Here is a 111,686-nt window from a genome sequence, read left to right as displayed (position 1 = left end):
CCGCCAGGCTGGAACAACCGGTGGATGACAACCGGGACCACGTCCTCGGCCCCGCCGATGCTCCCATCACCCTGGTCGAATATGGCAGCTACGCCTGCCCGTACTGCCGCGCCGCCAACGAACGCATCGCGGAAATCCGGCATCAGCTGGGCGACCGGCTGCGCTATGTATTCCGCCACTATCCGTTGCCGGGCAGCGACATCGCGCGCCGCGCGGCGGAGCTGGCCGAGCACGCGCGCGACTCCCGTCAGTTCTGGGACGCCCACGTCACGCTGATGACGCATTCGCGCACGCTGTCCGAGGAAGACCTGTCCCTGGTGGCGAGCGAACTCGGTGTACCGCCCGCCGGCGCGCGGCAGGCGGGCGACGACGATCCGGCCCGCGCCCGGGTCGATGCCGATGTCGCCGGCGCCCGGGCCAGCCGGGTCATGGTCACGCCCACCTTCTTCATCAACGGGCGCCGCTACGACGGCCCCTGGGACGAAAGTTCGTTCACCGACGCCATGCTGCGCACACCGGGCCATCGCCTGCGCAGCGTGGCGCAGGACTTCGCGGGCTGGGCGCCCTCGGCCGGCGTGCTGCTCCTGCTGGCCGCCGCGCTAGCGGTCCTGCTGACGAACTCCGGGCTGGGCGAGGCCTTCGCCGCGCTGTGGGAAACGCCCCTGGCGATCTCGCTGGGGCAGGCCGGCTTCGGCATGTCGCTGCTGCACTGGATCAACGACGGCCTGCTGACGATCTTCTTCCTGGTCGTGGGGCTGGAGATCAAGCGCGAGTTCACCGTGGGCCACCTGGCCAACCTGCGCTCGGCCGCGCTGCCGGTCGCGGCGGCCCTGGGCGGCATGCTCGTGCCCGCGCTGGTCTACAGCCTGGTCGTTCCCGCCGGCCCGTGGTCGCACGGCTGGGGCGTGCCCATGGCCACCGACACCGCCTTCGCCATCGCGCTGATCGCGATGATGGGCAGCCGCGTCCCCACCGCGCTGCGGGTGTTCCTGACCGCCGCGGCCATCGTCGACGACATCGGCTCCATCGTGGTCGTCGCGCTGTTCTATTCCGGCTCGCTGAACCTGGGCTACCTGGCCGCCGCCGCGGCGCTGGTGGGCGTGCTGGCGCTGCTCAACAAGGCACACATCTATCGCGTCGCGCCCTATGCGCTGACCGGCATCCTGCTGTGGGCCTGTGTCCACGCGAGTGGACTGCACGCGACCATGGCCGGCGTGCTGCTGGCGATGTTCATCCCCACGCGGCCGCCTCCCAACCTGCCCACGCTGGTGGCGCAGGCCGACGCCATCCTGACGGCCGAAGCGCGCCGCAGCGGCGAAGTCCTGCGGCAGGGGCCATCGCTGCCCGCGCTGGCGGCGTTCGACGCCATCCACGACCGGCTGGAATCGCCCGCCGACCGGCTGCTGCGCACCACGGGCGCGCGTTCCAGCTACGTCGTGCTGCCGCTGTTCGCGCTGGCCAACGCCGGCGTGGCGCTGGCGCCCGACGTGCTGTCCAGCCACGGCCAGCTGTCGCTGGCCATCATCGCCGGACTGGTCCTGGGCAAGCCGCTGGGGCTGGTTCTGGCTTCGGTCATCGCCGTCCGGCTGGGCATCGCGCGCAAGCCCGCCGACTACTCGTGGCGGCAACTGGTGGGCGCCGGTGCGCTGGCCGGCATAGGCTTCACCATGTCGCTGTTCATTTCCGGCCAGGCCTTCCCGGTGGAAACCGATTTCGCCGCGGCCAAGGTCGCGGTCTTCATCGGCTCCATCCTGTCCTCGCTGATCGGCGTGGCCATACTCTGGGGAGCCCGGCCGCCCGCCGAAGGCTGAGGCCGGCTAGCGCAGCGCGGGCAAGTGCCGCGGCCGCATGTCGGCCGGCGGCGTGTAGCCCTTGCGTACCGTACGCGCCGCGCCCCCCTGCGGATCCGTGCGCAGGATGCCCCGCAGGTCGTTGGCATGGTGCAGCGTTGCCGCCGCCACAGCCTTGCTGTTGAACTCCAGCGCGGCCGGATCCAGGTTCGCCAGGTCGTCGCAGGCGGCGTGGTAGCAGGGATCGAACGTGATGCCGGCCTTGCCGCCCCATAGCGCGACATCCGCCTCGGTCTTGATCTCGTCCACGCCCGAGGAAATGCCGCCCGCGGGAATGCCCAGTTCGATGAACGGGCCGTAGTCCGAACGGCCGTCGAACGGCGTTCCCTTGAACGGCGTGTTCCGGGCGGCGTAGAAACGCTCGAAGGTCTGCTCGATCACCTCGGAGCCGGCCGGCCCCGGCCCCTGGCTGCGGCCATCGGAGTTGTCGCCGTCGTAGATGAAATAACCCGGGTTGGGTGATCCGATCATGTCGAAGTTCAGATACATCGCGATCTTGGCCAGGGCCTCGGGCGCCAGCCCGCCGACGTAGTCGGCCGAGCCCAGCACGCCTTCTTCCTCGGCGCCCCACAGGGCAAAGCGCAGCCTGTACCGCGTCGTCGTGCGCGCCAGTTGCACCGCGGTCTCGAGCACGGCCGCCGATCCGCTGCCATTGTCGTTGATGCCCGGGCCGGCCTGCACCGAATCCAGGTGCCCGCCCACCATGACCACGTGGTTCTCGTCGCCACTGCGGCCCTCGGCGACCAGGTTGAAGGTGGTCGCGGGATCGCGCCGAGTCGAGGCCGCCACCCGCAGCACCAGGCCGGGCGTCGCCGCCAGTTGCCGGCCCAGGGTCTGGGTTGCCTCCAGTACCGGGATATCGACGCCAGCCCGCGGGCTCAACGCGCCATGGACCATGCCTTCCGCGTTGTTGTAGACCACGGCCCCCACGGCACCCGCCTTTTCGGCAAGCCCGATCTTCTGGTCGAAGCTGCAATCCCCGCGTTCGATCAGGGCGATGCTGGCCGGCGGGAATCCGGCGAAGTCGTCGGCGCGGCACCCCCTGCCACCGACGACGCCCACCGCCGCCGAGACATCGCCCGAACCGGAATAGTCCATGACCCGATGCGCGAAATCCACCGCGGCCCCGGGTCCGACCTGGCGCAGCACGCTCGCCCCCAGGTTCTCGTACCTGACGAAGTCGAATGACGAGCGGGTCACGGCATAGCCGGCGTCACGCAGCACGCGCTCCGCGTAGGCGCCCGAGGCCTCGTAGCCCGGCGATCCCGAAGCCCGATGGCCCCCGTTCGCCCTGGCGATGCGGTCGAACTCCCGCAGATGGCTCATGACGCCGTCGAGCGTCATGCACGCCAAGAGTTTGTCTTCGGTGTCGTTGACGCGCCCGGCACAGGCGGTCTCGGGCGCGATGGCCCCGTCGCCGCCGCAGCCGGCAAGCAGCAGCACCGCGGCGGCCAGCGCCGCCAGCCGAGCGACACGCGGTTCGATGAAATACGAAGCCATGGGGCATCCTTGAAAAATCGACGGCGATCGTAACAGAAGGTATCCGAGCGAGATAGCAGACCGGGGCGGGACCGCCCAAGGGCCCGGCTGCAGGCCCAAATTGACGCCACCGGATTTCCTGCCCATACTGCCGCGTCTCCCAGGCCCCCGGGCCTGATCGTCCCGCGACTCGAGCATGCATCGGCCCTTCCTCCGATCCACCAGCCAGGACCGCCATCGCGGCATCGCGATGCTGGTCCTGCTCGCGCTGCTCTGGGGGATGCTGGCGCCGGCCATCGCCAATACGCTGGCCCGGCCCAACGATGCCTGGGTCGAGCTTTGCAGCGTCTACGGTCCGAAACTGATCAAGCTGTCGGACGACGGCTCCCAGCCATCGCAGGACGACTCGGCCACGACGCCTGCCGACTGCCCGTATTGCCGGCTCCATGCCGCCGTCGCACTGCCCTCCCCCCGTGGCGGTCTCGTCCTGGTGGGCCTCGTCGTCTCGGCCGAGGCGCCAGCGCTTCCTCCCGCTCCGCTTCTGGGCACGGCGCCCATCTCGCGCCCGCCGCCCTCCCGCGCCCCGCCTTCCACGTCCGTTTCCTGACCCCGCCCGGCCTGCCCGCGTGGCAGCGCCGCTTCGCCCAGCCGCGCCGCGCGCGCGGCCGACCAGGAGTCGTTCGTGTTCCCCACCGTTTCTCCGATGCGCCGGCGCGCGCATCGCGCCGCGCCGCGCCCATCCCTGTCCGGCCCCCTGTGCGCCGGCCTGCTCGCCACCTGCCAGTCGCTTGTGGCGCCCGCTCATGCCCAGGCCGCCCCTGAACAGGCCCTGCCCGCCATCGAAGTCAGCAGCAGCGCCGACCGGCCCAACGGCAAGCTCAACCTCGACACGCCCGCCGCGGCCGCCAGCAATCTCGGCCTGACCGCCCGCGAGACCCCCGCCTCGGTCACCGTGGTCGATCGCGCCACGATCGATGCGCGGGGCGCGCAGAACACGCAGGAGATCCTGCGCGCCATCCCCGGTGTGACCGCCCACGATGCGCCCGGCAACGTGGGCGTGAGCTATCGCGGCTTCGGCACCGGCTCCATCAGCCAGTTGTTCAACGGCATCAACGTCCAGTACTCGATCGCCGCCCGTCCCGTGGACAGCTGGATCTACGAGCGCGTCGAAGCCATCGGCGGCCCGTCCAGCTTCCTGTTCGGCGCCGGCGCGGTGGGTGGATCGATCAACTATGTGACCAAGCTGGCCCGGCGCGAGGACATCTCGGAAGGCCAGTTGCGGCTGGGCAGCAACGGACTCAAGGAAGCCTCGGTCGGACTGAACCGGCGCATCGCGGGCGAGGCCGGCGGCCCCGGCCACTACCTGCGCCTGGATATCAACCATCGCGACGCCGACAGCTGGGTCGACGGCACCGGCACGCGCGCCACGCAGCTCGCGGCCTCGGTGCTGTCCGACTTCGGCAACGGCTTCACCCACACCCTGGCCTACGAGTACCAGCACGAGCATGTCGACCGCCCCTACTGGGGCACGCCGCTGCTGAACCCGATCGCCGGCACCGCGAGCATCGACGAAGGCACCCGCTTCAAGAACTACAACAGCGCCGACGGCGTGTACATCCAGCGCGTGCAGTGGCTGCGTTCCATCGCCGAGTGGCGGGTCAGCGACAAGCTGCAATGGCGGAACACCTTCTACGTCTACGACGCCCTGCGCGACTACCGCAACGTCGAGAACTATCGCTTCAACGCCGACAACACCCAGGTCATACGGTCGAGCGCGCTGCTGCAACGGCACGACCAGCACCTGGTGGGCAACCGCATCGACGGCATCTACCACGGCGAGATCGCCGGCAGGAAAAGCGACTGGGCCTTCGGCGTCGATGCCAGCGTGAACCGCCAGACCCGCTTTCCGAACAGCCTGTCCAGCACGATCGGCACGGTCAATCCCTACGATTACGGCACCGAGCGCTTCTTCGACATTCCCGGCATGTCGCCGGGTTTCCGGCCCGACCGCGACAACAAGGTACGCACCCTGGCGGTCTATGCAGAGAACCGTACCGCGCTGCGGCCGGACCTGCACCTGGTCACCGCGCTGCGCCACGAGCGCATCCAGCTCGACCTGACCAACCGGCGCGAGATCAATGCCGCCAACCCCGCCGCGTTCCGCCGCGGCTACCACCCGACCACCGGGCGCATCGGCCTGGTCTGGGACGTCACCCAGGATGCCGCGCTTTACGCGCAGTACGCCACCGCCGCGGATCCACCGTCGGGCGTGCTGTCCACCGCCTCGTTCGCGGACGTGCGCAACAACAGCGAACTGACCTCGGGCCGCCAGGCCGAGGTGGGCGGCAAGCTGGATTTCTGGGAAGGCAAGGGAACGGCCACGCTGGCCGCCTATCGCATCTCGCGCCGGAACATCGCCAGCCAGGATCCGAACGACAGCAGCCTGACCGTGCTCGTGGGCGAGCAGTCGTCCCGGGGGCTGGAACTGGCCGTGGGCCTGCAGCCCGACCGGCGCTGGTCCATCCAGGGCAACATCGCGTACGTGGACGCGCGCTACGACGACTACACCCAGGGCGGCGTGTCGCTGGCGGGCAAACGCCCGACCAACACGCCGGCCACGGTCGCCAACCTGTGGGTGTCCTATGCCGTCACGCCCGCGCTGCAGGCCAGCCTAGGACTGCGCCGCGTGGGCCGCGTGTACGCCGACGCGGCCAACACCGTGTCCTGGCCCGCCTACCTGCTGGTGGACCTGGGGGTGAGCTACCGCATCGACCGCCGGACCGCGATCGTGGCGCGCATCCGCAACCTGACCGACAAGGTCTATGCGGCCAACATGACACCGACCATGGCTTACCTGGGCGCACCGCGCACCGCCGACGTCAGCCTGCGGATCGCTTTCTAGGAGACGGCCATGCGTACACGCCTCAAGCGCTGGCTCTATCTGCTGCATCGGTGGCTGGGCATCGTGATGTGCGCGTTCTTCGTGATGTGGTTCGCCTCGGGCGTGGTCATGATGTACGTCGGCTATCCCAAGCTCACCGCGGCCGAGCGCCTGCAACACCTTCCCGCGCTGGACCCGGCGGCGCCTCTGCTCGGGCCCGCGCAGGCGCTGGCGGCGGCCGGCATCGACTCGGCACCGAAAAACCTGCGGCTGTCGGCGGCCAGCGCCGGCCGGCCGGTCTACCTGGCCACGCTGGCGGATGGCTCGCGGGCCGGCGCGCCCGTGGCCATCGACGCCGCGACCGGAACGTTGCTGCGCGCGATCGATACCGAGCATGCCGTGGCCAGCGCGGCCGCCTATGCCGGCGGCGCCGTCCAGGCGCGCTATGCGGGCCTGGTGGACGAGGACGCGCACACGCACTCGCGTGCCCTGGACCCGCACCGGCCGCTGCACCGGGTGCAACTGGACGACGAAGCGGGCACGCTACTGTACGTCTCCAGCCACACCGGCGAAGTGGTGCGCGATGCGACGCGTACCGAGCGTGCCTGGAACTACGGGGGCGCGTGGATCCACTGGCTCTATCCATTCCGCGGCAATTTCTTCGACCGCCACTGGGCCGCCATCGTCGATGGCCTGTCCATCGCCGGCATCGCCGTCGCGCTGACCGGCACCATCGTCGGGCTGCTGCGCTGGCGCTTCGCCCGCCCCTACCGCAGCGGCTCGCGCTCGCCGTACCGGGCCGGCATGATGCGCTGGCATCATCTGGCGGGACTGGCATTCGCGTTGACCACGCTCACCTGGATATTCAGCGGCTTGATGTCCATGAATCCGTGGGGCCTGTTCAGCAGCGGCCGCGGCGGGCCTTCCGTGGCCGCCGTGTACGGCGACACGGACGCGATGCCCGCCGGTGCCGCTCCCGTGCAGGCGCTGCTGGCCGGCGGCAACGTCCGCGAGCTGCGCTGGGTCCATCGCCTGGGGCACGAACTCGTCCTGGCCTACGGCCCGGCCGGCCGCCCCGCGCTGCTCGACGCCCGGACCGCGCAGGCCGTCAACCTGGACCCGGACGAACTGCGCCGCGCGGCGACGGAACTCATGCCCGCTCCCCTAGCCCGCATCCGGGTGCTCGACCGCTACGACCTCCACTACTACGACCGGGCTCCGCACACCATGACGGGCGGCGGCGACAAACCGCTGCCGGTCTGGCGCATCGAGTTCGACGATCCCGCCGCGACCTGGGTGCACCTCGACCCGTACACCGGCTCCATCCTGAACAGCACCGACCGCCCGCGCCGCGCCTCGCGCTGGCTGTTCGCCATGTTGCACAGCTGGGACTGGCTGCCGCTGCTGGAGCGCCGGCCGCTGTGGGACGCGGTCCTGATCCTGTTCAGCCTGGGCGGCATCGCGTTGAGCGCCACCGGCCTCGTCATCGGCTGGCGCCGGCTGCGCCTGTCCGGGCATCGCTTCCGGGCTTGACAAGTTAATGACCGGCGGTCATTATCCGTTAACGAAAACGATTCTCATTAATTGGAAGCCGTCATTCGCTCGTCAACGGATAAGAGGCTCGTCATGCAAGGTCACGATCCAGGCCAGCGGCCGCGCGTGCGCGCGCCGCAGAACCGGCGCGTCGAGCTGCTGGACGCGGCCGAACGCCTCTTCCTGCAAAAAGGCGTGGTCCAGACCAGCGTCGACGACATCACCACCGGCGCCCAGGTCTCCAAGGGTACGTTCTACCTGTATTTTTCCTCTCGGGAAGAACTGCTGGGCGCGCTCAGGGAACGCTTCATCCAGGGCTTCTGCCTGCGCGTGGATACGGCCGTGCGGCGCCGCGCGGCCCCCGGCGAAAAGGGATGGAACGCCCGGCTGCGCGCCTGGTTCTCCGCCATGCTGGATGGACTGCTGGACCAGGTCATGCTGCATGACATGCTGTTCCACGATCCCCATCCGGCCAGCCGCGAACTCATGAAGGACAACCCCATCATCGTCCAGCTGGAAGCCCTGCTGGAAGCCGGTGCCGCGGCCGGAGCCTGGCAAGTGGCCGACAGCCGCGCCATGGCGATCATGATGTTCCACTCCATGCATGGACTGGCCGACGACGCCGTCGCGCGCGGCGCCACCGCGCAGCGCGCGCGCATCGTGCGCCGGCTGACCGATACCTTCGCCGCGGCGCTGCGCTCCTGTTGACATCACGCGTCGCCGCCATGACTCCGATACCCGCCCCCGCCGCGCCGGCCCCGCAAGCCGGCCCGGCCTTCGACTTCCGCCCCCTGCTGGCGGCCTACATGACCTGCACCATGGCGATGATGGGCTTCGTCTCGGTCATCGGCCCCGTCGCACGATTGCTGCATCTGGCGGCATGGCAGGCCGGCGCCGTCATCACCGTGGGCGGCGTGCTGTGGATGCTGCTGGCCCGGACCTGGGGCGCCGCCAGCGACCGGCTGGGCCGGCGGCGCGTGCTGCTTGCGGGCGTGGGCGGCTTCGCCCTGAGCTACTGGGCGATGTGCGCCGTCGCCATCGCCTCGCTTTATTTCTTTCCCGCCGCCGGACTGGTCTTCGCCGGCCTCGTCCTGACCCGGGGCGCGGTGGGCGCGTTCTTCGCCGCGATCCCCTCGGTCAGCCAGGCGCTGGTGGCCGATCACCTGCCCGCCGAACGGCGAGCCGCCGCCATGGCCTCGCTGGGCGCGGCCAATGCCATCGGCCTCGTGCTGGGACCGGCCATCGTCGCGGCGCTCACACCGCTGGGCCTGTCGCTGCCGCTGGCCCTGATCGCGCTGCTGCCGCTGCTCGGCCTGGGCCTGCTGTGGAAAGCGCTGCCCGATTCGCCCCCCGCCCATGGCACCGCCACGACGGCACTGCGCCTGGTCGAACCCAGGCTGCGCCGGCCGATGACGGTGGCCTTCGTCTGCATGTTCTGCGTCTCCATGGCGCAGATCACCGTCGGCTTCTTCGCGATCGACCAACTGGGCCTGGCGCCCGAGGCCGCCGCGCGCACCGCCGGCCTGGCGCTGGCCATGGTGGGCGTGGCGCTCATCGTCGCGCAGCTGGCGGTGCGCCGCCTGGGCTGGAGCACGCAGCGCCTGATCCGCGCCGGCGCGCTGGTCAGCGCGGCGGGCTTCGGCGCCGTGCCGCTGGCCAGCAGCGGGGCCATGCTGGAAGCCGCTTTCTTCGTTGCCGCGGCGGGCATGGGCTGGATGTTTCCCGCATTCGCCGCGATGGCCTCGAACGCCGTGGCGGCGCATGAACAAGGCGCGGCCGCCGGATCGGTGGGCGCCGCGCAAGGACTGGGCATCGTCCTGGGCCCGCTGGCCGGCACCCTGCTGTACGAGGCCAGTCCAGGCGTGCCCTATGCGCTGGCCGCCGTCCTGCTGGTGCTGGTGGCCGCCTGGCCCGCGCACACCGGGGCCTGACGGCCCTGCCGCTCTTCTACAACCCGAACATCAGCGAGCGATGCGCCGCGGCGCCCGCCATCGCGCCATCGCCCACCGCCGCCGCCACCGAGCCGGCGGGCCGGCCCGTATCGCCGCACGCGAACACACCCGGCACGCTGGTGGCCTTGGTCGTATCGGTCTTGATCGTGCTGCCCCACGGGCCCTCTTCCATCACGCAGCCCAGTTGCTCGGCCAATCCCGAGGACCGGACCCGGGCCGCGATGAACAGTCCATCCAGCGCATGGACTTCGCCGTCGCCCATGATCACCGCCACGCCTTCACCGTCCAGCCGCGCCACCCGTCCCCGCACGAGGGCCACGCCGCGCCCGGCCAGCAGCGCGAGCTGCTGGGCATCGGGCTCGAACGCCTCGTTCAGGAACAGCGTCGTCGCTCCCCAGTCAGGCAGCATCATCGCCTGGTGCATGGACATCTCGGACAAGGCCAGCACGCCGATGCGGCCCTGCTGCAACTCGTAGCCATGGCAATACGGACAATGGAACACATGGATGCCCCAGCGCGGCGCAAGTCCCGGCAGGTCCGGCAATTCGTCCTTCACGCCCGTCGCGAGCACGAGGCGCCGCGCCGTGCGCACCTGCGCGCCCACCGACACCGCGAAGCCCTCGCCTGCCTGGGCCACCGCGTCCACGCGAGCATCCAGCCACTCCACTGTCTCGTACCTGAGCAACTGGTCCCGGGCAATGGCGGCGATGTCGGCTCCCGCCTCGCCGTCGCGCGTCAGGAAACCATGGGACAGCGGCGCATACCGGTTGCGGCGCTCGCCGGCATCGATCACGAGCACGCGGCGCCGGGCGCGGGCCAGTTGCATGCCCGCAGAAAGCCCGGCGTAGCTTCCGCCGATGATGATCACGTCGTGGTCCATATCGCTCTCCATGCTCTGTCGAATTCATGTACCTTTAAATGATACATAAAGATTCGCGGCAAGGCCTCGATATCCCTTCGGCGCGCGGGGCCATCCCTACCGGGGCATGTTCAAGACTGCGGGTGGTCCGCCAGGCCCCACGAGGCCGCATGGCAGATCTGGTCGAATTCCCGGGCCAGATCGGCCAATGTCACCGCGCCCAGGCGCCGGACGAGCAAGGCTTGCGCCTCTTCCAGCGCGTCGGCCAGCGCGGCGTTGACCACGCGTTCGACCGCGCAATCGGGATGGGCGTGGTCCGCGCCGATCGCGAAGACCCTGGGCCCGCCCACCGCTCGGTGGATGTCCAGCAGCGTGACGCCGGCCAGGTCGCAATCGAGCCGCCAGCCGCCATGGTGGCCTTTCTCGGACTGCACGTAGCCCGCCTTGCGCAGGCCCGCCATGGTCCGGCGCACCACGGCGGCATTGGTGCCCAGCATCCGGGCGATCTGGGCGGACGTCACGGGCTGGTCGTCCCTGGCCATGTGCAGCAGCACGTGCAGCATCCGGGAAAGGCGGCTATCGGTTCTCACGCGGGGTCTTGTCGGGGGCATGAATGGGATCCACCCGCGACGATAACGCATCTTCGCCGCCGTGCCCGCGCGGCCTACGCCCGCGCTTGCGCCGCGATGCCGTCCAGGTCCGCCATCGCATCGGCGGGCAGCGTCAGCGCGGCCGCCGCCAGGTTCTCCCGCAGATGCTCCGGCGAAGACGTTCCCGGTATCAGCAGCAGGTTGGGCGCGCGCGCCAGCAGCCAGGCCAGCGCGACCTGCATGGGCGTCGCCTCCAGCCGCTGCGCCACGCGGGTCAGGATGCCCGATTGCAGCGGCGAGAAACCGCCCAGCGGGAAGAACGGCACGTAGGCGATGCCCTGGCCGCCCAGTTGATCGATCAGCGCGTCGTCGGCGCGGTGCGCCAGGTTGTAATGGTTCTGCACGCACACGACCGGGGCGATGCGCCGGGCCTGGGCCACCTGCGCGGCCGTGGCGTTGCTCAGGCCCAGGTGGCGGATGAGCCCCTGCCGCTGCAATTGCGCCAGCGCGGTGAACGGCTGCTCGATCGACCCTTCGGACGGCGCGTGCACGTCCCCCATGATGCGCAGGTTGACCACGTCCAGCACGTCCAGGCCCAGATTGCGCAGATTGTCGTGCACGGCCTGCGTGAGCTGTTCGGGGCTTTGCGCCGGATTCCACGAAGCGTCGGGCCCGCGCACGGCGCCGACCTTGGTCACGATGGTCAGGTCCCGGTAGGGATGCAGGGCCTCGCGGATCAACTGGTTGGTGACGTGGGGGCCGTAGAAGTCGCTGGTATCGATATGGTCGACGCCGGCCTCGACCGCGGCGCGCAGCACCGCCAGCGCCCGGGCGCGGTCCCGCGGCGGCCCGAACACCCCCGGTCCCGCCAGTTGCATCGCGCCGTAGCCCATGCGGCGCACGGGTCGGTCCCCCAGGGCAAAACTGCCCGCTGCTTGCAGATCGGTCATGGCATTTCTCCGGAAAGCGTGGATGGATCACACTATAGACACAGCCGCTTCGATCGATAATCTGGTGTAATCAGCACAGGCTGTACGGAATTCCGCACAATGCAAGCACCGCTCCAAGACCTGTTCGCCTTCCTGGCCGTGGTTCGCGCCGGGGGCTTTCGCGAAGGCGCCCGCGCCAGCGGCACCTCGGCCTCGAGCCTGAGCGAAGCGGTGCGGCGGCTGGAGGCTCGGCTGGGTGTCCGGCTGCTCCATCGCACCACCCGCAGCGTGACGCCGACCGAGGCCGGCGCCCGGCTGGTCGAACGGCTGGTCCCCGCGTTGGGCGAAGTGGAAACCGCGCTCGACGTCGTCAACGGGTTCCGCGACCGGCCCGCCGGGACCTTGCGCCTGAACGTTCCGCTCAGCGCGGCGCGGCTGGTGCTTGCCCCCCTCGTCACCCCCTTCCTGCAAGCCTATCCCGACATCAAGCTGGAAATCGTGGTCGAGGACGGCTTCGTCGACTTGCTGGCCGCGGGCTGCGACGCCGGCATCCGCTACGACGAGCGGCTGGAGCAGGACATGATCGCGATTCCCATCGGGCCGCGCTGGCAGCGCTTCGCCACCGCCGCCGCGCCCGCCTACCTGGCGGCGCGCGGCCGGCCCACGCATCCGCGCGACCTGCTCGGCCACGTCTGCCTGCGCGGCCAGTTCTCCAGCGGCGCCATGCCCGCCTGGGAGTACGAACGCAAGGGGGAAGTGCTGCGCGTGGAGCCCGCCGGGCCGCTGCTGGTCAGCCTGGGCAGCGGCGTCGAACTGGCCGTCCAGGCTGCGCGAGACGGCCTGGGCATCATCCACCTGTTCGAGGGCTGGCTGCAGCCCGACCTGGACAGCGGCGCGCTGGAGCCCGTGCTCAAGTCCTGGTGGCGCCCGTTCACCGGCCCCTTCCTTTATTATTCCGGCCGCCGGCACCTGCCGTCGCCCCTGCGGGCCTTCATCGACTTCGTCCGCGCGCACGAAGGCACCGGCAAGCCCTCACGAAAACCCTCCCCACGTTGACGACCATGCCCACCGACGCGCCCCCGGCAAGACACGACGACTCGCGCGACAGCGCCTGGCGGGTATTCCTGGTCTTCCTGCGGCTGGGGCTGAGTTCTTTCGGCGGACCGATCGCGCACCTGGGCTACTTCCGTACCGAATTCGTCGAACGCCGCCGCTGGCTGGACGATCGCAGCTACTCGGATCTCGTGGCCCTGTGCCAGTTCCTGCCCGGGCCGGCCAGCAGCCAGGTCGGCATGGCGGTGGGACTGCGGCGCGCCGGCTGGCCCGGCCTGCTGGCCGCGTGGCTGGGCTTCACCCTGCCCTCGGCCCTGGTCCTGATCCTGTTCGCCTACGGCATGGCCGGCTACCCCGATCTGGCCGCCTCCGGCTGGGTGCACGGCCTGAAAGTCGTGGCCGTGGCGGTGGTCGCGCAGGCAGTCTGGGGCATGGCCCGGTCGCTATGCCCGGACCGGACACGAGCGGGACTGGCCATGCTGGCCGCGCTGGCGACGCTGGCCTTGCCCTCGGCGGCGGGACAGATCGGCGCGATCGTGGCTTGCGGGCTGCTCGGCCGATGGCTGCTGGACCTGCCCGCGCCCACTCCCGCGCATCCGCATTCCTATCCCATCTCCCGCCGCGCCGGTATCGCCGCCCTGGCGCTGTTCGCGCTGCCGCTGGCGGCGCTGCCGGTTTGGGCCGCCGCCAGCGGTTCCTCGCTCGTCGCGTTCTTCGATGGCATCTATCGCGCCGGCGCGCTGGTCTTCGGCGGCGGACACGTGGTGCTGCCGCTCTTGCAAGCCACGGTCGTACCCACGGGCCTGGTCGACAACGCGGATTTCCTGGCGGGCTACGGCGCGGCACAGGCCGTGCCCGGGCCGCTGTTCACCTTCGCCGCCTACCTGGGCGCGGTGTCCCTTGGCCCACTGCACGGCTGGGCCGGCGGCCTGGCCGCGCTGGCCGTGATCTTCCTGCCCGCGCTGCTGGTGCTGGCGGGTGCCTTGCCCTTCTGGGAACCACTGCGCCAGCGCCGCGGCATCCAGACCGCGCTGGCCGGCGTCAACGCCGGCGTGGTAGGCATCCTGCTGTCGGCGCTGTACGACCCGGTATGGACCAGCGCCATCCACGGCCGCGCCGACTTCGCGCTGGCGCTGGCCGCCTTCGGATTGCTGGTCCTGGGCCGCGTGCCGCCCGTCCTGGTGGTGGCGCTGGCGGCGCTGGGAGGCTGGCTGCTGGCGGGTTGAAGGCCGGGGATCAGCTCGCCTCGGCCGGCCCCCCTTCCATGGCCACCCGCACCGGCGGCGCCGCGCCCTGCTTGTCCTGTCCGAAGTAGACCACCATGTGCGGATAGGGCAGCTCGATGCCGGCGGCGTTGAAGTGCTGTTTCACCAGGCGGTTGTAGGCGCGCTGCACCGCCCACTGCATGCCCGGCCGGGTCTTGATCAGGACCCGTATGGTCGCGCCCTTCTCGTTGACCGCGGTGACGCCTGGAATACTGATGTCTTCCAGGATCTCCGGCGCCAGCGCCTCGTCGGTCATCAGTTCCGCGAACGCGTTGCGCATGTGTTGCATGGCATCGTCGATGCTTTCCCGGTGGGCGATCGTGTACTCGCCCAGATGGTAGGAGAAGTCCCGCATGTGGTTGGACACCACGTCCACCGACGAGAACGGCACCAGGTGGTAGCCGCCGTCCAGCGTCCGTATGCCCACCGAGCGGATCGTCATCTTCTCGACCGTACCGAACACCCCGGCTACCTGCACGACGTCGTTCTCGTTCATGCCGTTCTCGAGCTGGATGAAGACGCCGGTGATGATGTCCTGCACCAGCTTCTGCGCGCCGAAGCCCACGGCCAGGCCGACCACGCCGGCGCCCGCGATCAGGGGCGCCACGTCTATGCCTATCTGCGACAGCACCACCATCACCGTCATGGTCACGATCACGATCAGCGCCGCGTTGCGGAACAGCGACAGCAGCGTCTTCTCGCGCGCGGTGGGCATGCGCCCGCCCTCGCGCAGGTTCAGCCGATGCTCGATGATGCTGGCCACCACCGTCCACGCCAGCGCCGCGGCCAGCAGCACGATGGCCACGTTCACCGCCACGCCTATGGCCGCCGCGCCGGCGTCCGAGGCGATCCATCGCGACAGATTGAAGGCGCGCCACGCATCCAGCACCAGCAGCACCACGACGATGCGGACCGCCCATCCCACGAAGCGGATGGTCGCGGGCACATAGGAGTTCAGCCGGTTCTCCAGCATGGGCAGGCGCGCGCGCAGCTCGTCGGACACGCGTACGGGCTTGGCCAGCAGCGCGTTCAGCAGCACGATGGCCAGGCTGCCCACGCCGGTCGCCAGCAGAGTCTGAAGCGTGGCGGCCACCATGAACGGCAGCGCATTGGCCGGATCGATCTGGCTGACCACCAGCAGCACGGTGAAGTACCCGATGCCCAGCCAGTGCCAGACGCGCGCCAGCAGGCGCGGCGACGTGCCCAGGAAGGTCGTCCTGCGCGAACCGCTGTGTTCGAGCTTCTCGCGCACCCGCTGGCGGTTGCGCCAGATCACGCCCACCGCGTACACGTAGACGCCCAGCATGATCACCAGCGCGGCCAGCCGGCCCAGCGCGGGAGACAGCGCCGCCGCCAGCACCGGATCGACCAGCATGGTGCCGTAGCCCGCCGCCATGACCAGCACGATCAGCCAGCGGTTCCAGTAGCGGGCCATCTCGTCCGACATCGGCAGCAGGCGCAGGTGCGGATAGCGCGTCGAGAACACGGTGCGGACCAGGACCTTGGTGATCTCGACCGCCAGGAAGGCCTTCAGGAACACGGCCACCAGCGGATCGACGGCGACGCCGTCCGGACCGCCCCGGACGCCGGCCGCGTACGCCGCCGCGGCGGCCAGCAGCACCACCAGCGCATCGATCACCACCGCGCCGATGATCGCGCCCGCGCGCCGGTACAGGACCGGCATGCCAACGGGCGCATCGGCCCGTGGCGATGCCGTGGCATCCCATCCCAGGCCCGCCACCCAATCGTCGATGCGCCGGTAGATCCACAACGCCACCAGCCGCAGCAGCACGAAGGCGACGATGGCCGTCACGACCGACATGGCCAGCGGCTGCAATGCCCGCGCCTCGTTGCTATCCATGGACGGGCCGTCGCCTTCGGCCATGGCGCGCAGGTCCGCGGCGCCCTGCCCCAGATCAGCAACCAGGCTCGACAGGAAGCGCTGCGTGCCGTCCGCCAGCCGTGCGCGCAGCGTGGGGGACGCGTGAGCCGGCGGCGCATCGGAGGCCTCCGCCCCGGCTTGCTTCGTACCGGTTCCAGGCTCGTGCGCCCGCAACTGGTCGATCAGCGCCTTGCGGCTGTCCGGGTTCTCGAGCAGGTCGGCCAGCGCGGCCGGCGTGGGCGCCGCGGCGGCTTGCGCGGCCATCGCGACGCGGGCCGACGCCAGTGTCGCCAACAGCAGCAGGATCAGGAACGCGAAGTGGGCCAACCAGGGCTTGGACAGCCTGCGGCGACTCAGCGAGACGTCGCGGTGGGATTGCAGGGGAAGTGTGCATGCTGTCGTCGCGAGTCGAACCACTAGGGGGTCTCCTGGATGAAAAGGAAGGTGAAAGGCGGGGCCTGCGCCCGCTCATGACGCCACAGGGTAAAACACACGCGGACCACAGACAAATCGCCGCCCCTACCTCAGCCGCGCGCCTGCACGCAAGCCATCGGCGATGAAGGCGGCCAGCATGCGGGTCTTGGTCTCGACGTCGATAGCGGTGAACGCGCCGTCCGACAACCGGGCGATGCGGTGGTCGAACACGCTCATCACCAGCGCTCCCACCGCGAACATGTAGGCCCAGCACAGGTATTCGTGCGAGGCCTCGGGCAATGCGCGCCGCGTGGCCGCGATGTAGGCCTTGGCGATGGGATCGTAGTAGTGTTCGATGATGCCGCGGGTCTCTTCCTGCGGATCGGAGGCCTCGCGCACGACCAGGCGCGCGTACTCCCGGCCCTCGGGCGTCGCATGGCTGCGGATGATGGGACCGACGAAGGCGGTGGCGATATGCCCCAGCACGTCGGGCGCATCGAAATCGATCCGTTCGAGCTGCCGCAGCCGTTCATCGAACAGGTCGCGCCGGTACTCGAAGATGGCCCGGTACAGCCCCAGCTTGGTTTCGAAGTGATAGACGATCAAGGGCAGGCCGACTTCCGCCGCCTTGGCGATGTCGCGCATCGAGACGCCGTGATAGCCCTCGTCGGCGAACAGCCGCTCCGCCGCCACGATCACCCGTTCACGCCGGGCCAGTTCCGCTCCGGCCGGCTCCTTGCTCCGGGATGCCACGGACTTTCCCATCGTGTTGCCTGCTCCGCCATCAGAAACCGCCTAGCGTAGAGGAAGACCGACTGTACGTACAGTCTGCCGAGCCTGGGTACGGCGGGAAATCCCCTATTCGACAAAAAACTGAACGAACGTACAGTCAATCATACTGATCACCCACTCAAGGCCGCCATGTCTATCCGTTCGTCCGTTCCGCTCGAAGCCAGTCCCTACCCCACCGCCTTCCCCCTCGCCGCGGCCACCGCCCCGCAAGGACTGCCCTATTCCGAGGCGGGCAGCGACACTTACCGGTGCGAGATCATCGGCATCGGCCATTTCCAGAAAGAGGGACTGGTGCGCGAAATCTCCAGCGGCCGCACCTGGCGGCTGAGCGCCGACGAGGGCAAGTACCTGCGCGGCACGGACATGGCGCCCGCGCCGCTGATGCACTGGGGCGCGGGGCTGCATGCCGACGCCGTGTTGCGCATCGCGGCGCGGGCGCGTGAGCACGGCCTGGCGCTGCGCGGCCTGTTCGTGCGGGTGCGCCAGGGGTTCGCATCCAAGGGCTCTTTCGTCAAGGGCGAAGCGGTGGGCCTGGTGTACGGCCTGTCGTGGCAGGTTGATCTGGACGCCGACGCCGACGCCGACGCCGGCACCATCGCCCGCGCCGTGCGAGAGGCCCTGGCGGCTTCCCCCGCCGTCGATGCCATGTTGACCCCGCGCGAAGGCCATTTCGCGCTCTACCTGAACGGCCGGCCCGTCGAGGCGGAAGGCCTGCATCCCAGCGCCAACCGGGAAACCGATCCGCTCGCGGCCCACGCCTCGGCCTTCGTTCCCACGGACGAAGCGGCCCACCCCGACATCCTGGCGCGCCTGCCCGGCACGGGCACCGCGGGCATGGTCCTGCAGAACGACAGCACGGCCTCGGTGGGCTGGCACATGCAGGCCGAAGGCGCACTGGACCTGGCGACCGGCCTCGTCCATTCCACCGTCGGTTTTCCCGAAGCCGGCGCGGCCAGCCGCTGGACCCTGGTCAGCGACGGCAGCGGCCGACTGGCGCCCACCCCGCTCGCCTATTTCTCGGTCGGTACCGCGTTCTGCTATCACACGCAGTTCTGCCGCTACATCGACGTGCGCCGGCTGCCGCTGGCATCCACCACGCTGGTGCAGACCACGCGCTACACGGTCGCGGCCGGCGCCGAGGGCGCGCGGGGCACCGCGTCGGCCTTCGATACCCACGTTTTCCTGAACGGCGACATCGACGAATCGGCCGCGGCTCCGCTGCCGCTGGTTGCCGCCCGCACCTGCTACGCCCACCGCGCGATGGAAACGGCGGTGGAGATGAAGGTGGAGGCCGGGCGCGCGACGGCATGAGCAATCCTCCAGGAGCGAAACGCATTGCATGAGGGGCCCTTACGCGGGCGAATTCCAGCGCAAGGAGCGGAGTGTCGACGGTCGCGCGGCGGACGTAGACTGGACCGATCCTGTCAACCGGACGCACGCGATGCACTCCTTATCCCGCTCTCCGCCCCGCCGCAACTCGCAGGCGCCAGACGCGCCCGGCCTGCCGGCGTACGACTGGCACGGTATCGAGCGGACGCTGGGCGAACAAGGCCATGCGGTTCTGCCCGCGCTACTCGAACCCGCGCAATGTGTCCGGCTTGCCGCGCGCTACCCGCAGGACGCGCTGTACCGCAGCCGCGTCGTGATGAGCCGCCACGGCTTCGGACGCGGCGAATACAAATACTTCGCCTACCCCTTGCCCGCCCCGCTGCACGCGTTGCGGCATGCGCTGTACCCGCGGCTGGCGCCCATCGCCAATAGTTGGAACCGCCTGATGGGCCAAGCCGCCTGCTATCCCGGCGACCTGGATACCTTCCTGGCGTACTGCCACGAGGCCGGCCAGTTGCGTCCGACACCGCTGATCCTGGCGTATGAAGCCGGCGACTACAATTGCCTGCATCAGGATCTCTACGGCGAACGGGTGTTCCCGTTGCAGGTGGCCATCCTGCTGTCCGAACCGGGACGCGATTTCACCGGCGGCGAATTCGTCATGACGGAAACCGCCAATGACGGCCAGCGCGCCGATGTCATCGCGCTGCGCCAGGGCGACGCGGTGGTATTCGCCGTCAACCAGCGCCCGGCGCCGGGCCGGCGCGGCGGCGTACGCAAGGTGGCGATGCGCCACGGCGTCAGCCGCGTCCACAGCGGCAGGCGGTACACCGTGGGCCTGATCTTCCACGACGCGCGCTAGCGCAGGACCATGCAGACATTCGATCTCTTCTCCGACGCCATCTCCGGCCAGCCCGTGCCCATGGGACCGCGCGCCTTCCTGCTGCGCGGCTTCGCGCTGCCCCGCGTGGACGAACTGCTGCCCGCCATCTCCCGCGTCACGGACGCCGCGCCGTTCCGCCACATGGTGACGCCCGGCGGCTTCACCATGTCGGTCGCACTGACGAATTGCGGCACGCTGGGCTGGACCACCGACCGCCACGGCTACCGGTACTCGCGCACCGACCCCGCCACCGGCCTGCCCTGGCCCGCCATGCCGGAGGCTTTCGCCGCGCTGGCGCAAGAGGCGGCCGACGCGGCGGGCTTTCCGCGCTTCCAGCCCGATGCCTGCCTGATCAACCGCTACCTGCCCGGCGCACGGATGTCGCTGCACCAGGACAAGAACGAACGCGACCTCGACGCCCCCATCGTCTCGGTGTCCCTGGGCATGCCGGCGATCTTCCTGTTCGGCGGCCACCAGCGTTCGGACAAGGCGGCGCGGCTCGAACTGCATCACGGCGACATCGCCGTCTGGGGCGGCCCGGACCGCCTGCGCTACCACGGCGTAATGCCGCTGGCCGACGTCCCGCATCCGGTCCTGGGCCGCCAGCGCATCAACTTCACGTTCAGGAACGCGGGATGACACCTCGGATTCGGGCGCAAGAAACGGAGCGCTTGCGCCCGGACTATTCTCTATCCTGATGACATGACCACGTCCCCCGGAACAGCCGCCATGGGTACGCGCCCACCCTCCGACTATGCCACCGACGACGCCCGCTGGCGGGCGGTCCAGGCGCGCGACGCCGATGCCGACGGCCACTTCGTCTATGCCGTGCGCACGACCGGCGTGTATTGCCGCCCCAGCTCGCCCACACGCCTGCCCCGCCGCGCCAACGTCGAATTCTTCGACTCGCCCCGGGACGCCGAGGCGGCCGGCTACCGCGCCAGCCGGCGACAGCAGGACGGACCCGAAGCCGCGCGCGAACGCGCGGCGCTGATCGCCCGTGCCTGCCGCCTGATCGAAAACGCCGAGACGCCGCCCGGCCTCGCGGAACTGGCCGCTTGGGCGGGTATGAGCCCCTTCCACTTCCATCGGGTATTCAAGGCGGAGACCGGCCTGACGCCCAAGGCCTATGCCTCGGCCCGGCGCGCCCGCCGGCTGCGCGAGGAACTGGGCGAAGCCGATGCCTCGGTCACCGATGCCATCTACGAGGCGGGGTTCAACTCCAACAGCCGGTTCTACGAAGCCTCCGACCAGTTGCTGGGCATGCGCGCGCGCGACTACCGCGCGGGCGGCGCCGGCGCGCTCATCCGCTTCGCGGTGGGTCAATGCTCGCTGGGCGCCATCCTGGTCGCGCAAAGCCAACGCGGCATCTGCGCCATCCTGCTGGGCGACGATCCGGACGCGCTGGTGCGCGACCTGCAGGACCGGTTCCCCAAGGCCCGGTTGATCGGCGGCGACGCCGGCTTCGAACGTCTGGTGGCCCAGGTGGTGGGTTTCATCGAGGCGCCCTCCATCGGCCTGAACCTGCCGCTGGACGTGCGCGGCACGGCCTTCCAGGAACGCGTCTGGCAGGCCCTGCGCGAGATCCCGCCGGGCCGGACCGCCAGCTATGCCGAGATCGCGCAGCGCATAGGCGCGCCCCGGGCCGTACGCGCCGTCGCCCAGGCCTGCGGCGCCAACCACATCGCCGTGGCCATCCCCTGCCACCGGGTCATCCGGCGCGACGGCGACCTGTCGGGCTATCGCTGGGGCGTGGAGCGCAAGCGCGTGCTGCTCGGGCGCGAGGCCGGCGGCTCGCGCGACCGCAAATGACGGCCCTAGCGCACCGGCAGGAAGGAAAACAGCATCAGGTTCTGCGCGTAGTTGATGCCCAGCCGGCGCGAATTCTCGCCCAGCAGATTGGCGATCAGGTCCAGGCGCCCGATGATGGCGCCGAACTCCCGTTCGAAACTCAGGTTGGCCTGCGTGTCCGTCCATTCGTTGGCCAGCAGCAGCGGCTCGCCGCGCGCATCGCGCCGGCTGCCCAGCAGCCAGGCCGCGGCCTCGACGTTGCGGGCGGCGTTGTAGACCCGGCCGCCATCCAGCAAGTCGAAGGCATAGAAGCGCGTCTTGCCGTCGTGCGCCGCGACGATGGTGTCGGCCATGCCGTAGATGAAGGCGGCGACCCGATCGCCGGGGTAGGCGGGATCGAGCGCCACGGCCAGGATCTCGACGTCGCGCAGGCCCTGGAGCCCCGCCGGCGGCGTGTGGGCATCGATGGACCGCCTGACCGTCTCGGCGGCGGACTCCATGCTGGGTTTGCCGGACTTGCGCCACTCGCGCGGGTTGCGCTTGTAGAGCTTGGTCATCAGCGACATCAGGCTGGACAGGTTGTCACGCATGGCGATGGTCAGGGTCCGATTGAAATCGGTCTGCATCATCTGGTCCGAGGACATGTCCTCGGTACCCCGCGACTCGTAGCCGGGGCGCGGCAGCGCGGTGTACTGGGCACAGCCGGCCAGCAGGGATAAAGCCACCGCCGCCGCGCCCACTGTCCTGAAGCTGGTCATGCGGGATCCGTTCTTCGCGTTGCCGCGAGAATAACCCAATGCGCGGCGATTGCCGCACCGTTGTGAAACAGGTTTTCACAACAATGGTGAACGGATCTTGCGAGGGCCGGCTAGGTGGTCGCCACGAGCAGTTCCTCGGCATTGGCCGGCGGCCGCAGGCCGTCCGCGCGGCCGGAGAAATACCGCCGGGCCAGCTCGTCGGCCGAGACGTGGCGCGCCTCCTTGAATCCCTGCTCGCGGGCCAGCGCCAGGATCTGCGCCGGCAGGAAGAAGCTCACGAACGGCGTTCCGCTCTCGCGCGCGCCCTTCTCCGCCATCTCCATGCCCGGACGCACTTGCGGATCGGCCATGTCCAGCGGCAGCAGGAACGACATCGCAAACGTCGACCCTGGCGCCAGCGTCGCCATCTGGCGCAGCGTGGCGGCGTTCGCCTCTTTCGTCAGGTACATGCTGACCCCGGTGGACACCACGACCGCCGGCTTGCCGCCATCGAACCCGGCCGCCAGCAAGCGGTCCCACCAGGACTCGCCAGCCTCGAAGTCGACCGGCACGAAGCGCAACCACTCCGGTATCCCCAAGCCCAGTTCGGCCAGCCGCCGCCGTTTCCATTCCTGCGGCCCCGGTCTATCGATTTCGAACATCCGCAACCGCGATGCCACCTCGGGCCGGCGCTGCGCGAAGCTGTCCAGCCCGGCGCCCAGGATCACGTACTGCTCGAGGCCACGGCCGGCCTGATCCACGACCAGGTCCTCGATGAAACGGGCCCGGCCCACGATGGACGCGCGAAACGGCCGGGTGAACCCCTGGTCCATGTCGCCGCGGCGCTGCCAGCCCGGCTCCGGCGCCAGCAGGCGCAGGCCGACTTCATCGTCCAGCACGTGCGGCCGTGCATCGACCTCGACATGCAGCGCGCGCCACAAGGCTACCCGCGCCGCGGTGCTGTCGGGCGCCACATCCTGTTCGTCAGTCACGATCGCCACTCACTTTCCGGCCTGGGCTGGAGCCTGCAAGCGCCAGACGCGACCATCGGGATCGCGCACGGTCATGTCCCGCGTGCCCCAGTGCGTGTCCTCGAACGGCGTGACTACCTCGACGATGGGCTCGGGCTGGAACGCGTCCGCGTCGGGCAGTTTCAGCACGATTTGCGACTCGGGTTTCTCGCTTTCAGGGACCTCGGCGATGAACAGATAAGGACCGTCGCCATTGCGCAGCTGGCCCGAGTTGTGGTCGGTCTCGAACTCCAGCTTGAAGCCCAGGGCCTGGAAGAACCTGGCAGCCTTGCCCCAGTTGTGGGTGGTCAGGAACACGGCTTCGATCCGCTCGGACTTCATGTCACTTCTCCTTTCTGGTAGATCGGCGCCCGGGCCGCTGCGCGTCGAGATAGGCGCGCAGCGCCTCGGCCACCAGGGCCGAGAGCGAGGACTCCGATTCGATGGCGTGATGCTTGACCTGCCGGATCAGGCTGACCGGCAGATAGACGTTGAACTGCTTGACCTCTTCCTCGGCCATGGCGACCCTGTTTGCTAGATTGCTAGCATTCTAGAAACTCCGGTTTGCCTCCGTCAAGTCGAAGCCCAGGCCGAAGCACGTCGGCCCATAACCGGCGCCTTCCCACCCCTTGGCCAGGAAATACAGCGGGAAGAACGCGCCCAGCAGCGGCAGCGCCGACGCCAGGCACAGCAGGGAAGCCAGCGCGTACAGGGCCAGGCCCCGGAACATGCCCGACTTGCCGCCGCGCTCGTCGGCCAGCCGGCCACGGGTGCCGCTGGTGATGCGTTGGTTGACGTAAACGCTTACGGCCGCGCCCGAAGGAACACTGCGAGAGGAATTCTAGAACCCGACGAAACGCACGCGTTTTATTGACTTTAATTCAAATGTATTTGGCTTATACCGCGCTTCATCCGCAAAGGTAAAGGCGGCAAAATGCCAGCCATACCCCCGCTATCCAGGAGACCTTCCATGAGCATTCCTTCCTTCGGCGTCGGCACCTTCCGCCTGACCGGCCAGACCGTCATCGACTCGGTGCGCAACGCCCTGGACCTGGGCTATCGCGCCGTCGACACCGCGCAGATCTACGGCAACGAGGCCGAGGTCGGCCAGGCCATCGCCCAGAGCGGCGTCAAGCGCGCCGACCTTTTCCTGACCACCAAGATCTGGACCGACAGCTACGCCAAGGACAAGCTGGCGCCCAGCCTGCGCGCCAGCCTGGAGAAGCTGCGCACCGACTACGTCGACCTGACCCTGATCCACTGGCCGGCGCCGGGCAACGGCGTCGAGCTGAGCGAGACCATGGCGGCGCTGGCCGAGGCCAAGGCGCAGGGCCTGACCCGGCAGATCGGCATCTCCAACTTCAACATCGCGCTGACGCAGCAAGCCATCTCGATGGTCGGCAAGGGCGAGATCGCCACCAACCAGATCGAGCTCAGCCCGTATCTGCAGAACCGCAAGCTGACCGCGTTCCTGCAGGAACAAGGCATCACCGTGACCTCGTACATGACGCTGGCCTACGGCAAGGTGCTGAAGGATCCGGTACTGGCCGCGATCGCCGCCAAGCACCATGCCACCGTGGCGCAGGTCGCGCTGGCCTGGGCGCTGCAGCTCGGCTATGCGGTGATCCCCTCTTCCACCAAGCGCGAGAACCTGGCCGGCAACCTGCTCGCCCGCGATCTCAGGCTCGATGCCGACGACATGGCGCGGATCGCCGCGCTGGAGCGCAATGGCCGCGAGGTGGATCCCCAGGGGCTCGCGCCCGAGTGGGACTGATGGCAAGGGCGCGCATCCGGGTCGCCCGCCTGCACGATCCGGCGAAGGTTCACATATACAATTGAGGCCATTTTCTTTCCCAGCCTCATGCAGAACGTCGCCAACCCGTCATCTCGGCAACCAGGCACCCGGGACGTCCGCGTCCTGGCCCGCGGACTCACGATACTCTCCGCTTTCGAGCCGGAGAACGGCTGGTTGACCAACTCCGAACTGGCCGCGCTTACCGACCTGCCCAAGCCCACCGTCTCGCGGCTGACCTCCAATCTGCTGGAAGCGGGCTATCTGGAATACTCGGCCCAGCGGGCTGCCTACCGCCTGGGCATGCCGGTGCTCGCGCTGGGTTTCGCCGCGGCCTCCCATAGCGATTTCGTCGTGCTGGCCAGGCCGCTGATGCAGCAGTTCGCCGACGAGCACCGCGTGTCGGTGGTCCTGGCCTCCCCCGACGCCAGCAGCATGGTGTGCAACGAGGTCGCCCACAGCCGCGAGATGCTGTTCACGCTGCGCGTGCGCGCGGGCTCGCGCCTGCGCATCGACCGCTCGGCCCTGGGCCGGGCGCTGGTCGGCGCCATGGGCGATGCCGAACGCCTGGCCTATCTCGAAAAGCTCGGCGTTGCGGATCCGTCGGCCTGCGAATCCTTGAGCCGCGAAGTGCCTCACGCCGTCGCCCAGATGGCCGGCCAGGGCTATTGCGTGGCGGCGGGCACGCTGGAGGAAGGAACCAATGGCGTGGCGCTCGTGATAGATACGCCCGAGGGACCGCACACCTATGCGCTGGGCTGCGCCGCGCCCTCGAACGCGCTGGCCATGGCGCGGCTGAAGCAGGAAGTGGCCCCCGGACTGCTGGCGCTCAAGGCCAGGCTGGAAGCCGAGCTCAGCGCCGGCCAGGAGTAGGCATGGTCAGGACCCGCCAACCGGCCCCCGAATCGCCCCAGGCCGCCGATATCCAGGTCGATTCGCTGCGCCGGGGCCTGGAGATCCTCCGGCTGTTCGACGTGCGCCACCGCAGGCTGTCGCTGGACGACATCTCGAACAGGCTCGGCCTGACGCGAGCGACCACGGACAAGCTCGTCCAGACGCTGCTGAACCACCATTTCCTGCAACCGCTGGGCAACGACGTCTACCAGCCGCATGTCGCCTGCCTGGCGTTGGGACGCGCGGTCAAGCGCCGCCTGCCCATTGCCCAGGCGGCACGGCCGCTGATGCTCGAATTGTCCCAACGCTATGGCGTCCACGTGACGCTGACCACCCGCGACCGGCTACACATGCTGGTGGTCGAACATTGCGTCCCGTCGGGCAAGGTTCGCCTGGGGCTGACCACCGGATCGCGCTTCTCCATGATCGCTTCGGCGTCCGGACGCGCCTATCTGTGGGGGCAGCCCGAAGAACAGCGTCGCGCCCTGCTGGCACAGCTCGAGGACGAGGCAGGCGCGGGCATGCAGCGGCAGATCGCCGACACCCGCTCGGCCTTCCAGGAACTGGACAGGAACGGCTGGTGCTACCTGGCCTCGCCGGTGGCCAACCAGACCGCCTCCATCGCCACGCCGGTGCACGCCGGCGACGGCGTGGAATTCGCCCTGGCCGCCATGGCCGTGGGCGCCAGCCTGACGGAAAAGAACCTGCGCCAGCAGGTGGCGCCCGAACTCTTCGCGGTGGCCCAGCGCATCGCGCTCGACAAGGACGCTGGCCGCTAAGGCCCCGGCCGGCGCCCCTCGTCCAGCGACCCCAGCGCGTCGCGCACCGCCTGGAGGTGTTCCTCCGAGACGTGGGCGATCGCCTGGAACGCCGCCACGACGTCCAGGTGGGTCGGCAGCGTATGTTGCTCCGCATCGCGCAGCAGGCGCTTGTGCATGCGCATGGCCTGGGCGGGATGCCTGGCGATGCGGCGGGCCAGGCCGTCGGCCCGCGCGCGCAGTTCGTCGTCGGGCACGACATCCGACACCAGGCCGATGCGCAGTGCCTCGTCGGCGTCGATGGGATCGGCCGTGAAAGCCAGCTCCATGGCCTTGGACCGGCCCACCAGGCGGGGCAGCATCCACGCCCCGCCGTCCCCGGCGACGATGCCCAGCCGCGCGAAGCTGACCGAGAAACGCGCGCTGCGCGCCGCGATGCGTATGTCGCAGAAGCAGGCAAGGTCGCAGCCCGCGCCATAGGCCGGCCCGTTGACCGCGGCGATGACGGGGATCTCGGTCTCGCTCAAGGCCAGCGGCACCTGGTGCACCGTGTCCCGGTAGCGCGCCTGCACCTGCGATACGGAGCCGGCCGAGAACATTTCGCGCCGCGCCATCTGCCTCAGGTCGCCGCCCGCGCAGAACGCCCTGCCCTGGCCGGTGATGACGAGCACGCGCGCAGCGGGATCGACGTTGGCGCGGCGAACGTGGCCGGCCAGCTCCAGGAATTGCTCGGTGCTGGAAAAACGGTTCAGCGTGCCGGGATGGCAGAGCGTCAGGGTGACGATGCCGTCCCGGTCCTCGCGCTGGACGAAGCCCTCGCCCGCCGCCATGGCTAGGCTCCGATCCAGCGCGGCGGGCGCTTTTCGGCGAAGGCGCGCGGGCCCTCGATGGCATCCGCGCTGGCATAGACGCGCTCGTGGAACTTGCAGGCCGCCTCGAAGCCGCGATCGCACCCCAGGTCCATCGCCGCCCCTACGCTTTTCTTGGCCGCCCATACGGTCAACGGCGCATTGTCCGCGATGGTGCGGGCGACCGCCTGCGCCCGTTCGCGCACCGCTGCGGGCGTCGCCTCCACGTAGTTGACGAACCCCAATTGATGGAAGCGTTCGATGGGATGCATGTCGCCCGTCATCATCATCTCCAGCAGGAAGGGCTGCGGCAGCATCCACAGCATGGGCACGCCCCACGGCGAGCCCCGCCCCACCTTGGCCTCGGATATCCCCCCGCGCGTTCCCCGCAGGCCCACCCGGATGTCGCTGTTGGCCGCCAGCACCATGCCTCCCGCGGTGAAATGGCCCGTCATGGCGGCGATGATGGGCTTGGCCACCCGCCGCATGCGCTGGTGGAACGGATCGCGCAGCAGCTCCAGCATGTCCTTGCCCGACTCCGCGCGTACTCTCGCGGCTTCCTTCAGGTCCATGCCGGCCGAGAACGTCCCGCAATCGGCCGAGGTCAGCACGACGGCGCGCACGGCCTCGTCGCGGTCGACCTCGTCCCAGAGATCCAGCAGCCGTTCGCAGACCGCGATCGACAGCGCATTGCGCTGGTCCGGCCGGTTGATGCGGATCGTGGCGATGCCGGATGTCAGCGCATACTGCACGAGGGCATCGGTGGGTGTCGTCATGTCAGGCCTCCTGGACTCGGAAAGACGGCTCGAAAGATGGCTCCACGCTTGCCCCTCACTCGGGCTTGATGTCGGCGGCGCTGGTAAGCCTGGCGTAGTGCCGGCTTTCCTCGGCGATGTACTTGCCGAATTCGGCCGGCGCCATCGGCGGCAGCAGTTCGTAGCCCACGCCGTCCACCTGCTTGCGCAGCTCGGGTTGCTCCAGCACGGCGCGGACCTCGCGATTGAGCCGGTCGATGATCTCGGGCGACGTCCCCACGGGCGCGAACAGGCCGTTCCAGTTGCCGATCTCGAAGCCCGGCAGCACCTCCTTCATGGCGGGCACGCCCGGCAGCTTGGCCGAGCGGTCCGGCGTGATGGCCAGCGCCTTGAGCTTGCCCGTGGTCATGTAGGAAAGACCGGTCGAGAAATCGATGAACATCATCTGCGTCTGCCCGCCCAGCAGCTCGGCAATGGCCTGGCCGTAAGCCTTGTACGGGATGGCGTTGATCTCCGTCTTCGTCATCACGCGAAAAGTGCTGCCGGTGATGCGCGTGGTGCTGTTGGCATAGGGGAAGGACAGCTTGCCGGGATGCGCCTTGGCATAGGCGATCAGCTCGGCCACCGAGTTGACCGGCACCGAAGGGTTGACCACCAGCGCATGCGGGACGCCGCCCACCACGGCCACCGGCGCGAAGTCCTTCAGGCCGTCGTAGGACACTTTCTTGAAAAAGTACTGGTTCGCCACCTGGGTGGTATTGGTGCCGAACAACAGGGTGTAGCCATCCGGCTGTGCGCGCGCGACGTATTCGCTGCCTATCATGCCCGTGGCGCCCGGCCGGTTCTGAACCACCATGGATTGGCCCAGGCGCTTGCTCAGCGCCTCGGCCACCACGCGCGCCACGGCATCGGTCGGACTGCCGGCCGCGAACGGCACGACGATGGTGACCGGCTTGTCGGGATAGGCGGCCTGGGCCGCCGGCAGCCCCTGCGCGGCAAACGCCACGGCGCACAGGCCCATCGATCGCAAGGTTTTCATCATTGGTCTCCCGCAGGGGTGGATTCGTTCGGTCGGGTCTTGACCATGCGCAGCGGCGAGTAGGTCAGCACGGTCTCGCCCCGCTGGTTGACCACGCGGTTGGCGGTACGCACCAGGCCGCGGTCGGCCTTGCTCGTTGCCCTGGCCTCGACCACTTCGCATTCGACATGGATGGTGTCGCCGGCATTAGTCGGCTTGTGCACCTTGATGTCCGCCTCCATGAACGCCATGCCCGTGCGCTGCATGGTGCTCTGCATCAGCAGGCCCTCGGCCATGCAGAAGACCAGCGAACCGGGCGCCGGACGCGACCCGATGATGGATTGCGAGCCGATGTAGTCGAGGTTGGTGAACATTTCCTCGACCATGCCCACCGTCCCGATGAACAGGGTGATGTCCGCCTCGGTGATGGTCCGCCCCAGGGTGCGGAAGCGATAGCCGACCTCGACATCGTCCCAATAGAACCCCATCCCCAGGACCTCCAGCCCGTTGGCGTCGGTCGTGATTGCTCTACGCATGCCTTTCTCCTCCTGGATTCTTGAATGTTCTCTTGATCAAAGCACACCGGCTTCGCGCAGCGCCGCCAGTTGCTCGGGCGTCACGCCCACCGTCCGCAGGACCTCGTCGGTGTGCTCGCCCAGCAGCGGCGGCGCGCTTCCCGGCTCCAGCGGCGTGGCCGAGAAGCGCATGGGATTGCGCACCGTCGGCACCCGGCCATAGCGCGGATGCGGCAGCTCGGCGCGCAGGCCCCGCGCGACGACCTGCTCGTCGGCGAAGACCTGGTCCATCCGGTTGATGGGGCCGCCGGGCACCTGGGCCCGTTCAAGCAGCGAAGTCCAGTCGGCCAGGCTGCGCGAACGCGTGACGGGCACCAGCCACGCATCCAGCTCCGCGCGATTGCGCACCCGGTCCGCGATGGTCGCGAAGCGGGCGTCGGTGCCGACGCCGGGCTGGCCCACCGCCTCGCACAGGCGGCGGAACTGCGCGTCGTTGCCGACCGCGAGCACCAGATGGCCGTCCGCCGCCGGATAGACGGCATACGGCGCGATGTTGGGATGGCCGCTGCCCATGCGCTGCGGCACCTGGCCGCTGACCAGGTAGTTCATCGACTGGTTCACCAGCGAGCCGACCATGCAGTCCAGCAGGCTGATGTCGATGTGCTGGCCGCCGTGGCCCCGGTCGCGGTGCTGCACCGCGGCCAGGATGGCGGTGGTGGCGTACATGCCGGCCAGCAGGTCGGCCACCGCCACCCCCGCCCGCTGCGGCCCGCCGCCTGGCAGGTCGTCGCGCTCGCCCGTCACGCTCATCAGGCCGCCCATGCCCTGGATCAGGTAGTCGTAGCCCGCGCGATCCTTGTAGGGGCCGGTCTGCCCGAAGCCGGTCACCGAGCAATAGACCAGTTGCGGATTGATCTCGCGCAGCGAGTCGTAGTCCAGTCCGTATTTCTTCAGGCCACCGACCTTGTAGTTCTCCACGAACACATCGGCGCCCCGCGCCAGGTCCCGGACGATCCGCTGTCCGCGTGGATCGGAAAAGTCGACGGCCACCGATTTCTTGCCACGGTTGCAGCTCATGAAATAGGCGGCGTCGCCGTCTTCCCCCGTGCGTTCGTCGGCCAGGAACGGCGGTCCCATCTGCCGGGTGTCGTCGCCGGCGCCGGGTTTTTCTATCTTGATGACCTCCGCCCCCAGGTCGGCCAGGTTCTGCGTGGCCCAGGGGCCGGCCAGGATACGGGAAAGGTCCACGACGCGAAGGTGGCTCAGCGGCTTGTTCATGGTGGTCTCGGTTCTGCCGGCGCGCGCCGGCTCGGAATGGAAGGTCATGGCGCGGCGTCGTAGTCGACCTCGACGATGAGGTCGCCCTCTCGGACGCTCTCTCCACGCGCATAGCGCAAGGCTTGGACGATGCCGGCCTCGCGGGCGGTGATGGCATGTTCCATCTTCATCGCCTCGATGACGGCCAGCGTGTCGCCCGGCTGGACCCGGTCGCCAGGCCGCACCGGCAGCGCCGCGACGACGCCCGACATCGGCGCCGTGGCCAGCCGGTCGGCGTCCGCGCCATCGGCCTCGCGAGTCCTGCGCGGACGCACGGTGTAGTGGTCGCCGTCCACCTGCACATGCCAGCCGGATTCGGCCGGCCACGCCTCCCAGTAGCGGCCGTCCACCTGTCCACGCAGGTTCGAGCCATCGCGCACCACATGCGACGCCCTGCCGGCCGCCTCCACCGTCACGCCCCGGCCATCGGCCGCCGCGAAGCCCGCCGCGGCCGGCTCCTGGTCCAGCTCGAAATGCGCGCGCCCCAGCGGCGCCTCGGCATCCAGGCAATGCCGGTCCATTGCCCCCTGCCCGGCCTCCCGCGTCCACGGCGAACCTGGCTCCGCGGCCACGGGAAAATGCAGCGCGGCGCCCACCGCCACGGCCGCCTCGCGGCTGCGTGGCGCTTGCAGGTCCTTGCGCTCGTCCAGGTAGCGAGTGTTGACGTGCCCCGATCTGACCGCCGCATCGTCCAGGACGCGCGACAGATACCCCACGTTGGTGGTCACGCCCAGCAATGCGGTATCGTCCAGCCCCGCCCTGAGCGCATCCAGCGCGGCCTGGCGGTCACCGGCGTGGGCGATGAGCTTGGCCACCATGGGATCATAGAAAGACGGGACCTCGCCCGAAGCGTCCAGCGCCGTGTCCACCCGCAGGCCGGCGGGCCATCGCGCGTGGACCACCGCGCCCGGCGACGGCCGAAAATCCTGCGCGGGATCCTCGGCGTAGACGCGCGCCTCGATGGCATGGCCATGGCATGCGATGGCGGATTGCGCCAGCGGCAAGGCCTCGCCCGCCGCCACCCGCAGTTGCCATTCCACGAGATCCAGGCCCGTGACGGCCTCGGTAACCGGATGCTCGACCTGCAGGCGCGTATTCACCTCCAGAAAGTAGCACTGGAGATCGCGGCCGACGATGAACTCGAAGGTTCCGGCGTTGCGGTAGTTCAGGCTGCGCGCGCCTTGCAGCGCCGCCTCCAGCAGACGCTCGCGCGCCTGGGCGGGCAGGTCCGGCGCGGGCGCCTCTTCCACCACTTTCTGGTGGCGGCGCTGGAGCGAGCATTCGCGTTCGAAAAGGTGCACCGCCCCGCCCCGGCCGTCGCCGAAGATCTGCACTTCGATGTGGCGCGGCTGGCCGATGTAGCGCTCGACGATCATGCGGCCGTCGCCGAAACTGCTGCGCGCCACCCTGATCGCCGACTCGATCGCGTCCGCCAATCCTTCATGGCGCGTGATGACCTGCATGCCCTTGCCGCCGCCACCGGCCGAGGGCTTGAGCAATACCGGCAGTTCGATGGCGCGCACCTGCGCCTCGAGCTGCCCGGGATCGTCGCTGGCTTCGTCGGTGCCCGGCACCACGGGAACGCCCGCCGCGCGCATCAGTGCCTTGGCTCGCGCCTTGTCGCCCAGCATGGAAATGGTTTCGGGCGCGGGCCCGATGAACACCAGTCCCGCGTGCTCGACGGCCGCGGCGAATTCGCTGTTCTCGGACAGGAAGCCGTAGCCCGGGTGCACCGCTTCACAGTTCGTGCGCAGCGCCGCCTCGACCAGCCGGTCGCCGCGCAGATAACTGTCGCCGGCCGGCCCCGGTCCCAGGCACACCGTTTCCACCGCGCCGCCCAGATGGGCCGCGGCGGAGTCGGCTTCGGAGTGGACCGCCACATACTCGATGCCCAGGCGCCTGCACGTGCGCGCGATGCGCCGGGCAATCTCGCCCCGGTTCGCGATCAGGATTCTCTTCCACATGTCCTACATCCTGAAAACGCCGAAGCGTGTCGATTCCTCGGGGCTGCCCGCCGCCAGCGCCAGGCCCAGCGTCAACCATGCGCGCGTATCGGCGGGCTCGATCACGCTGTCCACCCACAGGCGCGACGCCGCATGCAGGGCCGTGCTCTCGGCATCGTAGACGGCGCGCACCGGGGCCTTGAAGGCCTCGGACTCCTCGGCGGAAAATGCCTTGCCCTGGCGCGCCAGTTGCTCGGCGCGCACCAGGGCCAGCACCGTGGCGGCCTGCTCGCCCCCCATCACCGACGTCCTCGCGTTCGGCCACATCGCCATCAGGCGCGGCCCGAAGGCGCGCCCGCACATGGCATAGGCGCCCGCGCCGTAGCTGCCGCCTATGACCACGCTGAACTTGGGCACGCGCGCGGTGGACACCGCGTTGACCATCTTGGCACCGTCCTTGGCGATCCCGCCCTGCTCGTACTGCACGCCGACCATGAAGCCGCTGATGTTGTGCAGGAACACCAGCGGGATATTCTCCTGGCAGCACAGCTCGATGAAGTTGGCCGCCTTCTGCGCACTCTGGCCGAACAGCACCCCGTCGTTGGCCAGGATGCCGACCGGATAGCCGCCTATCGCGCCCGTGCCGCAGATCAGGCTGGCGCCGTAGCGCTCCCGGTAGGCGACGAACTCGCTGCCGTCCAGCAGCCGCGCCAGCACGTCGCGGATCGGAATGGCCTGCTTCGGATTGGCGGGAATCAGCCCGGGCAGTTCGGCCGGATCGTGGCGCGGCGGAACCGGCGCCCGTGGCGGTGCCGGCAAGGCGCCGGTCTTGCCACGCGCCACGATGTCCCGGACCAGTGTCAGCGCGTGCAGCTCGTCGTGGGCGAAATGATCGGCGACGCCGGACAGGCGCGTATGAACGTCGGCCCCGCCCAGCGCCTGCGCATCGACCCGTTCGCCGGTGGCCGCCTGCACGAGCTGCGGCCCACCCAGGTAGACCGTGCCGGCCTGGTCGACGATGACGGTCTCGTCGCACATCGCGGGAATGTAGGCGCCGCCCGCCGTGCACGCGCCCAGCACGGCCGCGACCTGCTTCAGGCCCAGGGCGGACATCTCGGCGATGTTGCGGAAGATCTTGCCGAAATGATGTTCGTCGGGAAAGATGTCCCCCTGCAGCGGCAGGTAGGCGCCGCCGGAATCCACCAGGTAGACGCACGGCAGCCCGTTCTCGCGGGCAATGGCCTGCGCGCGCAACTGCTTCTTGATGGTGAGCGGATAGTAGGTGCCGCCCTTCACCGTCGCGTCGTTGGCCATGACCACGCAGGCGCGGCCCGCCACCATCCCGATGCCGGTGATCATGCCCGCGCCCGGCGACTGGCCGTCGTACAAACCATCGGCCGCGAGTTGCCCGATCTCCAGGAACGGCGTTGCGGGATCCAGCAAGGTATTGATCCGTTCGCGCGGCAGCAGCTTGCCCCGCGCGAGATGCGTCTGGCGCGCGCGCTCGCCGCCGCCTTCGATGGCGCGCCGGCGCGCGGCATCCAGCGGCACGCGCAGTTCGGCATAGGCCGCGGCGTTGGCGGCGAACTCCTTGCCGTCGGTGCGCGTGCGGGAGGATAGGATGGCCATGGCGTCGAATCGTCAGGAAAGCGTCTCGGCGCCACGCACCGGCAAACGCATCAAGGCATAGCCCAGCGACTTGCCGGTCTGGTCCAGCCGCAGGGTGCGCGTGGCACCACCGCCCAACGCGTGGCGCATGACCACGACCACCGCGCCGATGTTGTCCATGGGATGGCACTCCACCTCGCCCCGCACCCAGTCGCCGTAGATCCGCTTCACGTCGGCCGGCGTCACGCTGGCGCGCAGCCACGCATATTCTCGCGGGCCGCGGGCAACCAGGCCCACGGAGCAGACGTCCCCCTTGTCTCCGGACCGCACGTAGGCGATATCTTTCACTTGCAGTGTCATCGGCATGCTCCTCAAGCCACCAGGATCTCGGTCTTCTGTACGACGGCGTCGCGCGGGATCAGCGTCGGCCACAGCGCGATGACGGGACGCGGCTTCATCGGCGTGCCGAACGACGTGCCGCCCGGCCCCATGATCCAAAGATTCGTCCCGGCCCGCCGCACCTTGTCGGCTTCCTCCTGGGTACGCGTACGCACCGCGCAGCGCAGCCCCACCTCGGGCAGTTCGTTGGCCCACTCCCGGCCGGGAAACGCCGCCGCCGGCCCATGCAGGGTGTTCAGGCCGACGAAATCGAAATGCACCTGGTCGGCCGCGAGCCCCATCCGCTCGAAACGCTCGAGCAGGGTCTCGCGCGCCTTCACGGCACGGTCGTAGGCATTGGGCCACGGGAAAAAGGCCATCGTCTCCCCTATCCAGCCGTCCTGGTAGCCCACTACCATCTTCCACTGGTCGGGCGCGGGCTCCCCCCGCATGCCGCTGACGCGGACGCGGTCCTGGCCTTCGTCATTCAGCGCGAGAGACGTGAAATCCGCCACCGCGTCGGGCATCAGATAGCGGCGGGGATCGCCGATTTCGTAGACGAGGTGTTCCTTGACGGTCCACTGATCGACCCGGCCGCCGCTGCCCGGCAGCTTGGTGACGGTGGCATCGCCCGTCTCGTCGACCTCCAGGATGGGGAAACCGACCCGGCCCATGTGCGGCATTTCCGCGAACCGCGACGACATGCCGCCCGAGCAGCCCGCCGCGCATTCGACGATATGCCCCAGCGTGACCGCCGCGGCATACCGGTCCACGTGCGCCGCGTCGCGGCGCCAGCCGAATTCGTGCGCCAGCGGACCGACGTACAGCGCGTTGTCCGACACCCGTCCGGCGATGACGACATCGGCCCCGCCGGCCAGCCCCTCGCTTATCCCCGAGCTGTCGGTATAGACGTTCGCGCAGACCACACGATCGCGAATGGCCGCGAAATCCTCGTCTCCCGTATCGAGATTGCGCAGCGGCACGCCTTGCGCGGCCAGGGCATCCAGCTTGTCCAGCATGTCATCGCCCTCGATCAGGGCGATGCGGGCGCCGGCCAGTCCCGCCTGGCGGGCCCCCTGGGCGATCCGGTCAGCCGCGGCGCGCGGATTGACGCCGCCGCCATTGGAAATCAAGCGCGTGCCGGCGGCCTTGGCCTTCGGCAGCAACGCGATCATGGCCTGCACCGCATCCGGCACGTAGCCGGCATCGGGCCGCTTCAGCTTCTGCCGCTGCAGCAATGCCATGGTCAGTTCGGCCAGATAGTCGAAACACAGGTAGTCCAGGTTCGCCCGTTCCAGCAGTTCTTCCGCGGGGTCCAGCGCGTCGCCCCAGAAACCCGAACCGGCCCCCATCCGCACGATGCGGCCCATATCTGCCTCCGCTTTCTAATTTCGTTTTATTTTATCTAATTTCATTATATTTTTCATTCGACGAAAACGTCAAGCGCGAGATCCAGGCTCGTCCGGGGTCAGGTTGCTTGGGGATTGCGCGGTTGCTGGCGGTAAGCGTACATGGGACCGGGCTGCTGCCCTGCCCCCGTTCGTCTTCGGCTATGCGCGGCTCTTCGTCATCGGCGTCTGCGCGATGGGGCTGGCACTGATCATGGACTTGCTCGTCGTCCGCTCGCCCGTGCTGCCTTGATCGAAAGCCAGCACAGCCTCCGAGACCCGCCGGCGCAGCCTCTCGATCGCGGCCTCGACCTTGCGGACCGACAACAGGTACTTCCATGAATGTTCCCGCATCCATCGGCCGGGCATCAGCGGCGGCGCGGTAACCGTCACGCTGGGCGCCCAGCCCGGCGCCCAGCGCACCGCGATTCGCGGCCGCATCGCGAGCGAGACGGCGGGTACTCCCACGTTGGAGGCCAGGTGGGCAAGGCCCGAATCGTTCCCCACGAAAAGACGAGCCGTTGCGAGCCAGCGCGCCAGGTCGTCAAGGGATTCGTGCGAGACCAGGCGAAAGCCCTGCGCTTCTACCCATGCCCATTCCTCGCGCTCGCGCGGCGCGACGACGAAGCTCGGCTCGTAGCCCCGGCCGCGCAGCCGGCGCGCGAGTTTCAGGAAACGACCGGGCAGCCACTGCTTCTGGATGTCGCTTGCCGTGGGATGAATGATTACCCGATTGCCCACCCCCGACACGCCGACGTCGACCGGCACGGCCAGGCCGTTGTCGCGCGTCAGGGCATCCAGCCCGAAACAATGGCGACATACGTCCAGCTGGATGTCCACCATGGGCTTGACCTGGCGATACGTGGGCCATCCGTCCATGCCCCAGACGCGCGGATGCCAGTCGTGCACATCGTCCGGCACGTCGGTTTCGTAGGCGTGCAGCACCACGTCGAAACGCTCGAGCCGGCTCCGGGCCTGCGTCGCATGCAGGGCGGGCTCTATGCGAAAGCCGGGAAACCACGTGCGCATGGCATGCAGATGGCGGCTGAAGACCGTGACATCGATCCCATGGCGGACGAGATTGTTGGCGACCACCATCGAGATCAGCGTGTCGCCGATGCGCGGCGACATCACGAAGGCAACAGACCAGCCTGGCTGGATCGGATGTCGGGGATGGTTGATGGCAGCCCCCTTTGTGCAATGGTCCAGGTCGATGTAATCGACTCTACTCTGCCCTCCGGTGCGACTTGTTTTTTATCGTAACCAAATCGTCACCGGATATTCGCAAGTAAACGATCAATCGGCGGAGCCGCCCAGGCCCAGGCGCGACCAGAACGAGCGCTTGCGGGTGCGATGGTTGCCGGCATAGTCGCGCTGCGTGGCCTTCATCACGTCGCCGAATGGCTGCGGGGCCCGATAGCTGTCGAGCGCATATCCCGCGGACAGCGCTTCCCGATAGCAGGTATCGAATAGCCCGGCCAGGTCGGCCCTCGGATGCGGCAGCACCCGGCCGTCGAACCAATGCTCGCGGCCTTCCCGCTCCAGCCTGGGGAAGGCGTACTTGTGGCTGAACTGCGTTCCCATGTCCGAATAATGCAGGATGCGAATGTCATCAAGCGGCGTTCGCTCGCCATCGATGTTGTTGTAGTCGGAATGCATAGGCTCGATCAGCTCGGGATGTCCGGTGAAATACCGCATCATGCGCTGGTGCGCGTCGGGCTCGGCGCGCAGGCTTTCGATGGGCGGCAGATGCGCCCGCGCGGCGGCGCAATCCCATACCGTCACGCAAAAACGCCACGAGGCCTTGCGTCCCTTGCCGCTCAGGACCTTGCCCGCGCCGAACGGCATGCGCCAGAGTTCGGCCAGGTCGCACAGCACCAGCATGTCGGTGTCCAGGTAGATACCCCGGCCCTGATAGCCGCAGAACGCCGGCACGCCCCAGCGGAATCCCGAGAACGGCGTGGCCCACGCTTGCGTCCGCCAGCCCAACCCACGCTCCGGATCGGCATGCCAGAAGCTGGACGGATCCCTGGAGAGCCGCATCCACTCGATGTCGATGGGCAGCGAACAGTGCTTGCGCGCGCTGTATTCCAGCACCATCATCTGTTCGAGATCACAGTCGTTCGGATCGCATCCGACGAAAAGCCTGATCCGGTCTTCCATATGCTCCTCGGCATCAACCCCCGGCCAGCGTGCGCCAATCCTGCTGATGGAACATGCCGCCCGACAGCGCGCCGCCCGGCGACAGGTTGACGATCCGCACGCCCGATTCGCGCAGCAATGCCGCGGCCCGTGTGAACGATGGCAGGATATGGCCGGGCAGGTATTGGTCGAGCGTTGTGGGAAGGCGATCGGCGGGCGACTCGTAGAAGCGGGCCGCGGTGGCGGCATTGCAGAGATCGACGCCATGCAGCACGATTTCCGAGAACCCCAGCCAGGCCATGACCTGAAGGCCAGTGTAAGCCACGGTCCCGACGTCGAACACGCCCTTGCGGATGTCGCGGCTGAATCCCAACGCCCGGTCCGGGTCGAAAACGGCCAGCTCGCCGTCGGGATGATCGCGCCGCACTTGCGCCATCGTCCGCGCCGGCAACAACGCGCGCCGCTGGGGATTCTCGATCAGGAACAGCCGGCAGCGCAGCGCCTCGGGCGGCATCCGTTGCAGCACGTGCCACAGGCACAACGGCGTGGTGAACAACAGCAGGTCCTGCCCGACGATGCGGCGGACCAGCTCGGGGCGAGCGCGCACGAAGCCCGTATCGTTGAAACAGTAATAGTCGAAGCGCAGGGCGTAACGGTCGAGCAGCGCGATGGCGCCGTTCACGCCCATCACGTTGGTCAAGGATAGCCGGCCGTAGTCGATCTCGTTGATCGACGGGCCGCAGGCGATGATGTGCCCCGTTCCGGACGAGGCTCCCCGCGCCACGCTCGCATTGGCCAAGGGCAGCGGCCGGCGCCGGTACGCATAGCCGGCCACATGGCCCTGGGCGTCACGTCCGACCGACACGTGCGGCCACAGGCGCTCGTTGTGGCGCTGGCCCGGACCGTGGGTGTAACGGTACAACAGCTTCAGCGCGGTGTTGGCGAATCGGCGGGCGACGGGCATGTGGCCAATTGTTTGCTGATCCGCCGGGAATGTCGAGGCGGCGCCTGTTTCTTATGAAACGTTGTGATACGCCCGCCCGGGCGGCCGCCCGGTACAACATGGGTTCCAGCAGAACTCGACCCGGCCGGCCATGATAGAAACTGCCCGCATCTACATAGGCTTCGACAGCAAGGAAGTCGTCGCCTATCACGTGCTGTGTCAGAGCATCGTGGAGAAAAGCTCCATGCCTGTTTCCATCACCCCGGTCGCCCTGGATCATCTGGAGGGCGTCTTCGCCCGACCGCGAAATCCGCTGCAGTCGACCGAGTTCTCGTTCTCGCGCTTCCTGGTGCCCTACCTGAGCGGCTTCCAGGGCTGGTCCCTGTTCATCGATTGCGACACGCTGGTACGTACCGACATCGCGGAGCTCTGGGCCCTGAGGGACGAGCGCTTTGCCGCGATGTGCGTCAAGCACGACTATGTGCCCAAAAGCGAGACCAAGTTCCTGGGGCAGGTCCAGGCCAAATACACGAAGAAGAACTGGTCCAGCGTTCTGCTCTTCAATAACGCGAAATGCCGCCGGCTCGACCCCTACTACGTGAATACCGCGACCGGGCTGGACCTGCACCAGTTCAAGTGGCTCGAGTCAGACGACCTCATCGGTGAACTGCCCACTGCGTGGAACTGGCTGGTCAATGAATACCACTACCTGGCCGACGCCCGGCTGGTGCACTTCACCACCGGCGGCCCCTACTTCGACGAACGCAGGCACGACGACTATGCGGACGAATGGTTCGCCACCCGCGATCGCCTTCTGCATGTCAGGCAGCGCGGCCGGTGACTCGCTGCGCGCATCCCTCATCCCACAAGGGGATGCCCGTCGCGCGGGCGACCTGCGGATCGGCGGTGAAAATGGGCCGCCCCGCATCGAGCAGGCGTTGCAGGATGATCAGATCCATGCGCACATGCAGCCGCGCCAGGCCCGCATCGTTGTAGGCGTGCCCGGCCGAGCCCGGGTCGATGCCGGAGATGATGACCGCCGGCGCGCCATGATGGAGGGCGTACAGCACCGCGTTGATACCGTTCGAGCACTTCGACTCGGCATCGATCTCCAGCGAATGCAGGCCCGCCACCTTGTCGAGCAGCGCCATCCGCTCATAGCGGTCGACGATGTAGAGATGGTCGTAGCGGTAGTCGAACGACGCCAGCCCGCGCTCCAGCCGCTCGCGTTCGCTCTTGCGCCACAGCAGCACGTAAAGCGCCCGGGTCCGCCGCCCGCTCAGGACCCGCCGGACCTCGCGCGCGTTGTGCGTGGTTCCCTCGATCTGGTTGAACATCATCATCGTGATGTCGGGCACCTCGATGCCCCAGCGCGCGGCCACCGCCTGGGATCCGTTCACCGTGATGATGGCATAGCCGCCATCCAGGCCCACCGGCCGACTGGCCCGCGGCGCGGAGCCGACCACCACCACCGGGCCTTTGATGTCGAAAGGCAGCGGAGGCGGCGCGGGCCGGGTCAGACGGTACTTCATCCACCGATACAGGCGCTTTTTCGTATCGATGAACCGTTGCCGCATCTTGCTCGCCGTCATCGTCAGGCCTTGGGCAAGGCGATCCCCGTGGCCCGTTCCAGCTCGCGCAACAGCTCGTCCTGGAAAGCCGCGTCGCGCGCGGCCGGATGCGGGTCGAGCCGCTGCTGGTGATGCCAGTATCCGCCGCTCGCGCGGGCCCGCGCGTCCCCGCCGGCGGCCAGCCACTCCTGGGTCAGGTGGCCCAGGCGCAGGTCGTCGGGCGCGTTGGGGCCGCCCATTTTCGTCGGCACCCATCCCGGATCGACCGCGCTGGCGACGACCCCGGGCCACAGCCGGGCAATCGCCATCGCCAGCGCCGTCACGAACAGCTTGCTGTCCGAATAGGACGCCGACTCGCCGCGCCCGCGCCAGTCCAGGCCGTCCAGCTCCGGACGGCCACCGGCATGCATGCCGCTGCTCAGATACACCAGGCGATCCGGCCGGGTGACCAGGGCCGTCAGGACATAGGGCGCGACCACATTGACCGGCAGTATCTGCGGCCCGGTATAGACCCCGGCGTTGTGGATTACCGCGTCCATGCGGCCGAGCCGGTTTACCTGGGCGGCGACGTCCTCGGCCTGCCCCTGGTCCGACAGATCGCCGACCACCGCGCGGGCGCCCCGGTCCAGCAAGTCCTGGACCGCGTCGAGCCGCCGAGGGCCACGCACGTGAAGCACGACCTCGTGGCCGTCGGCGAGCAGCGTGCCGGCCGCCGCCTTGCCCAGCCCGTCGGCCGAGCCCGTGATGAAGATTCGAGACATTGCCAAGCTCCCATGGGAATCAGGACCCCATCGCCGCCAGCGCGCCGGCGGCCTGTTCCAGCCCGCCCAGCACGGTGTCCGCGACACGCGGCGAAAAACCGCGCGGCAGCGCCGCCTGCGCCTGGGCAATGGCCGCGGGCGTGCGCGCCAGGATTTCCCCGATGACCGGCTCGGCCGTGGGCGCGTAGCCGGCCTGCCGCGCCGTGCTGTCGAAGTGGCGGCGCTGGATGCCGTGCATCGCATAGTGCCGGTTCTTGCCCAGCAGCGCCATCGCCAGCCTGATCTCGCGGGGCGACCATTGGTTGGCCCGTTCCCCCAGCACCGGGTAGGCCGACATCACGTCATACAGCGGGGTCAGGCGGAAACGGCCGCGCGGCAGCAGATGGATGCTGAAGTTCTTGGCATGGCCGTCGGGCGCGCGCAACAGCCAGAACAGGACTTGCGCGGCCATCAAGGTCTTCATGTCGGCGTCGGCGTTCACCGATTGCCGCAGCGTGGCGAACAAGGCCTTGAGCCCCGGCCCGCCCTCGTTCTCGTACTTGCGCAGCGGCGAGCATCCCGCCACCTGACAGAAATCCTCCTGCGGCAGCCGCATGATCCAGCGGCCATCGGGCGCGATCCGCCGGTCGAAGCGCTCGACCACCAGCACGCGCTGCTGGCCGAAAGCCGCGATGTCGGCGCCGGCCACATCCAGCCCATAGGCTTTCAGCAGCCTCAGACACAGCCATTCGTTGTCGACCGAGGTGGTGAAATCCGCCTGCCGGCCGCCCATCAATCCCAGCGGCAGCTTGAAGATGTGGCTGGTGGGCGTGGCGCCGCGCGGCGCGTGCCATCGGCCATTCCACCACAGGAAGGCGGTCTTCTCCTGCGCGCCCGCAAGCGAGATGCGGAAATCCGCATCCGGATCCCCCTGGGCGCCGAAGGCCCGCGGCGACACCGTCTCGATCAGATGCCGTTCGATGTCCTCGTCGGACAGGGGAACGCCTTCGATGCGATCGTGGCCGTCAGGCGTCTCGTGCTCGCCCAGTACCTGTACCGCCCCCACGCAGTCGCTGCCGACCGCCTTCAGGAGATCGAAGGGATCGGTCGAGCCAGTGCGGAAACGCTCGGCCACGCGCCGGCGGATCACATCGCTGTCGGGCAGGAGATTGTCGAAATAATTGGCGACCCTTTCGCCCTTCAAGGGCAGGTTGTGCAGGTTGAATGGCAGCGACAGCGAGAGCGGTCGGCCGATGTCGGCGCCCACCCAGTCCGCGTCGTAGTGCAGCTCCATCTCGCCCCGCGCGGGAATCGTCCAGCGGCCGACGCGGATGCCATTGGTCCAGATGTACAGGCTGCGGCCATGCGATCGGCGGCCCATGTCACCAGTCCGCGTGTACAGTGGGCGGTGGCGCCTGGCCGCCGCGCGGCCCCAGGGTCAATTCCAGCCCCAGCGCGGCACACCAGGCCAGCAACTGCTCCAGGCTCAGTTCATGGGCGTGCAGTTCCAGGTGGGACACCCGCGACTGGCTCAGGCCGATACGGCCGGCCAGGGCCGACTGGGTCATCCCCTGGGACTTGCGGGCGGCCTGCAGCACCGTTCCCAGTTGCGTGGCGGTCGCCAGGACTTGAGGTGGCATGGACATGGCAAGATACCTGGAATTCGAATAAAACCATAATATTTGCAATTCAGATATACGTCAAATATCCGTTATTCAAATATTCTTGACTGCCCACCCTCGTGACCGAACACGCCATCATCACCGCCACGCCCGAGCCCCGGACCCGGGAAAGCCTGGCCAGGGACCTGTCCCGGCTGGGTGTCGCGCCCGGCATGGCACTGCTCGTGCACTGCGCCCTGAGCCGGCTCGGCTGGATCTCGGGCGGAGCCGAAACCGTCGTGCGCGCCCTGCTCGACGCCGTGGGTCCGACCGGCACGCTAGTGATGCCCGCACAGTCGTCGCAACTGAGCGATCCCGCCAACTGGCAGGCGCCCGCCGTTCCGCCCGCCTGGACCGACACGATCCGGGCCACGCTGCCGCCGTTCGACCCGTCCACCACCCCGACGCGCGGCATGGGCGCCGTAGCGGAACTGTTCCGGACCTGGCCCGGCGCCCGCCGCAGCCCCCACCCCCTGTGCTCCTTCGCCGCGCTGGGCCCATTGGCCGAAGCGATCACGACCACCCAGGCGCTGGACGACCCCTTCGGCCACGGCGGGCCGCTGGGATGCCTGTACCGCGAACGCGCCGGCATCCTGCTGCTGGGCACCGGCTTCGGCGCATGCACGGCCTTTCACATGGCCGAGACCCTGGCTTCGCCTGCGCCGCCCAGGATTCCCGAAGGCGCGCCCCTGTGGGTGGACGGCCAGCGGCGCTGGGTGGCCTTCGACCTGCCCGCGGGCGATGCCGACCGCTTCCCTTCCCTGGGCGAGACACTCGTCCGGCAGGGCCTGGCCAGGACCGGACAGGTCGGCTCCGCATCCTGCCACCTGCTGGACCTGCGGCCAGCGGTGGACGCGGCGGCCAGGCTCATGACGAAAACCGATCACTGAACAGCAGCCAGGAAATTTTTCCCGCCGACCGATCCGTTTTCCTCGTCCGATTCGTCTTGGGAGTACCGGACACGCCCGTGCCGGTTCCATCCCTGTAGGAAGCCTCTCCATGACCATCGCCGCCCAGCAAGCCGTCACTCTCGTCAACGTCCTGTCGGTCCATCCCGGCAAGCAGCAGGAGCTGCTCGCCTCGCTGCGCCAGAACACGGAAACCGTCATCAGGACGCTGCCGGGCTGGATTTCGACCCGCCTGATCGCCAGCGGCGACGGCAAGCGCATCGTGATCCACTCCCAATGGGACAGCGCCGCCGACGTCGAGGCGATGCGCGCCGATCCGCGCATGCAAGCCTATTTCCCGACCATCCGCGACCTCGCCTCGTTCGACTCCATCCTGGGCACGGACGTACTCTCGCATCATCGCTGACAGGAAATCCATGAACCACGACGACGCGTTCGCCACTCTGCTGGCCGGGATGCGGCCACGGCTCCACCGCTATTGCGCCCGCATGACCGGCTCGACCATCGATGGCGAGGACGTCGTCCAGGAAACGCTCATCAAGGCCCTGGCCGTCCGTTCGTCCGTCGCGGACATCGCCAACATCGAAGGCTGGCTGTTCCGCGTCGCCCACAACGCCAGCCTGGACTTCCTGCGCGCCCGCGCCCGGACCCAGGAAATACCCTTATCCGAAGACATGGAACCGGGAACGGAACTCCCCCAGTCCGACATCGTCGCGGTGGGGTTCCGGACCTTCCTGCAACTGGCGGTCCTCCAGCGCTGTGCCGTCATCCTCAAGGACGTCCTGGGCCATTCCGTCGAAGAGATCGCCGAGGTCGCGGACTGCAGCGTGCCGGCCGCCAAATCGGCCCTGCAACGCGGCAGGCAGCGACTGCGGGAACTGGTGGCCCAGGGCGGGGACCGGCCTGGGCCCGTGCCGCTGTCGGACGACGACCACGAGCGCCTGCGGCACTACGTCGCCCGCTTCCAGGCCGGCGACTTCGACGCGATACGCCGCATGCTGGCCGACGACGCCCGCCTGGACCTCGTCAACCGCCTCAAGCTGCAGGGGCGCAAGGAAGTAGACTTCTATTTCACCCGCTATGCCGAGGCGGTGCATTGGCGATTCGCGCCGGGCGCGGTCGAAGGACGGCCGGCGATGCTGGTCTACGACGCTCGCGGCCCCATGGACCAGCCCGCCCATTTCGTGCTGCTGACGTGGCGCGAGGAAGGCGTGGCCCGGATCCGGGACTACCTGTTCGCGCCCTACGTCATGGAAACCGCCGACTGGGTGCGGCTCGACTCCATTTCCTGAAGGACTCGCCATGCACAAGGCCACCATCGTCTCCACCGGCACCGACTACCTGCATCGAATCCAGGCCGGCCCCTTCGGCCTGGACACCGACGAGCCCAAGTCCCTGGGCGGCCAGGGCGGCGCTCCGGCGCCCTTCGACTACTACCTGGCGTCGCTATCCGCCTGCACCGCGATCACGCTGCGCATGTACGCGCAGCGCAAGGGCTGGAACCTGGGCGAATTCCGCGCCGAGCTGGCCTTGCGCTTCGACGAGCAGGGCACGGCGCACATCCACCGCAGGCTGTATTCGGACCAGCCGCTCACCGCCGAGCAATGGAAACGGTTGCTGGAGATCGTGGCCAATACGCCGGTCACCAAGGTCATGCGCAACGGCGCGGTGATCACCAGCGAAGCTCCCGAGGCGGGGGCGTAGATCCCATGTTCGCCCAGCCGCCTCCGTCCTAGTCGAACTGGCCGTGGGTCTCGGGCGCGACCTTGGCGCCCACCAGGTAGACCACCGCCAGCAAGGCCGAGGTGATGGCCAGCACATGCGGGATGTCCTGCGGCGAACCGCTCAGCAGCGAGACCACCGTGGGCATCATGCCGCCGACGGCGAAGCCTATGTTCCAGGACAGCCCGGTGCCGCTGGCGCGCATCTTGGCCGGAAAGCGCTCGTTCAGGAAGATCATGACGGGCGCGATAATGGCGCCGCCCAAGAGGGCGATGGCCGAGGCGATCATCGTGATCCGCGGCAGGGACGCGGGCTTGGCGATGAGCAGGAACAGGTACGGCAGCAGCACCAGGCAGAAGACCCCCAGCGCGTAGAAGGTCTTCTTGCGGCCGATGATGTCGCTCAGGGCGCCGAAGGCCAGCGCGCCGACGATGGTGCCCACCGAGCTGATCATCAGGATCAGCGCCGAGCTTTCGTGCGGCACGTTCGCGACCAGTTTCAGCAGCGTCGGCAGATAGCCCGCGGTGATGTAGTAGGTCGCGCCGCCGCCGAAGGTGATCAGCAGGTTGACCAGCAGCACGTTGCGGTATTCGCCCGCGAACAGCGTCTTCAGCGGGGAAGCCTGCCTGGCCGCCCCACCCTTCTGCCTGGCCCGCTCGGCCTGGATCTTCTTGAACGAAGGCGTTTCATCCAGCAGCCGGTACATCACCAGGCCAAAGACGGTGCTGATCAGGCCCGAGAAGAACATGACGCGCCAGCCGATCTGGTCGAAGCGATCACCGGGGAACACGTAGGACAGCGCGAAGTACACGATGGAGGCCATCAGCGCGCCCATGCCCGCGCCGCCGCTGCCCACCAGTCCCGACATCAGGCCGCGGTGGCGCGGCGCGATCGACTCCGTGCCTATAGTGTGCGTCGAGGCCACGATGCCGCCCACGAACAGGCCCTGCACGATGCGCAGCGCCAGGAAGATGACCGGCGCGATCACGCCGGCCTGGTGGATGGTCGGCAACAGGCCGAACGCCGCCGTGCTCAGCCCCACGCCCACCATCGAGATCATCAGCGCCCGCTTGCGTCCGTGCTTGTCGGCATAGGCGCCGAACACGGCCGAGCCCAGCGGCCGCACCAGCAGCGCCACCGCGAACGAGGCGTAGACCGCCGCCAGCGACAGGGTCGGCTTGTCCGAGGGGAAGAACAGCCGCCCGATGATGGGCGCCACATACAGCAGGATGAACAGGTCGAACAGGTCCAGCGCCCACCCGAAGGTGGAGGCCAGGCCCGCCATGAAGGCCTTGCGCGACTGCGCGGGATCGGCGGCCGGCTCGAGCGGGCCCGCGCCCGCAACGGTATCCGTGGTCGTATTCATGATGTCTCCGTTGTTGGAATGAGGCAGTGCCCTGGCTTAGCGCCCTTTCCACTGGGGCTTGCGCTTGGCGTGGAACGCCTCGACGCCTTCGCGGAAATCCTCGGAGGTGCGCAGGCGGCTGTAGCAATGGCCCTCGAGTTCGATGGCGATGGACACCGGCGAGTCTTCCGAATCGTTCAGGAGCTTCTTGACCGTGCGCTGCGCCAGCGGCGAGAACCCGCGCAGTTCGTCCACCAGCTTGTCGGTGGCGGCCTCGAGCTGGTCGTCGGCCACGCACTCGACCACGAAGCCCCAGTCGTAGGCCTGCTGGCCCGGAATGCGGCGCGAGCGCATCACGACGTCCTTGGTGCGGGCGATGCCGATCATGCTTTGCAGGCGCGCCGAGCCGCCCGATCCGGGAATCTGCCCCAGCTTCTGTTCGGGCAGCGCGTATTGCGCCGTGACGCTGGCGATGCGGAAGTCGCAGGCGAGCGAGATCTCGAATCCCACGCCGAAGCAATAGCCGCGGTTGGCGGCGATCACCGGCTTGGAGCAGCGTGCCGGCGCCGCGATGTTCCAGGCCAGCTTGGAAACGTGTTCGGGCGTGGCCTCCAGGAAGCCGCGGATGTCGCCGCCACTGGAGAAGTGCTCGCCTTCGGCGCGCAGCACGATCACCCGCACGCGCGGATCTTCGTCCAGCGCCTCGAACACCAGGCGCAACTGCTCGCGCTCGGGCATGGTGATGATGTTGAACGGGGGGCGCTTCAGGACGATGTCGGCGCGCTCGCGCTCCGCATCGACGATGACGTCGAAGCCGTCGAGTTGTTCGAGCAGGGTCTGGGCCGGATGGTTGAGCTTGGGCATGGAGATATCCTTCAGTAGGTCATGCACGGGATTTCGGAATCAGGAACGGTCCGGGTCGAACTCGCCGGCCGTCAGCTTGCGGCGCAGGATCTTCCCCACCGGGGACTTGGGAATCTCGCTGACGAAGACGTATTCCCGCGGACGCTTGAAATTGGCCAGATCGGTGCCCCGGCAATACGCGTCCAGCGCTTCGCCGTCGACAGCGTCCTTGCGCTTGATGAAGGCGACGACGCGCTGGCCCCAGCGCTCGTCGCGCAGGCCCGCCACGGCCACCTCGTCCACGCCGGGATGCAGGGACAGCACCGACTCGATGTCGACTGGCGAGATGTTCTCGCCGCCGCTGATGATCATGTCGTCCACGCGCCCGGTCACGTGCAGCTCGCCGTCCTCGTCCAGGTAGCCCGTGTCGCCGGTGAAGTACCAGCCGCCCTGCAGCGACTTGGCGTTGGCATCGGGCCGGTTCCAATAGCCCTCGAACGCCTCGTCGCCAGCCAGGTCGGCGATGATCTGCCCTTCCGTTCCGCGCGGCGCCAGGTCGTCGGGATCTGTCGTCTCCAGCCTTACCAGGCGCAGGCGCGTGTTGATGCCCGCGCGCCCCGCGCTGCCTGGCTTGCGGCGCGCATCGGGGTTGACGGCCATGGTGTAGACCTCGGAGCTGCCGTAGTGATTGACGAACAGCTCGGGCTGGAAGGCTTCGTCCAGGCGCAGCAGCAGCGCGTCATGCATGGGTGCTCCGGCGAAGCCGAGCTTGCGGACGCTGGAGATGTCGGTGCCTGCGAAATCCGCGTGCGCCAGCAGGTCGTGATACAGCGTCGGCACCAGATACAGGTTGCTGACCCGCTCGTGCTGGATCAGGGCCAGCGCGGTGGCAGGCGCAAAGCGCGGCAGGCACACGAAGCACCCGTCCACCAGCGCCATGGCCAGCAGCGAGCGCACCCCCATGGTGTGGTAGAGCGGCATCACGCCCAGCGTGCACTCGCCTATTCCGTACTGGTTCTGCGCCACGTGGCCCAGCGCGGCCGCCCGCTCCTGGCGATGGCGGCGCGGCACGCCCTTGGGCTTGCCGGTCGTCCCCGACGTGTAGAGCATCAGCGAGATGTCATCCGCCGCGGCCCGCGGGCCGGCCGTCCAGGGCCGGGCGGCCAGCAGGCCGGCGTACGCGTGGGTCGCCGCATCGTCCGCGCCGACCACGATGCGCGGCACCTTCGAGGCCTCGGCCGACTGCGCCACGGCCTCGGCGCTGACTTCTTCGTAGACGATGCCCCTGGCCGCGGCATCGATCAGGCAATAGTCGATTTCCTCGGGCTTGGCGCGCCAGTTCAAGGGCGTGACGATCACCCCCAGGAACTGGCAGGCCCAGTGCAGCGTGGCCATTTCCAGGCGGTTCTGCAACACCACCAGCAGATGATCGCCGTGTTCCAGCCCCAGTTCGTCCAACCCTTGCGCGACGCGCAGGATCTGCTCCAGCCATGCGGCGTAGGTCAGGCGGGTATCGCCTTCCACGGCCGCGATCGCGTCCGGGTTGCGCTCCACGCTCTGCAGGAATGTACGTCCCAAATCCAGCATCAGATGCCTCCTATGTGTTCTTGTTGCGCGAGGCGGCCACGTCCAGGACGGCCCGCACGATGGGCGTGTAGCCCGTGCACCGGCACAGGTGCCCCGAAAGCATGTCCCGCACCTGCTGCTCGGTCGGGTCCGGCACGCGTTCCAGGAAGTCGTCGCACGACATCAGGATGCCCGCCGTGCAGAAGCCGCATTGCAGCGCGTGGTGCCGACGGAAGGCCTGTTGCAGGTCGCTCGGTTCGCCCTCGCACGCCAGGCCCTCCACCGTGTCCACCTGGCGGCCGTCCACCTGCACGGCCAGCGTCAGGCATGAGCGGCCGGCCACGCCGTCGATGCGCACGGTGCAGGCACCGCACACCCCGTGTTCGCACCCCACGTGGGTGCCGGTGGCGCCCAGTTCGTGCCGCAGGAAATCCGACAGCAGCATGCGGCTCTCGGCCGTACCCTCGCGCTGCCGGCCGTTCAGCGTGCAGCGGATGCGATGGGTCTTTTCCGCGCTCATTGCGTGTCTCCTTGCGTCCGCGACGCGGCGGTCGCGATGGCGCGGGCCGCCAGTTGCCGCACCAGCCGCCGGCGGTAGGCGGCGCTGGCGTGCGCGTCGTCCTGCGCGCCCAGCGTCCAGGCGAAATCATTGATGGCGGTTTCCAGTTCCGGCTTCGGCAGGCGCGGCCACTGCACCACGGTCGGCCGATCCGCCACGCCGCCCACGCCCAGGCGTATGGCGTCCCTGCTGACGGCGGCCGCGCAGGCGGCGATGGCGAAATCGCCGTGGCGCAGCGAGAACTCCTCGAACGCGTAGCCCGTGCCGGCCACGCGCAGCGGATAGCGCACGCAGGCGATCAGTTCGTCGCCGGCTCGTGCGGTGGTGAGCATGCCCTGGAAGAAATCCCGGGCCGCCAGGGTCCGGCGGCCTCGCCGGGACGACAGCACCACTTCACCGCCCAGCAGCGCCAGGCACAACGGCAGTTCCGCGCTGGGGTCGGCATGCGCGACCGAACCGCACACGGTGCCCCGGTTGCGTACCTGGAAATGCGAGATGTAGGGAAACGCACAGGCCAGCAGCGGCACCTCCGCGGCCAGGTCCGGCCGCCACTCCACGCTGGCCTGGGTGGCCGCGGCCCCCACCTCCAGCATCCGGCCCGCCACCTTCACGTAGTCCAGCGCCTCGCAGCGCGAGACATCCAGCAGCACCGACGGCTGCGCCAGGCGCATGTTCAGCACCGTGATCAGCGACTGCCCGCCCGCCAGGATGCGGGCCTCGTCGCCATGTCGCGCCAGCAGGTCGCAGGCCTGCGCCTCGTCCTCCAGGCGCACGTAATCGAAAGCCGCCGGCTTCATGCCGCCCCCCTCCATCCGAACAGCGCCAGCACCTTGCGCCACCAGCCGCGCGATCCGGCCCGGGCCGGTTGCCCGCTGGCCTGCCGGCCCAGTTGTTCAAACAATTGCGCGAGCACGATCTTGGCCGCCCCTTCCAGCATGCGGCTGCCCACGGCGGCCACCTTGCCGCTGACCTCGGCGCTGTAGTCGTAAAGAAGGCGCGTGCCGCCCTCGTCGGGCTCGAGCCGCACCTTGCCGCTGCCGCGCGCCGCGCCCAGCGACGAACTGCCCGAGCCAGCCAGGCGCAGGGAATGCGGCGGATCGAGTTCCGACAGCGCGATCTCCGCCGCATAGCGGGCCTTGATCATGCCCACGCCCACCGTCACGTCGGCGCGATAGCGGTTCTCGCCTATCGCCTCCAGCGAATGGCAGCCCGGCACCACCTTGGCCAGCGCCTGCGGATCGAGCAGCACGTTGAAGACGACCTCGGGCGTCGCGGCGATCTGCACGCTGCCCGTGGCGGACAAGGCCTTGCCCGAGCCGCCCGGCGTGGCGGGGCTTGCGGGCGGCGCGGAGGCCGCCTCCGCGCCGGCACTGGGCGGCGGATCGTCGAACCCGATCAGCTCCATGACCTTGAGCGGCGTCAGCGGCAGCCTGACGTCGCAGGCGCCCCGGATCGGCGCCAGGGCATCGGCGACGGCATTGGCCACGCACACCGGCGTGCTCATGTTGTTGCCCTCGCCCAGGCCCTTGGCGCCCAGCGGCGTGAACGGCGACGGCGTTTCCAGATGGACGATGACGGGGTCCGGCACCTCGCAGGTGGTCGGCACCAGATAGTCGGCGAAGGTACCGGACTGGAAACTGCCGTCGCCCGCGTAGCGGAATTCCTCCATGAGCGCGGCACCCAATCCCTGCGCGAAGGCGCCGCGGATCTGGCCGTCCGCCAGCGCCGGGTTGAGCAGCTTGCCCGCGTCGTGCGTGGTGACGTAGCGATCGATGCGTACGCGCCCGGTATCGCGGTCGATCTCGACCGCGCAGATGTCGAAGGCGAATCCGTAGGCCGCGGAAGTGTTGACGCGGTCCTGCTCGTCCGGCGCCGTCAGCTGGGGCGGCGTCCAGAACTCGGTCACCCGCAGCCCCGGCGACTCCCCCTCCGGCAGTTGCCCCGGCGCCCAGTGCGCGCTGCTGGCCGCGCGCGCGAACGCCAGCATCCTGTCCGGCAGGCCCACCTTGCCGCCGGCGAACACCACGTCGGCCGGATCGCACTTCAGCTGATGGGCCACGATGCGCGCGACCTTCTCGCGCAGACGGCTGGCCGCCAGATGCACGGTGCCCGCCACGGCGCCGGCGAAGCGGCTGGAATAATTGCCCGCGGCCACCGACCACGCATCCTTCTGCGTGTCGAAGTCCACGTTCACGGCCACCTGCTCCGGCACGAGGCCGAACACGTCCGCGACGACCTGCGCGCACACGGTCATATGCCCTTGCCCGGCTGGCGAGGAAGCGACGACCACCGACACCCCGCCCAGCGGATCGATGCTGACGGTGGCGCTGGCGGTGGCGCCGTTCTTGGGACCGGCCTTGGCGCGCTGTTCCGCCGTCATGACCGTGCTGATGTAGCCCATGTTGGAGATGGACGGCTCCACGATCGCGGCATAGCCGATGCCGTACAGCCGGCCCTCGGCCCGGGCGGCGTCGCGCCGTTGCAGCAGTTCGTCCAGCCCGCCTTCGCGCTCGGCCATCTCGACCGCCAGCGGGTAGTTACCGGAGTCCAGCAAGGCGCCGGCCGCGGCCCGGTACGGAAACGCCCCCGGCTGCACGAAATTGCGCCGGTACACCGCCAGCGGATCGATCCCCAGTTGCTGCGCGATGCGCTGCACCAGGCGCTCCAGCGCGAAATACACCTGAGGCCCGCCGAAGCCGCGCACCAATCCGGCGGGCGTGCGATTGGTCAGCACCACGCGGTTGCGCACCTTCAGGTTGGGAATCGCATAGGCGCCCGTCAGGCAGCCGTGCATGCGATAGAACGTGGCCGGCTCGGGGGCGCGCAGATAGCCGCCCACGTCATCGAACTGGTCGTAGGACAGCGCGCTGATCCGGCCCTCGCCGTCCACGGCCGCTTCGATCGTGCACAGGCGGGACGTGGCCGAGGTCGCGGCCACCAGGTGCTCCAGGCGGTCCTCCACCCACTTCACCGGCGCGCCCGCCTTGCGGGACGCCAGGCACATCAGCACCACGTAGGGAAACACGCTCTGCTTCACGCCGAAGCTGCCGCCCGAGTCGCGCGGCAGCTTGTGGCGCAGGCGCGTGCCGGGAATCTTCAGCGCCAGCGCCATGACCGAATGCAGCGAGAACGGTCCCATGAAATTGGAACTGACCTCATAGCCGTCGTCGCCCGCCAGGTGTTCGGCGATCACCACCGCCCCCTCGATGGGCGTGCAGGAATTGCGCGGATAGAGGACCGTCAGCCCGACGCGGTGTTCGGCCGCGGCGAAGGCGGCGTCCGGTTCGCCATAGCTGAAACTGCGGTCGCTGACGACGTTGCTGCCCACCGCCGGATGCAGCACCGGCGCATCCTCGGCGATGGCCGCCTCGATCTCCACGGCCACCGGCAGCACGTCGTAGTCGACGCGTATCAATTCCAGCGCGTCCTCGGCGACATAGCGGTCCTCGGCCACCACGACGGCGACCGGTTCGCCCACGTAGCGCACGCGATCCTGGGCCAGCGACCAGTGCTCCATGGGCGACTTCACGCCCACGACGAAAGGCTGCGACCAGCGCTTCACGTCGGCGCCCGTCAGCACCGCCCGGACGCCCGGATGGGCCTCGGCGGCGCCCGCGTCGATGCGCAGCACCTGGGCGTGGGCATGGGGCGACCTCAGGATCGCGGCGTGCAGCGTGCCCGGCTTGACCGGCAGGTCGTCGCCATAGGCACCGCGCCCCGACAGCAGCGCCGTGTCCTCGACCCGCTCCTGCCGCCGCCCGACGAACGGCGCCTGTGCCGTGGGCAGAACGCTCGCGTCACTCATGCAAGCACTCCATGTCTCTTCCTCCTGTTTCCTGCATGCCGCCTACAGGCGGTCTGCGCGAGGAGAAAGATAAGCGGCACCCTGCCCGCGGCCGTTACCGCCGCATCGGCTCACTTACCATGGAGTCTGATTTTTCGGTTTTCCGACGGGAAAGCGGCCCGCGGGCCGGCCGTCAGCGCCCGTCCTTGGCGGGTTCGAGCAGGTCCACCACGCGGCGGTACTCGGTGGGCGTGGTGCCCAGATGCTCGCGGAAGAAGCGGGTAAAGTGGCCGGGCGCGGAAAAGCCCATGTCGTAGGCCAGATCGGCGATGGGCGTCTCGCCCGCGGTCAGCGCGGTGATGGCCGCCTCCATGCGCAGCACGTTGGCGTACACGCGCGGCGTCAGCTTGGTCGTCTTGCGGAACAGCTCGAAGAAATGCGCCCGCGACAATCCGCACTCGGCCGCCAGCACGTCCATGTCCACCGACTGCCCGATGTTCTCGCGCATGCGGCTGATGGCCTTGCGGATGCGCACGTCGCCGTGATGCTGCCGCAGAGTGCCCAACAGCGACTGGTAGCTGCGCCACTCGGAATGATGCTCGATGGTGGCGATCATCAGTTCGAACAGACGCTCTTCCAACTGGCCGGACGGCAGCTCCGCCATCAGCAACATGTCCCGCGCCAGCGCATCGGCCAGCTTGCGCGCCGCGGGCGGCAGCGCGACGCACGGCTGCTGGAAGAAATGGGGATGGGCGCTGACCGTCAGCGCCTGCTGGATGCCGGCCAGCCAGCCGGGTTCGATGTACAGCGCCAGGATGACCGTGCGCTGCACTTCCGCGCCGTTATGGCTGTATGAATGCGGCTCCCAGGCGTTGATCAGGACCGCGCTGTCGTCCGTCAGGGGCTGCGGCTGGCCACGCACCGAGAAATACGTGTCCGCGCCGAAGGCCTTGATCAACACGTGGCAATGGTGATGCGCATGCGACACGAGAAGCATGTTCATGTCGAGCAGCGCAACGCGCCCGAACTTTCCCTGCAGGATCCTGATTGCAGCGGACATGGGGCCTTCCCCTACGCGCTGACGCGCGCCCCGCATGTTGAGCCCCCAACCGCTCCGCGGCTGCCCCCCAGGGGGGCGTGGGCCCGCCTGGGGGCGGACCGGCAAAGCCGGATCCGCTGTGCCCTGGATAAGGGGCGGTGTTCTTCAGGGGAAGCTGACATGGGAGACGCTCCACGTAACCGGTATGCGACAAGAGCCCTGGGTGCTCCTTGTGTTGCCTGGAAGATGCCGCTCGCTGAAATATTCACGGCGCGAAGGCGTGCGGCGAGTCATGGGATTTTAATATATCCCGCCAGGAACAAGGCCCGGCGTGCCGTCGAGTCGAGTTGCCGATCGCCGCACGGCAACGAAAACCACGCCTGCCGCCGGCGCGGCAAACATTTTGTAATGAATTCGTCTGAAGAGTGCAATCGACACCCCGCCCCGGGGCCGCGATCCGCCTGGCGGATTGCTTATCATAGGGGCCGTTCCCGGCATCACAACGACAACAATCCATGGGCCAAGCCTTCCAGGAGCTATCGGCATTGCAGGTCATGCTGGCAGGCCTGCTGTTCTTCGGTGGTATCTACCTGCTGTTCGGCGCCGCGACCTGGCTGCTTACCCGCCGCCTCTTGCCCGCACTGGGCCTGGGGCGCCCGCTGGACCCCCGCCCGCTCGCGCCGGGCCAGTTGCGCCGCGAGTGGCTGCAGTCGGGCATGTCCATCCTGCTGTTCGGCACGGGCATGATCTTTCCGTGGGGCCTGCTGCAACTCGGCTGGGCCCGGCTGGATCCCGCCGCCAGCGGCGGGAAGATCGCGCTGGAGATCCTGGCCCTGGTGGCCTGGAACGACGTGCACTTCTGGATCAACCACCGCCTGCTCCACACGAAACTGCTGCGCCGCTTCCACCTGCCCCACCACCGCTCCATCGTCACCACGCCGTTCTCGACCTACAGCTTTCATCCGGTCGAGGCGCTGATGCTGGGCAACGTGATCCTGCTGCCCATGGTGGTGCACGACTTCAGCTTCTGGTCGCTGGCCTCGGTGCCGCTGTTCAGCCTGTTCTTCAACTGCATCGGCCACGCCAACTACGACTTCTTCCCCCAGGTGTCCTACGCCCATTGGTTCGCCGCCAGCCGCCGGCATCATCTGCATCATGCCTGCTTCAACGGGAACTACGGGTTCCAGTTCACCTTCATGGACCGCCTGTTCCGCACGCGCCTGCAGGCCGACGCGGCGGCGCTCCTGTTGAAGGCCCACGAACGCCGGACCGCGGCCGCCCATGAGTAGCGGACGCCCCTTCCTGCCCGCGCTGCGCAACCGCCGCGACTGGCAGAGCCTGCTGTACCTGGCCGCCCTGCCTGCGCTTGCCGCCTGGCAATGGCGCCACGGTTTTTCGCTGCCGCTCTACGCGTTGATGCTGTTCCTGACCCTGGGCACGGGCGTCATCCATCACAACCACACCCACGTGCGGATGTGGCACGGCCGCTGGGCCAACCGCGCCACCGATTTCTGGATCACGCTGCTGCAAGGGCATCCCACCTTCGTGTTCTATCCCGCGCACGTGGCCAACCACCATCGCCATCGGCACGGCCCCCGGGACATCGCCCGCACCTATCGCTTCGGCGGCGACACCAATCACCTGTGGGGCTACCTTCTCCACCCGGCGCAGGCGGTGTGGGTGCTCTACCCCACCTTCGTCCGCTGGCTGGGCCGCCTGTACCGCCACCGACCCGGCGCCTGGCGTTATTGCATGGCTCAGTACGCCGCCTGGCTGGGCCTGTGGGCCGGGCTGCTGGCGCTGAACCCGGCCAAGGCCCTGCTGTTCGTGATCGTGCCGCAATTGCATGGCCTGCACTGGCTGCTGGCGACCAATTACCTGCAACACGCGCACGCCGACGGCGGCCCCGCGCGCGGCCGCACGCTGGGCTATGCCCGCAATTTCGAAGGACTGGTCAACCCACTGCTGTTCAACATCGGCCTGCACACCGCCCATCACGAACACTCGCGCGCCCACTGGTCCGAACTGACCCGCCTGCACCACCGGCGCTACCGGCACCGCGTACCGGCCGCGCTGAACGAGCGCGGCCTTGCGCCCTACATGTTCCGCGTCTTCATCCTGGGCACCTTCAGCGCGCGCTTTCGCTCGCGGCCCGTGATGACGCGGGCCACGCCACGCTAGGCCGCCGCGCCCTTCAAGAGACCCCCATGCCCATCGCCTTCGACCGCGTCTACCTGCAAAGCGCCGGCTACTTCATGCCCGGCCAGCCGGTGTCCAACGACGAACTGGACCGCTACATCGCACCCCTGAACCGCATCTCCGGACGCATCAAGCAGCGCATCCTGGCCGAGAACGGCATCAAGCAGCGCTACTACGCCATCGACCCCGAGGGCGCCACCGTGTACAGCAACGCCAGGATGGCCGTCCAGGCCATCCTGGACTGCCTGCGGCGCACCGACGCCCGGCTGGCCGACGTATCGCTGCTGGCCAGCGGTAGCTCGGGCGGGGATGCCCTGATGCCCGGCTTCGCCAACATGATCCAGGGCGAACTGGCCGCCCACCCCATGGAGACCCTGTCGGTGCACGGCATCTGCGCCGCTGGCGTCTCGGCCATCCAGGCCGCCGCCCAGGCCGTGGAAATGGGCGGCCACGATCGCGCCCTGGCCGTGGCCAGCGAACTGCCGTCGCGGCTGTTCAAGCGGTCGCGCTTCAGCGCCCGCGGCTACGACGCCGACTTCGACTCCCACTTCCTGCGCTGGATGCTGTCGGACGGCGCCGGCGCGCTGCTGCTGGGCAACACAGGATCGGCGCTGCCCGGGGCCTCGCAAGGCGTGCGCCTGAAGCTGAAATGGGTGCACCAGCGCTCGTTCTCCGGCGACTATCCGGTGTGCATGCAACTGGGCCTGTCGGCGGACCGCGAACGCGCGCACCTGGACTACCCCTCGTGGACCGAGGCCGAAGCCGACGGCGCGCTGGCGCTGCGCCAGGACATCCGCCTGCTGCCCCACCTGTTCGACATCGGCATCCACGAATATGCCCGGCTCGTCCGGGACGGCTGGGTCCGGTCCGACCGGATCGACCACTTCCTGTGCCACTACTCGTCCGAGAAATTCATTCCCGTGGTCAAGGACCTGCTGGAGAAAGCCGGCCTGGAGATCCCGCACGAGCGCTGGTACAGCAACCTGGCCTGGCGCGGCAACACCGGCGCCGCGTCCATCCTGATCATGCTGGCCGAATTCCTGGAAACACGCGCCGTCGAACCGGGCCAGCAAATCCTTTGCTACATCCCCGAGTCCGGACGCTTCACCACCGCCTACATGCTATGGGAAGTGGAAAGCCTGGATGCCGTACCCGCCGCGGCCGTCACCCCGCCCGTGGCACGCGTAGCCGACACGCCCGATACCGACCTCATCGCCCCGCCCCACGACGCGGCCACCGCATCACCGGAACTGGGACCGCTGCTGACCGAACTGGCCTCCATCTGGCACGACTACCGCTCGCGCGTCTGGCGCACCCCCGTCGTGCATAAGCTACGCACCCGCCGCTTCCAGGCCGCCGACTACCTGAACTGGATGGAAAACTGGATTCCCCAGGTCCGCGAAGGCAGCAAATGGATGCGCGAGGGCGTGGCCTCGCTGGGGCCCGACTACCAGCCCCTGGCGGCCTTGATCGAGACCCACGCGGGCGAAGAGCAGAACGACTTCAAGATCCTGTTCCAGGACTACCTGAACGCGGGCGGACGGATCTCCGATCTGGACGCCCTGCGCCGCAATCCCGGCGGCGAAGCCTTGAACGCCTACCTGCACGGCCTGGCCGCCACGCGCGACCCGATCGGCCTGCTGGGCGCCATCTACATCATCGAAGGCACCGGCCAGCGCATCATCCCCGCCCTGTTACCCCTCTTGAAGGCCAGCCTGTCGCTGCCGCCGGACACCTACCGCTTCCTGGAATACCACGGCCACAACGACGAAAACCACCTGGCCCGCTGGCTGGCCGCCGTCGAACTGGCCCTGGACTGCGACCCCGACGGCCACGCCGCGCAACGCATCATCGACACCGCCCGCCACACCGCGGCCCTGTACCTGCTGCAATTCCACCACGTCATGGAGGATGAGGCCATATGAAAAAAGCCCCGCCCGACTTCCTGGCCCAGGCGCACGACCCCGCCGATCCCAATCCCTGGCTGGCCCTGTACCTGGACCGCAGCACGCCCCTGCCCGACGCGGTCAAGAAAAGCTGGCTGACCGATTCCAGCAGCAACTCGCGCCAGTACCTGCTGCCCCTGCTGCGCCCCCTCGCACGCGGCTTCATCATCCTGATCCAGGTGCTGAAGATCTTCCTGCCCCGCAATTGGTCGCATTCCCGGCTGCTGCATCGCGTGCTGGCGTGGGGGCTGACGCGCTTCGTCTCGCCCGAAGCCAACTGGCTGATCCTGCGGCACTTCCACCTGGGCGCGCAGATCCTGGCCTTCATCGCGGCCAACTCGCCGGTGCCGATCACGACCACGCCGCTGGAGCCGCGCAACATCGACGACCTGAAGGACGACTTGTTCGTCAAGCACGACCTGAACCTGTTCAACTTCGTCATCCTCCTGAACCAGGCCCTGCGCGACGCCGGCGTCGAGATGCATCCGCCGGCCCGCGTGGACTTCTCCATGATCCGCGACCCGGGCCTGCGGCTGGAGGACATGCCTCGCACGCGGCTGAACTTCCTGGACCTGCAAAGCGCGATCGAACTGTTCACGCCGCTGTACCAGCTCATGCTGACCGACAACGACTTCTGGCGTGCCGCCAACTCGCTGCAGCTGGACGAGACCATAGGCATCTACGCCGCCAAGCTGATGGGTGCGCCGGAGCATCTCATCCTGGTCAACAACAAGCATCCGCTGGTGCCCATGTCCACCTTGCGGGCGGGATACCGGCTGGTGCTGCACGGGTTGTCGACGGAGATGCTGCATAGTTTGCTGATGGACAGGAAGGCGGCGCGGGACAAAGAAGAGGAAGCTGTGGCGGGGTGAACGTTGCTTCGGCGAATCAACCTGGACGATGTGCCTGGCGGAGCCCATCATCGCCTCGATCCAGGAATGAGGAGAACCGCCATGGCGATGAACCGCCGAATCAAGACAACGTTGGCATGCACGCTCGCATTGCCCGCCCTGCCCGCCTGCGCAAGCCCCGCACCCGGGCTCGACGTGGCAACGCTGAGCATCGCCGAGGCGCTGGACGCGCAGGCGGCCGGACGGCTCAGTTGCGTGGACATCGCCCGCGCGTCGCAGGATGCCATCGCGCGGCAGGATCCCACGCTGAAAGCGTTTCTTGCCGTCGATCCGAACCTGCTTCAGGAAGCCGCGAAGCTGGATCGGCTGCGGCGGGACGGCACCGTGCTCCCCCTGCATTGCATACCGCTTGCCGTGAAGGACAATATCGACGTCCGGGGCATGCCTACGACCGGCGGCTCGACGCTGATGCGCGAGAACCTGGCCCGCGAGGATGCCGACGCGCTGCGTCGCCTGCGCGAGGCTGGCGCGCTGGTCGTGGGCAAGACGAACCTCGATGAACTCGCGGTATCGGGCAGCACCATCAGCTCCCTGGGCGGACAGACGCTTAATGCCTATGATCCGTCCCGCTTCGCCGCGGGATCCAGCGGGGGCTCTGCCGTTGCCGTGACAACGGGCATGAGCCTGTGCGCGCTGGGCACCGAGACGGTCAATTCTCTGCGCAACGCGGCCAGCTCGGCAGGTGTCGTGGCGATAAGGAGCACGCCAGGGCGGGTCAGCCGGCAAGGCACCATTCCGCAATCCTCGTCGATGGACGTGGTGGGCCCGATCTGCCGGTCGGTGGATGACGCGGCCAGGCTGCTGGCCGTCATGGCGGGCACCGGGCAGGATACGCCGTTGGTACCCGCCCCGCTGGCGGGCAAGCGCCTTGGCGTACTAACCAGCCTGTTCGGCAAGGGCCCCGAGCACGAGTCCGTCAATACGGTCATGCACACCGCCTTGGAACTGTTGAGATCGGCGGGCGCGGAAATCGTGGAAATCGACGACGCCGAATTCGACTCCGATCTCAGCAGTAAGCGGCTGAACGTCGCCAATCATGAATTCGGACCGTTGTTCGAACGCTACCTGGCCGGCCTGCCCGCCGGCGCGGGTCCGGCTTCATTGCGGACCTATGTCGAGGCCGGGCGGTATCCGGCGGCCACCATGGACAAGTTCCTGAAACAGGCGCTTGCGTGGGGAGACCCTATGGCCTCTCCCGAGTATCTCGAGGCCTTGCGGTACCGCGACGCCTTGAGACACAAGCTGCTGTCCATGATGGCTTCGCAGGCCCTGGACGCCATGGTCTATCCCGCGCAGAAGCGTCCGCCGCTCGCCGTGGGAGATGCCCCGCGGCCCGAGAGGAACGGCATCTTCGCCTCGGCGCTGGGCCTGCCCGCCATCGACCTGCCTGCCGGATTCACGCCCGCCGGTGCGGGCGCGCCCGCCGGCCTGCCTGTCGGACTGGATCTGCTTGCCCGGCCGGGCGACGACGCGCGCCTGCTCAGCCTGGCGCTATCAGTGGAGCGCACGCTGAAGGCCCGGCGTGCGCCACCGCCGCTGCCTCAATCGGGCACGTAACGCGCCCGGGGCCGGATGAGCAGCGCCGAGCTGTACTGCTCGAGAGCATGGGCGTTCCAGCCCACCGATCGGCTCACCACGAAGATGCGTTCGCACGCATCGGCCGGCAGCTCCAGCATGAGCTGGACCGCCGCCAGCGCGAAATCGTTCTTGGGCAACTGCCCATGCCCGGACCGCGCGGCCTCCAGCAGCGCGTCGATGCGCGCCATGCCTTGCGCCGGCGCCACGGTACGCAGATCGTCCAGGATCAGCCTGGCCCGGGGATCGCCCTTGGGATAGAGCGGATGGTTGAACCCCGGCAACGCCTGACCGCCGGCGGCGCCACGCCCGGTCAACGCGACGGGGTCCTCGCCGTGCAATACGGCCTGGATCAAGGCCAGCACGCCCGAGAAATTCGCATGCTTGACGCCGCTGGCCGCGCAGCAACCGGCAAGCGTGGCGGCATACGGCGAAGCCATGGTCGATGCGACGCAGCGCAGGACGAAACTGGACGGATTCAGCTCATGATCGGCGTGCAGCACAAGCGCGCGCCGGAGGATGTCCGCCGCGCCTGCCGGCGCCCGCCAGGCGTCAGCCATGGCTTCGTGCACGCTGGCGCCGCCCAGTTCGCGGCCGACCGCGATGGATGCGCCCGCGCGCAGGATGCGGCAGGCGTGCAGCAGTTGCTGGTCGTGGTCCATGGCTTCGCGGCTGGCCAGCCTGCCCATGCTCATCAGCAGCCATTGGTTGAAGCGCTGTACGAAAGGCTGTCCGGTCCCATCCAGGAAGTCCGACGCATCGGCCACGTCCACCCGGGGTAGATCGCTCACCCCCCACAGCAGCGCCGCTGTTTCCTCCAGCGTGCCCGCCTGGCTGAAACCAAGGGCATCGATACCGCGGAACCACGGCCTGCCCGCCTTGATCGCACAGATATGGCTGTCCAGCACGGGCAGCCCGAAGCTGAGCGACGCGCGCGCGGCGCTGCCCGCGCTGCGGCCACGATCACGGCGCCGCGCATATTCCATCACCTCCGCCTGGTTGTACAGGCTGTCGCCGGTTTCCGGATCGAGGAAGCGGCCGATCTTCCCGCGACTGACGTAGGAGTACAGCGTGCGCAGGGAGATCCCGAGCAAGCGCGCGGCTTCCTTCGATCCGATCAGCGGCGTCTGGACTCTTTTCGTTGATGTGTCGTTTTCCATGCGTTGATTCGGCGAATCCACGTTGACCCGACCTATGCGGTCGATGAGACTGCTCTGACGGAACGAGGTCATCCACCTCGCCGCACATCGATGCCATCACAGCAAAGGATCTCACGGCATGCGCAGCCATTCAATCATGCAAAACACCCCGCCCGCGGGCATATCGTGCGGCATCGTGGATGCCAGCCTGCACCGGGTCGGCGTCGCGCCGAGATCGAACTGGTGCTTCCTGAAACTCGTCATGGACGATGGGCGCTGCGGTTGGGGGGAACTGACCTTGCGTGCGCACGAAGATAGCATGGGGGCCATTCTTTCCCAGCTGTTGCCCACGATCCGCAGCCTGCCCCTGGACGGCGTGCGGGGCCTGCTCAAGGCCTATCCCGGCCTGCCCGCCGGGCGTGCCGCCAACGCCGTGATCAGTGCGCTGGACCAGGCCTGCCTGGACCTGGCGGGCCAATATCTGGGCCTGCCCATCTGCGACCTGTGGGGCGACACGGACAGAACGCCGCTGCGGTCCTATGCGACCGTCAACCGCAGCGTCAAGACCCGTACTCCGGAGGGCTTCGCACTTGCCTGCAAGGCGGCGGCCGAGGCGGGGTTCCAGGGCATCAAGATCATGCCGTTCGACGCGGTCACGCCGGAGACGGCCTCTTCTCCCGCGGGCCATGCCGAGATCGACGCCACCCTGGAACGCATTCATGCGGTACGCGCCGCGATCGGGCCTGAGCTGCCGCTGATGGTGGATTGCCACTGGCGGCTGGACGGCAATGCCGCGCGGCGCCTGATCGACGGACTGGGCGACGCGCGCCTGCACTGGCTGGAGTGCCCGGTTCCCGAGTCGGCGCAATGGCACGAAACCATCCGCATGCTGCGCACGCATGCGAACCACGCGGGCATGCAACTGGCGGGCGCCGAGAATATCGTCGGCGTGGCCGGCGCGCTGCCTTTCCTGGCGCAAGGGCTCTACGACGTCATCATGCCCGACATCAAGTACTGCGGCGGATACGCCGAGTTCGCGCGCATCGCAGGGCTCGCGGCGGGACATGGCGCGGGCGTGTCGCCGCACAACCCGTCGGGCCCCGTGGCCCACGCCCACACCGTGCACGTATGCGCCGCGCTGGGCATCACGGAAGCGGTGGAACAGCAGTTCGCCGAATCACCGCTGTTCGAGACCGGTGTCATCGGCCACGCGCCGCTGCTGCGCGGCGGCCATTTCCACGCAGGAACCGGTGCCGGCCTGGGCATCGCCCTGGACGAAGCCATCATGCGTGACAACCCCGCACGCGACGTCGCGCTTTCTCTGCTGGACCCCAGCTTCGCTTGACGCATACTTGGAGGAGAAGAACCATGAATGAACGACGCCATTTCCTGTCGACCTCGCTGGCCCTGGCAGCCGGTACCTCCCTGCGCCCGGCGTGGGCCGCGTCCGGCTATCCCGAGCGGCCGATACGCCTGGTCGTGCCCTATGCCCCTGGTGGCGGCTCCGACGTGCTGGGACGCGTCGTGGCGCGCGGCCTGAGCGAACGAACCGGCGTCAGCGTCGTGGTGGAAAACCGTGGCGGCGCGGGCGGCGCGATCGGACTGGAAACCGTGGTGCGCGCTCAACCCGACGGCTACACGCTGGTGCTGCTTTCGACCTCGCACGCATCCAATGGCGCCGTCATGCAACTGAGCTACGACGTGGTCAAGGACACGCGCGCCATCGGGCTCATCGCCTCGGGCCCCTGGCTGCTGGTGACTAGCAAGCAGACGGGTTTCACCCGTCTTTCCGACCTGATCCAGGCGGCCCGCAAGAAGCCCGGCAGCCTCAACTACGCCAGCTCGGGCAGCGGCTCTTCCACCCATCTCGCCACCGAACTGTTCGCGCAAAAGGCTGGCATCTCGGTCGCGCACGTGCCGTACCGCAGCACCGGACTGGCGTTGACGGACATGATGGCCAACCGCATCCAGTTCATGCTGGCCAGCGCGGCATCGGTCACCCCCTACGTCCGCGACGGGCGCCTGAACGCGCTGTGCGTCTCCACCGCCAGCCGCAGTGCCCTGCTCCCCGGCATTCCCACCGCGCAGGAAGCAGGCGTGCCGGGATTCGCCGAAACGCTATGGCACGGACTGTCGGCGCCCGCGGGTACGCCCGACCCGGTCGTCCGTTACCTGAACACCCACCTGGTCGAGGCGCTTCGGGAGCCCTCGCTGCGCGCGCAATTCGCGAAAGAAGGCCTGGAGCCCCGGTCGTCGTCTCCCGAGGCCTTCGCGGACCTGGTGGCCAAGGACGTGGCGTCCTGGGCGGCAACCGTCAAGGCGGCCGACATCAAGGTGTGACCGGCCCGATGGGCCACGCACGGCCGCCGCGCCCTACAACGCCAACGCCTCCTTCAACAACGCCACCCGGGGATTCGCCGGCCCCTTGCGAACGATCAGCGCCACCACGCTGGCCGGAGGTTCGGGCACGACGCTTATCTGCTTGACCGAGCCCGAGCGCAACGCGCTGTGATGAAGCAGCGCCACGTCCGGCACGATGCCTATGCCCAGGCCGGCGCCCACGAACTGGACGCTGGTCGTCGGGCTGGTCGATTCGATCACCGGCACGGGCACCGTCACCCCGGCGTGGGTGAAGCAGTCCTCGATCAGCTTGCGGCCCATCGAGCCTTCCACCGGCATCACCCACGGCTCCTGCGACAAGCGCGCCCACTCGACGCGCCGCTTGCGCGCCAGCGGGTGGTCCGGAGACGCGACTACGGCGAACTGCACCTCGAACAGTTTGATGTACTCGAAGGCATCGGCATCGGACTCCAGCATCTGTACCGGAAAGGTAGTGACCAGCGCGTCGAGTTCGCCCCGGGCCAGCGTGTCGATCAGCGCGGGCACGCGATCTTCCAGCAATTGCACGCGTACGGGCGGCCCCTGTTTCACCAGCCGTTCGACCACGCCCGGCATGTAGGTCTGCGCCAGGAACGGCGGCGCGCCTATCCGCACCTGGGCCATGAAGCGATCGACCGCCACCGCCTCGCTGCGCAGGTGGTGCAGCTCTTCCAGCAGCAAGGTGGCGCCGCGCAGCACCACGCTGCCCTGCTCGGTGGGCGTCAGGCCGCGCGCCGTGCGCACGAACAAGGGGAAGCCGAAGGCGCCCTCGATCTCGGTCAGCGCCTTGCTGATGGCCGGCTGCGTCAGGTTGAGCGACTGGCCTGCCGCGCGCAGGCTGCCCGTGGCCTGCACCTCCTTCAACAGACGCAGGTGGCGAAAGCGCAGCTTGGCCACCAGATGGTCGGGTTCGATCACTTCGCTTCTCCGCAGACATCAAACATAAAGTTATCACTCTATGAAAATATATTCCTTTTCTATTTACCGCAGTTCGCTATCCTTCACGCATTCCCATACCAAGCATCACAAGGAGACGACATGGAACGCCGCACCTTCTGCCTGGGCGCCCTGGGCGCCGGACTGATGCTCGACCGTGCTGCCCGGGCCGCGCCCGCCTACCCCTCGAAAGCGGTGCGCATCGTCGTGCCCTACGCGGCCGGCGGCGGCCCCGACATCATGATGCGGCAGTTCGGTCCCTTGCTGGGCGCCGCGCTGGGCCAGCCCATCGTGGTCGACAACAAGGTCGGCGCGGGCGGCGTGCTGGCCGCCCAGCACGTCGCGCAGGCCCCGGCCGACGGCTACACGGCGCTGATGGGCTCGAACTCGCACCTGATCCAGAAGGCCTTGCAGCCCAGCCTGATGTTCGATCCAGTCAACGATTTCGTGCCGGTCACCGCCATCGCTACTTCCCCTACCGTGCTGGTCGTGGCCGCGAACTCGCCCTACCACGGCCTGCAAGACCTGGTTGACGCCCTGCGCGCCAGTTCCAGGAAGCTGAACTACGCCTCGGGCGGCATCGGTTCGGGCGCGCACCTGGGCGGCGCCACCTTCGTGACGCTGTTGAAGGCCGAGGCCGTGCACGTGCCGTTCAAGGGTTCGGTCGAGATCCCCATCTCGCTCCAGCGCGGCGACACCGACTTCGCCTTCACCATTGCGGGCACCGCCATTCCCCAGGTCAAGAGCGGCAAGCTGCGCGCCCTGGCCGTGACCAGCCGCGAGCCGCTGGCCGAGTTGCCCGGCGTTCCCCCGCTGTACGACCTGCTGCACAGCGACCTGGCGGTGCAGGAGTTCTGGTTCGGCATCTGGCTGCCCGGGAAATCGCCCGCCGTTGCAGTGGACAAGCTCTTTGCCGCGGCCACGGCGGCGCTCAAGGAGCCGTCGGTCCGGGGCATGTTCGAGGCGACCGGCAACCGCGTGATCCAGAGCGCCAGCCCGCGAGCCGACGCGGCCTTCGTGCGCGACGAATACCGCAAGTGGGCCGACATCATCAAACTGACCGGCATCACCGCCGGCTGAACGGGAAGGTTTCATGTCCAAGCCACTCGAAGGCGTGCGCGTGCTGGATCTGTCGCACGTGATCGCCGGCCCCCTGGCCTCGTTCTACCTCGCGCAGCTGGGCGCCGAGGTCATCAAGGTGGAGCCGCCCATGGCGGGCGAGGTCCTGCGTTCGATGAAGGAAGGAGCCGACACCGATACGCCCACCGGCTTCGCCGCGCTGAACGCCGGCAAACAGTCGCTGGCGCTGGACATCCGGACGGCCCAAGGCGCCGGGCTGTTGCGGACCCTGGCCGCCTCGGCCGATGTGTTCATCGAGAACTTCCGTCCCGGCGTGGTGGCGCGCCACGGGCTGGACTACGCCTCGATCCAGGCGGTCAGGCCGGACATCGTCTACTGCTCCATCTCGGGCTTCGGCCAGCAAGGCGACTGGTCGCAGCGCGGCGCCTACGACCACGTCGTGCAGGCCCTGACCGGCATGATGATGATGTCGGGCGAAGGCAGCGATGCGCCGCCGCTCAAGGTCGGTTTTCCCGTCATCGACGTGGCCGTCGGCATGCTGGGCGCGCTGTCCATCGTCTCGGCATTGCACCGCCGGTCGCGCGACGGCACCGGCCAGTACATCGACGCCTCCATGGTGCAGGCTTCCCTGATGCTGATGTACACCAACACCTGCGCCTACCTCAGCGACGGCACCCCCACGCGCCGCGTCGGCAATCGCGGCTACACGGGCAGCCCTGCGGCCGACACCTATCGATGCGCGGACGGCTGGCTGGCGGTGGCCGCCAACACGCCCGCCCAGTTCCGCAAGCTGGCCGCGGTCCTCGGGGTCGAGGAACTGTGCGGCGACGCGCGGGCGCTGGACCTTGCCGCTTTCAATGCGCCCAACGGCTTCGTCGTGCCGAACGACCGCGAGTATGTCGCGCAGCGCCTGCGGCAGGCCTTCGCCGCCCGCGGCGCGGCCCCGCTCGAGGAACAGCTGAGCCAGGCCGGCGTGCCCGCGGCGCGGGTAAGAAAGCTGGAGGAATTCCTGGACGAGACCGACGCCACCGGCTGCGTTAACCTGCCGGACTACCGCTTCCACCAGGGCGGCGGCGAAGTACGGACCCGGGGTATCGGTTTCCACTTCGACCAGGACGGCGGGCCCAGCCCTGCCGGCGCACCCGCCCTGGGCGAAGGCACCCACGCCGTGCTGGCGCGGGCCGGCCTGGACGAAGCGTCCATCGCCGAACTGGAGCGCGCCGGCATCATCCGTACACACGCCAAGGCGGCCGCGCCCCTGGCGTCCTGACAAATCGACCGTACAGAGAACCCATGACACAACTTCTGCAAGGCCGCATCGCCATCGTCACCGGAGCCGGCCGCGGCCTGGGCCGCTCCCACGCGCTCGAACTCGCCCGCCACGGCGCCAGAGTCCTGGTCAACGACATGGGCGCCGACCGGCCCGGCTCCGAGGCCCAGGGCGTCGTGGAGGCCATCCGCGCGGCCGGCGGGCAGGCCGATGCGAACGGCGCCGACGTGACCGATCCCCAGCAAGTCCAGGCCATGGTGCGGCAGGCCGTGGCGCAATGGGGCCGGGTCGACATCCTGGTGAACAACGCCGGCATCCTGCGCGACAAGAGCTTCGCCAAGATGAGCCTGGAAGATTTCCGGCTCGTCATGGAAGTCCACCTGATGGGCTCGGTGCACTGCACCCATGCGGTATGGAACGCCATGCGCGAACAGAACTACGGGCGCATCGTGATGACCACTTCGTCCTCCGGGCTGTACGGCAACTTCGGGCAGGCCAACTACGGCGCGGCGAAGATGGCGCTGGTCGGCCTGATGCAGACCCTGGCCCTGGAGGGCGAGAAGTACGGCGTGCACGTGAACTGCCTGGCGCCCACGGCCGCCACCGCCATGACCGAAGGCCTGCTGGAACAGGATGCGCTGGACATGCTGTCGCCCGCCTCGGTCAGCCCCGCCCTGGTGGCCCTGGTCACCGAGAACGCCCCGACCCGCCGCATCCTGATGGCCGGCGCCGGCAGCTTCGAACAGGCCAACATCACCATGACCCAGGGCATCTGCCTGGCCGGCGCCGAGCTGTCGGCCAACGCCCTGGTCCACCGGCTGGACGACGTGGCCGACCGCCGGGGGGAAATCGTTCCCGCCACCGGCTTCGACCAGCTGCGCCACGAGATCGCCAAGGCGCAGGCGCAGCGCCAAACCGCTCCCTCTTCCGTCTGAATGCTCGCCATGACAACCCGAGAAGTCGTCGTCCTGTCGGGCGTGCGCACCCCCATCGGCAGCTTCGGCAAGAGCCTGAAGGACGTCGCGCCCGTCACGCTCGCCACCGAGGTCCTGCGCGCCGCCATCGCACGCGCGAACATCGAACCGGCCCAGGTCGAGCACGTCTGCTTCGGCCAGGTCATCAATACCGAACCCCGCGACCTGTACCTGTCCCGCGTCGCCGCCATCGACGGCGGCTGCGGCCAGGAGACACCGGCCTTCAACGTCAACCGCCTGTGCGGATCGGGCCTGCAGGCCATCGTGTCCGCGTCGCAGTCCATCCTGCTTGGCGACTGCGCCATAGCGGTCGCCGGCGGCGCCGAAAGCATGTCGCGCGCCCCCTATGCCAGCCAGGCCATGCGCGTGGGCGCGCGCCTGGGCGACACCGCCATGGTGGACACCCTGCTGGGTGCGCTGCACGACCCCTTCCACCGCATCCACATGGGCATGACGGCGGAAAACGTCGCCCGGCAATATGGCATCACGCGCCAGGAACAGGATGCGCTGGCCGTCGAAAGCCATCGCCGCGCAGCGCGGGCGACCACCGAAGGGCGATTCGATTCGCAGCTCGTGCCGGTAACGATAACCGGCCGCAAGGGCAGCCCCCCCTTCGCCCACGACGAGCACATCCGCCACGACATCAGCCTGGGCGATCTGGCCGGCCTGCGGCCCGCCTTCGCACCGGACGATGGCACCGTCACGGCCGGCAACGCCTCGGGCATCAACGACGGCGCCGCCGCCCTGGTGCTGATGGAACGCGCCCGCGCGCAGGCATCCGGCGCGCGCGCCCTGGCCCGGCTGGTGGCCTATGCCCATGCGGGCGTCGATCCGCGCTACATGGGCATGGGTCCCGTCCCCGCTACCCGCGCCGTGCTGGACAAGGCGGGGCTGCGCGTGGACGACATCGACGTCATCGAATCCAACGAGGCCTTCGCGGCGCAAGCCTGCGCGGTCGCCCGCGAGCTTGGACTGGATCCCGACAAGGTCAACCCCAATGGCTCGGGCATCGCCCTGGGCCATCCGGTGGGCGCGACGGGCGCCATCATCACCGTCAAGGCCCTGCATGAACTCCAGCGCATCGGCGGCCGCTACGCGCTGGTTACCATGTGCATAGGCGGTGGCCAGGGCATCGCCGCCATCTTCGAACGGATCTGAACATGGCCGGCCATTCATCTGTCTCCTTCGACTCCGTACAGGCGCTGACGAACTTCGTGGGGAAACCGGCAATCGTGTCCGAGTCCATCGTCGTGGATCAGGAAATGATCGACCGGTTCGGGCAGGTCACGCGCGACACCCAGTGGATCCATATGGACCCGGCGCGCGCGCGGACCGAGTCGCCGTATGGGCAGACCATCGCGCATGGGTTTCTCGTGCTGTCGCTGCTGACCTGCTGGCAGGCGAGCTGCGTCGCCTTTCCCGGCGCGGTCCTGGTGCTGAACTACGGTTTCGACAAGGTCCGCTTCACGGCACCCGTGCCTTCCGGGGCGCGGGTGTCGGCCAGGTTCGCGCTGGCCGACGTGAAGGAAACCCGGCCCGGCGAAGCACGCTGCTCCTGGAACGTCACGGTCGAGGCCGAGGAGGCGTCGCGGCCGTCGATACATGCGGAGTGGCAGATCATGGTCCGCTATTAGTCATACGGGAACGCGCGCAGGATTACGGCGCAATCCGCTGGCGGCCCTGTTCCTATCCCGCCAAGGAAGACCTGACTCATCCTTCGGCATGCATATCCCTGAACAATCGGGGAGACATTCCGAACCGGCGCTCGAACGCTTCGGTGAAACGCGCGGCCGGGAACAGACCCACCTGCACCGCCACCGCCTTCAACGACAGCCCCCGGGACAACAACATGCGGGCGGCATCCAGCCGCGCGGTCTCGACGTAGCGGGCCGGCGTCACCCCCGTGGCCGCGACGAACTTGCGATGAAAGGTGCGTTCGGCAAGGCCCGCGCGAGCCGCCAGCGCCGGCACGTCCAGCGGCTCCCGAAGGTGGTCCTGTATCCAGGCGATCAGGTCGCCAAAGGGGCTGCCGGCCCTGGCCTGCGCCTGCAGCACGGGACTGAACTGGGATTGATACCCCGGGCGGCGCGCGTACAGCACCAGCCGCTTCGCGACCTCGCCGGCGATCTTCGCGCCCAGGTCGCTGGCGATCATCGCCAGGGTCATGTCGATGCCGGTCGTCACGCCGGCCGAGGTCCAGAGGCTTCCGTCCACGACGTAAAGGGAGTCCGGGTCCACCACCACCTCTGGAAAAGCCCCCGCCAGCGGCGCGCAGGCATCCCAATGCGTGGCGACGCGGCGGCCATCGAGCAGGCCCAGCGCCGCGAGGACGAAGACACCGCTGCAGATCGAGCCCCATCTCCCGGCCGTGTCCGCCAGTTGTGGCAGCGCCTGCCTCAAGGCCGGATCGGCCATCGCCCGCAACAGCGGCTCCCGCTCGGCCCCCACGACCAGCAAGGTATCGGCCGCCAGCATGGACAGCGCACCGACGGGGCGGGTCTCGACGACGATGCCGCTGCTGCTGGCCACCGGCCCGCCCCGCGCCGACGCCAGCTCGACGCCGTAGGCAGGCACGGCGCTGCCCAGTGCGCGATTGGCGCCGCTGAACACGGCCCCCGGCCCTGAGACATCGAGGATCTCGAACCCCGGATAGACGACGAATACGATGTGGCGCATTGGCAGAAATTAATACATTTTTGACATTTCCGCCATGACGCGCAGCGGGTAGATTGAGACCTGACAGACCATGCCTAGGGCTGGGAGAATTCCGATCATGCTCAACCGCCATGTGATCCGGGGTGCGCTGGCACTCATCCTGCTCGCGCTGGCGGGCCTGGGCGCCTGGCTATACAGCCTGCCGCCGGCGCCCGCCCTGGCCGACATGCCACAGGTCGCGGCAGGCGAAATGGAGGCCATGCTGGCCGCCTTGAAACCGCCCAGGCGCAAGCGCCCGCTGGTGGCGGTCGTAGGTATCAACGATGCCACCGAAACCACCGATTACCTGATGCCCACCGGCATCCTGCGGCGCGCCGGCGTGGCCGACGTCGTATCGCTTTCAACCGGACCGGGGCCGGTCAAGCTTTTCCCGGCACTGACCGTCCAGGCGGACGCCACCCTCGCACGCTTCGACGCACAGCATCCGGCGGGCGCCGACTACGTCATCGTGCCCGCCATGAGCCGCGACGACGATCCGGCGGTACTGGCCTGGCTTCAGGAACAGTCCCGCAAGGGCGCGACCATCCTGGGCGTGTGCGCCGGCGCCAAGGTCGTCGCCGCGGCCGGCCTGCTGGACGGCAAGCGCGCGACCACGCATTGGTACTACCTGCAGGACATGCTGGCCAAGCACCCTTCGATCGCCTACGTTGCCGACCGGCGCGTGGTGTCGGACCGGGGCGTCGCGACCAGCACGGGCATTTCCGCATCGATGCCCATGATGCTGATCCTGATCGAGGCCATGGCCGGGCGGCAGAAGGCCGAAGCGGTGGCCCGCGACCTGGGCCTGGCCTCGTGGGATATCCGCCATACCAGCCAGGCCTTCAGGCAGACCCGGGCGTTCACGACGACCGTGCTGGGCAACCTCCTGGCGTTCTGGAACCGGGAACGCGTCGGCGTGGAACTCCAGCCCGGCATGGACGAAGTCTCGCTGGCCCTGGCCGCCGACGCCTGGTCGCGCACCTACCGGTCACGGGCCGTATCGTTCGCGGAGGCGTCGCCAGCCGTCGAAACCCGCAACAAGGTTCGCGTCATTCCGGACGTAGCGTCGGCCGGCCAGCCGCCGGCCTGGCACCTGGCCCCGTTCACCGACCAGCGACCGGCCCAGGCCCTGGACCAGACGCTGCAAGCCATAGCCATGCGCTACGGCGCCCGCACCGCCCACGTCGTCGCCCTGCAACTCGAATATCCCTGGGGCGCCCTGCCGTGATCCGGGCCCGCCCCCTCAACCCGGACGCCACGGCATACACTGTCGGTCAACCAGTCTTTTCGCGGGTCTTGCGACCCGCCCTATCGTGACCGACACGTCCTTTACCTCCCTGCCCCTCTTGCCCGCCCTGCTGGACAACCTGCAAGGCCTGGGCTTCGAACAGATGACGCCCATCCAGGCCCAAGGCCTGCCGCTCATCCTGGAAGGCCGGGACCTGATCGCACAGGCCAAGACCGGCAGCGGCAAGACCGCGGCCTTCGGACTGGGCGCGCTGCAGAAGCTGGACGTCGACCGCCTGGTTCCGCAGGCCCTGGTCGTCTGTCCGACCCGCGAACTGGCCGACCAGGTCGCCCAGGAGCTGCGCCGGCTGGCCCGCCTGATTCCCAACGTCAAGGTCCTGACCCTGTGCGGAGGCACCGCCGCCCGCCCCCAGGCCGAATCGCTGGCCCGCGGCACCCATCTGGTCGTGGGCACGCCCGGCCGCATCCAGGATCACCTGGAGCGCGGCAGCCTGGACCTGTCCGCCCTGAACACCCTGGTGCTGGACGAGGCCGACCGCATGGTCGACATGGGTTTCTACGACGACATCGCCGCCATCGCCTCGCACTGCCCCGCCAAGCGCCAGACCCTGCTGTTCTCGGCCACCTACCCCGACAACATCCGCAAGCTCAGCGCCCGCTTCCTGCGCAACCCGGCCGAAGTCAAGGTCGAGGCCCAGCACGACGCCAGCCGCATCGAACAGGTCTTCTACGAGATCGGCGAAGACGAACGGCTGGACGCCGTCGTCACCCTGCTGGCGCACTTTCGCCCCGTGTCCACCCTGGCCTTCTGCAACACCAAGATCCGCAGCCATGAGCTGGTCGAACGCCTGCGGGCCGAGGGCATCAGCGCCCAGGCGCTGAACGGCGACCTGGAACAGCGCGAGCGCGACGAAATCCTGATCCAGTTCGCCAACCAGAGCTGCGCCGTGCTGGTCGCCACCGACGTCGCCGCCCGCGGCCTGGACATCCAGAACCTGGGCGCCGTGATCAACGTGGACGTGACCAAGGACACCGAGGTCCACGTGCACCGCATCGGCCGCAGCGGCCGCGGCGACCAGAAGGGACTGGCGCTCAGCCTGTGCTCACCCGAGGAAATGCGCTGGGCCAACCTGATCGAGCAATACCAGGGTACGCCGCTGAAATGGGGCGATCTCAAATCGCTGCGGGTCAAGGCCGACCGCCCGCTGCGGGCGCGCATGATCACCTTGTGCATACAAGGGGGCAAAAAGGACAAACTGCGGCCCGGGGATTTGCTGGGTGCGCTGACCGGGGATGGAGGGCTGGTTTTCGAGCAGGTCGGGAAAATCAATATCACCGAGTTCAACTCCTATGTGGCGCTGGACCGGCAGATTGCCAAACAGGCGTTCTCGCGGATTTCCAATAGCAATATCAAGGGGCGGCGGTTTCGGATGCGGTTTCTGGAAGAGTTCTGAACCGTCGGGGTTTGCCGCGCCTCATGCCCCCCGGCATGGGCGGATCGGTAAACAAAGGGAAAAACCGGCTGGCAACCGTCATTTACCCCCTTTTTCCAGTATTACTTGAAACATCAACTCTTTTAGAATCCATACCTTGATGAAACCGGATTGACGCCGCCGCCCCAACCCTTGCCGCGCGAGAAGATCACGAATGCAGAATGAAGCTGTTTTGGATCATCGTCTTTTCGCGGGCCATGGCGCGGGCAACACGGTGCCGCCGCAAGGCCGGCGTGCCCGGAAAATGCCGCCCATCGTGCTCCGGCTGACCCTGGGCCTGGCCCTGGCCTGGCTGGCGCTGGTGGCCGGCCTGGGCTGGTGGACCTCGCAGCGGATCCTGGCGGCGCGGCTGGACAGCGTGGCGACCAGCGCCGAATACGAGGCCACGACCACCGCCCGCGTCATCGACCGCCTGTTCACCGAAATGGTCAGCGTGGCCAACATGGTCGCCCGCCAGGGCCAGGTCATCCAGCTTGCCACCCGCTACCGCACCGACCCGCCCGGCGCGGCCGAGCTGACCCGCCAGCAGCGCGCCGCGCAATTCACGCAAGATCCGCTGGTACGCCGGGTCGGCGACTACATGAACGCGCTGGCCAGCGATCTGCGCTATGCCCGCATCTACATGAACAACATGTCGGACGATACCGTCACGGCCAGCAACTGGGCCGAGTCCGACAGCATCGTGGGCATGATCTACTCCGGCCGCACCTACCTGATCGACGCGCTGCGCCACGGCACGGGCCAACAATTCGGCATCGCCCGCCTCAACAACAGCCCCTCCTATTTCGTCAGCAGCCGCATCGACGATGCCAACGACGTGCCGCAAGGCTCGGTCACGGTGAAATTCGACGCGCCCGAGATGGCGGCCTACCTGACCGGGCGGCACATCGCCCTGATCGTGAACCGCCAGGGCCGCGTGATCACCGCTTCGTCCGAGCCCTTCATGCTGCGCAACCTGGCGGCGCTCCTGCCAGCCGGCACCGTGCTGCCGCCGGACGGCGGCGAAGCGCCCGGCGTACCCATGGACGCGCATCCGATAGCCAACGCCGGCCCCGATGCCGGCCAATGGGTCATCGACGGCAAGCCTTACCTGATGCGGCGCCAGCCGTTGACCAATCCACAATACCAGTTGATCACGCTGGCCACGCTGGACCACGTGGCGCCCATGCGCCAGCGCCATCTTTATACGACCGCACTGGCGGCCGTGTTCGGCCTGGTCCTGATCCTGCTGTCCGGCCAGGCGGCCGGACAAATGGTGATGCGACGCCAGGAAGAACAATACGCCGCCAACTACGACGCCCTGACCGGCCTGCCCAACCGCCGCTCGGTCCTGGCCGAACTGGACCGCCTGTTCACGCTGGCGAAGGACACCCAGAGGTGGGTGCTGGTCGCCTTCATCGACCTGGACGGCTTCAAGACCATCAACGACACGTACGGCCACGTCGTCGGCGACAAATTCCTGATCGAGGTCGGCCAGCGCATGTCCGCCGGCCTGCGCAAGAGCGACATGCTGGGCCGGCTGGGCGGCGATGAATTCGTCGTGATCGGACTGGTCGACCCGCCCCGCCCCGACGACCCGGACGGCCCGGTCGAGGCCATGCGACAGCGGCTAGCGCCGCTGCTGATCGGCACCTATACCTTCACCGAGTGCAGCTTCGACTACCCCGGCGCCAGCTTCGGCATCGCCAGCGTCGACCCCTCCGTCAGCTCGCTGCAAGCCGTGCTCAAGGTGGCCGACCAGCTCATGTATGCCGACAAACAGGCGCGGCGGACCCAGCGAATGACATGATCCTGCCGACCGTGCTCGCGCTCCTGGCGGCCTTCACCTTCGCCGCGAACAACGCCACGCTGCGCCGCGGGGTCGTCGCCGGAACGCTGTCACAGGCCATGGTGGTCACGTTGCTGCTTGGTACGGTAATGGTCTGGATCGCGGTGCTGGCGGTGGGCGGAACCGAATATCTGCAAGCGTTTCCGCTGCGCTCGACGCTACTCTTCTCCGCCGCCGGCCTGCTGCATTTCGGCTTCGGCCGCTATTGCAACTACCGCGCGACGCGGGCCATGGGCACCGTGCTGGTCGGACCCGTGCAGCAGACCAGCGTGCTGATCACGTTGGTGCTGGCCATAGTCCTGCTGGGCGAGCAGTTGACCACGCTGCATATCGTCGGCATTGCGCTCATCATCGCGGCGCCTATGCTGGCTGCTCGGGCTCACGCCCCAGCTTCCTTCCGCCCGTTCAAGCGCGCGTCCGTTGAATCGCCCCCGGTCGGAACGAAATCCGCCGCCAGCGGCTTCCAACCCAAACTGGGCGAAGGCTACCTGTTCGCCACCTTCTCGGCGCTGGCGTATGGCTCCAGCCCCATCCTGGTCCGGCAGGCCATGGTGGAGGGGAACGGGATGGCTGGAGGGCTGGCCGGCGCCGCCGTGGCCTATACCGCCGCGACCGTGGGCGTGGTGGCCATCGTCATCTGCCAGGGCGGCCTGGGCCGGTCGCTAACCATGTCGCGCCCTACGCTCGGATGGTATTCGGTCGCGGGCGCGACCGCCGCGGCCTCGCAGATCTTTGTCTACATGGCCCTTGCCATCGCGCCGGCGTCGGTCGTGATACCCATACAACGGACGTCGCTCGTCATGCGGGTGTGGTTTGCACGGGTGCTGAATCCGGAGCTGGAGTCGTTTGACGGGCCGGTGCTGCTGGCGACGGTTGTGTCGTTGATTGGCGCGGTGGCCTTGGCGGCGGATCCGGCCTGGTTCGGGATGAAATAGCGGAACACCCCGCTCATGCCCACACCAGCTTGAGCAAGGCCGCCGACAAGTAAAGCCCGCAGCCGAAAACCGCATGCGTTGCCACGCTGCGCAGGCGATTCTTCATCGGTGTCGGCGTGCGGGATGAGGCGATGCCCGCGCCCATGGCCGGCTGCATGACGAACCAGGGAACCATGACAGTCGCCACGCCCACCGCCAGAGCGGGCAGCCATGCCGGATCGCGCAGCCACGCCACGCCGTAAACACCCACCAGCAAGGCCGAGAACACGATGCCGACGGCGTAATGGATCGCCCACCCCAGCGGCGCTTCGCCGGGTATGGGCGCCGCCTTCGCCATGCTGGCGTGCGCGAACCTACCCCGGCACAGATGCCCCGCCCACTTGCCCACCAACGCGTAGTCCAGCGTGGGAACACCCAGGCCCTTCAGAATCATGGACCAGACGTCCAACACCGCTGTCGCGCCGATGCCGACCAGAACCATTCTTACCACTTCGCCCGTCGAGACCATGCCCATTCCTTTTCGATTGATGTAACCATCGTCCGAAGGCATGATAGAAGTTGAAGTCAACTTCAAGTCAAGGGGTACAGCGTGGACATTTCAGAAGTCGCCCGGCGCACCGGCGTGCCGTCCTCGACATTGCGGTTCTACGAGAAAAAAGGATTGATCTGTGCGACCAGCGCCGCTGGCGAACGCCGGCGTTTTACGCCAGACGTGCTCGATCAGTTGGCGCTGATCGCACTGGGGCAAGCTGGCGGCCTGTCGTTGGACGAAATTGGTGCCATGCTCTCCCCTGCCGGCGCGCCGAAGGTGGATAGAAAGGTGTTGGCAGCCAAAGCCGACGAAATCGATGCGACCATCAAACGCCTGCGTGCCATGAGCGAGGGCTTGCGCCATGCCGCGGAGTGTCCTGCGGCCAATCATGTGCAATGTCCGACATTTCAGCGTTTGCTCAAGGTTGCGGCGGCGGGCAGGTTGAAACAGCGCAAGGCGACAGGCAACCTTACGGGCCCGGGGTAGCTGGGGACCTGTCGCACCGGGGGTGGAAGAGCCAGCGTTCGGCCAACCAAGGTACGGCGATAAGAAGTCCGGCGTTTACCACCTGCATGACCATCGCGGGAGCGGAGATGCTTATCCAGCCTTTCATGAGCGGGACAAGCGAGCCCGCCAAGATGAGGTGCAGAGCGATTCCCCATCCGATCAGGAACACCCATGCGCCATGGCGAAAACCGCCCCTTCCGAAAAGAGTGCGAACCACCCATGCCGTCAGCGGCAGGAACAGCAACATCGCTGTCAACCAGCCAGGGTTGTAGATCGATCCGGCGACGATGCCGCCGATGACATGCGCAACTATGTTCACCGACATCACGCCATAAATGGCGAGTCCGACCAGAGGATGACGCCGGCTTAGCAAGGCGGCGATCGGCGCAGCAAACCAGAACATCGGCACATTGACTGCGGTAAAGAATGCCGGTGGCGCGGGACAATGCGTGGCGTCCTGGAAACCAAACAGCTGGCACATCGACGTTGGAAACGCGTACGTCCGGCCGAACACGTCGATCCCGTATTCCTCGACGTTATGGATTAGATAGGCCGTCACTCCTGCCCATGACAGCCAAGTCAGGTCCCGCCATCGCGAGATCGCTTTATCACTGCGGAGAAAATCGGATCCGAACAGGAGAAGGAGTAGCGAAATTGCGCCTATCAGCCCTAACCATGGGAACGACATGTTCAAGGGTAATTTCTCCGTGAAACCGGCGCCGAGGATAAAAAAGCCCGCAGTTACGCGGGCTTAGTGATGGTTTCGTGCTATCTGGTGCCGGTCGATGCGGGACCCGATTTCACTCCCACTCGATCATCAACAGGTCACGCAAGCCCGCGTGGTTAAAGGGATTTGCGATGATCGACATGGCCCATTACCGTCGCTTGTACCGTCATCCGACAAGAGCTTTGTCTCGTGCGGAAGATGGGGGGGTTGAGAGGCGACGACTCTGGCATCTCCATCGTCAATCACCCTCTAGGATAGCGCAGACGCGCGCAGCGGTCTTCCTCCAAGCCTCACTTCGCCGATGGCTTCGGCGCTGCCTGCCCCCCCCCTTGAAACCACGATCCCCTGCCATAAACGCCTCCAGCATGTGCGGGATCAACTTCTCGGCATCGACCGCCTCGCCATACGCCTGCGCGTGCAGCGCGGCATAGCGGCCGAGGTCGGTTTTCAGGCAGTGGGATCGGTGCCGACGAGGACACGGCCCTGCGCGCCTTGAGGGCACACGGCCGCGGGCTACAGTCGCGGACAAGGTGATGAAGTCAGGGGAGACGGCTGGGCATGGCAACGGCCGCCTCTATGCGCAGACCGCACGGCAAGCGAAGCGCGCAGGCCCGGATCTGGAAGCCGGGCCGCAGGCGTCAGCCGAGCGGAGCGAGGGAACGATGGAAGCCCGTCAGGGGCGAGACTCGCGTAGCGAGGCTCGATGCGGAGCACGAGCGCGCGGCCGGCCGCTTTATGGCCGGTGACGGCGAGGACGCCCCTCCCCGACTAATAGCGGCCGCGCCGCCGACGGCGACTCATGTTGCAAAACGGCCAATGACACCTAGGCCCAAATGAGGCACAATGTAGCTACAACAAAGTTTGAGGCACTTGATGGCCAACAGCAGTGATGTCGTGCGCGCCCGAATTGATGGGCATATCAAAGAGCAAGCCACGAGCGTGTTGGCTGGCATGGGCTTATCCGTCTCGGACGCCATTCGTGTTCTGCTCACGCGCATTGCAGCCGACAAGGCACTTCCTTTCGATATCAATCGTGCCCAAGCCCAGCCCGAAACCAAGAAGCGATGAGCTTCTGCCTGAACAACTCCAAAAATATTAAGGCTAGAGCCCAAGGCATGGATCGCATACAGCAGCTCAACTACGAAAAGGACTTTCGCATCGCCTTCTTGGAATCCAAGGGGGATGGGTTTCAACGTCTGTTCGAGAAACTGATGTCGAAGGTGCACCCCAACGACTTCATGGCGTGCCGGCCCTGGGGCAATGTTGGAGACCGAAAGAACGACGGATATCTGCCTTCTGAGCGAATCCTGTACCAGAGCTATGCCCCCAATGAGCTGACCGCAGCCGAAGCCATTAAGAAGGTCAACGAGGACTTCGACGGAGCCAAAGAACATTGGGAAGAACATTTCGATGAATGGACCTTTGTTCATAACGCTCCTGATGGGCGTTTAGGTCCTCACATCATCGAAGCCCTGGCCAAACTCGGCCAAGACAACCCGAAAATCAAAATCGGACACTGTGGGTACGAGGAGATGTTGGCGAAGTTCCGTCAGCTGAGCCTTGAGGACCTTGAGTCGTGGTTTGGTCCATCGCTTACGATGGAAGCGAACGTCAATCTAGGTTTCAGCGACCTCGCCGCGGTGCTTACCCATATCAGCATCACCCCAGCCCCCACGACGAGTGAGGTAAAGGACGTGTCTCGCGGAAAGATCGAGGCGAATCTCCTATCTCAGGCTGTTGCCGACTTCCTGAAAATCGGCATGCAGAAGTCGCCGCTGGTTGCACAATTCTTCAATAATTGGAAGAACCCTACTTACGGCGAACAGATCGCGCAGGCGTTCAAGCGCGAATATGTCCGACTGCGGGACAGCGTTCCACCGCTCCATCCTGATGAAATATTCGGCCACCTAGAAACATGGGCTGGCGGAACGGTGAATACTACCCCCGCCCACAAGGCGGCGGTTCTGGCGGTGATGGCATATCTGTTCGACAAGTGCGAGATCTTTGAAGATGCTCAAGCACTGGGGGCGGCATGATTCTGCCCTCCAAGCATCTACCGCAGGATCGCGCGCTACTGACCGTCGGCGCGCATGTGCTGACGTTCCTCGCACGCCCTAAGACCGTCTCCGCGCTTTGGGAAGACTTGAACAGGCATGACGCTGGGCGGGCCGCAATGCCTCGACGAATCACCTATGACTGGTTTCTGCTAGCCCTCGACCTCCTCTATGCCCTGGGAACCATCGAACTCGAAAGTGGACTGGTGGCAAGGAGGACAGCGTGATTCACCACATCTTCAGCACGCTACCCAGCTTCAAGAATCTCGGAGAACTGAAGCCCGGCCTGAACGTACTGCTGGCCCAAAAGACCGAAGGGGCAACTACCAAGCAAACGCGCAATCGCGCCGGAAAAACTAGTTTCATTGAGCTAGTGCATTTTCTGCTCGGCGCCGATGCTGGCCCGGAGTCGATTTTTCGCACACCGGAGCTGGTGGAACAGACCTTCGGCATGGATTTTGATTTGAAGTCGGAGCGCACGGTCGTCGAGCGCAGCGGCGGCTCCAAAGCCAAAATCTTTGTGACGGCTCCGCCTGCCGGGAAGGTCAAGTTCTCGGCCACCGAGTGGTGTACGTTCCTGGGCGAACAGATGTTTGGCCTCAGCAGCCTTGAAACCGCAGGCAGCAAGCCACCCTCTTTCCGGTCGCTGTTTGCCTATTTTGTACGCCGACAGGCAAGCGGAGCCTTCACGACGCCGGAAAAGCAGGCCGCGATGCAGGGAACTGGCGACATGCAGATGGCGCTGATGTTCCTGCTCGGACTAGACTGGCAGATTGCCCGAGATTGGCAAGCCGTGCGCGATCGGGAAAAGACCCTCGAAGAGTTGAAGAAGGCGGCTGGGAACGGTGCCTTCGGTTCAATCATCGGCAAGGCCGCCGACTTGCGTACGGAGCTAACCATTCAGGAAGCTCGTCTCAAGAAACTTCATGTGGAAGTCGAATCTTTTCAGGTCTTACCGGAGTACCGGGAGTTGGAAGTCGAAAGCGCCAGCTTGACCCGCCAGCTCAACGAACTGGCCAACGCCAATACCATCGACTTCTCTGCTATTCGCGACTTGGAAGGCGCGCTGGCCTCTGAGGTTCCGCCAGACCATGAAGATCTTCAGGCGGTCTATCAGGAAGCAGGCGTCGTGCTACCGGGCCTGGTCAAGCGTCGCTACGAGGATGTTAAAAGCTTCCACGACTCAGTGGTTCGCAATCGTAAAGACTATCTGTCCAGTGAACTCGAAGCTGCGAGGCTGCGAATCGAACTGCGAGACAGCAAGAAGGCGCAACTCGATCAGCGGCGCGGCGAGATTCTTGGCATTCTCAAGAGTCATGGCGCACTCGAACAGTTCCTCAAGCTGCAGGGCGAATTGGGGCGCCTGGAGTCTGAAGTGGAATCGCTGCGACAACGCTTTGAGGCTGCGGAGCAGCTCGAAGGCACAAAGAACGAATTGGAAATCGAGCGCAACCGGCTCACGATCCGCTTGCGGCGCGACTTTACGGAACAGAAGGACCGACTCGCGGAGGCCATCGTCGCCTTCGAGGAGACATCTCAACGACTGTATGAGTCAGCCGGCAGCATGACGGTCGATGAGACCTCGAATGGTCCGATCTTCAAATTTCCGATGCAAGGGCAGCGCAGCAAGGGTATCAAGAACATGCAGATTTTCTGCTTCGACATGATGCTCATGCGACTGTGCGCCGGACGAAAGATCGGGCCTGGGTTCTTGATCCATGACAGCCATCTATTCGATGGCGTCGACGGCCGCCAGGTCATCAGTGCTTTGCGCCTAGGCTCGGAGATCGCGCAGGAGCTTGGTTTTCAATACATCGTTACGATGAATGAAGACGATGCCTTCAAGGAGACTATCGAGGGCTTCGATCTAAACGACTATGTACTTCCGACGCGGCTGACAGACGCAACGGAGGATGGCGGGCTGTTTGGCATCCGATTTGGATGAGTGCCAGTTTGATTGAAATCTAGAGCGTCCGACTCAGCCAAGCTGTGAGGACCTGGGAAAGACCAAGCTGGTTACGCCCATCTGCAATTTTCGAGAGGCAGCATGATCGGACAAAGAACTCGCTATTCGTTCGCCCAATTCCTGGAGCTGCAGGAGCCGATGACTTCAATCGTGCTTTTGGGCAAGTACGGTGTCCAGCATCTATCACTTGCACAAGGGCAACTGTTGTACGGGTTGCTGAACACACTACGCGCCCTCGATGACCGCACGCTGATGCTGGTGTTGGCGGAGGTTGTTGCGACTTCGGGCGATCTGCGCGCCAGAGTCAATCCGAAGTATCGATTCGACGAGCGCCAGCACGATCTAGCGCAATGCCTCCTGCTGGATGGCTACATCATCCAGGACAGAAAGCTCATCCAAACCGATCCGTCGATTTCAGATGCGGCCCCCTTGGAGGATGATCTGATCATTGCGCTACAGAATTCCGGAGCTCCTCGTGCGCAAGAGATCATCGCCAAGATCAACGATTCGGCTGGCGCGTTTCGGGCAGCACCGCCCGACTACAACGCGTCGCTTGTGAACGCCCGGGTGGCGCTGGAGACTTTGGCCGGCGACATAGCTGCGCACGTTGCCTCGCAGGGGCAGGCTCCAGCCACCTACAACCCATCGAAGTGGGGCGAGGTGCTTGCGTTCCTGCGCATTAGCGGTGAGGTCACGACAGAGGAGGAGAAAGGCTTGGCTGGTGTTTTCGGTTTTCTCAGCCCAGGCGCTCACCGCCCGGTGGGAATCCCCGAAGATCAGATGACTCGGCTTGGCCGCTCCTTTGCACTCAACATGTGCTGGTTCTTACTCAAGAACCATCTCGTGCGTACATCACAACCTTGAACCTCCTGACTTGAATACACAAGGTCCAACAACAAGCCTTCCGAGCGACAGTTCGTGGCTCCATCAGGCAAGCATGCGCGATGTCTAATGCCGTTGATAGGGTCCCACTATGTCCTCAATGTTGGATAGGTTCTACGAGCAGTCCGCTCGACTGAACACCTTACTGAACAGCAACCCAGCCGAGGCGGTGAAACAGGCCAGGGAGATCAATCTCAATCTCGCTACTAATGAGCGATTCAACATGATGGGGCTGCGCGCCGCCATCCTGGTAGATGGCGGCGCATTGACTCAACAACAGGATGCGATTGAAGAAGGAATCACGCTGTTTCGTGAACTCCACGCCCTATTTCCAACTGCTGATCTCACCTACAGCTCAGCACGCTTGTCTGCGCCGATCACGAACAGCAGCACAAGCAGGGACTAGGCCAGCGCTTCGAGGCGGTGTGATAAACACCTAATCCCTCTCTTGTCGATGCTGCCGCCTGCGACGCCTCCGTTGAGGCTGGGACGGGCACACTAACTGGAGTGTGACCTCAGGACTGTCCGCGAAAATGCGGGGGCCGGCGATTCTGGATTCGCCGGCCTTCTCTCACTTGCCCATGATCTGGTCCATGAAGGCTTTGTTGTCCCAGAACAGATATTCCTCGGTCATCACGCCGGCAGAGTTCCAGTGTCCCACGGTGACCATGTTGAACTTAAAGGCTTTGCCGGTCGGCTGGATAACGGTGCCATCGGGCAGGACCATCGGCTTGGTGAAGGTGCCCTCAAAAACGCCCACGACCGAGGTCCAATCGCCGTCCGCAATCTTTATCGGATGCTGTTTGATCCGCGCGTCCGGCGCGTAGGTGAACAAATACTTCATGTCCTCGATGTGCTTTTCGATGCCGCGCGTCGAGCGGCCGTCGGGCCAGTAGACCACGATGTCCTCGCTGTGGCTCTCCTTGACGCGGTCCCACTTCTGGTTCGAGTACACGTCGAAGTCGAGCGTCTGGAACGTCGCCAGGCGCTCTTCCGAGATCCGCTTGGCTGTCTCAAAGTCTGCCAGCGTCTTCGGCGCGCGAGTCTGCGCACTGGCCGGTGTCGTCAACGTGGCGCTCATTACAACGCCGGCGGCGAGAAGCGCCGCGGCAGTTAGATTTCTCTTCATGTCATTTCCTTTCAGCCAAAGATTTAGCACCAGCTGGATAGCCGGTCATGGTCGGAGCGCAGCCGCAATGTTTATCCACCGCCGCAGGCCTCACGCGACGTGCTTGATCCAGATCGTAGCGATCTGGGCGCCGTGGCCGAGGCCGTAAGCGAATTCGTAGGCAACACCCGGCCGCACGCCTATGCGTGCGGCGTAGGCAGCTTCAGATTGAAGCGACATTGCTGCGCTAATTCAGTCCGGCATGAACACGAGTTCAAGCTGATCTTGGAGAGCGCTTTCAGCCTCATTGTTCTGTAGCATCTTCGGGCCAAGCGGATCGAACAGAAGATCCCCATGCAGAGGCCAAGTGTCCCAAGAACCTGCGAGGTTCTGTGCAGCATCTTTTCCGAACAGTTCAGCCACCAATGCGATGGTACTGGGATGAACGGTGGCAGCGCCGCCAGCGGTGAAGATGCGGTTGTTACGGTCAACTTTCCATGCAATCCGGGGAGAAATGAGATCGGCACCGAGCTTCGGCAGCCGACGCGCGAGGCTCGCAGGAGACGTAATCTGCTTCCCGTCCAGAATGCCGGAGCGATAGAGCACACCGACGCCGGCGCAGTTCGCAGCAACCCAACGGTTTTCCGCGTGATGCGCACGGATCAACCCCAGAACACGTGGGTCCTTAGAAGCCTCACCAGCGCCTATTCCACCCGGAATATAGAGAACATCGAAGCGATCGCTTTCTTTGACGATGCGCTGCGGCGAGACAGACGATCCCATATGGGTCGGCAGCGGGTCGTCATGGAAGCTGCCGATGGAGACATCAAGGTCTGGCCTGGTGAAGGCAACCGCGCGCATGAGCTCCCAGGCGGCATATAGGTCTTGTTCACTGACCTGGGGAAAGACAAGAAAAAGAACCGAACGAACATCGGACATGGGACACCTTTACAGGTTGTGAAACAACGAAATGCAGTAAGGCCCATCTGGGCTTATGGAACTGCCAGCAGCGCATCCAGGCGATCAATCATTTGCCGGCCCGTCGCGTAGCCCGAGCTTAGCGGGAGCATCCGGCCACCGCGCTCGACCAAAAGCGTCGGGAAGGAACGAACCTCAAAATTGCGTGCCTTAGCAAAATCCTGCGCAGCGGCCTTGCGAGCTTCATCGGAGGCGAATGCGGATGTGAACCGACCAAGGTCCAACCCTGTCGCGGCACACGCATCGACGTATGAAGATGACTGCGATAGGTCCATGCCTTCCACATAGAACGTACGTTGCACTGCGGAAAAGAATTCATAGGTCGACGACGCCGGAAAGCCGCCTTCCGCGAAAAGACGGCGCGCAACGACGATTGCTCGGCAAGCTGGCTCGGTGTCGTAGTTGAACGAAGGTCGATCCAGTAGCGTGAAGCCAAAGGGCTGACCGGTCGCTTCGGCGACGTGCGTCCATTCTTTACGCAGGAACCGCTTGAACCCGTCGATCCAGGGGTCACCCCCGCCAGCGCGTAGTCCTCCTACAGTGATTTGAAAACCAATTCCTCGCTCCGTCGCATGGGCCTCGAGCACCTTCAGGCTAGGGGACAGACCCCAGCACCAGGAGCACATGGGGTCACCGAAGTAATGAATGACCGCATCCTGATCAGCGCGGGGTGCATCGATCGAGCAAAGACCTGCAGACGTATCGCATGACGGCATGATTGACATCCGAAAATGTGATGAAAGCCACTAGGCCATCACGAAGATGTCATCATATTTATTTGCAAAAACGCATCAATGCTATAAGTTGAGATTCTCAGTTAAATATTTCTGAACAATATTGATGCCGAGTATCGACAAACTCAGTGCAACGCGGACCTTCTGCATCGCTGTGGATCTCAGCTCGTTCAGTCGAGCAAGCCAACTCCCGCCTTTTCCTTGGGAAAGATCTGCATCAGCAGTATCTGCGACAGCGGCATCAACGACCCGTCCGCAAGCCCTTGCAACACCCGGAACACGATCAGCGACTCAAGGTTCTGGACAATGCCGCAGAGATAGGAGAACAGCCCGAAGCCCAGGATGGACAGCAGGAACCAGCGCACTGTGCCGAAACGCATGGTAAGCAAGCCGGATGGTCGGATAGGTCGCTGCCGATTCCATCAGCCGATTCCATCAGCCGGATCTCCAGCGGCGACAGGGCGCGATCCTTCGGCGCGAAGGTCGCAGTCGACGGGGCACCCACATCCTTAGCCGGGTTGTCCACCTTCTCGCTGTGCAGGATGGCGAAGGCATAGACCTGCTTAACGATGTCGCGGGCGTGTATCACCGTAGCGGGCGCCCCGCGCACCATCACCTTGTTGCAGAGGGCGCGCAGGTCATCGGCGGCGATCTCGTTGAGCCGCCGGTTTTGAAAGGCCGAAAGGATGGCGCAGACAAGCACAGCGGTCTTCCTACCCTCACTTCGCCGCTGCCTGCTCTCCCCTCTTGAAACCACGATCCCCTGCCATAAATGCCTCCAGCATGTGCGGGATCAACTTCTCGGCATCGACCGCCTCGCCATATGCCTGGGCGTGCAGCGCGGCATAGCGGTCGAGGTCGGTTTTCAGGCTCGCCGGGCAGGCGAAGGTCAGCTTGACGTTCTCAGTCTTGGGCAGCGGCCCAAGCCGCAGCTTCTTAGTCGTGGTCATTGGGAGGCTCCCCGATTGAAGAATGTTGAGTGGATGAATATGTGCAGTGTCATGTCATGGTCCTTGGGAGGTGGTGGGGTGCATGGTCTGTTTGCTCCACATTTCGCTATCACATCCGCCGCAGCCAACCGAGCAGGTCGCGACCGGTTGAGTGGAAGTGGCCTGCGTTCGGCGGTGGAGTGAGTGCGTCCGGGAATACCTGGGAGATGGCTTGCCGTTTGAGGTCCATGTCGGCCCTCGCATAGCGCATCGTGGTGTTCAGGCCGGAATGGCCCAGCCACTGGCTGATCGTGGCGAAGTCCACGCCCGACTTGAGCAGTGCCATCGCCGTGCTGTGGCGGATCGAATGCGGGTGGATGTCTCTGTCTTGCAGCGAAGGGGCCGCCTGCGCAGCACAGGCCACGTAGCGGCGCAGCAGGTAGCGCACACCGAAGCGCGTGAGCGGGCCTCCCCTGGCATTAACAAAGAGCCGCGCATCGGCTGGGCCTCCCGCCGATGCGGCGGACTCTTCGATGAATGCTCGCAGCACATTGACCATGACCGGCCAGAGCGGGCATAGCCGCACCTTGCTGCCCTTGCCGTGCAGCCGCACTTGAGGCGGGGCTTCCAGTCGCACATCGCAGCGCCGCAGGTCGAGCACTTCCTGCACGCGCGCACCGGTGTTGAACATCAGGGCGAACAAGACGTAGTCCCGCCGCCCCAGTGCGTTGCTGCGGTCGATGCTCTGCAGCAACGCCTCGATCTCGTCGCGCTGCAGGTACTCGATAGGCAGTTCGCGGCCGCCACGCTTGAACGGTAGACCGATCACCCGTTGCAGGGTGCCCAGGTGCTGCGGCAGTCGATAGGCCAGGAAACGGGCGAAGACGTGGATGGCGCCAAGCCGGGCATTGCGCGTAGCGATGCCGTTGCCGCGTTCGTTCTCCAGGGATTCGAGGAAGCAGAGCACCCGCTCGGCGCTCAGGTCCGCGATCTCCAGTCGCTCGACGGGGCGCTGAGTGTCGCGGGACAAGAACTGCAGCAATAGCACCACGGCATCGCGATAGCTACGAACGGTGTTCGGGCTCAGGCCACGCTGACCGGGCAGGAACTCCTCGAAGAACCGAACCAGTTCGCGGCCCAGTTCGGTGGGTTGGCGCGGCTTCATGCTGCACCCCCTGTCATCACGTCCCCGCACGCACGCGCGAACCGTTCGGAGGCACGCACCATGACCGCCGGCATCCAGCGCAGGTAGTACGCGGTCGAAGTGATTGACACGTGCCCCATGTAGAGCGCGAGCTTGGGCAGATTGGCCTGGACATCCGCATCCGCCTCGTACCAGCGCAGCAATGCCGCGACGGCGAAGCTGTGTCGGAAATCATGGATGCGCGGCGATTTGCCATGCTCATCGCGAATGTCGGCATCACGCAAGTGGCGCTTGAGAGCTTGGTAGATGCTGCGTCCGGTGTAGCCGCGCGATCGGCGAGCGCACAGCAAGGACGCCCCTGGCGTCAGATCGCAGCCTGCCTGCCGGCGAGCCTCCAGATAGGTTTGCAGTTCCCCTTGGGCGCTGGCCGACAGAGGCACCCAGCGCGACTTGTGGAACTTCGACTCGCGTATCCAAAGAGCGCCTGGCCGGGTCTGCACATCACCCAGCGTCAGACGAATCAGTTCACCCCGCCGCAATCCGGCCGTGTACAACAGCACGATGGCCAGACGCATGGTCTGTGGCTGCAGCAGCGAGTTGCTGTTCGGTCGCAGCGTGGAAACATGCTCCAGCAGACATTCGACCTGCTCCGACTCAATGAGCGTCGGCAACGCTGCGGGCTGGCCACGCGCCAGTTCTTCCCGGGCTGGCATGAAGCAACCGGGATCGCTGCGACGACGGTAGCGGCAGAACTTGAAGACCGTCTGGTCATGGATGGCCTGCGTGTTCAGGTTGCGGCGTCCGGGCCGTGCACGCCATTGATCGAAGAGGACCTGATCGAGATCGCAAGCATCCTGCTGCACCAGAAAGCGCCGCAGGTTGCCCAGGATCGGTTCTTCCTTCTTGTACGAGCGGCCCAGTGCGCGGCGGCTGCCCAGAAATTCCGAAACGGCGGCATCCCAGTTGGCAAGGCGAAGATCACTGCACATGGCGACCTCCTTGGCGTTCTGTTCCGGGGACTTCCAGCGCCACGTCCTGCAGCATGCTGGTGTCCAGCCGAAGATAGACGCTGGTGCTCTCGATGCTGCGATGGCCCAGCAGGTCGCCAATGGCCTTGACGCCCACACCCTGCGTGAGCAGCCGCATGGCGAAGGTGTGCCGAAGCCGGTAGACGTGATGCCCGCCCATCGGCAATCCAGACTGCTGCACGCGCGCCTCGAAAATGTAGGTGATGGCACCGCTGGCCATCGGGCCGCCAGGGCAACGTACCCGCAGGAACAACTGCGGATGAGCGTCGCCCTGGGCGCGTCGGATGCGATCCAGGTAGTCACCGAGCATCTGCATCGTCTGGGGCATCAGCGGCAGTAGCAGATCGGATCGGGTCTTGCGCTGTGCAACGCGCACGGCAGATGCGTCCCAGTCGATCGAGTCCAAGCGCAGGGATGTGACTTCCGAAGGGCGAAGCCCGTAGCAGGCCATCAGGTGCAGGATGCAGTGGTCGCGGCGTCCCGCCTTGCTGTCCAGGTCGATCGACTGCAGCAGTTGCAGCACCAGGTTCCAATCCAGGGCCTGCGGTGGCATCTCATCGCGGTAGAGGCGCGGTGCTTCGATACCCACGCTGAGATCCTTGGCGAGATGACCGTGCGCGTGGCAGTAACGCAGGAAACCACGCAAACGGCCGATCGTGCCCTGAAGGGACGCGCGAGACATCTCGCGAGCACGCAGCGCGACATACTGGGAAATGCCTTGGGACGATAGCCCTTGCAATCCCTGCGTTGCGGCGGAACTGCGCTGAAGGAAATCCCAGACCGTTGCGCGGTGGTACACGCGCGACGAAGCCGCCAGGCCGCGGACATGGTCCAGATAGTCATCGTAAGCCGCGAGCAGGTCAGCGAATGGATCATCACTCTTGGGCATTTCCAGGCGACTGCGGGCTGTGAGAAACCTGCCGTAGAGCCGTTCGGTACTGCGGAACCTGTCGGGCCGACTGGGTACTCCAGAGCCGACGGCAGCGAATGCCTGATGCAGGCGCTCCTGCGTGCATGAAGACTGGGGCAGCAGCGGCAATGCCTGCTCCAACTGCGTCAGATGGCGATGTGAGGAACCAGGCGTGTAGTGCTCGGCCGCCAGCCAATCGGCAAATGTGGCCATCTCCTCGGGGAAACATGATCGCGCCAAGAGCGCGCGCGTGTTGCTGGGCAAGGTCGTTTCCATGATGTCCTTCCGTCGATGAAGTGGATGGACAAGAAACAGTACGCCGGCCCAGCGCACATATGTGGAGTGGATGCGGCCGCAGTCCCCTGCAAATGCTGCCTTGGATCGGTTGCTCCACATGTGTACGGACTCAACATTCTTCCAGTTACGTTGAGCTCAACGTAACTGGAAGAACAGTGGCTGATACGGCCGCAGCACCAAGTCCCGGTTGACGATGATCCGCACTGGTAGGCCGGGCCGCGTGATCAGCGTCGGCTGGATGTTCATATTGCGCCGGGTGATCTCCTGACCGACCTGATTGACGCTGTCCTGGGCACTGTCGCGTCCGGCGATGACAATGCGGTTGCCGTCCTGACGGTTCTCCGGCGCGGCCAGCTCGGCGCCCACGCCCAGCAGCGTCGTCAGCACCGCGCCTGCGACAATGCGATTCCAATGCCAGTCCACGTCATCTTCCAGGCCGGCATAGCCGGCCGGATCGGTGCCCACAAGGTTGTCGAGCGTCAGTGAGGAAGTGTCCGGTAGGATGACCCGATTCCACACCACCTGCACACGGCTCTGCCCATAGCTGACCTGGCTGTTGTAGCGCCCGAGGATGCGCGCTCCCTGCGGGATCAGCAGAAACTTGCCCGTAGCCGTGTCATAGACCGGCTCCGTGACCGTGGCGATCACGTCGCCCGGCAAGTCCGACTTAATGCCTGTCACCAGCGCGCCGGCAATCACCGTTCCGGCCATCACCTGATACGGCGACGCGGGCAGCACCAGATTGCCGGAATTGCGGGTTTCCGTAGAACCGGCTTTCAGGAACGCCTCTTTCTGGTCTTGCCAGTTCTGAACCGCAGTCGGGTCCGCGGGCTGGGGCGCCGTCGAAGCCGGCCCGGCAGCGAGCGGATCGAACGCCGCGAGCGTGCTTGCAGCACCCGACGGTGCCTGGGCGGCCGAGGTGCCTGCCTGCCCTTGGCCGCCAGAGCGGAAGAATACCGACGATGCTGCCGCTGCGTCCGCCTCCTTGCGCAAGGCATCCTCCGGATCTTGGCCTGGCGGTGCATAGGCCGGCGTCACCGGTTGCTGCGAAGCGACGATGACCGGGCCAAGGTCGCCGGGCAACGGCGGCCCCAACTCGGGCACAACGGGCGGCAAGGCGGGCGGCAACTTCGAGTAGTCCGTCGGCAACGCATCCAGCCCTTCGGACTTCGAGACGCGATCGACGTTGTAAAGCTCGGTTTGCTCGCCCGTCCCGCGCCGCTGCGGTTGCAGCGACCAGATTGTGGCGCCGAGCACGGCGACCGACAGACCGCCGACGAGGAAGGCCAGCGTGCGCCGGTTCAGGCGCGTGACCGGGCGCGGCTGGGCGCGCAGCGCCACCGCCTCCGGCACGACCTTGCCCGCTTGCGGCGTGGCCAGGTCGGGGGTGTCATCCTGGCTCATGTCAGTTCCTCCACGCCACGCCGTCCGTGCGCTCGATCCGCACCACGTCACCCTTGTCTCCGCCCAGGCGTAGTTCGGCAGCGCCGAACAGCCGATCCACAATGTAGTACGGCGAGCGGAAGCGGTAATTGACCAGTTGTCCGTCGCCTTCTGGCCCGATCACGAACAGCGGCGGCAGCTCGCCTTGTGCGATGCCGGCGGGGAACTGGATATAGACCTTCTGCCCGTCGTCGAACGCGCGCAGCGGCTTCCACGGCGGGTTGCTACCGCTGACCGCGTAGCGGAAGCGCAGGTTTTCCAGCGACAAGCCGGAGTCCACCGGCGCGGCGATGCTGGCCGACTGCGCCTGGCGCTGCAAAGCCAGCATCCGGTCGCGCGGGTACTCCCAGGACACCGACGCCATCCACGTCTTTTCCGTCGAAGCCAGCTCCAGCAAGTACGTCCTGCGATTAGTGGTAACGACAAGATTGGTCTTAAGACCCGAACGGATCGGCTTGACCAGCACGCTCACGCGCAGCTCGGCTCCGCTGCCGCTCGATGTGTCGCCCACGATCCAGCGCACGGTATCGCCGGCGGCGACCGTCACCAACTCCTCGCCCGGCTGGAGCGAAACCACGGTCACGCGGCCCACGGCCGCATAGACCTGATACAGCGCGCCATCAGTGAAGGGCCACACCTGGATCGCGTTGACGTAGCCCTCGCGCGTGGGCGCGACGCGGGCCTCGGCATTGGCGCGCGAGACGCGCACCTTCTCGTCTGCCGGCTCCGGCGCAGCTTTGGCGTCCTCGGCGTCGGGCAACGGCTTCAACTGCGCCGGCATCGGCAGCACCTCGGGTACGGCCACCACCGCCACCGGCGCGGGCGACCCCGGCAGCAGTTGAGCCTGCACCGGCTCATCGAGCGAGATGGTCGGCGGTGGCTTTCCCTGCGAGGCGCAGCCCACAAGGGCAAGCATGATCAACGGCAAAGCGGTTTTACAGAAAGGATCATTCATGGCTTGGCTCCTTCGGAAGAATCCAATTCGCGGCTCCACGACAGGCCGTTGACGTAGATGCCCAGGGGGTTCTTGCGCAGGCGTTCCTCGGTGCGCGGCGGCTGGAGCACGATGGACACGATCGCCGTCCATCGCTCCAACCCAGCCGCGGCACCGTTGACGTAGCGGCGTTCCGTCCAGCGCACGTTGAAAGACGTGTCGCTGGCGTGCACGACGCTGGTGATCTGCACCGTCACCGATTCCTTGCCGATGCGCGCGAACGGGTCGTTGATCCGCGCGTAGTCGTTGAGCACGGCCGCGCCCTTGTCAGTTGTGTAGTCGTAGGCGTCGAGCCAGTTCTGCCGGACGACGATGGGGTCGATGGACAGCGAGCGTACTAGCGTCACGAAGCGCGCGATGTGGTGTGCCGTCTGTGCATCGTTGGGCCGGTATGGCGTGGCGGCTTCGCCCACGGCGCGCACCTGACCGGCGTTGTCCACCTCCACCACGTAGGGCGTCACGAAGGATTGCGCCGAGCGCCACACCAGGCCGCTGGCCATCAACAGCGCGAGCGTGAGGCAGCCGAAGGCCACCAGGCGCCAGTTCTTCGCCTGCACGCGCGGCGAGCCGATACGGTCGTCCCACACCTGGCCGGCAGCTTGGTACGGCGTGGCAGGCTGCGGCGTCTCGGCATAACGCACCTGCGGCTTTCTGAATCGCATGGTCGGTTCTCCTTGTGAATCGCTTTAGTCGTCGGAGCCGCGCAGGCTCGGGCCTTGCGCCGAGCCGCCACCGTCACCGCCGCGCAGCGTGTGCGCGGCGGTGACGGCAGCGTGGGTGAGTTGCTGGCGGCGATGCAGCCGCTTAGCCCAGGCGGGTTGCTCCGGCTTCTGGGCAGCGGCGCCGCCTGCCTGGGCTTCTACCGCGGGGGCTTGGCCGATTGACGCGCCAGCCTCAGTCGTCGAGCCATTCCAGCCAGCACGGAACGGAGCGGCCACCCGCTGCCCGGCAGCGGAAGCACGGGATGCTGCGGCTCGTCCGGTGGACTGCGCGCCGGTCCTGGCGACGTTGCCCAGGCCAGCCATCGCGCCCTTTGCTCTGCCGCCCGCGGCGGCAGAGCCGGCCTGAAATGCCGACTTCGCCCTGCTGGCCGCCGACGTGGCCGCGCGCGCGCCACTACCTGCCAGCTTTGCGGCAGCCGGAGCCATGCGCGCGCCAGCAACTACAGCACCACCCACGCCCGTCGCAGCGGCGCCGATGGCGACGCCCGTGCCGGCAGCGCCCACAGCAGCACCGGCCATTGCGCCCGCGCCAAGCTGCGGTGCACCGGACACGAGGCCCGTGGCAATGCCGGGGCCGAAGATCCCGAGCGCCAGCAAAGTGAGCGAGGCCAGCATGATGACCAGCGCGTGGTCGATGGACGGCTCGGCGGGATGGACTTGGAACTGAGCGAATAAGCCCGAGCCGATACCGACGATCACGGCCAGCACCAGAACCTTGACGCCGGAGGCCACCACGTTGCCCAAGACCTTTTCCGCGAGAAACGCGGTCTTGTTCCACAGCGCGAACGGCACCAGCACGAAGCCAGCCAATGTCGTCAACTTGAACTCGATCAGCGTGATGAAAAGCTGGATCGCCAGCACGAAGAAGCACAAGACCACGACCAGCCACGCGAGGAACATCACCACGATGGGGTCGAGGTTCACGAACACTTCGGGAAAGCCCACCATCTCGCCGATCTGCTCCAGAATCGGAGCCCCAGCGTCGATGCCGGTTTTCGCCAGCCGGCCCGGCTGCAGGAAGTTCTCCATCGTGATGGCCGAGCCGGTGGCTGTGATGCCTAATCCCGCAAACGAGCGGAACACGATGCTAGCCAGCCAGTTGAAGTTATTAATGATGTAGGCGAAGGCACCGACGTAGAGCACCTTGCGCAGCAGCTTGGCGATCACGTCCTCGCCCTGGCCGGTGGCATGGCTCATGGCCCAGTACAGGCCGGCGATCGTCATGTCGATGACGATCAGCGTAGCCGTGAGGAACGCCACTTCGCCCCGCAGCAGCCCGAAACCCGAGTCGATATAAGCGGCGAAGGTGTTGAGAAACTGGTCGATGATGGTCACGTCATTCATAGCGCGTCCTCCGGTTCGGGTGGCATTGCCGGCGCTACGCCATCGGTCGGTTCCTCGAAGCTGGGCGGGATCGGCGGCAGGTCAGCCAAGGTCTGGTATTCATCCGGCCCGGCCTGGCCGGAGAAGAAGCGCCAACGGAAGGCTTCGGCGGCGGCGCGGCAAGCGTCCTCGCCCGTGGCCTGCCGGTCGGCCGCGCATTGCGCGCGTAATGCCTTGAGCCGCACGGGGTCGGCGGCCAGGGTATCGGCAAGGTGGTCGGCCGGCTGCCCGCCGCAAGCGGCCAACAACGCAGCACACAGGACGAGGACGCATCGCATGGCGGTCTCCGTCAGTTACCGTAGAAGTTCACGGACTGCGGCGTGTACGGCGTGCCGTCGCCCAGAAAGCGCCGCCGCACCTCGCGGGCGCGCTCCGTGGCCGCCGCCTGCCGCGCCAGTTCCAGCGAGGCCGCCCGGTCTTGCGTGATCTGGAGCTGCTGCGTCTGGATCGACTGCTTGGCCTGCAACGCCAGCAACTGGTTCATGGCCTGCATGGCTTGGAGCGCGCCTTCGGCCGACTGGCTCTTGCCCACGAGGTCGGCCAGCACGCTTTCGTCTTCGCCCAGGTTCTGCGATACCTGCGCCTGCATCTGCATGGTGGTCTGCAAGCCGTTGAGCGTGTTCCGCCAGTGCTCCTGCGCGTCGCGGTACATCTGGTCGCCGCTGACGGTGGCGGCGTACCGCTCGGGATACAGGCGCGCGAACTCCCGATCCAGATTCGTCACGTCGTAGGCCAAGCCTCGGGCCTGGTCGATCAGCCGCTGCGTGGTCGCCATATTGGCGCGCAACTGGCTCACCACACTTGACGGCAGGCTGGCGAGGTTGCGCGCCTGGTTCATCAGCATCTGCGCTTCGTTTTGGAGCTGCTGGATCTGGTTGTTGATCTGCTCCAGCGTACGGATCGCGGTCAGCGTGTTCTGTACGAGGTTCGTGGGGTCGATCACGACCCTTTGCGCATGGGCGGTGGCGGTGCAAAGCATGGCCGCAATGGCGGCGGCGACAAGACACTTCTTCATGGCAGGTTCTCCCGGGGTTGGTCAGCGAGGGAACCCGGCACGCGGCCGGGGAACGAGGGCAGCAGGTCGGCCGCCCAATCGAGACCGCTGTGGCGCAGCCAGGCGCCCGCGAAGTCGGGCACGCCGGCATCCAGCAGCACGCGGTCTATGTCGCGCTGGTCTTGCGGCGTGGATGCACCCGCGAATGCAAGCGCCGCCGGCCCCAGGTCGAGGTCGAACAGGCGGTTGCCGAGACGGGATTGGTAGTAGTAGTCGCGCTTGGGCTGCGCGGTGGCGACGATTTCGATCTGCCGCCTGTTGAGGCCGAAGCCCTCGTAGATTGTGCGAATCTGCGGCTCGGTGGCCTGCGGGTTGGGCAAGAAAATCCGACTCGCGCAGCTCTCGATGATCGCGGGCGCGATGCTCGAATCCTTGATGTCGGCAAGGCTCTGCGTGGCGAAGATGACGCTGACGTTCTTCTTGCGCAGCGTCTTGAGCCATTGCCGGATACGTGCGGCAAACACCGGGTCATCGAGGAACAACCACGCTTCATCGAGGATCAGCAGCGTGGGCGCCCCGTCGAAGCGTTCATCGAAACGCGCAAAGAGGTAATGCAGCACGGCCATGACGGCGGCCCTGCTGTGCATCAATTCCTCCATCTCGAAGCACTGCACGTCGGCCATGCCCAGCCGGTCATGGTCGGCGTCGAGCAGCTTGCCGTGGGCGCCACCCAGCACATAGGGAGACACCGCCTGCCGCAGCGCGTTCGATTGCAGCAGCACGGAAAGCCCTGTCATCGTGCGCTGTTCCAACGGCGCACCGGTGAGGCTTCCCAACGCCGACCAGATGGACGCTTTCTCGTTGGGGCCGACCGCCACACCCTCATGCAGCAAGCGGCCCTCGATCCATTCGGCGGCCCAGGTGCGGTAGCCCTCGCGGTCGATGCGCGCGAGTGGCTGGAAGGCGATTTCACCATCTGTGCCCAGGTCGTAGTGCTCGCCGCCCAGGCCGAGGATGGTGGCCCGCATGGAGCGGCCCATGTCGAAAGCGAAGATGCGCGAGCCGCGATAGCGGCGGAACTGCATTGCCAGCGTGGCGAGCAGAACCGACTTGCCCATGCCGGTCGGCCCCGCAACCAGCGTGTGACCCACGTCGCCGATGTGCGTCACCAGCCGGAACGGCGTGGCGCCATCGGTGCGCGTGACGATCAGCGGGGGGCCGTCCAGGTGTTCGTTCTTCTCTGGCCCGGCCCATACCGCCGACACCGGCATCATGTGCGCCAGATTCAGCGTCGAGACGATGGGCTGGCGCACGTTGGCGTAAGCATTGCCGGGGAGCGAGGACAGCCAGGCATCCACAGCATTGAGCGTTTCAGGGATGGTGACGAAGCCCCGACCCTGGATGACGCGCTCCACCATGCGTAGCTTCTCGTCTGCGACGGCGGCGTCCTCGTCCATGACAGTGACGGTCGCCGTCAGATAGCCGAAGGCGACTTGATCGCTGCCCAGCTCCTGCAAGGCCGCATCCGCGTCCGCCGCCTTGTTGTTCGCATCGGTATCGACCAGCGGGCTTTCCTGCTGGAAAATCGTTTCACGCAACAGCGCAATGACGTTCTTGCGCTTGGCGAACCACTGGCGGCGCAGGCGGGACAGTTCTTTTTCCGCCTCGGCTTTGTCGAGGCAGAGAAAGCGCGTGCTCCAGCGGTACGCAAAACCGAGCCGGTTGAGGTCGTCCAGAATCCCCGGCCAAGTCGAGGTCGGGAAACCCCGCACCGACACTATCCGCAGATGCTGATCGCCCAGCATGGGGGCCAGGCCGCCGACCAGCGCGGAATCGGTCAGAAGCGCGTCGATGTGGAACGGCACTTCGGGCACGCCCACGCGATAGCGCCGCGTCGAGATGGTCGCGTGCAGGTACGTCAGCGTCTGCGCGTCGTCGAGCCAGTCAATTTCCGGCATCACGCCGTCGAGCAGGTCAAAGACGCGATCCGTTTCCGCGACGAAGGCTTGCAGCCGCTCGCGCCAGTCCACGCCATTCGTCGGCGTGTTCTCGTAGAGCATCTTGGCTGCACGGGCACGGGACTCTTCCGGCGGCAGGTAAAGCAGCGTCAGGTGATAGCCGCTCTCGAAGTGATTGCCCGATTCCTCGAAGGCGGCCCGGCGTTCTTCCTCCACCACCCACGAAAGCGGCTCGGGAAACTCCGAGTGCGGATAATCGGCCGCAGGCCGGCGCTCGGCTTCGATGAATAGCGCCCAGCCCGATCCCATGCGGCGCAGCGCGTTGTTCAACCGCGCCGACGTGGCGACCAGCTCGCCTTGCGTCGCGCTGTCGAGGTCAGGCCCGCGAAACCGAGCCGTGCGCTGAAAACTGCCGTCCTTGTTCAAGACGACACCCGGCGCGACCAGCCCGCCCCAGGGCAGCCAGTCGGCCAGCAAGGCCGGGCGCTTGCGATATTCGGCGAGGTTCAGCATCGTGGCGTCCTCCCCTCACACGTCCAGGAGCGGGCGGTGCTTGATATGCCGGGCGAAGACCTGCATGAACTGCGGATCAACGCGCGCACCCCACACCGACAGCGAATGGCCGACGATCCAGAGCACCACGCCGGGAATCCACAGTTGCAGGCCCAGGCCGACAGCGGCGGCCAGCGTGCCGTTGGCGATCGCCACCGTGCGCGGCGCACCGCCCAGCAGAATCGGCTCGGTCAGCGAGCGATGCAGCGGCACCTCGAAGCCGTCCGCGAAGGTGTCTCGGGCATTCATACGACCGCCCCGCCGGAAAAGCTGAAGAACGACAGGAAGAAGCTGGAAGCCGCGAAGGCGATGGACAGACCGAAGACGATCTGAATCAGCTTGCGAAACCCGCCGGACGTGTCGCCGAAGGCGAGCGCGAGGCCCGTGGCGATGATGATGATGACCGCGACGATGCGCGCTACCGGCCCCTGGATGGATTCAAGGATGGATTGCAGCGGGCCTTCCCACGGCATTGAGGAACCGGCGGCCTGCGCAGTTCCAGCCAGGAACACCAGCAGCGCCGCCAGCAGCAGCCCTTGCCCCACAGGACGGGCTAAGCAGCGCAGCCGTGCGAGCTGCAAAGCCGGATCTACAGAAAAGCCGGAAACAGGAACGATCATCTGCGTCATGGCAGTTCTCCAAGTAAGTCAGAGGACGGGAAAGTCGTCGCAACAGGTGCGGCATGGGGAATCGGCGGCAGGTCGGGAAACGGCGTTTCCAGCGCGCCCGCCAGTTGGTAGCCCACACCGTCGAAGCCAACGACGCGGGCGATGCTCTCGATGCGACGCTTGCGCCCGCGCCCGGCGATGTGGATCACCACGTTGACCGCCTCGGCGATCAGCGCACGAGGCGGATTCGCCGCCACTTCGAGAATCAGTTGCTCCAAGCGCAGCAGCGCGCCGAGCGCGGAGCCGGCATGGATGGTGGCGATGCCGCCGGGGTGGCCCGTGCCCCACACCTTGATGAGATCCAGTGCCTCGGCTCCGCGCACTTCGCCAACGACGACGCGATCAGGCCGCAGGCGCATGGACGAGCGCACCAGCTCGGTCATCGACACCACGCCTGCGCGGGTGCGCAGGGGAACGTGGTCGAGGGCCGCGCATTGCAGCTCCACCGTGTCCTCGAGCACGAGCACGCGGTCGCCGGTAGCGGCGATCTCGGCCAGCAGCGCATTGGCGAGCGTGGTCTTGCCGCTGCTGGTGGCGCCGGCGATCAAGACGTTCTGCCGCTCGCGCACGGCGCGAACAAGAAAGCCCGCCTGCGCGCTACTCATCATCCCGTCGATGACGTACCGCTCTAGCGGAATCACGCCGATGGCGCGCTTGCGCAGGGCGAAGGCCGGCCCCGGCGCTGCCGGCGGCAAGATGCCCTCGAAGCGTTCGCCTGTTTCGGGCAACTCGGCGGACAGCAGCGGCTGGTCGCGATGAACTTCTGCGCCGACATGGGCCGCGACCAGGCGGATGATTCGCTCGCCGTCTGCCTCGGGCAACTCCACGCCCATAGGAGCGCGCCCGCTGGAAAGCCGATCCACCCAAAGGGTGCGATCGGGATTCAGCATCACCTCCACTACATCCGGGTCTTCGAGCGCGGCGGCGATCAGCGGTCCCATCGCCGTGCGCAGCATCTGGATGCGGCGGTCGAGCGACGTGGCGCTCATGGATTGCGGGACGGCACTCATGACGCACGCTCCTGCGCTTGCGTGGCTGCCCCCGCATCCTCCATCCGCATCGGGTCAGGATGCAGTTCCTCCACCACGTCGCGCACCAGGCTGCGGCCCCGCAGCAGGTGGCGGCCAAGCTGCTCGGTAAACTGCTCGAAGCGCGCCTTGCCCTGCGCGCGTGCCGCGTCTTGGTGTGCCTCGGGAACCGGCGTGCTCACGGTCAGGTAATAGCGGATGAATAGCGCCAGCGTTTCGATAGCGATGTTCTGGTCGCGCTCCATGCGTTCGGCCTGGCGCGAGAGGCGGTCCAGCCGCTTGGCGATGGCTGCCTCGCGCTGATCGGCGGCATCGGGCGACAGCCATGACGCGAGCGCCGCTGCGACGATGGACGACTTGGACACGCCTTTCTTGGCGGCCAGCTCATCGAGCCGCTTGGCATGCTCGGGCTGGATAAAGAGGTTCAGGCGGTAATGGCTCATAGCTCGATTCCATCGTTGGGGTCGAGGGAAGCCAGCCGAGCCGTGCGCTGCATGGCAGGATCGAGCCGGCGAGGAAGGGGAAGCGGCAGATCGTCGTCATCGAGCAGTCCAAAATCGGGAATGGGCGCGGCCAGCTCGGGGTCGTAGGCGACGGTTTCGGAGAGTTCGGGATGGCGGCGCGGGCCGCCGCCGTCGGCCGAGCCCAAGTTCTCCAAGCCATTGGCGGACACCGTGGCAGGTGGAGCGGGCACTGACGGAATCGCCAGCCCGCTCCAGTCGTCGGACCGCGACGGCGGCGTGTCGGCGTACTGCCCGTCCGCCAGCGTGGGCGGTGGCAGCACGCGACGCTTGAAATTTGCGTCCGCGTAGTAGCGCAGCTTCTTCGCCTTGATCGGTGCCACGCTGGACACCATCACCACGGCCTCGTCAGGCGGCAGCTGCATGACTTCGCCTGGCGTCAACAGGGGGCGCGCGGTCTCCTGGCGTGACACCATCAGGTGGCCCAACCACGGCGCGAGCCGGTGGCCCGCGTAGTTGCGCTGAGCGCGCAGCTCGGTGGCCGTGCCCAGCGTCTCGGAGATCCGTTTGGCGGTGCGCTCGTCGTTCGTGGCGAACGTCACGCGCACATGGCAGTTGTCGAGGATGGAGTGGTTTTGCCCATAGGCCTTGTCGATCTGGTTGAGCGACTGCGCGATGAGGAAGTTGCGGATGCCGTAGCCCGCCATGAAGGCCAGCGCCGTCTCGAAGAAGTCCAGGCGCCCTAGCGCCGGGAACTCATCGAGCATCAGCAGCAGCTTGTAGCGACGCTCGATGCCATCGGAGCCATCGAGCGATTCGGTGAGGCGCCGCCCAATCTGGTTGAGGATCAGGCGAATGAGCGGCTTCGTCCGCGAAATGTCCGAAGGCGGCACCACCAGGTACAACGAAACCGGATGCTCAGCAGCGATCAAGTCGGCGATGCGCCAATCGCAACGCGAGGTGACTTCGGCCACCGTCGGGTCGCGATACAGGCCGAGGAACGACATGGCGGTGCTCAACACGCCAGAACGCTCGTTGTCCGACTTGTTGAGCACCTCGCGCGCCGCCGAAGCGACGACAGGATGCGGCCCATCGCCCAGGTGGGGTGTGGTCATCATCCGATGCAAAGTCAGCTCGAACGGGCTGGCCGGGTCGGAGAGAAAGTTAGCGACGCCGCGCAGCGTCTTGTCCTCGCCGGCGTAGAGCACATGCAAGATCGCACCGACTAACAGCGCGTGGCTGGTTTTCTCCCAATGGTTCCGGCGCTCCAACGCTCCTTCGGGATCGACCAAAATGTCTGCGATGTTCTGAACGTCGCGCACCTCATGTGCGCCGCGCCTCACCTCCAGCAGCGGGTTGTAGGCGGCCGACTTCGCATCGGTCGGGTTGAACAGCAGACAATGTGAGAAGCGCGAGCGCCAGCCTGCGGTGATCTGCCAGTTCTCGCCCTTGATGTCGTGGATGACGGCCGAAGCCGGCCAGGACAGCAGTGTCGGCACCACGAGGCCCACGCCCTTGCCCGAGCGGGTGGGCGCGAAGGCCAGGATGTGTTCCGGGCCTTCATGCCGAAGGTACTGGCGATCGTGCTGGCCGAGGAACACACCGGCCGGCTGCGTGAGGCCGGCATTGCGAATGTCCTGTGCGTTAGCCCAGCGCGCAGAGCCGTAGGTGGTGACTTGGCGCGCTTGGCGCGAGCGCCAGACCGACATGGTGATGGCAACGCCCACGGCGACCATGCCACTGGCGCCGGCAATGGCGCCACCGGCGTCGAACACCTCCGGCGCATAGGCGCCGAAGAAGAACCACCACTCAAACAACTTCCACGGGTGGTAGATCGACGTGCCAAGGAAATCGAACCAGGGCGAGCCAAGGCGTAGTTGATAGCCAAGGGCCGCTGCTGTCCATTGTGTGGCGCCCCACACGCCGGCGATCACGATGCCGAGTACAACGACGATCTGACCGAACAGCACGCTCGTCCCTTGCATGACCGGACCTCCGATTTCTCCTGCGCTAATTCCTCATGGAAAGAGCGGCACAAAGACCTGCCGCAAGCGTCAGAATCGGTGCCGGGTCAGTGCCGGTCAAAGACTGATATCGACAGAAAGGTCAAGGAAAAAACAAGAGTTCGCGCGGTGGCGAAGGAAGAAGAGGCGCCGCAAGTGCGAGCGCATTACGGCGTACTTAACGGGATCTTGTGGATATGTCGAAACGCCAACGATCAGAGCTTGGGTGGCTCCTTCGGCGGGGTATATGGCATTTCACCATGCCCGTAAAACCGCTTACGCGTCGCTTCGGCGACCCGGTTGCACAGCAAGTCACCCAACTTGGCGCGTTCGGCCCTGCACTGCCGGCGCAGTTCTTTCAGCCGCTCTGGGTAGGATGCCAGTTCCTCTGTGGTCGGGATGTCATCCCCCAAACTATTGGGCGTTTGCGGCGGCTCAGCTTGGCCGCAGGCGGTCAAAATAGCTACCAACAAGAACGGAGCAGTTTTCTTCACGGCGCAGGATCCTCCGAAATGTCGGCACGAAGAACCACAGCAGGCACATCGACATCAGCCGATTGAATAGCCTGCACTCGATCGATGAAGCGTGACAGCGCCTCCGAAGGCTCAACGTCCAGACGCAGCAAATAGGTCGTGAGCATTGGCGCGCGCCCCATCAGCGGCCGAGCTACAACACTAGGCTCTCGACTTGCAGCAATGTGCGCGGCACCAATCAGCCCCAAGGCAAAACCCGCAGCTACCAGAGCCAACATCAGGTCGCATGAGACAACCCGTTCGACAATCAAAGGCTCCATGTCGACGTGACGTAGCACTCGCTCAACTTGCCTTGCATGCCCCTCACATGCCTGTGGGTCGCATAACACTAACGGATAGCGCAGCAGTTCTTCCAATGGGATGCGTTTGTACGTCAACAGAGGATGCCGTGCTGGAACAGCCACCATAAGTTGGTCGCTCCAGACAGGCATAGCAGTCACGCCATCACCAACCTCATCGGACTGGGCAAATCCGATATCGTAGAGGTCGTCGTGCAGCCCCTTTATTTGCTGCGCCAGAGGAACCTGAAACAGGCGAATCTCGGTTTCCGGCTCCTCCTCGCGGCACATCGCCAGAAATGCCGAGAATCGAGAGGTGGAAATGCTATCCGAAAGAGCTACACGCACCTGACCATGAAACCCGTTGGCTGCAGCCTTAACACTATCGCGCGCCTGCTCCAAGGCCGCGAAAACGCGCGGCACATGCGTCAAGAACAATGCACCTGCACGGGTAAGGCGCGTGCTGCGCGTAGTGCGCGCAAACAGCGTCATACCTAACTCTTCTTCCAACTCTTTGATGGTCCGCGAAAGCGGGGATTGCTCTATGTGCAGGCGCTCGGCTGCCCGCGCGAAATGAAGTTCCTCGGCAACGGCCAAGAAGCAACGCAGATGTCGAAGTTCCACTTTCTCCTCCTGCTTGTCTGATCATCACTCATCGGATCGCCGACGTAATGGACGGTCGCAGCCTGCTCGGCACACGGAGCGTCGATCGAACAAAGCCCGGAAGCGGGGTCGCAAGGCTGTATGGTTGGCTCCGCCAAGGCAGAAAAGCCCATCGGTATTCTGAAGACCTCATCCTATTAGATCGACAAATTTGCATCCACCCTATAAATTGAGCTTGTCTATTAAATATTCTTAAACAAAAAGGGCCTGTATGGACAAGCTGAGTGCGATGCAGACCTTCTGCGCTGTGGTGGACCACGGTTCGTTCAGTCGGGCAGCAGAGGCCCTCGGCATTCCCAAGGCTAGGGCTTCGCAACGCGTATCCGACCTTGAGAACGAGCTTGGCGTGCGGCTCCTCCACCGCACTACTCGCGCTATGAACCTGACGGATGACGGAACGGCCTATCTAGAGAGATGTAGACAGATCTTGAAGGATATCGATGAGCTCGAGACGGTCATGCTGGGAGCAACGAATACACCACATGGATACTTGAGAGTGGAGGCTCAAACAACCATTTGCAGATGGATCCTTACCCCCCGGCTGACTGATTTCTACCGTCGCTATCCAGAAATTGAACTTCGTCTGGGCGGCCACGATCGTGACCGCAATCTTCTCGAAAACGGTATCGACTGCGCTATACGTACCGGGCATCTTAAAGATTCGTCGCTCATCGCGCGCCATCTCATGGACGTGCGTGTCAATCTCTACGCAAGCCCCAGTTATCTAGATAGTTTTGGTGTAGTGGAAACGCCAATTTTGCTGGAACGAGCGGACTTAATCGGCCATTTTTTCTCAGAATCGAATACCGTAATGCCTTGGCTCCTGCATTCAGATGAATCTGAGTATCAGTTGAAGCAACTTCCATCCTTGGCCTTTGATGATCCAGATGCTGCCGTTTCAGCAGCAGTCGCGGGAGGCGGAATAACCCTGGCAGCACCTTTTTTCGTGGACCATCTCATTAGAGAGGGCCAACTGACCCAGGTTCTTCCAGCTTGGCACTACATGACACAGCCTGTACATATCGTCTATCCAACTAATCGTCACCTATCAGCACGGGTCCGAGTTTTCGTTGATTGGGTAATTGATATGGTCCGCGATGGCCAGAACCCTATCCAGGACTCACAACATAATTTCGAGAACAAGTGATGACGCGACGCTCACACAAACTTCTTTTCACGCTCACGTTCTTTTATCTCCAAGGTGACCCTGCATGGACAAGCTAACTGCGATGCTGACCTTCAGCACCGTGGTCGAGCTCGCCTCGTTTAGCAGAGCGGCCGACGCTCTGGGCATACCTAAGGCCAGAATCTCTCAGCGAGTTTCCGATTTGGAGAATGCGTTGGGTGTCCGACTACTGCACCGCACTACCCGCGCTTTGAGTCTGACAGTGGATGGGATGGCGTATGCTGAACGCTGTAAACAAATTTTGGAAGACCTTCAAGAACTCGAAATGCGAGTATCAGGGTCAACAAGCTCGCCCAAGGGACGCCTGCGGGTGGAAACGCATACCTCATTCGGCAGATGGGTACTTTCTTCGAAATTAATTGAGTTTCGGCGCCTATATCCTCTGATTCAGGTCCGTCTTGGCGCCCATCATCAGACGCGAAATATGATCGAAGAGGGAATCGACTGCGCCATACGGGGCGGTTTTATTGAGGATTCCTCGCTCATCGCACACCGTGTGGCCATAAACACAGCTGCTGGCCTGTACGCAAGCCCCAAGTATCTGGAACGCTTCAACCTCGCGAACGACCCAACGGACCTTGATCGGGCGGATCTCATTGGATGGTTCGACCCAAGATCGAATGCCCCATGGCCTTGGCTGTTGTGCTCAGGCGCATCCGAATTCAACTTGAAACGCCCACCAACTTTACTATTCGATGACCCGGAATCGGCAGTTGTAGCAGCAACGATGGGAGCAGGCATTACCATAGCGCTCCCCTTCGCAGTGGAACGTCTGGTGCGACAGCGTCAACTGGTCCCGGTATTGCCCACTTGGCAGCTCAACCTGAACCCTGTGCACATAGTCTACCCCGCAAGTCGACAGTTCTCTGGAAGGGTGCGGGCTTTTGTGGACTGGGCAATAGAGACGATGAAGAACAGCGCCGAGCTTCAACGTAGCCCACTGGATCTTTCCATGATCATCGATGAAGGCCGCTCGATTTGAGTGGCAATTCACAGGGTCAAGGGCTCGGCAATCACATTGCGACGCACAGTGTAGTCCCGGCTAGCCAATGCCAATACTTCGCTGTCGCCCAATCTCCCACATCACCCCGCCCTCCCGGATTGTTGCTGCGATTGGTTGCCCCAGTCGCGGTTCAATGACTGGCCGCCACGGTACCAAGCTGAAGCCTTTTCCATCATCGAGCACTGCGTAGCGTCCACTGGCCAGCATGACGCTGCGCCGGTAGATGCCAGCCACGCGCTGCCCGTCGGCCACTGGCCGATGCTCCAGGCCGGTTGCGGCTGCAATGTCCTGTGCGACCTTCGCGAGATCCCGCCCACGCAGTGTCGCCAGCAGGTTTCGCGCGAGGATTACGCGTTGCCCGCGCCGCTCGGCCAGCCCTTGTTCGGCCAGGAAGTCGGCGCGCTGTTGCAGGGCCTTCTTGACCTCGCCACCAAAGCCCAGGTCGCCCAGCCCCTTGCCCCCGCCGATCAACTGCTGATCCAGCCAGGTCGCGCCGATCACCCGCACCTGCCGCTCGATCGGCAGGTGCGATTTCAGTTCAACCGCCACACCGCCCAGCCGTTGCGAGTCGTACTGACGGCCACGCTCGGCCAGGTCGTCCGGCACCTTCCATAGTCCATCGGCCACACGCTCGACGATGCCGGCGCGCCGCAGGGCTTCCAGCCGGCGGACGTGGGCCGCGACAACATCCTGCGGGTCGCGGCCAGCCTTGGCCCGACCCTGCTCGATCGCCAGGTGGTGATCGGTGCGGTACAGGCCCTCGCTCGCCAGCGCGGCGATGTTCTTGTCGGCCGCCCGCACCTCGGCGGAACCGCGCACTTCCACCACCGCGCCGGTGGGATAGTTCGCCAGCTCGTCGCGGGCGTTCAACGCAACGTAGTGGGCCTTGCCGTCCACGCCGTCGATGACCAGATAGCCGCGGTCATGCAGCTCGTCGGCCAGCCCCTTGGCGGACACGCGGCCTATGACGGTTCGGCCATCCTCGCCCGGCTCGAACACCGCCAGCTCGCGCGGCTGGCCGCTCATGGCGCGCTGCATCGTTCGGATGATGTCGCCGCGCTCGCCCAAGGCGCGCAAGGTCTTCTCCGCGTCCGCATGGACGGCCCAGGTGCCGGACTGCGTCTCGTCGGCCAGGCCCAGGCGCTGCAAGCGTTGCAGGCGGCCGATCAGCAGCAGGCGCTGGCGTTGCAGCCGAGGTTCGTTGAAGCGTTCGATCTGCACCCGGCCATCCTCGCCGGCCTCGCGCTGCAACGTGCGGTCGAGGCTCGTCCACCGCTCTTGCTCCACCTCGCGCTGCAAGGTCTGCCGGATCTCCAGTTCGGTGCGCGGCCCCAGCCATTCCGTCGCCAGCTCGGCGGCGCGATGGCGAAAGCCGTGGGCGATGTAGTCGCCCGCGATGATGAGGTCTTTGCCGGTGTCGTCGCGTCCGCGCACGATCAGGTGGGCGTGCGGGTTGTCGGTGTTCCAGTGATCGACCGCCACCCAATCCAGCCGCGTCCCCAGGTCGGCTTCCATCCGGTTCACCAGATGCCGGGTGTAGGTGCGCAGGTCGTCCAGCTCGGCGCCGTCCTCGGGCGAGACGATGAAGCGGAAATGGTGCCGGTCGTCGGCGGCCCGCTCCTTGAAGGCATCAAGGTCGGCTTCGTCGGTCTGTGGCCCGTAGGCCCGCCCAGGTTCGCCATCGCGGCCCGCGCCGTCGCGCTCGATGTAGCGCAGATGCTTGGCGAGCGATTGCGGGCTGGCATTGCGTTGATTGATCAGCAGCGTCTTGATGGTCACGCGCCGCGACATGGGTGTCAGCTTCGCCCCGGCGAAACGGGCCGCCGTATGGCCGCGCCCCAGGCGCGATCCAGGCCGCTGGCCGGCGCGCTGGCCCTGGCCACCGGACGCGGCGGAATGGCGCATCGAGGACTTGCCGCCGCTGGCCTTGCCAGCTTGCTTGAGCACCTTGGAAACGAAGCTCTGGCCCTGGCCCTTGCCCCGGTTCTTCGGGGCGCTGGGACGCACGCGGAAATCGTCGTCGCGGCGGTCGGTCATGGCTGCGCTCCCCGCAAACTACAGCGTGTCCTGTCGTGCGAAGCACGCGGACATGCCTGCATTGGCGCGGGCCTCGCGCCCCACGCGGCACGGCGGCGAAGCCGCTCCGTGCCGCGCCAACCCCATGTGCAGACAGGCTTTCGACGCGGCCTGGTGCCGCGCCCTTTTGTCTTGCCTTCCGCCTTTGCCCTTCGCTGTCGCTCCGGGCGTTGGCGGCCCGGCGGCGCTGTGCTGCTTACAGCCAGCCCGCCGGCGAACACGCCAGTGGCCGTAGGCCGGGCGCGTTCGAGGCAAGACGCCTGCACGTTGGACGGCTGCGCCGGATGTTGCGCGAAGTGCGGCGCGGATGCGCTCGCACTGCACGCGCGACGACACGACGGCGGCCAGCAAGACGACACGCCTGATGGCACGATGAAGCGCAGCGAATCGGCAGCCATCATAGGCGTTTCTCCAGCCAGACCGGATGCGCGACGCCGATCACGGCGGATGCGCTGACCGGCCCGAAATAGCGGCTGTCGAACGATGCTGGATTCGTCACGCTCAACAGGAATAGCTCGCCCGGTTCGAGGCGGCGGCAAAGCTGCCAGGATGGCAGCGGGCGGCCCAGCCTGTCGGCAGGCAGCGCGGCGGCCGCAGGCACGCCGTCGATGCGTACCTGCCCGGCGACGATGCAAACGTGTTGCGGCGCGACCGCGCCCACACGTTTGAGCAGCGGCACGCGCGTCGGCAGGTAGCCGCGCTGCGCAGCCAGCGTGGCGGCCCTGTCGGGCAGCGGCACCAGCACGATGCTGTCCACGGACAGCGGACGTGGCAGCGAGGCGGTGCGCGGGTCGAACGGTTCGATGCGATACCAGCCGACCGCCACGCTATCGGACGGGTTGTAGGTCAGACGCGGCAGCGGTTGCACGAACGCCGCCCAGGACAGCGCAACGAGGCCGACGGCGGTAAAGCCCGCCAGCACGATGCGAACGCGCAGGCGCGAGCGAGGATGCGGCGCGGCTTCGTGCGTGCATGTGGTGTTGGATTGGGTCGTCATGGCAGCACCCTTCCAGCCAGCCATGCGGCATGCCGCTCGGCGGTGTATTCGGGCAGAGGCAGGCGGGCCGCCAGACGGTTGGCCAGCGTGCGCCAGTACGCTGGCGACACATCAATGGCGGCGATGCCCTGCGCGTCGATGCCGTCGATGCGTTCCAGCACGGCACGCACCGCGTTCTCGCCTTCGGCGTGCAGCAGCAGGTGTGCGCCGGGCCGCACGCCGGGGATGCGCTGCACGTCGCCCAGCGGCGTGCCGGCCTGCATCACCATGAGCTGCCAGCGCACGGTGCCGTAGTCGTTGGCCTGCCAGCGCACGCGGCAGAACATCGCGCCCGGCAGGAAGACCGCGCAGCGCCGCCAGTGGTCGAGTCGCAACGTGCGCGCAGGTTCGCCGAAACGCAGGTAGAGCATGAAGCGCGGCTCGATGTAGGCGAGCGATACGCGGGTCAGCGGCACGTTGCCGGCCTGGCCGGCGAGTGATGGAAGCGAATGCGGCGGCGCAGCCGTGGCCGCGTTCGCGGCGGTCGCGGGGGATGCGTTCATGGCGTGTTCTCCATGCGGTTCTCGGGAAACTCCCGTACCAGCAGGCCGCGCAGCAGTTCGGCCACGGTCACGCCCCGGCCGAAGGCGGCGATCTTGATGCGCGCGCGTAGCGCGGGCGTCACGTCGAGCGTCAGGCGGGCCGTGTAGAGGTCGCCCTTGTTGAGCGCATCGGCATCGCCCTGGCGAATCCACGCCTCGGCGTGCGGATTCGCGGGCGGCCGTGCGCCGATGCCGACGCGCTTGCTGCGTGTGTTGTTCATGCCGGCCACCGCAGCAGTTCATCGGTGAGAGCGGCGATCTCGCGTGCGGCGGCGCTGTCGGGCGCCGTCTCGCGGGCGAGCCGGCCAGCGGCCACGCTGTCGGCGAAAACGATGCGCTGGCGGATCTCCGAGCGCAGCGCGGGTAGCGGCTGCTCGGCCAGTGACTGCCGCGCTTCCCTGCCGATGATGGTGGTGCTGACGCGCCGGTTGATGACGAAGGCCGCGCACAGCGCAGGCCGGAATACTTGCGCCTCGCGGATGAGCGAAACCATC

The 111,686-nt window shown here is 66.7% G+C and carries 111 protein-coding genes and 2 pseudogenes (1 of these 113 cut by a window edge); 45 read left to right on the top strand and 68 right to left on the bottom strand.

What is annotated here, in order from left to right; all coding sequences use genetic code 11:
• Positions 1-1,811, top strand: the 3' portion of a protein-coding gene (nhaA, locus tag WKR98_RS16355; RefSeq protein WP_341434132.1) for a Na+/H+ antiporter NhaA. The gene continues 19 nt to the left of window position 1, outside the view; 1,811 of the gene's 1,830 nt are visible here — the last part of the coding sequence; the start codon falls outside the window, past its left edge; the stop codon is at positions 1,809-1,811.
• 6 nt (positions 1,812-1,817) lie between these two features.
• Here nhaA and WKR98_RS16350 read toward each other — a convergent pair whose 3' ends face one another.
• Complete coding sequence (locus WKR98_RS16350) at positions 1,818-3,350, bottom strand: M28 family peptidase (protein ID WP_341434131.1); 1,533 nt, start codon at positions 3,348-3,350, stop codon at positions 1,818-1,820.
• Positions 3,351-3,525: 175 nt separating this feature from the next.
• On the opposite strand from WKR98_RS16350, the gene WKR98_RS16345 reads away from it, so the two are divergent.
• From WKR98_RS16345 to WKR98_RS16325, 5 genes are all read left to right on the top strand, one after another.
• A complete protein-coding gene (locus tag WKR98_RS16345) occupies positions 3,526-3,936 on the top strand; it encodes a DUF2946 family protein (RefSeq protein ID WP_124689634.1) in 411 nt (136 codons plus the stop codon).
• Positions 3,937-4,032: 96 nt separating this feature from the next.
• The gene (locus tag WKR98_RS16340; RefSeq protein ID WP_445936120.1) at positions 4,033-6,231 is read left to right on the top strand and encodes a TonB-dependent receptor; all 2,199 of its coding nucleotides are present in this window, start codon (positions 4,033-4,035) and stop codon (positions 6,229-6,231) included.
• A gap of 9 nt (positions 6,232-6,240) precedes the next feature.
• Positions 6,241-7,743 (top strand): PepSY domain-containing protein, encoded by a 1,503-nt coding sequence (locus tag WKR98_RS16335; protein WP_341434129.1) that lies wholly within the window; start codon positions 6,241-6,243, stop codon positions 7,741-7,743.
• A 93-nt stretch (positions 7,744-7,836) separates the two neighbouring features.
• Complete coding sequence (locus WKR98_RS16330; RefSeq protein WP_341434128.1) at positions 7,837-8,451, top strand: TetR/AcrR family transcriptional regulator; 615 nt, start codon at positions 7,837-7,839, stop codon at positions 8,449-8,451.
• A 17-nt stretch (positions 8,452-8,468) separates the two neighbouring features.
• A complete protein-coding gene (locus tag WKR98_RS16325; RefSeq protein WP_341434127.1) occupies positions 8,469-9,674 on the top strand; it encodes an MFS transporter in 1,206 nt (401 codons plus the stop codon).
• Positions 9,675-9,690: 16 nt separating this feature from the next.
• Here the strand turns inward: WKR98_RS16325 and WKR98_RS16320 are convergent, their stop codons facing one another.
• The 3 genes from WKR98_RS16320 to WKR98_RS16310 all read right to left on the bottom strand — a co-directional run bounded on the left by WKR98_RS16320 (position 9,691) and on the right by WKR98_RS16310 (position 12,094).
• Positions 9,691-10,575 (bottom strand): NAD(P)/FAD-dependent oxidoreductase, encoded by an 885-nt coding sequence (locus WKR98_RS16320; RefSeq protein WP_341434126.1) that lies wholly within the window; start codon positions 10,573-10,575, stop codon positions 9,691-9,693.
• A gap of 110 nt (positions 10,576-10,685) precedes the next feature.
• Positions 10,686-11,165 (bottom strand): Rrf2 family transcriptional regulator, encoded by a 480-nt coding sequence (locus tag WKR98_RS16315; protein ID WP_445936105.1) that lies wholly within the window; start codon positions 11,163-11,165, stop codon positions 10,686-10,688.
• 53 nt (positions 11,166-11,218) lie between these two features.
• Entirely contained in the window at positions 11,219-12,094 is an 876-nt protein-coding gene (locus WKR98_RS16310) for an aldo/keto reductase family oxidoreductase (protein WP_124689640.1), read from the bottom strand.
• Between the two features lie 99 nt (positions 12,095-12,193).
• Between WKR98_RS16310 and WKR98_RS16305 the strand changes: the two genes are divergently transcribed.
• Together WKR98_RS16305 and chrA are read left to right on the top strand one after the other, a co-directional pair.
• Entirely contained in the window at positions 12,194-13,129 is a 936-nt protein-coding gene (locus WKR98_RS16305) for a LysR family transcriptional regulator (RefSeq protein ID WP_124689641.1), read from the top strand.
• 5 nt (positions 13,130-13,134) lie between these two features.
• Positions 13,135-14,352, top strand: a complete 1,218-nt coding sequence (gene chrA, locus WKR98_RS16300; protein WP_124689642.1) for a chromate efflux transporter — start codon at positions 13,135-13,137, stop codon at positions 14,350-14,352.
• 10 nt (positions 14,353-14,362) lie between these two features.
• Here the strand turns inward: chrA and WKR98_RS16295 are convergent, their stop codons facing one another.
• Together WKR98_RS16295 and WKR98_RS16290 are read right to left on the bottom strand one after the other, a co-directional pair.
• Positions 14,363-16,690: a mechanosensitive ion channel domain-containing protein gene (locus WKR98_RS16295; RefSeq protein WP_341434124.1), complete on the bottom strand. Its 2,328-nt coding sequence runs from the start codon at positions 16,688-16,690 to the stop codon at positions 14,363-14,365.
• A 102-nt stretch (positions 16,691-16,792) separates the two neighbouring features.
• Positions 16,793-17,440, bottom strand: a complete 648-nt coding sequence (locus WKR98_RS16290; protein WP_341434123.1) for a TetR/AcrR family transcriptional regulator — start codon at positions 17,438-17,440, stop codon at positions 16,793-16,795.
• Between the two features lie 168 nt (positions 17,441-17,608).
• On the opposite strand from WKR98_RS16290, the gene WKR98_RS16285 reads away from it, so the two are divergent.
• The 4 genes from WKR98_RS16285 to ada all read left to right on the top strand — a co-directional run bounded on the left by WKR98_RS16285 (position 17,609) and on the right by ada (position 21,503).
• Complete coding sequence (locus tag WKR98_RS16285) at positions 17,609-18,790, top strand: hypothetical protein (RefSeq protein ID WP_341434122.1); 1,182 nt, start codon at positions 17,609-17,611, stop codon at positions 18,788-18,790.
• A gap of 130 nt (positions 18,791-18,920) precedes the next feature.
• On the top strand, positions 18,921-19,670 hold the full coding sequence (locus tag WKR98_RS16280; protein ID WP_341434121.1) for a 2OG-Fe(II) oxygenase: 750 nt from the start codon (positions 18,921-18,923) through the stop codon (positions 19,668-19,670).
• Between the two features lie 9 nt (positions 19,671-19,679).
• Positions 19,680-20,330 (top strand): DNA oxidative demethylase AlkB, encoded by a 651-nt coding sequence (gene alkB / locus WKR98_RS16275; protein ID WP_124689646.1) that lies wholly within the window; start codon positions 19,680-19,682, stop codon positions 20,328-20,330.
• Between the two features lie 90 nt (positions 20,331-20,420).
• On the top strand, positions 20,421-21,503 hold the full coding sequence (gene ada / locus WKR98_RS16270; RefSeq protein WP_341434120.1) for a bifunctional DNA-binding transcriptional regulator/O6-methylguanine-DNA methyltransferase Ada: 1,083 nt from the start codon (positions 20,421-20,423) through the stop codon (positions 21,501-21,503).
• 5 nt (positions 21,504-21,508) lie between these two features.
• Here the strand turns inward: ada and WKR98_RS16265 are convergent, their stop codons facing one another.
• The 5 genes from WKR98_RS16265 to WKR98_RS16245 form a co-directional block, all read right to left on the bottom strand.
• Complete coding sequence (locus WKR98_RS16265) at positions 21,509-22,240, bottom strand: hypothetical protein (protein ID WP_124689648.1); 732 nt, start codon at positions 22,238-22,240, stop codon at positions 21,509-21,511.
• Positions 22,241-22,350: 110 nt separating this feature from the next.
• On the bottom strand, positions 22,351-23,211 hold the full coding sequence (locus WKR98_RS16260; protein ID WP_341434481.1) for a class I SAM-dependent methyltransferase: 861 nt from the start codon (positions 23,209-23,211) through the stop codon (positions 22,351-22,353).
• A gap of 9 nt (positions 23,212-23,220) precedes the next feature.
• Positions 23,221-23,571: a VOC family protein gene (locus tag WKR98_RS16255; protein WP_124689649.1), complete on the bottom strand. Its 351-nt coding sequence runs from the start codon at positions 23,569-23,571 to the stop codon at positions 23,221-23,223.
• Between the two features lies 1 nt (position 23,572).
• Positions 23,573-23,749 (bottom strand): ribbon-helix-helix protein, CopG family, encoded by a 177-nt coding sequence (locus WKR98_RS16250; protein WP_341434119.1) that lies wholly within the window; start codon positions 23,747-23,749, stop codon positions 23,573-23,575.
• Between the two features lie 30 nt (positions 23,750-23,779).
• Complete coding sequence (locus tag WKR98_RS16245) at positions 23,780-23,959, bottom strand: hypothetical protein (RefSeq protein ID WP_341434118.1); 180 nt, start codon at positions 23,957-23,959, stop codon at positions 23,780-23,782.
• Between the two features lie 240 nt (positions 23,960-24,199).
• On the opposite strand from WKR98_RS16245, the gene dkgB reads away from it, so the two are divergent.
• The 3 genes from dkgB to WKR98_RS16230 all read left to right on the top strand — a co-directional run bounded on the left by dkgB (position 24,200) and on the right by WKR98_RS16230 (position 26,694).
• The gene (gene dkgB / locus WKR98_RS16240) at positions 24,200-25,003 is read left to right on the top strand and encodes a 2,5-didehydrogluconate reductase DkgB (RefSeq protein WP_341434117.1); all 804 of its coding nucleotides are present in this window, start codon (positions 24,200-24,202) and stop codon (positions 25,001-25,003) included.
• A 195-nt stretch (positions 25,004-25,198) separates the two neighbouring features.
• The gene (locus tag WKR98_RS16235) at positions 25,199-25,894 is read left to right on the top strand and encodes an IclR family transcriptional regulator (RefSeq protein WP_445936104.1); all 696 of its coding nucleotides are present in this window, start codon (positions 25,199-25,201) and stop codon (positions 25,892-25,894) included.
• A 2-nt stretch (positions 25,895-25,896) separates the two neighbouring features.
• Positions 25,897-26,694 carry an IclR family transcriptional regulator gene (locus WKR98_RS16230; RefSeq protein WP_341434115.1) on the top strand — a complete coding sequence of 266 codons (798 nt, stop codon included), beginning with the start codon at positions 25,897-25,899 and terminating at the stop codon, positions 26,692-26,694.
• Here WKR98_RS16230 and WKR98_RS16225 read toward each other — a convergent pair.
• The 12 genes from WKR98_RS16225 to WKR98_RS16170 form a co-directional block, all read right to left on the bottom strand.
• Positions 26,691-27,503 (bottom strand): enoyl-CoA hydratase-related protein, encoded by an 813-nt coding sequence (locus WKR98_RS16225; RefSeq protein ID WP_341434114.1) that lies wholly within the window; start codon positions 27,501-27,503, stop codon positions 26,691-26,693. The genes WKR98_RS16230 and WKR98_RS16225 overlap by 4 nt on opposite strands.
• A 2-nt stretch (positions 27,504-27,505) precedes the next feature.
• The gene (locus WKR98_RS16220) at positions 27,506-28,297 is read right to left on the bottom strand and encodes an enoyl-CoA hydratase/isomerase family protein (RefSeq protein ID WP_341434113.1); all 792 of its coding nucleotides are present in this window, start codon (positions 28,295-28,297) and stop codon (positions 27,506-27,508) included.
• Between the two features lie 55 nt (positions 28,298-28,352).
• A complete protein-coding gene (locus tag WKR98_RS16215; protein WP_341434112.1) occupies positions 28,353-29,315 on the bottom strand; it encodes a Bug family tripartite tricarboxylate transporter substrate binding protein in 963 nt (320 codons plus the stop codon).
• Positions 29,315-29,830, bottom strand: coding sequence for an FAS1-like dehydratase domain-containing protein (locus WKR98_RS16210; RefSeq protein WP_124689658.1), 516 nt, complete (start codon positions 29,828-29,830; stop codon positions 29,315-29,317). The genes WKR98_RS16215 and WKR98_RS16210 overlap by 1 nt, the downstream gene beginning before the upstream one ends.
• A gap of 36 nt (positions 29,831-29,866) precedes the next feature.
• Complete coding sequence (locus WKR98_RS16205) at positions 29,867-31,135, bottom strand: CaiB/BaiF CoA transferase family protein (RefSeq protein WP_341434111.1); 1,269 nt, start codon at positions 31,133-31,135, stop codon at positions 29,867-29,869.
• Positions 31,132-33,090 (bottom strand): ATP-binding protein, encoded by a 1,959-nt coding sequence (locus WKR98_RS16200; RefSeq protein ID WP_341434110.1) that lies wholly within the window; start codon positions 33,088-33,090, stop codon positions 31,132-31,134. The genes WKR98_RS16205 and WKR98_RS16200 overlap by 4 nt, the downstream gene beginning before the upstream one ends.
• 3 nt (positions 33,091-33,093) lie before the next feature.
• Complete coding sequence (locus WKR98_RS16195; protein ID WP_124689660.1) at positions 33,094-34,698, bottom strand: carboxyl transferase domain-containing protein; 1,605 nt, start codon at positions 34,696-34,698, stop codon at positions 33,094-33,096.
• Between the two features lie 12 nt (positions 34,699-34,710).
• Entirely contained in the window at positions 34,711-35,037 is a 327-nt protein-coding gene (locus tag WKR98_RS16190; protein WP_124689661.1) for an AtuA-related protein, read from the bottom strand.
• A gap of 11 nt (positions 35,038-35,048) precedes the next feature.
• Entirely contained in the window at positions 35,049-36,425 is a 1,377-nt protein-coding gene (locus WKR98_RS16185) for an acyclic terpene utilization AtuA family protein (protein ID WP_341434109.1), read from the bottom strand.
• 180 nt (positions 36,426-36,605) lie between these two features.
• Positions 36,606-37,574, bottom strand: coding sequence for a glycosyltransferase family 9 protein (locus tag WKR98_RS16180; protein ID WP_124689663.1), 969 nt, complete (start codon positions 37,572-37,574; stop codon positions 36,606-36,608).
• A 165-nt stretch (positions 37,575-37,739) separates the two neighbouring features.
• Positions 37,740-38,606: a glycosyl transferase gene (locus WKR98_RS16175; RefSeq protein WP_341434108.1), complete on the bottom strand. Its 867-nt coding sequence runs from the start codon at positions 38,604-38,606 to the stop codon at positions 37,740-37,742.
• A 13-nt stretch (positions 38,607-38,619) separates the two neighbouring features.
• Positions 38,620-39,549: a hypothetical protein gene (locus WKR98_RS16170; protein ID WP_341434107.1), complete on the bottom strand. Its 930-nt coding sequence runs from the start codon at positions 39,547-39,549 to the stop codon at positions 38,620-38,622.
• A gap of 130 nt (positions 39,550-39,679) precedes the next feature.
• On the opposite strand from WKR98_RS16170, the gene WKR98_RS16165 reads away from it, so the two are divergent.
• On the top strand, positions 39,680-40,369 hold the full coding sequence (locus tag WKR98_RS16165) for a glycosyltransferase (RefSeq protein WP_341434106.1): 690 nt from the start codon (positions 39,680-39,682) through the stop codon (positions 40,367-40,369).
• Here the strand turns inward: WKR98_RS16165 and WKR98_RS16160 are convergent.
• From WKR98_RS16160 to WKR98_RS16145, 4 genes are read right to left on the bottom strand one after another with little or no spacing between them, the layout of a single operon-like run.
• Positions 40,350-41,120: a hypothetical protein gene (locus WKR98_RS16160; RefSeq protein ID WP_341434105.1), complete on the bottom strand. Its 771-nt coding sequence runs from the start codon at positions 41,118-41,120 to the stop codon at positions 40,350-40,352. The genes WKR98_RS16165 and WKR98_RS16160 overlap by 20 nt on opposite strands.
• A 2-nt stretch (positions 41,121-41,122) precedes the next feature.
• The gene (locus tag WKR98_RS16155; RefSeq protein ID WP_124689666.1) at positions 41,123-41,860 is read right to left on the bottom strand and encodes an SDR family NAD(P)-dependent oxidoreductase; all 738 of its coding nucleotides are present in this window, start codon (positions 41,858-41,860) and stop codon (positions 41,123-41,125) included.
• A gap of 19 nt (positions 41,861-41,879) precedes the next feature.
• On the bottom strand, positions 41,880-43,220 hold the full coding sequence (locus WKR98_RS16150) for a type II toxin-antitoxin system HipA family toxin (RefSeq protein WP_124689667.1): 1,341 nt from the start codon (positions 43,218-43,220) through the stop codon (positions 41,880-41,882).
• 1 nt (position 43,221) lies between these two features.
• Positions 43,222-43,485, bottom strand: coding sequence for a helix-turn-helix domain-containing protein (locus tag WKR98_RS16145; protein ID WP_124689668.1), 264 nt, complete (start codon positions 43,483-43,485; stop codon positions 43,222-43,224).
• A 95-nt stretch (positions 43,486-43,580) separates the two neighbouring features.
• Here WKR98_RS16145 and WKR98_RS16140 point away from each other — a divergent pair, with 95 nt between their 5' ends.
• The 4 genes from WKR98_RS16140 (at position 43,581) to WKR98_RS16125 (ending at position 46,112) form a co-directional block, all read left to right on the top strand.
• Positions 43,581-44,390, top strand: coding sequence for an aminoglycoside N(3)-acetyltransferase (locus WKR98_RS16140; protein WP_124689669.1), 810 nt, complete (start codon positions 43,581-43,583; stop codon positions 44,388-44,390).
• Between the two features lie 109 nt (positions 44,391-44,499).
• Positions 44,500-44,814, top strand: coding sequence for a putative quinol monooxygenase (locus tag WKR98_RS16135; RefSeq protein WP_124689670.1), 315 nt, complete (start codon positions 44,500-44,502; stop codon positions 44,812-44,814).
• Positions 44,815-44,824: 10 nt separating this feature from the next.
• Positions 44,825-45,700 (top strand): sigma-70 family RNA polymerase sigma factor, encoded by an 876-nt coding sequence (locus WKR98_RS16130; protein WP_341434104.1) that lies wholly within the window; start codon positions 44,825-44,827, stop codon positions 45,698-45,700.
• Positions 45,701-45,710: 10 nt separating this feature from the next.
• Positions 45,711-46,112: an OsmC family protein gene (locus WKR98_RS16125; RefSeq protein WP_124689672.1), complete on the top strand. Its 402-nt coding sequence runs from the start codon at positions 45,711-45,713 to the stop codon at positions 46,110-46,112.
• A 28-nt stretch (positions 46,113-46,140) separates the two neighbouring features.
• Here the strand turns inward: WKR98_RS16125 and WKR98_RS16120 are convergent, their stop codons facing one another.
• From WKR98_RS16120 to WKR98_RS16090, 7 genes are all read right to left on the bottom strand, one after another.
• Positions 46,141-47,496 carry an MFS transporter gene (locus WKR98_RS16120; protein ID WP_192901755.1) on the bottom strand — a complete coding sequence of 452 codons (1,356 nt, stop codon included), beginning with the start codon at positions 47,494-47,496 and terminating at the stop codon, positions 46,141-46,143.
• Positions 47,497-47,532: 36 nt separating this feature from the next.
• Complete coding sequence (locus tag WKR98_RS16115) at positions 47,533-48,339, bottom strand: enoyl-CoA hydratase/isomerase family protein (RefSeq protein WP_124689673.1); 807 nt, start codon at positions 48,337-48,339, stop codon at positions 47,533-47,535.
• 39 nt (positions 48,340-48,378) lie between these two features.
• The gene (locus WKR98_RS16110; RefSeq protein ID WP_341434103.1) at positions 48,379-49,905 is read right to left on the bottom strand and encodes an AMP-binding protein; all 1,527 of its coding nucleotides are present in this window, start codon (positions 49,903-49,905) and stop codon (positions 48,379-48,381) included.
• A 10-nt stretch (positions 49,906-49,915) separates the two neighbouring features.
• Positions 49,916-50,404 (bottom strand): (2Fe-2S)-binding protein, encoded by a 489-nt coding sequence (locus WKR98_RS16105; RefSeq protein WP_341434102.1) that lies wholly within the window; start codon positions 50,402-50,404, stop codon positions 49,916-49,918.
• Positions 50,401-51,240, bottom strand: coding sequence for an FAD binding domain-containing protein (locus WKR98_RS16100; RefSeq protein ID WP_341434101.1), 840 nt, complete (start codon positions 51,238-51,240; stop codon positions 50,401-50,403). The genes WKR98_RS16105 and WKR98_RS16100 overlap by 4 nt, the downstream gene beginning before the upstream one ends.
• Positions 51,237-54,248 (bottom strand): xanthine dehydrogenase family protein molybdopterin-binding subunit, encoded by a 3,012-nt coding sequence (locus WKR98_RS16095; protein WP_341434100.1) that lies wholly within the window; start codon positions 54,246-54,248, stop codon positions 51,237-51,239. The genes WKR98_RS16100 and WKR98_RS16095 overlap by 4 nt, the downstream gene beginning before the upstream one ends.
• Before the next feature lie 172 nt (positions 54,249-54,420).
• The gene (locus WKR98_RS16090; RefSeq protein WP_124689678.1) at positions 54,421-55,287 is read right to left on the bottom strand and encodes an AraC family transcriptional regulator; all 867 of its coding nucleotides are present in this window, start codon (positions 55,285-55,287) and stop codon (positions 54,421-54,423) included.
• A 494-nt stretch (positions 55,288-55,781) separates the two neighbouring features.
• Here WKR98_RS16090 and WKR98_RS16085 point away from each other — a divergent pair, with 494 nt between their 5' ends.
• From WKR98_RS16085 to WKR98_RS16065, 5 genes are all read left to right on the top strand, one after another.
• Positions 55,782-56,555 carry a sterol desaturase family protein gene (locus WKR98_RS16085; protein ID WP_341434099.1) on the top strand — a complete coding sequence of 258 codons (774 nt, stop codon included), beginning with the start codon at positions 55,782-55,784 and terminating at the stop codon, positions 56,553-56,555.
• Positions 56,548-57,447, top strand: a complete 900-nt coding sequence (locus WKR98_RS16080; protein WP_341434098.1) for a fatty acid desaturase — start codon at positions 56,548-56,550, stop codon at positions 57,445-57,447. Before WKR98_RS16085 ends, WKR98_RS16080 begins: the two co-directional genes overlap by 8 nt.
• 26 nt (positions 57,448-57,473) lie before the next feature.
• On the top strand, positions 57,474-59,390 hold the full coding sequence (locus tag WKR98_RS16075) for an iron-containing redox enzyme family protein (RefSeq protein ID WP_341434097.1): 1,917 nt from the start codon (positions 57,474-57,476) through the stop codon (positions 59,388-59,390).
• Entirely contained in the window at positions 59,387-60,283 is an 897-nt protein-coding gene (locus WKR98_RS16070) for a DUF6999 family protein (RefSeq protein ID WP_341434096.1), read from the top strand. The genes WKR98_RS16075 and WKR98_RS16070 overlap by 4 nt, the downstream gene beginning before the upstream one ends.
• Before the next feature lie 81 nt (positions 60,284-60,364).
• Positions 60,365-61,879, top strand: a complete 1,515-nt coding sequence (locus WKR98_RS16065; RefSeq protein ID WP_341434095.1) for an amidase — start codon at positions 60,365-60,367, stop codon at positions 61,877-61,879.
• Here the strand turns inward: WKR98_RS16065 and WKR98_RS16060 are convergent.
• A complete protein-coding gene (locus tag WKR98_RS16060) occupies positions 61,864-63,129 on the bottom strand; it encodes a citrate synthase family protein (RefSeq protein ID WP_341434094.1) in 1,266 nt (421 codons plus the stop codon). The two genes, WKR98_RS16065 and WKR98_RS16060, sit on opposite strands and share 16 nt — an antisense overlap.
• A gap of 46 nt (positions 63,130-63,175) precedes the next feature.
• On the opposite strand from WKR98_RS16060, the gene WKR98_RS16055 reads away from it, so the two are divergent.
• Positions 63,176-64,381 (top strand): mandelate racemase/muconate lactonizing enzyme family protein, encoded by a 1,206-nt coding sequence (locus WKR98_RS16055; RefSeq protein WP_341434093.1) that lies wholly within the window; start codon positions 63,176-63,178, stop codon positions 64,379-64,381.
• A gap of 23 nt (positions 64,382-64,404) precedes the next feature.
• Positions 64,405-65,376, top strand: coding sequence for a Bug family tripartite tricarboxylate transporter substrate binding protein (locus WKR98_RS16050; protein ID WP_341434092.1), 972 nt, complete (start codon positions 64,405-64,407; stop codon positions 65,374-65,376).
• A gap of 33 nt (positions 65,377-65,409) precedes the next feature.
• Here WKR98_RS16050 and WKR98_RS16045 read toward each other — a convergent pair whose 3' ends face one another.
• Positions 65,410-66,333 (bottom strand): LysR family transcriptional regulator, encoded by a 924-nt coding sequence (locus tag WKR98_RS16045; protein WP_341434091.1) that lies wholly within the window; start codon positions 66,331-66,333, stop codon positions 65,410-65,412.
• Between the two features lie 120 nt (positions 66,334-66,453).
• Here WKR98_RS16045 and WKR98_RS16040 point away from each other — a divergent pair, with 120 nt between their 5' ends.
• Genes WKR98_RS16040 through WKR98_RS16020 form a run of 5 tightly spaced genes read left to right on the top strand, consistent with a single transcriptional unit; the run spans position 66,454 to position 71,309 of the window.
• Entirely contained in the window at positions 66,454-67,431 is a 978-nt protein-coding gene (locus WKR98_RS16040; protein ID WP_341434090.1) for a Bug family tripartite tricarboxylate transporter substrate binding protein, read from the top strand.
• Between the two features lie 13 nt (positions 67,432-67,444).
• The gene (locus WKR98_RS16035) at positions 67,445-68,701 is read left to right on the top strand and encodes a CaiB/BaiF CoA transferase family protein (protein ID WP_341434089.1); all 1,257 of its coding nucleotides are present in this window, start codon (positions 67,445-67,447) and stop codon (positions 68,699-68,701) included.
• 23 nt (positions 68,702-68,724) lie between these two features.
• Complete coding sequence (locus WKR98_RS16030) at positions 68,725-69,636, top strand: SDR family NAD(P)-dependent oxidoreductase (RefSeq protein ID WP_341434088.1); 912 nt, start codon at positions 68,725-68,727, stop codon at positions 69,634-69,636.
• A 9-nt stretch (positions 69,637-69,645) separates the two neighbouring features.
• The gene (locus WKR98_RS16025) at positions 69,646-70,833 is read left to right on the top strand and encodes an acetyl-CoA C-acyltransferase family protein (protein WP_341434087.1); all 1,188 of its coding nucleotides are present in this window, start codon (positions 69,646-69,648) and stop codon (positions 70,831-70,833) included.
• A gap of 2 nt (positions 70,834-70,835) precedes the next feature.
• Positions 70,836-71,309 carry a MaoC family dehydratase gene (locus WKR98_RS16020; RefSeq protein ID WP_341434086.1) on the top strand — a complete coding sequence of 158 codons (474 nt, stop codon included), beginning with the start codon at positions 70,836-70,838 and terminating at the stop codon, positions 71,307-71,309.
• A gap of 76 nt (positions 71,310-71,385) precedes the next feature.
• Here WKR98_RS16020 and WKR98_RS16015 read toward each other — a convergent pair whose 3' ends face one another.
• Positions 71,386-72,351: a GlxA family transcriptional regulator gene (locus WKR98_RS16015; protein WP_341434085.1), complete on the bottom strand. Its 966-nt coding sequence runs from the start codon at positions 72,349-72,351 to the stop codon at positions 71,386-71,388.
• Positions 72,352-72,448: 97 nt separating this feature from the next.
• On the opposite strand from WKR98_RS16015, the gene WKR98_RS16010 reads away from it, so the two are divergent.
• The 4 genes from WKR98_RS16010 (at position 72,449) to WKR98_RS15995 (ending at position 77,873) form a co-directional block, all read left to right on the top strand.
• A complete protein-coding gene (locus tag WKR98_RS16010) occupies positions 72,449-73,597 on the top strand; it encodes a DJ-1/PfpI family protein (protein ID WP_341434084.1) in 1,149 nt (382 codons plus the stop codon).
• 85 nt (positions 73,598-73,682) lie between these two features.
• Complete coding sequence (dbpA, locus tag WKR98_RS16005) at positions 73,683-75,071, top strand: ATP-dependent RNA helicase DbpA (protein ID WP_341434083.1); 1,389 nt, start codon at positions 73,683-73,685, stop codon at positions 75,069-75,071.
• A gap of 283 nt (positions 75,072-75,354) precedes the next feature.
• Positions 75,355-76,899, top strand: a complete 1,545-nt coding sequence (locus tag WKR98_RS16000; protein WP_341434480.1) for a sensor domain-containing diguanylate cyclase — start codon at positions 75,355-75,357, stop codon at positions 76,897-76,899.
• A complete protein-coding gene (locus WKR98_RS15995) occupies positions 76,896-77,873 on the top strand; it encodes an EamA family transporter (protein WP_341434082.1) in 978 nt (325 codons plus the stop codon). Before WKR98_RS16000 ends, WKR98_RS15995 begins: the two co-directional genes overlap by 4 nt.
• Positions 77,874-77,886: 13 nt before the next feature.
• On the opposite strand, the gene WKR98_RS15990 is transcribed toward WKR98_RS15995, so the two are convergent.
• Positions 77,887-78,381, bottom strand: a complete 495-nt coding sequence (locus tag WKR98_RS15990) for a DUF2938 domain-containing protein (protein WP_341434081.1) — start codon at positions 78,379-78,381, stop codon at positions 77,887-77,889.
• Positions 78,382-78,462: 81 nt separating this feature from the next.
• On the opposite strand from WKR98_RS15990, the gene WKR98_RS15985 reads away from it, so the two are divergent.
• Positions 78,463-78,891, top strand: coding sequence for a helix-turn-helix domain-containing protein (locus tag WKR98_RS15985; RefSeq protein ID WP_341434080.1), 429 nt, complete (start codon positions 78,463-78,465; stop codon positions 78,889-78,891).
• Here WKR98_RS15985 and WKR98_RS15980 read toward each other — a convergent pair.
• Together WKR98_RS15980 and WKR98_RS15975 are read right to left on the bottom strand one after the other, a co-directional pair.
• The gene (locus WKR98_RS15980) at positions 78,875-79,600 is read right to left on the bottom strand and encodes an HXXEE domain-containing protein (RefSeq protein ID WP_341434479.1); all 726 of its coding nucleotides are present in this window, start codon (positions 79,598-79,600) and stop codon (positions 78,875-78,877) included. The two genes, WKR98_RS15985 and WKR98_RS15980, sit on opposite strands and share 17 nt — an antisense overlap.
• A gap of 277 nt (positions 79,601-79,877) precedes the next feature.
• Positions 79,878-80,141, bottom strand: coding sequence for a DUF2274 domain-containing protein (locus WKR98_RS15975; RefSeq protein WP_445936103.1), 264 nt, complete (start codon positions 80,139-80,141; stop codon positions 79,878-79,880).
• Positions 80,142-80,512: 371 nt separating this feature from the next.
• On the opposite strand from WKR98_RS15975, the gene WKR98_RS15970 reads away from it, so the two are divergent.
• From WKR98_RS15970 to WKR98_RS15945, 6 genes are all read left to right on the top strand, one after another.
• Positions 80,513-80,707, top strand: coding sequence for a type II toxin-antitoxin system RelB/DinJ family antitoxin (locus tag WKR98_RS15970; protein WP_341434079.1), 195 nt, complete (start codon positions 80,513-80,515; stop codon positions 80,705-80,707).
• A gap of 47 nt (positions 80,708-80,754) precedes the next feature.
• A complete protein-coding gene (locus WKR98_RS15965) occupies positions 80,755-81,675 on the top strand; it encodes an ABC-three component system protein (RefSeq protein ID WP_341434078.1) in 921 nt (306 codons plus the stop codon).
• Positions 81,672-81,920, top strand: a complete 249-nt coding sequence (locus WKR98_RS15960; RefSeq protein WP_341434077.1) for an ABC-three component system middle component 6 — start codon at positions 81,672-81,674, stop codon at positions 81,918-81,920. The genes WKR98_RS15965 and WKR98_RS15960 overlap by 4 nt, the downstream gene beginning before the upstream one ends.
• Positions 81,917-83,638, top strand: coding sequence for an ABC-three component system protein (locus WKR98_RS15955; RefSeq protein WP_341434076.1), 1,722 nt, complete (start codon positions 81,917-81,919; stop codon positions 83,636-83,638). Before WKR98_RS15960 ends, WKR98_RS15955 begins: the two co-directional genes overlap by 4 nt.
• 102 nt (positions 83,639-83,740) lie before the next feature.
• On the top strand, positions 83,741-84,523 hold the full coding sequence (locus WKR98_RS15950; RefSeq protein ID WP_341434075.1) for a hypothetical protein: 783 nt from the start codon (positions 83,741-83,743) through the stop codon (positions 84,521-84,523).
• Between the two features lie 109 nt (positions 84,524-84,632).
• Entirely contained in the window at positions 84,633-84,947 is a 315-nt protein-coding gene (locus WKR98_RS15945) for a hypothetical protein (RefSeq protein WP_341434074.1), read from the top strand.
• A 165-nt stretch (positions 84,948-85,112) separates the two neighbouring features.
• On the opposite strand, the gene WKR98_RS15940 is transcribed toward WKR98_RS15945, so the two are convergent.
• The 23 genes and pseudogenes from WKR98_RS15940 to WKR98_RS15830 all read right to left on the bottom strand — a co-directional run bounded on the left by WKR98_RS15940 (position 85,113) and on the right by WKR98_RS15830 (position 105,310).
• A complete protein-coding gene (locus tag WKR98_RS15940) occupies positions 85,113-85,670 on the bottom strand; it encodes an ester cyclase (protein WP_341434073.1) in 558 nt (185 codons plus the stop codon).
• Between the two features lie 231 nt (positions 85,671-85,901).
• The gene (locus WKR98_RS15935; RefSeq protein WP_341434072.1) at positions 85,902-86,588 is read right to left on the bottom strand and encodes a DJ-1/PfpI family protein; all 687 of its coding nucleotides are present in this window, start codon (positions 86,586-86,588) and stop codon (positions 85,902-85,904) included.
• A 53-nt stretch (positions 86,589-86,641) separates the two neighbouring features.
• Entirely contained in the window at positions 86,642-87,343 is a 702-nt protein-coding gene (locus WKR98_RS15930) for a DsbA family protein (protein ID WP_341434071.1), read from the bottom strand.
• A 188-nt stretch (positions 87,344-87,531) separates the two neighbouring features.
• Entirely contained in the window at positions 87,532-87,741 is a 210-nt protein-coding gene (locus WKR98_RS15925; protein WP_341434070.1) for an MFS transporter, read from the bottom strand.
• A gap of 4 nt (positions 87,742-87,745) precedes the next feature.
• A pseudogene (locus WKR98_RS15920) lies at positions 87,746-88,049 on the bottom strand (phage integrase central domain-containing protein); the annotation flags it as partial.
• 31 nt (positions 88,050-88,080) lie between these two features.
• Positions 88,081-88,311 carry a DUF2274 domain-containing protein gene (locus WKR98_RS15915; protein ID WP_341434069.1) on the bottom strand — a complete coding sequence of 77 codons (231 nt, stop codon included), beginning with the start codon at positions 88,309-88,311 and terminating at the stop codon, positions 88,081-88,083.
• A 109-nt stretch (positions 88,312-88,420) separates the two neighbouring features.
• On the bottom strand, positions 88,421-89,455 hold the full coding sequence (locus WKR98_RS15910) for a tyrosine-type recombinase/integrase (RefSeq protein WP_341434068.1): 1,035 nt from the start codon (positions 89,453-89,455) through the stop codon (positions 88,421-88,423).
• Positions 89,452-90,423, bottom strand: coding sequence for a tyrosine-type recombinase/integrase (locus tag WKR98_RS15905; protein WP_341434067.1), 972 nt, complete (start codon positions 90,421-90,423; stop codon positions 89,452-89,454). The genes WKR98_RS15910 and WKR98_RS15905 overlap by 4 nt, the downstream gene beginning before the upstream one ends.
• Positions 90,413-91,648 (bottom strand): tyrosine-type recombinase/integrase, encoded by a 1,236-nt coding sequence (locus WKR98_RS15900; RefSeq protein WP_341434066.1) that lies wholly within the window; start codon positions 91,646-91,648, stop codon positions 90,413-90,415. Before WKR98_RS15900 ends, WKR98_RS15905 begins: the two co-directional genes overlap by 11 nt.
• A 156-nt stretch (positions 91,649-91,804) precedes the next feature.
• A complete protein-coding gene (locus WKR98_RS15895; RefSeq protein WP_341434065.1) occupies positions 91,805-93,073 on the bottom strand; it encodes a TrbI/VirB10 family protein in 1,269 nt (422 codons plus the stop codon).
• 1 nt (position 93,074) lies between these two features.
• Positions 93,075-94,067 (bottom strand): P-type conjugative transfer protein TrbG, encoded by a 993-nt coding sequence (gene trbG / locus WKR98_RS15890; RefSeq protein ID WP_341434064.1) that lies wholly within the window; start codon positions 94,065-94,067, stop codon positions 93,075-93,077.
• A complete protein-coding gene (trbF, locus tag WKR98_RS15885) occupies positions 94,064-94,768 on the bottom strand; it encodes a conjugal transfer protein TrbF (RefSeq protein WP_341434063.1) in 705 nt (234 codons plus the stop codon). The genes trbG and trbF overlap by 4 nt, the downstream gene beginning before the upstream one ends.
• Positions 94,769-94,792: 24 nt before the next feature.
• The gene (gene trbL / locus WKR98_RS15880) at positions 94,793-96,172 is read right to left on the bottom strand and encodes a P-type conjugative transfer protein TrbL (RefSeq protein WP_341434062.1); all 1,380 of its coding nucleotides are present in this window, start codon (positions 96,170-96,172) and stop codon (positions 94,793-94,795) included.
• Positions 96,169-96,489 carry a hypothetical protein gene (locus WKR98_RS15875; protein WP_341434061.1) on the bottom strand — a complete coding sequence of 107 codons (321 nt, stop codon included), beginning with the start codon at positions 96,487-96,489 and terminating at the stop codon, positions 96,169-96,171. Before WKR98_RS15875 ends, trbL begins: the two co-directional genes overlap by 4 nt.
• 11 nt (positions 96,490-96,500) lie before the next feature.
• Positions 96,501-97,226 (bottom strand): P-type conjugative transfer protein TrbJ, encoded by a 726-nt coding sequence (gene trbJ, locus WKR98_RS15870; RefSeq protein WP_341434060.1) that lies wholly within the window; start codon positions 97,224-97,226, stop codon positions 96,501-96,503.
• Positions 97,223-99,676, bottom strand: coding sequence for a conjugal transfer protein TrbE (trbE, locus tag WKR98_RS15865; RefSeq protein ID WP_341434059.1), 2,454 nt, complete (start codon positions 99,674-99,676; stop codon positions 97,223-97,225). Before trbE ends, trbJ begins: the two co-directional genes overlap by 4 nt.
• 15 nt (positions 99,677-99,691) lie before the next feature.
• The gene (locus WKR98_RS15860) at positions 99,692-99,964 is read right to left on the bottom strand and encodes a VirB3 family type IV secretion system protein (protein WP_341434058.1); all 273 of its coding nucleotides are present in this window, start codon (positions 99,962-99,964) and stop codon (positions 99,692-99,694) included.
• On the bottom strand, positions 99,961-100,344 hold the full coding sequence (locus tag WKR98_RS15855; RefSeq protein WP_341434057.1) for a TrbC/VirB2 family protein: 384 nt from the start codon (positions 100,342-100,344) through the stop codon (positions 99,961-99,963). Before WKR98_RS15855 ends, WKR98_RS15860 begins: the two co-directional genes overlap by 4 nt.
• Positions 100,341-101,393, bottom strand: a complete 1,053-nt coding sequence (trbB, locus tag WKR98_RS15850; RefSeq protein WP_341434056.1) for a P-type conjugative transfer ATPase TrbB — start codon at positions 101,391-101,393, stop codon at positions 100,341-100,343. The genes WKR98_RS15855 and trbB overlap by 4 nt, the downstream gene beginning before the upstream one ends.
• Positions 101,390-101,854 (bottom strand): CopG family transcriptional regulator, encoded by a 465-nt coding sequence (locus tag WKR98_RS15845; protein WP_341434055.1) that lies wholly within the window; start codon positions 101,852-101,854, stop codon positions 101,390-101,392. Before WKR98_RS15845 ends, trbB begins: the two co-directional genes overlap by 4 nt.
• On the bottom strand, positions 101,851-103,857 hold the full coding sequence (locus WKR98_RS15840; RefSeq protein ID WP_341434054.1) for a conjugal transfer protein TraG: 2,007 nt from the start codon (positions 103,855-103,857) through the stop codon (positions 101,851-101,853). The genes WKR98_RS15845 and WKR98_RS15840 overlap by 4 nt, the downstream gene beginning before the upstream one ends.
• A gap of 233 nt (positions 103,858-104,090) precedes the next feature.
• Positions 104,091-104,369, bottom strand: coding sequence for an entry exclusion lipoprotein TrbK (locus WKR98_RS15835; protein WP_341434053.1), 279 nt, complete (start codon positions 104,367-104,369; stop codon positions 104,091-104,093).
• Positions 104,366-105,310 (bottom strand): LysR family transcriptional regulator, encoded by a 945-nt coding sequence (locus WKR98_RS15830; protein ID WP_341434052.1) that lies wholly within the window; start codon positions 105,308-105,310, stop codon positions 104,366-104,368. The genes WKR98_RS15835 and WKR98_RS15830 overlap by 4 nt, the downstream gene beginning before the upstream one ends.
• 250 nt (positions 105,311-105,560) lie before the next feature.
• Between WKR98_RS15830 and WKR98_RS15825 the strand changes: the two genes are divergently transcribed.
• Both WKR98_RS15825 and WKR98_RS15820 read left to right on the top strand, forming a co-directional pair.
• Positions 105,561-106,496 (top strand): LysR family transcriptional regulator, encoded by a 936-nt coding sequence (locus WKR98_RS15825; protein ID WP_341434051.1) that lies wholly within the window; start codon positions 105,561-105,563, stop codon positions 106,494-106,496.
• A gap of 64 nt (positions 106,497-106,560) precedes the next feature.
• Positions 106,561-107,517, top strand: a complete 957-nt coding sequence (locus WKR98_RS15820) for a LysR family transcriptional regulator (RefSeq protein ID WP_341434050.1) — start codon at positions 106,561-106,563, stop codon at positions 107,515-107,517.
• Between the two features lie 60 nt (positions 107,518-107,577).
• Here WKR98_RS15820 and WKR98_RS15815 read toward each other — a convergent pair whose 3' ends face one another.
• The 5 genes and pseudogenes from WKR98_RS15815 to WKR98_RS15795 form a co-directional block, all read right to left on the bottom strand.
• Positions 107,578-109,575 (bottom strand): relaxase/mobilization nuclease and DUF3363 domain-containing protein, encoded by a 1,998-nt coding sequence (locus tag WKR98_RS15815; protein ID WP_341434049.1) that lies wholly within the window; start codon positions 109,573-109,575, stop codon positions 107,578-107,580.
• 436 nt (positions 109,576-110,011) lie between these two features.
• A complete protein-coding gene (locus WKR98_RS15810; protein WP_341434048.1) occupies positions 110,012-110,611 on the bottom strand; it encodes a S26 family signal peptidase in 600 nt (199 codons plus the stop codon).
• Entirely contained in the window at positions 110,608-111,153 is a 546-nt protein-coding gene (locus WKR98_RS15805; RefSeq protein ID WP_341434047.1) for a DUF2840 domain-containing protein, read from the bottom strand. The genes WKR98_RS15810 and WKR98_RS15805 overlap by 4 nt, the downstream gene beginning before the upstream one ends.
• Positions 111,150-111,413 (bottom strand): chromosome partitioning protein ParB, encoded by a 264-nt coding sequence (locus tag WKR98_RS15800; RefSeq protein WP_341434046.1) that lies wholly within the window; start codon positions 111,411-111,413, stop codon positions 111,150-111,152. The genes WKR98_RS15805 and WKR98_RS15800 overlap by 4 nt, the downstream gene beginning before the upstream one ends.
• Positions 111,410-111,686, bottom strand: a pseudogene (locus WKR98_RS15795) (ParA family partition ATPase); the annotation flags it as partial. The pseudogene WKR98_RS15795 and the gene WKR98_RS15800, both read right to left, overlap by 4 nt.

Source organism: Pigmentiphaga sp. YJ18 (genome assembly GCF_038066655.1).
Classification (GTDB): Bacteria; Pseudomonadota; Gammaproteobacteria; order Burkholderiales; family Burkholderiaceae_B; genus Pigmentiphaga.
This window is presented reverse-complemented; position numbering and strand designations above follow the sequence as displayed.

Excerpts from the sequence above, each read along its gene's own strand:
- WKR98_RS15905 (WP_341434067.1), bottom strand. The coding sequence starts at position 90,423 with ATGTGCAGTGATCTTCGCCTTGCCAACTGGGATGCCGCCGTTTCGGAA.
- trbJ (WP_341434060.1), bottom strand. The coding sequence starts at position 97,226 with ATGAAGAAGTGTCTTGTCGCCGCCGCCATTGCGGCCATGCTTTGCACC.
- WKR98_RS15940 (WP_341434073.1), bottom strand. The coding sequence starts at position 85,670 with ATGAAGAGAAATCTAACTGCCGCGGCGCTTCTCGCCGCCGGCGTTGTA.
- WKR98_RS15970 (WP_341434079.1), top strand. The coding sequence starts at position 80,513 with ATGGCCAACAGCAGTGATGTCGTGCGCGCCCGAATTGATGGGCATATC.
- WKR98_RS15945 (WP_341434074.1), top strand. The coding sequence starts at position 84,633 with ATGTCCTCAATGTTGGATAGGTTCTACGAGCAGTCCGCTCGACTGAAC.
- WKR98_RS16060 (WP_341434094.1), bottom strand. The coding sequence starts at position 63,129 with ATGACCTCGTTCCGTCAGAGCAGTCTCATCGACCGCATAGGTCGGGTC.
- WKR98_RS16280 (WP_341434121.1), top strand. The coding sequence starts at position 18,921 with ATGCACTCCTTATCCCGCTCTCCGCCCCGCCGCAACTCGCAGGCGCCA.
- WKR98_RS15845 (WP_341434055.1), bottom strand. The coding sequence starts at position 101,854 with ATGAGCCATTACCGCCTGAACCTCTTTATCCAGCCCGAGCATGCCAAG.
- WKR98_RS16315 (WP_445936105.1), bottom strand. The coding sequence starts at position 11,165 with ATGCCCCCGACAAGACCCCGCGTGAGAACCGATAGCCGCCTTTCCCGG.
- WKR98_RS15930 (WP_341434071.1), bottom strand. The coding sequence starts at position 87,343 with ATGCCGTCATGCGATACGTCTGCAGGTCTTTGCTCGATCGATGCACCC.
- WKR98_RS16330 (WP_341434128.1), top strand. The coding sequence starts at position 7,837 with ATGCAAGGTCACGATCCAGGCCAGCGGCCGCGCGTGCGCGCGCCGCAG.
- WKR98_RS16225 (WP_341434114.1), bottom strand. The coding sequence starts at position 27,503 with ATGGCGGCGGGCGAGGGCTTCGTCCAGCGCGAGGACCGGGACGGCATC.
- WKR98_RS16030 (WP_341434088.1), top strand. The coding sequence starts at position 68,725 with ATGACACAACTTCTGCAAGGCCGCATCGCCATCGTCACCGGAGCCGGC.
- WKR98_RS16320 (WP_341434126.1), bottom strand. The coding sequence starts at position 10,575 with ATGGACCACGACGTGATCATCATCGGCGGAAGCTACGCCGGGCTTTCT.
- ada (WP_341434120.1), top strand. The coding sequence starts at position 20,421 with ATGGGTACGCGCCCACCCTCCGACTATGCCACCGACGACGCCCGCTGG.
- WKR98_RS16135 (WP_124689670.1), top strand. The coding sequence starts at position 44,500 with ATGACCATCGCCGCCCAGCAAGCCGTCACTCTCGTCAACGTCCTGTCG.
- WKR98_RS15910 (WP_341434068.1), bottom strand. The coding sequence starts at position 89,455 with ATGAAGCCGCGCCAACCCACCGAACTGGGCCGCGAACTGGTTCGGTTC.
- WKR98_RS16210 (WP_124689658.1), bottom strand. The coding sequence starts at position 29,830 with ATGCGTAGAGCAATCACGACCGACGCCAACGGGCTGGAGGTCCTGGGG.
- WKR98_RS16305 (WP_124689641.1), top strand. The coding sequence starts at position 12,194 with ATGCAAGCACCGCTCCAAGACCTGTTCGCCTTCCTGGCCGTGGTTCGC.
- WKR98_RS16185 (WP_341434109.1), bottom strand. The coding sequence starts at position 36,425 with ATGGGCCGCATCGTGCGGATGGGGGCCGGTTCGGGTTTCTGGGGCGAC.
- chrA (WP_124689642.1), top strand. The coding sequence starts at position 13,135 with ATGCCCACCGACGCGCCCCCGGCAAGACACGACGACTCGCGCGACAGC.
- WKR98_RS15950 (WP_341434075.1), top strand. The coding sequence starts at position 83,741 with ATGATCGGACAAAGAACTCGCTATTCGTTCGCCCAATTCCTGGAGCTG.
- WKR98_RS16285 (WP_341434122.1), top strand. The coding sequence starts at position 17,609 with ATGTCTATCCGTTCGTCCGTTCCGCTCGAAGCCAGTCCCTACCCCACC.
- WKR98_RS16070 (WP_341434096.1), top strand. The coding sequence starts at position 59,387 with ATGAAAAAAGCCCCGCCCGACTTCCTGGCCCAGGCGCACGACCCCGCC.
- dkgB (WP_341434117.1), top strand. The coding sequence starts at position 24,200 with ATGAGCATTCCTTCCTTCGGCGTCGGCACCTTCCGCCTGACCGGCCAG.
- WKR98_RS16100 (WP_341434101.1), bottom strand. The coding sequence starts at position 51,240 with ATGAAGCCGGCGGCTTTCGATTACGTGCGCCTGGAGGACGAGGCGCAG.
- WKR98_RS16335 (WP_341434129.1), top strand. The coding sequence starts at position 6,241 with ATGCGTACACGCCTCAAGCGCTGGCTCTATCTGCTGCATCGGTGGCTG.
- trbL (WP_341434062.1), bottom strand. The coding sequence starts at position 96,172 with ATGAATGACGTGACCATCATCGACCAGTTTCTCAACACCTTCGCCGCT.
- WKR98_RS16025 (WP_341434087.1), top strand. The coding sequence starts at position 69,646 with ATGACAACCCGAGAAGTCGTCGTCCTGTCGGGCGTGCGCACCCCCATC.
- WKR98_RS16350 (WP_341434131.1), bottom strand. The coding sequence starts at position 3,350 with ATGGCTTCGTATTTCATCGAACCGCGTGTCGCTCGGCTGGCGGCGCTG.
- WKR98_RS16145 (WP_124689668.1), bottom strand. The coding sequence starts at position 43,485 with ATGTCCATGCCACCTCAAGTCCTGGCGACCGCCACGCAACTGGGAACG.
- WKR98_RS15810 (WP_341434048.1), bottom strand. The coding sequence starts at position 110,611 with ATGACGACCCAATCCAACACCACATGCACGCACGAAGCCGCGCCGCAT.
- WKR98_RS15990 (WP_341434081.1), bottom strand. The coding sequence starts at position 78,381 with ATGGTCTCGACGGGCGAAGTGGTAAGAATGGTTCTGGTCGGCATCGGC.
- WKR98_RS16090 (WP_124689678.1), bottom strand. The coding sequence starts at position 55,287 with ATGTCCGCTGCAATCAGGATCCTGCAGGGAAAGTTCGGGCGCGTTGCG.
- WKR98_RS15925 (WP_341434070.1), bottom strand. The coding sequence starts at position 87,741 with ATGCGTTTCGGCACAGTGCGCTGGTTCCTGCTGTCCATCCTGGGCTTC.
- WKR98_RS16110 (WP_341434103.1), bottom strand. The coding sequence starts at position 49,905 with ATGCTGGATTTGGGACGTACATTCCTGCAGAGCGTGGAGCGCAACCCG.
- WKR98_RS16040 (WP_341434090.1), top strand. The coding sequence starts at position 66,454 with ATGGAACGCCGCACCTTCTGCCTGGGCGCCCTGGGCGCCGGACTGATG.
- WKR98_RS15915 (WP_341434069.1), bottom strand. The coding sequence starts at position 88,311 with ATGACCACGACTAAGAAGCTGCGGCTTGGGCCGCTGCCCAAGACTGAG.
- WKR98_RS15995 (WP_341434082.1), top strand. The coding sequence starts at position 76,896 with ATGATCCTGCCGACCGTGCTCGCGCTCCTGGCGGCCTTCACCTTCGCC.
- WKR98_RS16205 (WP_341434111.1), bottom strand. The coding sequence starts at position 31,135 with ATGACCTTCCATTCCGAGCCGGCGCGCGCCGGCAGAACCGAGACCACC.
- WKR98_RS15980 (WP_341434479.1), bottom strand. The coding sequence starts at position 79,600 with ATGTCGTTCCCATGGTTAGGGCTGATAGGCGCAATTTCGCTACTCCTT.
- WKR98_RS16130 (WP_341434104.1), top strand. The coding sequence starts at position 44,825 with ATGAACCACGACGACGCGTTCGCCACTCTGCTGGCCGGGATGCGGCCA.
- WKR98_RS16170 (WP_341434107.1), bottom strand. The coding sequence starts at position 39,549 with ATGCCCGTCGCCCGCCGATTCGCCAACACCGCGCTGAAGCTGTTGTAC.
- WKR98_RS16050 (WP_341434092.1), top strand. The coding sequence starts at position 64,405 with ATGAATGAACGACGCCATTTCCTGTCGACCTCGCTGGCCCTGGCAGCC.
- WKR98_RS16015 (WP_341434085.1), bottom strand. The coding sequence starts at position 72,351 with ATGCGCCACATCGTATTCGTCGTCTATCCGGGGTTCGAGATCCTCGAT.
- WKR98_RS16085 (WP_341434099.1), top strand. The coding sequence starts at position 55,782 with ATGGGCCAAGCCTTCCAGGAGCTATCGGCATTGCAGGTCATGCTGGCA.
- trbG (WP_341434064.1), bottom strand. The coding sequence starts at position 94,067 with ATGAATGATCCTTTCTGTAAAACCGCTTTGCCGTTGATCATGCTTGCC.
- WKR98_RS16340 (WP_445936120.1), top strand. The coding sequence starts at position 4,033 with ATGCGCCGGCGCGCGCATCGCGCCGCGCCGCGCCCATCCCTGTCCGGC.
- WKR98_RS15805 (WP_341434047.1), bottom strand. The coding sequence starts at position 111,153 with ATGAACGCATCCCCCGCGACCGCCGCGAACGCGGCCACGGCTGCGCCG.
- WKR98_RS16195 (WP_124689660.1), bottom strand. The coding sequence starts at position 34,698 with ATGGCCATCCTATCCTCCCGCACGCGCACCGACGGCAAGGAGTTCGCC.
- WKR98_RS16180 (WP_124689663.1), bottom strand. The coding sequence starts at position 37,574 with ATGTCGCCGCGCATCGGCGACACGCTGATCTCGATGGTGGTCGCCAAC.
- WKR98_RS16325 (WP_341434127.1), top strand. The coding sequence starts at position 8,469 with ATGACTCCGATACCCGCCCCCGCCGCGCCGGCCCCGCAAGCCGGCCCG.
- WKR98_RS16245 (WP_341434118.1), bottom strand. The coding sequence starts at position 23,959 with ATGTTCCGGGGCCTGGCCCTGTACGCGCTGGCTTCCCTGCTGTGCCTG.
- WKR98_RS16105 (WP_341434102.1), bottom strand. The coding sequence starts at position 50,404 with ATGAGCGCGGAAAAGACCCATCGCATCCGCTGCACGCTGAACGGCCGG.
- WKR98_RS16190 (WP_124689661.1), bottom strand. The coding sequence starts at position 35,037 with ATGACACTGCAAGTGAAAGATATCGCCTACGTGCGGTCCGGAGACAAG.
- WKR98_RS16020 (WP_341434086.1), top strand. The coding sequence starts at position 70,836 with ATGGCCGGCCATTCATCTGTCTCCTTCGACTCCGTACAGGCGCTGACG.
- WKR98_RS15860 (WP_341434058.1), bottom strand. The coding sequence starts at position 99,964 with ATGAATGCCCGAGACACCTTCGCGGACGGCTTCGAGGTGCCGCTGCAT.
- WKR98_RS16000 (WP_341434480.1), top strand. The coding sequence starts at position 75,355 with ATGCCGCCCATCGTGCTCCGGCTGACCCTGGGCCTGGCCCTGGCCTGG.
- WKR98_RS16010 (WP_341434084.1), top strand. The coding sequence starts at position 72,449 with ATGCTCAACCGCCATGTGATCCGGGGTGCGCTGGCACTCATCCTGCTC.
- WKR98_RS16345 (WP_124689634.1), top strand. The coding sequence starts at position 3,526 with ATGCATCGGCCCTTCCTCCGATCCACCAGCCAGGACCGCCATCGCGGC.
- WKR98_RS16115 (WP_124689673.1), bottom strand. The coding sequence starts at position 48,339 with ATGCCCAAGCTCAACCATCCGGCCCAGACCCTGCTCGAACAACTCGAC.
- trbB (WP_341434056.1), bottom strand. The coding sequence starts at position 101,393 with ATGAGTGCCGTCCCGCAATCCATGAGCGCCACGTCGCTCGACCGCCGC.
- WKR98_RS16255 (WP_124689649.1), bottom strand. The coding sequence starts at position 23,571 with ATGAAGTCCGAGCGGATCGAAGCCGTGTTCCTGACCACCCACAACTGG.
- WKR98_RS16215 (WP_341434112.1), bottom strand. The coding sequence starts at position 29,315 with ATGAAAACCTTGCGATCGATGGGCCTGTGCGCCGTGGCGTTTGCCGCG.
- WKR98_RS15895 (WP_341434065.1), bottom strand. The coding sequence starts at position 93,073 with ATGAGCCAGGATGACACCCCCGACCTGGCCACGCCGCAAGCGGGCAAG.
- WKR98_RS15900 (WP_341434066.1), bottom strand. The coding sequence starts at position 91,648 with ATGGAAACGACCTTGCCCAGCAACACGCGCGCGCTCTTGGCGCGATCA.
- WKR98_RS16175 (WP_341434108.1), bottom strand. The coding sequence starts at position 38,606 with ATGGAAGACCGGATCAGGCTTTTCGTCGGATGCGATCCGAACGACTGT.
- WKR98_RS15825 (WP_341434051.1), top strand. The coding sequence starts at position 105,561 with ATGGACAAGCTGAGTGCGATGCAGACCTTCTGCGCTGTGGTGGACCAC.
- WKR98_RS16095 (WP_341434100.1), bottom strand. The coding sequence starts at position 54,248 with ATGAGTGACGCGAGCGTTCTGCCCACGGCACAGGCGCCGTTCGTCGGG.
- WKR98_RS15840 (WP_341434054.1), bottom strand. The coding sequence starts at position 103,857 with ATGCAAGGGACGAGCGTGCTGTTCGGTCAGATCGTCGTTGTACTCGGC.
- WKR98_RS16035 (WP_341434089.1), top strand. The coding sequence starts at position 67,445 with ATGTCCAAGCCACTCGAAGGCGTGCGCGTGCTGGATCTGTCGCACGTG.
- WKR98_RS16310 (WP_124689640.1), bottom strand. The coding sequence starts at position 12,094 with ATGACCGATCTGCAAGCAGCGGGCAGTTTTGCCCTGGGGGACCGACCC.
- alkB (WP_124689646.1), top strand. The coding sequence starts at position 19,680 with ATGCAGACATTCGATCTCTTCTCCGACGCCATCTCCGGCCAGCCCGTG.
- WKR98_RS16125 (WP_124689672.1), top strand. The coding sequence starts at position 45,711 with ATGCACAAGGCCACCATCGTCTCCACCGGCACCGACTACCTGCATCGA.
- trbF (WP_341434063.1), bottom strand. The coding sequence starts at position 94,768 with ATGCGATTCAGAAAGCCGCAGGTGCGTTATGCCGAGACGCCGCAGCCT.
- WKR98_RS16080 (WP_341434098.1), top strand. The coding sequence starts at position 56,548 with ATGAGTAGCGGACGCCCCTTCCTGCCCGCGCTGCGCAACCGCCGCGAC.
- WKR98_RS16075 (WP_341434097.1), top strand. The coding sequence starts at position 57,474 with ATGCCCATCGCCTTCGACCGCGTCTACCTGCAAAGCGCCGGCTACTTC.
- WKR98_RS16220 (WP_341434113.1), bottom strand. The coding sequence starts at position 28,297 with ATGACGACACCCACCGATGCCCTCGTGCAGTATGCGCTGACATCCGGC.
- WKR98_RS16200 (WP_341434110.1), bottom strand. The coding sequence starts at position 33,090 with ATGTGGAAGAGAATCCTGATCGCGAACCGGGGCGAGATTGCCCGGCGC.
- WKR98_RS15820 (WP_341434050.1), top strand. The coding sequence starts at position 106,561 with ATGGACAAGCTAACTGCGATGCTGACCTTCAGCACCGTGGTCGAGCTC.
- WKR98_RS16055 (WP_341434093.1), top strand. The coding sequence starts at position 63,176 with ATGCGCAGCCATTCAATCATGCAAAACACCCCGCCCGCGGGCATATCG.
- WKR98_RS15960 (WP_341434077.1), top strand. The coding sequence starts at position 81,672 with ATGATTCTGCCCTCCAAGCATCTACCGCAGGATCGCGCGCTACTGACC.
- WKR98_RS16250 (WP_341434119.1), bottom strand. The coding sequence starts at position 23,749 with ATGGCCGAGGAAGAGGTCAAGCAGTTCAACGTCTATCTGCCGGTCAGC.
- WKR98_RS15875 (WP_341434061.1), bottom strand. The coding sequence starts at position 96,489 with ATGCGATGCGTCCTCGTCCTGTGTGCTGCGTTGTTGGCCGCTTGCGGC.
- WKR98_RS15855 (WP_341434057.1), bottom strand. The coding sequence starts at position 100,344 with ATGACGCAGATGATCGTTCCTGTTTCCGGCTTTTCTGTAGATCCGGCT.
- WKR98_RS16155 (WP_124689666.1), bottom strand. The coding sequence starts at position 41,860 with ATGTCTCGAATCTTCATCACGGGCTCGGCCGACGGGCTGGGCAAGGCG.
- WKR98_RS15800 (WP_341434046.1), bottom strand. The coding sequence starts at position 111,413 with ATGAACAACACACGCAGCAAGCGCGTCGGCATCGGCGCACGGCCGCCC.
- WKR98_RS16150 (WP_124689667.1), bottom strand. The coding sequence starts at position 43,220 with ATGGGCCGCCGATCGCATGGCCGCAGCCTGTACATCTGGACCAATGGC.
- WKR98_RS16165 (WP_341434106.1), top strand. The coding sequence starts at position 39,680 with ATGATAGAAACTGCCCGCATCTACATAGGCTTCGACAGCAAGGAAGTC.
- WKR98_RS16065 (WP_341434095.1), top strand. The coding sequence starts at position 60,365 with ATGGCGATGAACCGCCGAATCAAGACAACGTTGGCATGCACGCTCGCA.
- WKR98_RS15965 (WP_341434078.1), top strand. The coding sequence starts at position 80,755 with ATGGATCGCATACAGCAGCTCAACTACGAAAAGGACTTTCGCATCGCC.
- WKR98_RS15815 (WP_341434049.1), bottom strand. The coding sequence starts at position 109,575 with ATGACCGACCGCCGCGACGACGATTTCCGCGTGCGTCCCAGCGCCCCG.
- WKR98_RS16120 (WP_192901755.1), bottom strand. The coding sequence starts at position 47,496 with ATGAATACGACCACGGATACCGTTGCGGGCGCGGGCCCGCTCGAGCCG.
- WKR98_RS16230 (WP_341434115.1), top strand. The coding sequence starts at position 25,897 with ATGGTCAGGACCCGCCAACCGGCCCCCGAATCGCCCCAGGCCGCCGAT.
- WKR98_RS16160 (WP_341434105.1), bottom strand. The coding sequence starts at position 41,120 with ATGACGGCGAGCAAGATGCGGCAACGGTTCATCGATACGAAAAAGCGC.
- WKR98_RS15935 (WP_341434072.1), bottom strand. The coding sequence starts at position 86,588 with ATGTCCGATGTTCGTTCGGTTCTTTTTCTTGTCTTTCCCCAGGTCAGT.
- trbE (WP_341434059.1), bottom strand. The coding sequence starts at position 99,676 with ATGCTGAACCTCGCCGAATATCGCAAGCGCCCGGCCTTGCTGGCCGAC.
- WKR98_RS16265 (WP_124689648.1), bottom strand. The coding sequence starts at position 22,240 with ATGACCAGCTTCAGGACAGTGGGCGCGGCGGCGGTGGCTTTATCCCTG.